Below are 115,343 nucleotides of genomic sequence, written 5' to 3' on the forward strand. Positions count from 1 at the left end.
AAATATCCATAGCAGGGAAAATACGCTTATCAGCAACTTTTCGATCAAGAACAATTTCAGAATTACCTGTTCCTTTAAATTCTTCAAAAATAACCTCATCCATACGACTTCCTGTATCAATCAAAGCCGTTGCAATAATGGTTAAAGACCCACCTTCTTCAATATTACGTGCTGCACCAAAAAAACGTTTTGGACGCTGGAGAGCATTTGCATCCACACCACCTGTTAAAACTTTACCCGAAGAAGGAACAACTGTATTATATGCACGCCCAAGACGTGTAATAGAATCAAGAAGAATAACAACATCGCGTCCATATTCAACGAGGCGTTTGGCTTTTTCAATGACCATTTCTGCCACTTGTACGTGACGTATTGCAGGTTCATCAAAAGTAGAAGAAACCACTTCTCCTTTTACTGAACGCTGCATATCTGTAACTTCTTCTGGCCGTTCATCAATTAAAAGAACAATGAGATAACATTCAGGATGATTAGTGGTAATGGAATGAGCAATATTTTGAAGTAAAACTGTTTTTCCTGTCCGAGGAGGAGCAACAATTAACCCTCTTTGTCCTTTTCCCAATGGAGATATCAAATCAATCACGCGTGATGACATATCTTTCTCTGTAGGATCTTGTATTTCCATTTGGAAACGCTCATTTGAATAAAGAGGAGTAAGATTATCAAAATGAATTTTATAACGAATCTTTTCAGGTTTTTCGAAATTAATTGTATTAATTTTAAGGAGAGCAAAATAACGTTCTCCCTCTTTTGGACTGCGTATAGGGCCTTCAATAGTATCGCCTGTTTTTAAAGAAAATGACTGTATTTGTGCTGGTGAAAGATAAATATCATCAGGACCAGGAAGATAATTAGCGTCAGCAGATCTTAAAAAACCAAATCCGTCTTGTAAAACTTCAACAACACCCTCTCCTATAATTTCTACATCTTGTAGAGCAAGTTTTTTCAAGATAGCAAACATTAATTCTTGTTTGCGCATAAGTGAGGCATTTTCAACTTCTAATGTTTCAGCAAAAGAAACAAGCTCAACGGGATTTTTGCTTTTAAGTTCTTGTAGTTTCATTTTTTGCATGAAATATGCTCTTTGTAATTAAGGAGAAGATTATCTTAAATAATTTATGGAAATTTATAAATGAAATATTCTTAAGAAAAGAAATATTTTACACTCAATTTTTTCAATCTGCAAGTACCATTTATATGAAATTTATCCCTGTAATATTAAGTAATTATATGAAAAACTTGAAAAAATATAAAATACAATAACAAAAATATGAGTTAGAGTTATAGCATTAATTAAATGCTATTCAAGAGTATTTTTTACAGAAATTTATATTAATAAATTTATATTAAAGAAGGAATTCTTCTTATTTATAACTGTGTTTAGTGTGGATTATTATTTATCCTCAATTTTATCCACAAAAGGAACTAAAAAAAGAATAAAAATAACACTATCTTAAAGATATTATCCCCTCTTTTTTTATAAGAGGTATAAAATTATCACAAGCATTTAATTTGTGCGTAAAAATGAAGAATTTTTCCTAAATTTTTGTTTTATAAAAAACCGCAAAGATATATACACATATCTTAACAAGGAGTTAAAATTTTTGTGACAAAAGAAAAAAAATTCTTTCATTTACACATGCTTTCTGATGCAACGGGAGAAACATTAATCTCTGTTGGAAGAGCTGTAGCATCGCAATATGCAATGAGTCAGGCAACAGAGCATATCTATCCTATGATTCGTAATAAAATACAGTTACAGAAAGCTCTTGATGAAATACAACAAGAGCCAGGTATTGTTCTTTACACAATGATTGATGAAGAATTTAAACTTCTCCTTCAAAAAAGGTGTAAAAAAATAAAAGTTCCCTGTATTGATATATTGCATCCTGTTTTAAATGCTTTTCAGTCTTACCTTGGAATGCCAACACATTTACGTGCAAGCGCACAACATGATCTTAATGCAGATTATTTTCGCCGTATTGAGGCACTGGATTTTACAATAGAGCATGATGATGGACAGTCTTCCAGTAGCTTATCCGAAGCAGATGTGATCCTTGTGGGAATTTCAAGAACCTCTAAAACGCCAACAAGTATCTATTTAGCAAATCGCGGAATAAAAACGGCTAATGTTCCTCTTATTCCTAATATTGATTTGCCAGAATCCCTTTTAGAGGCAAAAAATTCTTTAATTGTTGGTTTAATTGCTTCAGCTGAAAGAATCTCACATATCCGCCAAAATCGAGATTTGGGAGAAGGTTTTGCTCTTGATAGTTATACAAATCGTATCAATATAGCTGAAGAATTAATCTATGCAAAACGCATTTGCGAACGTTTTGGTTGGCCTATTATTGATGTCACAAGACGTTCTATTGAAGAAACTGCTGCTGCAATATTTGAACTTTTATCACGATTTCGTGAAGGAAAATGAGAGAAAATTCTCATGAACGCAGATACGTTAATATTAGCATCTCTTAGTTTTTATCGTGCAAAATTATTAAAAAAAACAGGTTTAAATTTTTTCATTGAAGGAGCCTCTTTTGATGAAAGAGAAGTAGAAAAAAAAGCAAAAGAAAAAACACCTAAAGAACTCAGCTGTTTTCTTGCGAGTGCAAAAGCAAAAAATGTTTCAGATCGTTTTCCTGATGCTTTCGTTATTGGTTGTGATCAAGTGCTTGATTTGGAAGGTAAAGTTTTTCACAAAGCAACAAATATTAAGGGAGCACATCAACGTTTATGTGAGTTATCAGGAAAAACCCATTCTCTTCATAGTGCGGTAGCTTTATTTAAAGATGGTCAAAAAATTTGGGTTGAAGCTTTTAGTGCACATATGTCCGTCCGTTTGCTTTCGTCAGAATTTATTGAACGTTATTTAGCACGCGTAGGAAAAGATGTTCTAAACAGCGTGGGAGTATATCAAATTGAAAGGGAAGGGATTCATCTCTTTGAAAAAATTGATGGAGATTTTTTTACCATTGTTGGTTTACCTTTGCTGCCTCTACTCATAAAACTGCGTCATTTAGGAATTATTGATGGTTGACTTAACAATAAAAAAAATAAATTATCCGCGTGCTTTTGTTGTTGGTTCTCCAATTCATCATTCAAAATCGCCAAAAATTCACAATTTTTGGCTTAAAAAATATGATTTACAAGGAGAATATCTTGCACAAGAAGTAACATCTGAAGAATTTAGTCATTTTATTGCGTCTTTACAAAAAATAGGCTTTTGTGGGGGAAATGTTACTTTGCCTTATAAACAAGAAGCTTTTCGTTTAGCAGATTATAAAGATGAGAGAGCAACAATGATTGGTGCTGTTAATACACTTTGGTATGAAGGAGATAAGCTTTGTGCCACGAATAGCGATGCCTATGGTTTTAGCGCTAATCTTGATGATTTTGCATCTGATTGGGGAGGGGAAACAGCTCTTGTTTTTGGAGCAGGTGGTGCCGCACGCGCTATCATATATGCCTTAAAAAAACGCGGATTTGAACAGATTTATTTGATTAACCGTACAAAACAACGCGCCGATAATTTAGCTCAGCATTTTGGAAAAACCATTAAAGTTTACGATTGGCATAAAATCCATGAAATACTCCATCAAGCTGATTTGATTGTTAATACAACCTCTATTGGCATAAAAAATCCAGAAGAAAAAAGTGATTCTTTTTTTTGCGATTTTCATAAAGCAAAAAAAACGGTGTTAGTAACAGATATTATTTATACACCATTGATAACTCCTTTTTTACAACAGGCAAAGGCTTGTGATCTCAAGACGGTTGATGGGCTTGGGATGCTTCTACATCAGGCTGTTATAGGGTTTGAACAGTGGTTTGGAATAAGACCACAGGTAACAAAAGCGTTACGGACAGCCATTTTAGAGGATATGAGTGAAAAAAGAGAATGAAGATCATAGGATTAACAGGATCAATTGCTATGGGAAAATCAACAGTTGCTGATTTTTTCAAGCAAGCAGGTATTTCTGTTTTTAGTGCTGATGAAGCAGTACAACAGCTTTATAAAAGTGAGCCAGCTTTGTCATTCATAGAGCATATTTTTCCAGGTGTTGTTGAAAACGGTGAAGTTAACCGTTTGAAACTTTCTGAAATTTTGATTGATAATAAGGAAAAATTACAAACATTAGAAAAAATAATTCATCCTTTGGTGCAAGAAAAAGAAAGGGAATTTATTGATATAGCGTGTGAACAGGGAAAAAAATTAGTTATTCTTGATATTCCACTTCTATTTGAAAAAAATGGTGAAAGTCGTGTGGATAGCGTTATTGTTGTTTCTGCCCCACCAGAAATACAAAAAGAACGTGTAATGATTCGCAAAGGTATGAATGAGAAAAAATTTGCCTTTATCAATGCTCAACAAATGCCGGATGAAAAAAAACGAGAACGTGCTGATTTTATTATTTATACAGGAAAAGATTTAGAGAATACACGTCAACAGGTTTTTGATGTGATAAAAAAACTAAAGAATTGAAGTCATGCGGGAAATTATTTTTGATACAGAAACAACAGGTTTAGATAAAGAAAAAGATCGCATAATCGAAATTGGTTGTGTAGAAATGGTTGATCGTTATCTTACGGGACGTCAATTTCATGTTTATTTAAACCCTGAAGGCGTTATTATTCCTGATGAAGTCGTAGCAATTCACGGATTAACCAATGAACGCCTAAAAAACGAGAAAAATTTTAGTGATATTGTTGATGAATTTTTGGAATTTATTAAAGGCGCGACAATGATTGCGCATAATGCGAGTTTTGATATTGGTTTTATTAATGCAGAATTAAAACGCGTCAACAAACCGCTCATCAGTGTTGATAATATTCTTGATACACTGGCTATGGCACGGCGTAAATTCCCTATGGGTCCTAATTCTCTTGATATTTTATGCAAACGTTTTGGAATTGATAACAGCCATCGTGTTCTTCATGGTGCTTTGCTTGATGCAGAGATTCTAGCCGATGTTTATATTGAACTGATCGGTGGAAAACAAGGTGTCTTGGGTTTTGGTAATAGAAGGGGTGTTGATGAACATATCCAGAATGATAAAGATACATCTTATGCAGTTAAAATTCGCCCACAGGCTTTACCTTCAAGATTGAGTACGCAAGAAAAAAGGTTGCACGCTGATTTTATTAACAAGATAGGTGAAAAAGCTCTGTGGAATAACTTCAAAATTCATGAATAACATCATCTTTTCTCTAAAAAAGTCACCATTTAAATTAAAGAATATGGATGTCAAAAAAACGGTCGTTGTGGGGAGGGGAACACCACAACGACCCTGTCGCTACATCGTACCTCAGCTATCATAGGAGGAGCAAAATGAAAGCTATTAATCCTGTAACAGCAAAGAAAAGCTCTAGGTACTTAATATAAAGTGCAACGACTTCATGTCTTATGAAAAGAAAAAATGGCTTTTTAGAGGCAAAGTGAAAAAAATATATAAGGGTAATTTGCTTTTTTAGCTGAAATGGAGAAATAAAATTGTCATGAAAGCAACAGATCATCTTTTTTTGGTTGACGGATCAGGCTATGTTTTTCGTGCTTATTATGCTTTGCCGCCTTTAAAACGTAAAAAGGATGGACTTCCTGTAGGAGCAGTAGCTGGTTTTTGCAATATGTTATGGAAATTACTTTGTGATGCTCGTAATACAGCGACTGGTATTGTTCCAACACATTTTGCTGTTATTTTTGATTATTCATCTGATACTTTTCGGAAACAAATTTATCCTGAATATAAAGCGAATCGCGCTGAACCTCCTGAAGATCTAATTCCTCAATTCGCGCTGATACGTCAAGCAACGAAAGCTTTTAATTTGCCTTGTATTGAAAAGGAAGGCTTTGAAGCGGATGATTTGATTGCTACCTATGCAAAATTGGCAACAAAGGTTGGGGCAAAAACAACCATTATTTCTTCTGATAAGGATCTTATGCAACTCGTAAATACGCATGTATCTTTATATGATGGAATGAAAGACAAGCATATAGGTATATCAGAAGTTGTAGAAAAATGGGGTGTTGCACCTGAAAAAATGATTGATTTACAAGCATTAATTGGAGATTCAACGGATAATGTACCGGGCATTCCAGGCATTGGTCCAAAAACTGCAGCTCAGTTGTTAGATCAGTTTGATTCTCTTGATCTTTTATTGCAAAACGTAACAGAAATTAAACAAACAAAACGACGTGAAAACATTCAAGCTTATAGAGAACAAGTTAAAATTTCTCGTGAACTTGTTAGGCTTAAAACAGATGTTCCTATAGATAGTGATTTAGATGATTTTATTTTGGAGCCACAAGATGGTCCACGTTTAATTGCTTTTTTGAAAGCGATGGAATTTTCAACATTAACGCGTCGCGTGGCAGAGGCAACGTCATGCGATGCGGCTGTTATTGATGCACTTAATATAGATGTTGAATGGGAAAAACTGAGCCACGGGCGTGATTCTGATATCAAGAATACTGAGCGCGCATCTCTTCATAATTTTTCTGAAAATTCTCCACAAGTTTTTGCACAAAAACGTAAAGATCAAGCGCTGACTCAAAAAATTACAAGAGATGCTTATACAACAATTCTTGATGAAGAAATTTTAAAAGATTGGTTATCACAAGCACAAGAGCAGGGTTTTTTCGCTTTTAATACTGAAACAACATCTCTTGATCCGATGCAAGCAAAGCTTGTTGGTTTTTCACTCGCATTACAGCCAGAAAAAGCAGCTTATATACCCCTTGAACATTTTTATGAAGGAGAAGAGGACCTTTTGAGGGGCGGGCGCATTGCCTCGCAGATTGAGACCCGAAAAGCTTTAGCACTTTTAAAACCGATATTAGAAGATTCATCGGTGTTAAAAATTGGTCAAAATATAAAATATGATTGGTTGGTGATGAAGCAATACAACATTATTGTAAGCTCTTTTGATGATACCATGCTTTTATCATATGCTTTTGATGCTGGAACATTAACCCATAATATGGATGATTTGTCTGAACGTTGGCTTGAGCATAAACCAATTTCCTATAAAGACTTAACGCATAACGGAAAAAAAATTACTTCTTTTGCACAAGTAGATTTAAAACAAGCAACCCTTTATGCGGCGGAACGTGCTGATATAACGCTACGCCTTTGGCAAGTATTAAAACCGCAACTTGTTGCTCGTGGAATGACAAAAATTTATGAACGTCTTGATCGACCCCTTGTAGAAGTTCTTGCAAGAATGGAAGAACGTGGGATTCTTATTGACCGGCAGATTTTATTGCGTCTTTCAGGAGAATTGGCACAATCTGCTTTGATTCTAGAAGAGGAAATTTACAAACAAGCTGATGAAAAGTTTAATCTTGCTTCGCCAAAGCAATTAGGGGATATCCTTTTTGGCAAAATGGGATTATCTGGAGGCGCTAAAACTAAGGGTGGACAATGGTCAACTTCTGCACAGACCTTAGAAGAGTTGGCTGCTGAAGGTCATGTTTTACCGCGTAAAATTATTGAGTGGCGTCAACTTGCAAAGCTAAAATCTACCTATACAGATGCCTTGCCTTCTTATATTTTTTCAAAAACAGGGCGAGTTCACACGAATTATTCTTTGGCAATAACATCAACAGGGCGGTTATCATCATCAGAGCCAAATTTGCAAAATATTCCAGTGCGGACTGCTGAAGGACGTAAAATTCGAACAGCTTTTATTGCTCCCAAAAGACATGTGTTACTTTCTGCTGATTATAGTCAGATTGAATTGCGTATTCTTGCACATATTGCCGATATAAAAGCATTAAAAGAAGCTTTTGCTAAAGGGCATGATATTCACGCTATAACGGCATCACAAATGTTTGGTGTTGCGATAGAAGGAATGCATTCAGATATACGACGGCGTGCAAAAGCGATTAATTTTGGTATTATTTATGGTATTTCAGCTTTTGGATTAGCCAATCAATTGGGAATTTCACGCCAAGAAGCGGGTCGTTATATTCAACTGTATTTTGAAAGATTTCCAGGAATTAAAGATTATATGGAGAAGACCAAAATCTTTGCACGTGAAAATGGTTACGTAGAAACAATTTTTGGACGTCGTATCCATTATCCAGAAATAAAAGCAAAGAATGTAAAAATTCGTTCTCTTAATGAGCGAGCAGCTATCAATGCTCCAATTCAAGGTTCCGCGGCTGATATTATTCGCCGCGCTATGATACAGATGGAAAATGCTTTAAAAGAAGAAAAACTATCAGCAAAAATGTTGCTGCAAGTGCATGATGAACTGATTTTTGAAGTACCAGAAGAAGAGAGTAAAAAAACCATGGCTGTTGTTAAAAATGTTATGGAAAATGCTACAATGCCGATTTTATCTTTATCTGTACCGCTTGAAGTAAAAGTCATGACGGCTCAAAATTGGGATGAGGCACATTAATTTTTTTATTTATTTTTAAGAATGTTTATTGCGTTGGAAAGATTAAGATATGCTTTGATAGGCAAATGATCTGAAGCAATGCGTGCAAGCGGTGAATGATGATTTTCAATACTTGTTACCAATTGGTGGGGAAAAGAAAAAATTCTATCAAGGGCTAAAAAAGGAAAGCGAGATGGAAAACTTGCTACAACTTCAAAAGTGCTATCAAAATAGGGAGAAAAATGATTTAAAGATGAGCCTTTTCCCATCCGCCATTCATTAAAATCTCCTATGAGGAGTGTAGGCATAAGGGAGCGTTTTTGGAAAATTTCAAGGAGCATTTTTGTTTGTTGTTTACGAGAGTAACGCAATAAGCCAAAATGAGCCGCAATAATACGAATAGGGCCTGCTGCCATTTCCAACTCTACAATTACAGCCCCACGTGGTTCAATACTAGGCAGAGTGACTTGTAAAGTATCACGTACATATCCCTTTCGCAAAAAAAGAGCATTCCCATGCCAACCGTGTCCATGAGGTGACATAGTATTAAGAGGTACAGGAATCAAACCGGTTTCAGCTTTTAATAGTTGAAGATTAATCAAACCGACCCGTTCTCCAAAACGTCTATCTGCTTCTTGAAGAGCAAGGATATCAACTTGTAATTCAGTAATAACACGGACAATTCTTGTAGGATTAAAAATTTTATCAACACCTACACATTTATGCACATTATAGGAAGCAACAGTCAGATCATAATTACTATTTTGATTGATGATATTTGATTGATGATGAGAGCGGCTGTGAATTGCATTTAAAAGGGAGCTATGGAGTTTTTGTTGGATAAAACCGGTAAACCAAGGGAATTTTTGCTTATAAGGTATTTTTGTCATTTTGCGAAAAGAATAGTCCCTAAGAGGCAAAGGGTAAAGATTTACACTAAAAACAAAAGAACCTTGTCTCTTTTAGAAACAAGGTTCTTTAATTAAGTTATGATTTCTGCAATCAATCACGGTTTGAGCCAAGAAATTGTAGCAAGAAGACAAACATATTGATGAAATCAAGATAAAGATTCAACGCGCCCATAATAATTTTACGTCCTCTGGTGTCGCTTTCATCTCCTTCATAATACATCAACTTAATGCTTTGGGTATCGTAGGCTGTTAAACCAGCAAAGATCAACACGCCAATCACAGAGATAGCAAATTGCAAAGCGCTTGATCCAAGAAAAATGTTCACAATCATGGAAAGAAACAAGCCGATCAATCCGATGAATAGGAATGAACCGATTGCCGTGAGATCACGCTTTGTCGTATAACCATAAAGTGAAAGAGCTCCAAAAGCTGCAGCGGAAATGACAAAGGTTTGCACAACACTTTCTGTCGTATAACGCAAAACGATTGAAGACAGTGAAAGACCAACCAGAGCAGCATAACCAAAAAAGAGGCTACGAGCAGCATTTGTGCTCAATGTATTAATTTTAAAACTGAGGAATAAAACTGCTATGAGTGGTGCAAACATAACAATGTAAGAGAATGGCGATGTATAAAATGTTACTCCAAATGATGTTAAATAAACACTGCTATTGATTTGAGCTGCTGCTTGGCTCATATCTGTTGTCGTTGCTAATGATACAATTACATAAGCGGCAGCAGCTGTAATAAGCAAACCAATGGCCATTGTATTGTAGACACCCAACATATAGTCGCGCAATCCCTGATCAATTGATGCATCGGCGTGAGAAGTAGGCGCCGAACGTAAATTTTTAAAATTAGCCATAATATCAAATCCTTTAGCATATGTCCCGTCAGGTATAGGGCTTTAAAAGTGTCTCTGTCATTACACAGATAAGCTTGGCATAAGCCTTAATTGGGCAAATACAAAAACCCTTAAGAATCACTGACAGAATTCCAGCATATTTGCTCTTATTATGGAGATTTATTTAAAAATTACAAGAGATTTATATGAAGAAGGAACCTTACAAATTGGTAAGGAAACTGTTCATTTTAATAAAAAATATTTCCATTTTTCGCCATATTTTTACAAGATAAAAAGACTGTACTCAAAAGGTTTTTATTATTCACAGAAACTATGTAATACAATCCTTTATAAAATATCCACTATTTTTGCATTTTTAAGAAGAGAGGCAAGTATCTATAATACTATTTTTCAACCTTCAATATTGCACCTGTTTTGCACGGTTAGAAGAGCTATTGAATTGGATTTATATAACATATTGATATATAATGATAAACTGTCTTTTTGTATGCTAAATGATATTTCAAATAAAAGAGATTTAGGCTTTTAAGGGCTTTTATCCAATATGAAAACGGTAATTTATATTTATAATCAATAGGTTGCTTTAACAAGACACCATTGAAAATAGTTGAAAAAATGTTTTTTATTAAACAATATATAAAACAAAAAAGGAGAGTTTTTTAGCGAAGCACTTAAGAAAGGCTCTGTAAAAAATAATACCTGTAAAAACTAAAGAACATATGAAAAGCAAATGTTCTAAGCAAATAATAGAACTTTAAATGCTATAAAATATTTTCTCTCTGAATTTGAGAGAGGACATATGGATAAAAAATATTGATTTCTATTTGAGTTCATTTCTTTTGCATTGACCAAGTGTAGAAGTGTAAAGTTGAAAAATAAGATTTTATAATTTTATGAAAAGAAACACGAAAAACAATTAGCTGCAAGAATTATCCAAGAAAAATCAATTTATAATCAGGCTTATGATGGTCAAAAAGCTCTGTTTTCTAAGACAATGAGCATATCAATGAGAAGATGTACTGTTAGAATGACGTTTTGCTTTCATCCAAGTGCGCAATTCTTCAATAAGGATGGCAATAACACCGAGAGTGATAAAACTATCTGCAAGGTTGAAAATAGCAAAATAAAAAATATCATCAATATGAAAGAGTATGTAATCAGTGACATGATGAAAGCGAATACGATCAACGAGATTGCCAATTGCTCCCCCAATAATAAGAATAAGGCCAAAGCGCATTAAAGACTTATTATGTTCAGTATTTTTCCATAGCCATAGAAGGAAGATAATCACAATGATTGTGATGGCGATGATTCCCCAGTGAGAAAAGGAAGAAAAAAACGAAAATGCAATGCCAGAATTACGCACATGATAAAGGGAAAGAAAAGGAATAAGCGAAATTTCTGTTCCTAAAGGCATATTGTGCATAATCCAGTATTTGACAGCTTGATCAAGTACTACTGTAAAAGCCAAGCCCAAGAGAAGAAAAGGGAGTGATTTACGCATCATATTTTTCCTCACATGGTTCCAGTATTAAATAGGGGCGACGGATTTCATAAAGCATAACAGCTGTTGCTACAGCTAGATTAAGCGAGTCTGCACGTCCGCTTTGTGGAATACGCGCAAGTTTATCACACCGATTTGTAAGAAGATCTGATAATCCCTGTTTTTCATTTCCCATTAAAAGGATAATAGGGCCATTTTTGAAATCAAGAGTGCGATAATCCAGAGATCCTTTGAGATGTGTTCCAACGATCATACCTTTAAAGTGAGCAGACCAGTTTAAAAAGGCGCTTTCATCAAGACGATAAAGTGGTACAGAGAAAATAGATCCCATGGTTGCACGGACCGTTTCAGGCGAGAAAGGGTCTGTTGTTTCGCCAATTAAAATAACACCTTTAGCACCTACAGCATCAGCAGTTCGAATAATGGTACCAAGATTTCCAGGGTCACGTACACGATCAAGCGCGATGTAAACATCTTTAATCTGTCCTTTTATCATTTCAAGAGAGTGCCATTTTTGCTTGAAAATACCAATAACTGTTTGTGGATTATCGCGTCGGGTAAGTGATTCCATAACCTTTTGTGAGGCTTTAATAACAAAACCACCGTTGGCTACAGCATGTGCGGCAGTATTTTCGATAGCAGCATTACCTATTTTACTTTTAGAAAAAATAAGCGTCTGTATTATCCAGCCGAGATTGAGAGCATCAATGACCAATTTCAATCCTTCTGCCATGAAAAGACCTTCTCTATTACGGTTTTTCTTTTGGCTAAGTGCTTTAAGATCTTTTATGATGGGGTTGCTAAGAGAGGTAATTTCTTTCACTCTACCAGTTTTGGGTCTACACATATTCAAGCAATCCAACGGCTAAAAAGAGAAGTAGAAAGAGCACGTCCTGCAACTTCTTCACGCAAAATGAGTTCTCCTGATTCGACTGTACCACCAAGATTTACAAATGCATCACGCATTAAAGCATGAAGTGCAAAGAAGGAAGCACGAATAGAATAAGCTGTAAGGACAACAGAGAGCGGTTTATCAGAGAGAAGTTTACGACAATTTGAGATCATAGCGGGTAAATGATCAAACAGTTGCCAAATTTCACCATGGGGTCCACGCCCATAAGCAGGGGGATCAAGAAGAATCATATCATAGCTTTTCTTACGACGCAGTTCACGCTCGACAAATTTCATAGCATCATCGCAAATCCAGCGAATAGAATGATCTGGTAATCCTGCTTTTTCTTGATTAGCTTTTGCCCACGCAATGGCTTTTTTAGAAGCATCAACATGGGTAACATTCGCACCCGCTCGTGCCCCAATCAAAGAGGCAATACCTGTATAGCCAAAAAGATTCAACAATTTTATAGGACGCTCGGCTTTAACAATTTGCTCTTCCATAGAGCGCCAATGGGCATCTTGTTCAGGAAAAACCCCCACATGACGAAAGGAAGTAAAACGGCCTAGAAAAAACAATCCATTCCAAGAAAGAGTCCATGTTTCATCAAGTGGCTTTTTAGGAAAATGCCAACGACCAACCCCTTCTTCATCACGCTTTCCTGTGAAAATAGCATCAACATCAGCCCATTGTTTTCGTGGTAAAGCGGGTTTCCATAGTGCTTGGCCTTCTGGTCGAATAATGCGGTAAGCTCCATAACGTTCTAATTTTTGTCCATGACCAGAATCAATGAGAGCATAGTTTTCACTTATACCTGTCTCTAAAATAAGGGGCAACTTTTCCTGCGGATATGTATTGTTATGGGAGGATTGAAAGCATTGTGCGGGCATGTTTTGTATCACGGTATATGAGGTATGAAAATATATTATAAAGCTCTTAAGTGTTTCGTAAAAGTGCAAAAGAGCTAAAGCCAATTAAAACATGTATAAAAAAAAGAAAAGAGCACTTTTAAATCTGTACTGAATATAAAATACAGAGAGAAAAGATTTAATTAAAATACCATTACACCAGATTTGTGATAGACGTTTTCAATTTCTCGATCTCTGCTTTACTTTTTTTGAGAGCTTTTTTGTATTTGTGATAGGAAAACCAACTGATCAGATTTCCTAATAAAATACCAAAACCAAAGAAAATAAAGAGCCATATAAAAAGGGGAGCATGATAAGTAAAACTTTCAGAATCTGCTCGAAAAGGATCAAGGGTTAACGGAACCATCTGACGATTAGCCACGATAAAAATAATCAAGAACGCTGTGAGAATCACACCTATACTTGTTAGAAGAATACGTTTAATTATCATAAGTTTCTCACTGATTAAGACGGTCGCGTAAATCCTTGCCAGTTTTAAAAAAAGGAATCCACTTTTCTTCAACAGAAACGGCTTCACCTGTTCGTGGATTACGTCCATTACGGGCTGAACGGCTTTTTACAGAAAAAGCTCCAAATCCACGAAGTTCAACGCGATTGCCATTTGCAAGTGCTGTTGAAATTTCCTCAAAAATAGCGTTCACAATATTCTCCACATCCCGTTGAAAAAGATGCGGGTTATGACGAGCGATAATTTGCACAAGCTCTGATTTTACCACAATAGCCTCACTTTCACACAAAAGTTTTTTTGTAATTGTGCACTTCATGCATATTACAATATATAAACGGATAAAAGCAAAATAAAACCAAGAAAAAACAAATTGCAAGAAACAAAATTTGAAAATACCTTCTATAAAGGTTATACAGATTAAAAATGCGGAGTATTTAAGAGATTAGGAGAGTATGTCCGTACACAATAATTATAAAGCCTTTTCAACGCAATCATCTTTTGGAGATGTTTTTAAAAAAGCATCCCGTCATTCGCGTCGCATTAGCATATTAAAAATTTTTTTACCTCTCTTAGCGTTGATTTCAGCGCTGGTTTTTTGCTGGTTTACGTTTTTCTTAGTTCCCGTTACTTCTGATTCTATGCCTTTGAATAATGAAGAAAGTGGCGTGATGAATTTGACGATGCTCAATCCAAAGTTAGAAGGGTATACGCGTGCTCATGAACCTTATTGGCTTAAAGCAGAAAAGGCATTTCAAGACCATACACACTCCGGAATGATTGGATTGCAAAACATTACAGCTAAAGCATTTATGGGCCAACAAAAACAGGTTTTTCTCGCAGCACAAGGGGGGGTTTACGATAACATTAATGGTTTTTTACAGTTGGACAAGCCATTCACCATTACGACGAATGATGGGATGATGGCACAATTTATGTCAGCGAGTATTAACTTATCCGAGGGACAGTTAAAAACAGATCAACGTGTTAATATTCAGCAAGCCGGTTTGCATCTTGCCGCAAATGCCTTACAAATTCGAGAAAAAGGAAAAAACATGTATTTCCATGGTGGTGTGCATTTAGTGCTTCAAAAGCAATGACGTAATATCAATACGAATCTTCAAAGGATATTTATAAAGAGAAGTATGTGTATATACAAATAGAAGAATTGAAATAATGAAATCGTACAAAAGATGGATAGGTGTGACCTTGGCTTTTAGCATGGGAATGTTAGGAGGAGCAGTTTTAGGATATGCTGAAGTGGCTCATTTTGGAATAAGTTTATCAAGCGACAAAGAACCGGTAGAACTTCATGCAGATTCTTTGGAAATACGTGATAAAGAAGGGATAGCGCTTTTTAAAGGTGATGTTTCAGTGGTGCAAGGTGAACGTCTTTTAAGAACGGCAAAATTAGTTGTTTACTACGATAAAGCATATAAAGAAATTGATAAAAACAAGGAAGATACAAAGGCATCATCTGTCTCTTTATTTGGTTCGTCGGGTATACAAAAAATGGAAGCTTTAGGAAAAGTTTATATAAAAATTGCTACGCAAATTGCTACGGGTGATAAAGGCGTTTTTGATGGAAAGTCAAAAATGATGAGTTTGACAGGGAATCATGTTGTGTTAACTGACGGTGACAATGTGGCCACGGGGTGCAAACTAACGGCAAATATGGAAAGCGGAAAGGCTTTTTTAAAAGGTTGTGAGACGCCTAAGAAAAAAGGTCGTGTGTCTATCATTTTAAAACAAAATCAAAAGAATGGCCATTAAGATTTCATGTTTGGAATCAAAAGAAAAAAACAGACCGATAAATATAATCTTGAAAGTGAAGCTTCAAAAAATCCCTTAAAAGGGACCTTGATTGCCAGTAACTTGATTAAAGTTTATCGAGGAAGACGAACTGTTAATGGTGTTTCTTTTGGCATTCGTACGGGAGAAGCCGTTGGCATTTTAGGGCCCAATGGGGCAGGTAAAACAACTTGTTTTTATATGGTTACGGGGCTCATAAAATCTGATGGAGGATCCATTAAAATTGATGGATTTGATATTACGCATCTTCCGATGTATCGACGTGCGCGTTTAGGTATTGGATATCTTCCACAGGAGGCTTCTATTTTTCGTGGTCTTTCAGTAGAAAATAACATTAAAGCTGTTTTAGAGGTCGTTGAAAAAGATCGCCTTAAACAACGTGAAGAGTTAGATAGCCTTTTACATGAATTTAAAATTGATCATTTACGTAAAATGTCTGCACTTTCGTTATCTGGAGGTGAACGTCGGCGACTTGAAATTGCGCGCGCTTTAGCTTCTCGTCCCCATTTTATGTTACTTGATGAACCATTTGCAGGAATTGATCCTATCGCTATTTTCGATATTCAACAACTTATTCGTCATTTAACTAGGCGTGGCATTGGTGTTCTAATAACGGATCATAATGTGCGTGAGACATTAGGGCTTGTCGATCGCGCTTATATTATTCATACAGGGCGGGTGTTAGTTCACGGTTGTCCTAATGATATTATCAACAACGTTGATGTACGCAGAATTTATTTGGGAAATCAGTTTTCTCTTTGATTTTACAGCTTTCACGAGTTTCCATTTAAGTTTAACCAAACATTATTACTGAAAATCTCCTTATTTATGCCAAAACTTCTTTTATGACTACAACTTTAATATCGTTATTGAGTAGTGAAAAAGACTTCATCATTAGAGGATTAGTTTGTTGTTTTATAAGTTTAACTTATTCATGATTGTATTATAGAAAAGATATCACTAGATCAACTTGATAATGAGTGATAAACGAAGCTCTCAATAAATGTGTGTGTTATTGAAAGGTAACAGATATTTATCATATTTTTCTCTGTCGAATCAAATAATATATCGATGATGCTGTTTTAGGTATTTTGATAGGAGCACCGGTTATATATTGCGTTTATTCAATAGGAGTTGTCGTATTTTATTGGTTTATATGGCCTATTTGAAAATAGGAGCTCGGCTACAGATATCAGGCTAAATCTATAAATCTTTTAAAATAATCATTAAATCTCTAAAAACCTTTATATTCTTGTTATAAGGCGATGTTCAAGCTATACAGTAATTTTCAAAGTAAAGGTCCATTTTTCTCAGTATGCTTTTCATCTTAATTTAAGGTCTCATTTTTAAAGAAAGAAAAACTCTGATGGCGAATTATACATCAACTCTTATGACAAGTTTAATAAATTTATGAATAATGACCTTTTCTAGAGTCGTAAGGAAATTAACTTTATGAACAGCTTCATTTCTTTGGTTTCTCATGTCGTTAATGATGATCCGAATACTATTTATTGTTCTGTTAGAAGTGATATGAGATGTATTGAGCCATCACCCATTATAAATTGAAAAGTAAAAACACATGCGATGTTGCGAAAAGTGAAAGAACATTAAGTATCTATACCTTTTATAGGTTTATTGATGAGCATTTTAGCGTGTAAGAGGAAAATTAAAGTATGAATTTGAGTGAGTTAATAGCACCGGAAGCGATCATTCCGGCTCTTAAGGCTAATTCGAAAAAACAGGTTCTGCAAATTTTAGCCGAAAAAGCTTCCAAGCTAACAGGTCTTAGTGAACATGTGATTTTTGATGTTGTTTTACAACGCGAGAAGCTTGGTTCAACGGGTTTGGGTGGAGGTATTGCGATTCCTCATGGAAAATTACCTGATATTAATCGGATCATTGGTATATTTGCACGTCTTGAAAGTCCTGTTGATTTTGAAGCTCTCGATGACGAACCCATAGATCTCGTTTTTCTCCTTTTAGCACCTGAAAATGCTGGTGCAGATCACTTAAAAGCTTTATCACAGATCGCACGTGTTTTGCGTCACACTGATGTTGTGCAAAAATTGCGCAATACGCATAATGCTAGTGCGCTTTATGCTTTACTGATTCAAACTTCAGAATCAAATGCAGCTTAGAAGATATTATGAGTGTATAAGTTGCAAGGTATACACCACGGAACGTAGAAAATAATATAATTTTTATCTTAAAAGACTGATAAAAAAGGTCATATCATGCAATTTTGAGAAATCGTTTCTAAGCGAACCTTCTTTTTAAAGAGAAAGTAACAAAAACGAAGTACTTGTCTTTTCTTGTTCTTGTATATTAAAGCATCTAATCATTATGCTTCGTGGGTTCATTTATCCTGTTATACTGTAAAAAGCTATCATTTGAGGTGTGGAGAAATAAGACATGTAAGTCTTCTTAATACATTAAATGCTTTTAGAATGTGTGGTAAATATTCTTAAGCAGGACTTGTTTGTAGAACTTTTGGTTAAGTAAATTACATAAGTGGGAAGACAAGAGGAGACCGCTCAACAAGAATCCAAACTTTTTCAGTCCAGATTGGATTAAGAATCTTCGTCCTTTGAAAGCGGGAAAGAAATCAACAGGAAAGTTTATTTGTGCATTTAGGGATAATATTTTAATGCTCAAGAAGAAATAAGAGAAATGTTGTATCATAAGTATAGCAAGATATTGATTTATAAATATAATTCACTATTTTGCATGTTGGATGAGAGATGCGAATATTGTGAAATTCTCCCATTCCAAACTTGTTTATGATGAATCAATCAAAACCATTTGCTTGCACGTTATAAACGGAATTAGCGTGTGGATAAAAACTATACAAGAAAGGGGTAAAATGCCTCCTATGAATCGTCTCAAGCATCGAGGGGTGTAGAAAAACATTGGGAGCTGGAAAATAGTGTGATGGTGCCGGTTTGCTTCTTCACAAGTGGGGAGATCAACTATTTTATAGATATGATTTAGATGTCAGTTGTTGTATAGAGCTCATGTTAAAAAAACAATTTTGTACGGTAAAAATGAAAATTATAGCTTTAGGTTGGGTGAAAGAGCTTTGTGCATGGGAAGATTTATTCAGATCCACTTTAATTGATTAAAATGTTGTTAAAAAAACGATAAGGTTAGAATTGCTGTAGAAAAAGGTTTTATATTTTTGTTTATAAATTACTCAGAAATAAAATAAGGAAACTTTTCAAAAGAATTCTTAGGAAGTTTTTTATAACAGAAAGGAAAATGTCATCTAACATATTAAAATAATATGATTAAGCTATTATAAGCTACTAAAATCATTTTAGAAATTAATAATTGGAGATAAAATATATAGGGAAATAAGATCAAAAGAAACAAAGTGGTATGTGATTATTGAGATAGAATCTGAATTCTTTATGTTTTATTATTAATATCTTGATAATATTTTATTATTTTTACAAGATATTTTGAAGATTGAGAAAAAGTGTTATCGGGACGATATTGAATACGAAGTATGAATGCACTATAATGGGTGAAAGATGGAGTATTTTGTGAACATAAATGTATTGAATGCATAAAGTCGAGAAGTGATATCCGTAAGGCGATTAAGCTTTTTTGCGGGGAGTATGGGGTGTATTTTCAAAATTTTGCATCAGATTGCTTGTGACATAAAGAGTATGGTTTATTTCTTAACAGAGTGATGGTATATTTTCATCTCGTTTTGAAGTTCTATAGCTTAAAGAAATCGTTTTTTATACAAAAACGAAATGAGTAGCATAAAATGAAGATGTTATTTTTTAATGTGGTTATTGAATAAGAAGTTTATGTTTTGGTAACGATTAAAAGGTCACAATGGAACGTGGAAATCTATTCTGGTTAGTGTGAAAATATTTCGCTTATTGAAGGAATTAAGACAATAACACATGGATATCGAGGAGTTTTTGTTGAATTTTTCCAATGAAGAGAATCTTGTTAGAGACTAAAGAAGTGAGCTAAATGAAGATGTTTGAAAAGACTGTTATTGCTGCATCTGTAATGGTTTTTGTTACAGCGGGCGTGGCATATGCACAAACGCCAAGCCGTTTAAATCAATTTGAAGCGTGGGGAGCCTATTCTTATAAATCGCCCAAAAATACGATTTGCTATGTGTTATCGGTACCTTTGAAGGCTCTTCCAACGACAGTTAATCATGGTGATAACTTTTTCTTGGTTACCAAGCGTTCTCATTCACCTATTTCGTTTGAACCGCAGTTTATGGCTGGTTATACCCTTCAAGAAGGGTCGAGAGTGACAGTGACCATTGGAGGTAAGGACTTTGATTTTTTCACGAAAGATTCCTCAGCTTGGTTGGCTTCATCAGAGCTAGAAAAGCAGCTTGTTTCTGCTATGCGTGCTGGAAGCAATATGACAGTGAAAGCGATATCAAAACGAGGAACGCATACCACTTATACTTATTCCTTAAAAGGGGTCACTGCTGCATTAAATGCAGCTCAAAAGTGCCATTAAGGTTTCGATAATTTCTAGAATAGTGATGTGAATTGGAAAGCAATGGCCATTTCCTATGACCTTAGACCAGTTGGTTCATGTTTTGCGCGAGAAACAGATAATGTGGTCGTGAAGGAGAGTTCTAAGCTCTCTTTAATTGGTTTGTCGCAAGATGAGATGGTGCAGGCTTTAAAGACAGTTGGTGTACCAGAGCATCAAACGCGTATGCGTGTGCGTCAGCTTTGGCATTGGCTTTATGTGCGTGGCGTTTCAAATTTTGATGAGATGCTGAATATTTCTAAAGCAATGCAAGAAACACTTAAGTGTCATTTCTCCATTGCGCGCCCAGAAATTGTTGGAGAACAAATATCAAAAGATGGTACGCGTAAATGGCTCTTACGTTTTCCTGCACGTGGAGCTGGAAGGCCTGTTGAAATTGAAACGGTTTATATCCCTGAAGAAGGACGTGGTACTTTATGTCTTTCATCGCAAGTAGGGTGTACGTTAACTTGCTCTTTTTGCCATACGGGAACGCAGATGCTTGTTCGCAATCTGACTGCGGAAGAAATTTTGGCACAATTATTGGTTGCACGTGATTGTTTGGGTGATTTTCCTGATAAAAATACCCCTGATGGGGCAATAGTTCCCATTGAAGGTCGCAAAATTACCAATATTGTTATGATGGGGATGGGAGAACCTCTTTATAATTTTGAAGCTGTTAAAAAAGCTTTATTGATTGCTTCTGATGGCGATGGGCTTTCTTTATCAAAACGTCGGATTACGCTTTCAACCAGTGGGGTTGTTCCTGGAATTATCCGAACCGGAGAAGAAATTGGTGTTATGTTGGCGATTTCACTCCATGCAGTACACGATACATTAAGGGATATGCTTGTTCCCATTAATAAAAAATATCCGCTTGCTTTACTAATGGAGGCTTGCCGTAATTATCCTGGTCTTTCCAATGCAAAACGAATCACTTTTGAATATGTTATGCTGAAAGATATCAATGATAGTTTAGATGATGCTAAGCGATTGATTAAGTTATTGAAAGGGATTCCTGCTAAGATCAATTTAATCCCTTTTAATCCGTGGCCAGGCAGCAATTATCAGTGTTCTGATTGGGAGAAAATCGAGCGTTTTGCTGATGTCGTTAATCAAGCGGGCTATGCTTCTCCTATTCGGATACCGCGTGGACGCGATATTTTAGCGGCATGTGGACAACTTAAATCAGCTTCAGAGCGTTTACGGAAATCTGAACGTTTGCGACTTGAAAATGCCATTGGTCATTAGTTAATGCAACTTTCTGCGATATTAAAGCCTATGCTTTTTTTCAGTAAATCAGCATATAATAGCATGTGTGAGACAGAGATTAAGATGGATCAGTGCTAGACGAACAGTTTCAGCTTTTATATGCTAAATGGGGGAAATATTGTATATAACAGTCTGTTTGCGTAATCTCTAAAATGAGGAGGGAACCTCATTTAGAGGGAATATGAAGTCTTAAGGGTCTTAACTAATTTCCATATTACTATCATACCTTTTAATTCTATTTTATGACTTTTAAAAGCATCTACGGTAATGTCTTTTAAAAAGTGGAGATTGTATATTGCCTCACTCTTTTGTTTATTACGTTCTTTAAAAAGATTTCGCTTCACACACGAAAACTCCCGATTCGCTTATAACGTACAAGGGAAAGATATTGTTTGATTCAAAATAAACAGGTTTAAAATGAGAGAATCCTACAATATTTGAGTTCTCATTTAAATTAAAAACGATAAATTACATTTATAAATCAATTTTTGTAACTATAAGGAGATGGAGAGCAAAGATGGTAAAAGTACCAGCAATAAGCCAGTCGAGAAAGCGAATATAAAGAGGATTTTTCTTGAGAATTTTGGTAAGTTTATGCGCTGTAAAAACGATAGAAATTGTAATGGGAAAAGAAATAGGAATATAAGAGAGTCCTAAAAAGAGTAGCTTTTGTGTTGCCATAGGATCATCCGCATTGATAAATTGTGGTAAGAATGTCGCGTTAAAGAGTATAACTTTAGGATTTAAAAGATTGATTCCAATACCAGCAAGATAGTTACGTTTAGCGCTTTGAGATTTAGAAGATGTCTGTTCGAAGGAAAAAGTTGGATTTCTCCGTAACGCTTGAAAGGAAAACCATAAAAGATAAAAGGCGCCAGCAATTTTTAGAAAAATAAAAGTGTGTGGCGCAGCAAAAATAAGCGCTGATAAGCCAAGTGCTACAGCGGTAACCTGAATGGCAAACCCTGTTGCACTACCCAAGGTGCACATAATTCCAGCTTTTTTGCTTTGTGTAATGGTTCGTCCTACAGAAAGCATCATATCAGGCCCTGGAATAAGTGCTAAAATCAACGATGCTAAAGCAAATTGTACAACAATAGACCACTCCGGTAGAAATGACACGTAAATCTCCTTTTATTTTTAAGCAGTATTCATTATTTACACTCTAAAGCGTTTTTATTTACGTTTTTTGCGTCTTTTTAATGTTGCTTAAAGAGAATTTGTTTTTATATTTATTGCATTGTTTTGATTTCTAGGTAGAAATAAATGAGCAGCTCATATAGAACTTTGAAATGAAGAAGTGGCAAAATATTAGAAAAGTTGTTTTGGCTTATTCAGGGGGATTGGATACGTCCATTATTCTCAAATGGTTGCAAAGTACGCTAGGCGTTGAAGTTGTAACTTTTACAGCGGATTTGGGGCAGGGGGAAGAGCTAGAATTTGCTCGTCGTAAAGCTGAAATGTTAGGTGTTAAAGAAATCTATATTGAAGATTTGCGCGAAGAATTTGTGCGTGATTTTGTTTTTCCGATGTTTCGAGCCAATACCGTTTATGAGGGAACTTATCTTTTAGGAACATCAATTGCACGCCCGCTTATTTCAAAACGCCTTATTGAAATTGCTAAGGAAACAGGAGCAGATGCAATTGCTCATGGGGCAACGGGCAAAGGCAATGATCAGGTACGCTTTGAGCTTTCCGCTTATGCTCTTAACCCTGATATAAAGATTATTGCTCCATGGCGTGATTGGGATTTTAAGAGTCGGACAGATCTGTTTGAATTTGCTCGTATACATCAAATTCCTGTAGAAAAGGATAAGCAAGGCGAAGCACCTTTTTCAGTGGATGCAAATTTATTGCATTCTTCATCAGAAGGAAAGATTTTAGAAGATCCAGCACTTCCTGCTCCTGAATATGTCCATATGCGTACTCTTTCGGTGGAAGATGCTCCAGATCAAGCAACCAGAATCACTCTTGGCTTTAAAAAAGGTGATGCTGTTTCAATCAATGGAAAAAAATTATCTCCTGCAACTTTACTTGCAGAATTAAATCATTATGGGCGCGATAATGGTATTGGTCGGTTAGATTTGGTAGAAAATCGCTTTGTGGGTATGAAATCGCGGGGTATTTATGAAACACCAGGGGGGACCATTCTTTTAACGGCTCACAGAGCTATAGAATCTTTAACGCTAGATCGTGGTGCAGTTCATTTGAAAGATGAATTGATGCCACGTTATGCAGAACTCATTTATTATGGATTTTGGTTTTCGCCGGAACGTAAAATGCTGCAAGCAGCTATTGATTTATCTCAAGAACATGTTGAAGGTGAAGTCACGTTAAAACTCTATAAAGGAAACGTGATTGTTGAAGGGCGCCAAAGTAAAAAATCACTTTATTCGAGTGAGTTGGTAACTTTCGAGGATGATCAAGGTACTTATGATCAAAGAGATGCAACTGGTTTTATTAAATTAAATGCTTTACGTTTGCGTACATTAGCAATGCGTCATCAAGGTGACAAAAAAAGAAATAGAAAATTACGGTGACAATTGTAAAGTAGGGGGAGTGCTTTTGTATCAAATGCCTAACTTAAGCATTTTTATCTGTTGGTTTTTGCAGTCCTTTCATTCAATGTTAGAGGCTTCGCTTTTGTACTAAATCAGTGTAATAAGCAAAATTCATGATAATAATAGCAATGAAGGCTCTTATAATCAAAACAAGTCAATTTTGCTTTATAATATTGAATGTTTTTGATTTTTATCAGAATAAAATATGTTTATAGCAAGGGCAGTTTTTGTATTGTGACTTAAGAGTATAAAGAAATTTTCATCTTTTTGCTTGCTATTATTGACGAATAAATTCAAGAACCATACACCCTATTTTGAAAGAGTGTAATTTTTAGGACAAATAATGATGCGTGATCAGTGTGATACCCTTAACCTTACGCCTGAATTAAAAGATGCGGCTTCTCAATCGAGAACTTGGCCATTTGAAGAAGCACGTAAGATTATCAAACGGTATGAAAAGACGGGTTATCCAGACAGTGTGATATTTGAAACAGGTTATGGACCTTCTGGTTTACCGCATATTGGTACTTTTGGGGAAGTTGCACGTACAACCATGGTGCGTCATGCATTTCATATTCTTACGGAGAATAAAGTAAAAACAAAATTGCTTTGTTTTTCTGATGATATGGATGGTTTGCGCAAGGTTCCTGAGAATGTGCCTGATCGCGAGAGGATGGAACATTATCTTGGTCAACCGTTGAGCCGTGTACCCGACCCTTTTGGAGATGACTATCCTTCTTTTGGGGCAGCAAATAATGCGCGGCTACGGGCTTTCCTTGATCGTTTTGGTTTTGATTATGAATTTGCAAGTGCTACGGATTATTACAGTTCCGGTCGTTTTGATGAAACACTTTTGAAAATCCTTGCCTGTTATGACAAGGTTATGGCAATTATTTTACCAACATTGGGTGCAGAGCGGCAAGCGACCTATTCGCTCTTTTTACCAATTTCTCCCTTTTCTGGAAAAGTATTACAGGTACCAATGATTGAGCGTAATGTTGAAAAAGGTACAGTCACTTATATTGAGCCAGAAACAGGAGAAACCATAGAAACAGAGGTTACGGGGGGCAAGGTTAAGTGTCAGTGGAAGGTGGATTGGGCAATGCGTTGGACAGCACTTGGCATTGATTATGAAATGGCAGGAAAAGACCTTATCGATTCCACAAATCTTTCTTCTAAAATTTGTAAAGTATTAGGTGGGAAGTCCCCAGAAGGATTCAACTATGAGCTCTTTTTAGATGAGAAAGGGCAGAAAATTTCCAAATCCAAGGGAAATGGCTTAACCATTGATGAATGGCTTACTTATGCCCCAACAGAGAGTTTAGGGCTTTATATGTTTTCAAAGCCTAAAACAGCAAAAAGGCTTTATTTTGATGTCATTCCTAAAGCGGTTGATGAATACTATGCGCATCTTTCAGCCTATGGTCGCCAAGAATGGAAAGAGCGGTTGAATAATCCTGTATGGCATATTCATAATGGTTGTCCTCCGCAGGTTGATTTGCCTGTTTCCTTTGCGATGCTTTTAAATTTGGTAAGTGCTTCAAATGCGGAGAATGCAGAAGTTCTTTGGGGTTTTATTTCTCGTTACGCTAAAGGAGCAAATGCACAAACTTATCCAGAACTTGATCAATTAGTGAAGTTTGCCATTAGATATTTTGATGTTTTTGTTAAACCAAACAAAAAATTCCGGCTCCCTGATGAAAGTGAACGCACAACATTAGCACAAATTGATGAAAAATTAGCTAATTTACCTGAAACTGTTGATGGCAATATGCTACAAAATATGCTTCTTGATGTTGCGCGGTTAACGGAACGCTATCAAGATCATAGCAAAAAAAGCCCTGAAGGTGGGCCTGGTGTTTCCAATGTTTTTTTTCAAATGTTGTATGAAGTCCTTCTGGGACAAGAGCGAGGTCCACGATGGGGATCATTCATAGCGCTTTATGGGATTAATGAAATGCGTGCACTGATTGCTGAAGCGCTTGCACGGCCGACGGAGGAATAATGGAAAAGAGAGTGCAGGAAGTAAAGCGACGCCGTACATTTGCAATTATTGCTCACCCAGATGCTGGGAAAACAACATTGACAGAAAAGCTTTTATTGTTTGGTGGTGCTATTCAACTTGCAGGAGAAGTAAAAGCCAAAAAAGATCGTATTCAAACCCGTTCTGATTGGATGAATATTGAGCGTGATCGTGGTATTTCCGTTGTAACTTCGGTGATGACGTTTGAATATGAAAATCATATTTTTAATCTCCTAGATACTCCAGGACATGAGGACTTTGCGGACGATACCTATCGCACACTCACAGCTGTTGATAGTGCTGTCATGGTTTTGGATGCGGCACGGGGAATTGAGCCTAGAACATTAAAATTGTTTGAAGTGTGTCGGATGCGGGATATTCCTATTGTTACGTTTATCAATAAAATGGATCGTGAGGCACGTGATCCTATAGAGCTTTTAGATGAAATTGAAGAAAAGCTTGCTCTTGATACTGCGCCTATAACATGGCCAATTGGTACGGGTAAAGATTTTGTTGGTACCTATGACCTTCATCATAATCGGTTTCGTCAAAAAGATGATGAGATAACACAGCGGATAGTTTCAAATCCCAGAGAGGTTGTCCATTTACTTCCTGAATATCAACGTTCAACTTTTATTGAAGGGGTAGAACTCGCTCAAAGTGTTTGCAAGAATTTTGATCTTCAAGCTTTCCGTGAAGGTCATATGACTCCGGTTTATTTTGGTTCAGCTTTGCGAAATTTTGGTGTTCGTGATTTGATCAATGCGCTTATTAATTTTGGTCAAAGTCCTCGTGACCAAAGTGCAGATCAGCGCAATGTCACAGCCATGGAACCTAAAATGACGGGATTTGTTTTTAAAATTCAAGCGAATATGGATCCTAATCATCGTGATCGTATTGCATTTTTTCGGGTATGTTCGGGAACACTTGAACGTGGTATGAAGACAAAGTTGGTTCGAACAGGAAAACCAATGACACTTTCGGCTCCACAATTTTTCTTTGCGCGTTCACGCCAAATTGCTGATCAAGCCTATGCCGGTGATATCGTAGGGATTCCTAATCATGGAACATTGCGTATTGGTGATACTTTGACTGAAGGAGAAGATATCCTTTTTAAGGGAGTACCAAATTTTGCACCAGAGATTTTGCGTCGTGTTTGTTTGGGCGATCCAATGAAAGCAAAAAAGCTCAAAGAAGCTTTGCAACAAATGGCTGAAGAAGGGGTTGTACAATTGTTTATTCCTGATGATGGGTCGCCTTCTCTCATTGGTGTTATTGGTGCTTTGCAAATTGATGTTTTAAAAGAACGATTAAAAATAGAATATTCTTTGCCAGTGAATTTTGAGTCTGCGCGTTTTAATTTATGTCGTTGGATTTCAGCGCAGAGCAAAGATGAGTTGCAAAAGTTTCTCAGCAATCACCGCTCTGCTATTGCGTATGATTTAGAAGGTGATCCAGTTTTTTTAGCGGAGAACCATTTTTCATTGAATTATGAGGCAGAAAGAGCTCCTAAAATAAAATTTTCTGCTTTTAAAGATTACCAAGTACGCTCTTAAAATAAAGAAAAATATTTTCTACAATAATTTGATTTATAATGATAATTTATCGTTTTTTATGTTGGGTGAAAGATCTGAATATTGTAAGTTTCTTATATTGAAACAATCAAAATCATTTGTTTGCATGTCATAAGTAGGATTGATGTGTGCGTAAAACACTTGAAGCAAGAAATACAAAGCCTCTTATAAACCTTCTCTATAACCAAGAGTTTTCAAAATATTGGGTGAGGGTAAAAATGATAATAGTGGTTTGTTGCGTACAGAAGTTTACGTTATACTACTCATTTATATTATTTATGGGACGACATTACGAGGTAAGCTCAAGTACAATGAAAGATGTCTCTTTAAAAACAAACATATAAAATTGCAACATAATGATATTTTTGGGCATTCTATTTTGCATAAGGGATGTAATCCTAGCAAAATAGAGGCTTGCACGATAAACTTTTGCAAAACTCTCTCCATCAAAGTAATTTATTTTCGCTGTGAAAGGTGGAGATATTATTATTTTTTTCTGAAAATGATGGAGTATGTAAGGGATATTTTCAGATTGCACTGTATAAAGAATACGGGAAATTTATTTATTATATTCAAAGAGCTAAAATGCATTGGTATCCCTAGCACCTTTTAAAACTTTAATATTTATTTTTATATTACCTATTTGAGTTAGAAAATAAACTTTAGCCAATTCTACGTTGAAAATATCAGAAAAATTTTATATATTTTTTCACGATGACGTAAGACATATAATTTATTTCAATATTTTTTAGATCTAAAATAAAAAATCTGCTGTATAAATATAGCTTTTCAGTTTTTCCTTGTATAAATATTGTATACAGTCAAAATAATACAAATAATCAATAAGCTGAAATTTGTTATCCCAAATATGAGATCATATGACCTATAAACCGCGTGTCTTTTCTATTTCTCCGGGAACTGCTTTTTTGCCTCACTTTGTTGATGCACTACTCTCTGGTAGCCTTATTGATAATTTCGCTTCCAGTGGAGATATTCAAACTGCCCTTGCCGATAGCCTTATTTATGTTCCGACACGTCGTGCTGCTCGCGCTTTGCGTTTAGCCTTTGTTGAAAGAAGTGACACACAATCAACATTCTTGCCAACCATTCGTGCTCTAGGAGATGTAGACGAAGACAGTTTCCTTTTTGTGGAAAATCATACCAGCACTCTCGATCCGCCTATTGGAGAAAGCGAACGTCTTTTACTTTTAGCACGCCTTATTCGTCCATGGCGTGAAAATTTACCTGCGCATCTGCGTGCCATGTTTGGCACAGAAGATGTGCTTATTCCGGCTCATAGTGCTGATGCGATTTGGCTTGCGCAAGATTTAGCACACTTGATGGACGAAATTGAAACAGAAGGAGCAGACTGGTCAAAACTTAAAAATATTGCACCTGATATAGTCGCTGAATGGTGGCAAATAACGCTCGATTTCTTGACTATTGTTACTCAAAATTGGCCAAAAATCTTGACAGAAAGACAACGAAGTAATCCCGCTGAATGGCGTAATCAAGCACTCACAATGCATGCAGAGACTTTACGACGTATGCCGCCTGATAAACCGGTCATTGCAGCTGGTGTGTCAGGTTCTATGCCCGCAGTTTCTCACCTTTTAAAGGTTATAGCTTCTCTGCCAAAAGGGGCTGTTGTTCTTCCTGGCCTTGATCTTCATATGGATGAAGAACAATGGAATGCACTAAGCACAAGCCATAAAGAAAAAACAGCTTGTGATTTTTTTGATCTTGCAGAAAATGTTTTTAGCCATCCTCAATATCATTTAAAAAAACTTCTAACTCTCATGGAGTGTCAACGTCATCATGTTTGCGAAATTGGCCAACAAAGTATAACAAAGAAAAGACGAATGGCTCTTTTATCAGAAGCACTCCGACCAGCTTCTACAACAGATAAATGGATACAAATTGTCCGTGATGATTATGAAAATCTTTGTGCAGATTGGTCATTTATTGAAGCTATAAATGAACGTGAAGAAGCTCTCGCTATAGCTATTACCTTACGCAAAGCTATTGAAGAACCCCAAAAAACTGCGGCCCTTATTACAAATGACCGTAATTTAGCACGCCGTGTTGCTGTGGAATTACAGAGATTTGGAATTGAAGCAAATGATTCAGGCGGAATACCACTTGCACAAACATTACCTGTAACTCTCTTACGACTTATCTTAGAAAATGTGTTGCAACCCGATGATCCCATTGCTTTTCTTTCTCTTCTTAAACATCCACTGACAACACTCCAACAAAACCGTCATCGTTTACGCGAAATGGCAGAAAATTTTGAACTTTTTATTCTTCGAGGGAATACAGGGCGCATCAATCTTTGCGAATGTGATCAATTTCTTGAAAAATGGATTGAAACATACTTTCATAATAGTTCTGAAATCAACGCTCTTGATCAGCAGAAATGTGAAGAAGCACGTTTTCTTTGTCATCTTTTGAGGAAAGCTGTTGAACCTTTAACATCTCTTATGAAAAAAGAGAAAGAATGCACCATCACCGAAGCTGCGATAGCAACTGTTGAGGTTTTTGAAAATTTCGGTCGCAATGAAGATAATTCTCTTGCACATCTTTATCAACATGAAGCAGGACAAGCCCTATCAAAATTTTTACGTGAATTGGTCAGTGATCAATCAGGATTAACATTTCATCTTTGCGAATGGCCCGCTATGTTTTCTGCCATAATAGCAACCCGTTCTGTCACACCTTCGCCTGGAGGACATCCACGTTTATTCATCTGGGGTACTTTGGAATCACGTTTGCAAACAGTTGATACAGTGGTCATCGGCGGTCTTAATGAAGGGTCATGGCCGATATCAACCCGAAATGATGCTTTTTTATCGCGACCGATGAAAATGATGTTAACTCTGGAGCCACCAGAGCAGCGTATTGGTCTTTCCGCGCATGATTTTCAATGGGCGATGGGAATGGATAAAGTGGTGATGAGTCGCGCATTGCGCGTTAATCATACCCCCTCCATTCCTTCTCGCTGGCTACAACGCATGGAAACAGTTGTAGGAAAACAGGTTTGGAAAAAAATCCGTGAACGAGGTGAAATACTACGCCATTGGACAAAGATGCTTGATCATACAAGCATAACTTCTGAGGTGGAACGTCCTTGCCCTGCTCCACCTCTTGATATACGCCCGCGTCATTTTTCAGTCACTGAAATAGAAACATTGCGATATGATCCTTATGCTATTTATGCTAAAAAAATCTTACGACTCAAACCACTTAAAGAACTTATTCATGATCCTGGCGCTTCAGAACGTGGAACACTTTATCACGCTATTCTTGCAGCCTTTTGCACACAAATAAAAAATCCAAATGCTGCAAATGCACTCAATGTGCTGCTTTCTATTGGACGTAAAGAGTTTGATAAATTCAATTTTCCACCCGATATTGAAGTAATTTGGTGGAATAGTTTTGAAAATCTTGCTCCACGCCTTATTCAATGGGAACAAAGTTTAGGACTGCGAGAGCGATATTCGGAAGTGGTATCACAAAAAATCCCTATAGGAACAACAGGGGTAACCCTTTCAGGACGTGCTGATCGTCTTGATGTTTTGCCAGATAAAACAGTTGAAATTCTAGATTTCAAAACCGGTACCCCTCCTTCATCAAAACAAGTTCGTGAATTATTATTTCCGCAATTGGCTTTAGAAACAGCTTTACTCATACAAGGGGGATTCCCAGATTTTCAAGATTTTACTCCCTCAAATTTATTTTACATTCCCCTTAACAAAAAAGGTGAAATTAAATCCCAATCAATTCTTTTAAAGAAAAAAGACGGAAAAATTCACCTAAGTGCTGTTAATCTTGGTGAAAATGCATGGGAAAATCTTATCGCACTCATAACTTATTATCAAAATCCACAACAAGGCTATCTCTCATATGCTGTCCCCATGTCAAAAAGATATGAAGGTGACTACGACCATTTGGCTCGGTTGTGGGAATGGTCAAGTGGTTTTCATAAAGAAGAGTAATCATGACGATTTTTTCTATTCCTGAAGCCGCTCTTGATGCACAAGCAACGGCAACACATCCCCAAAAAAACGTGTGGGTTTCTGCAAATGCTGGATCTGGAAAAACCCATGTTTTAAGTGAACGTGTTATCCGTTTGCTTTTAAACGGTACGCCTCCAGCACGTATTTTATGCCTTACTTATACAAGAGCTGCTGCTGCTGTTATGCAATCACGAATTTTTCGCACGCTTTCCAGTTGGAATGAACTCGATGATGCACAGCTGCAGGAAACCTTAACACGGTTTGAAAAAAAACCTGTTAATGCGCAAAAACTAACTTATGCACGACAACTCTTCGCGCGTGCCCTCGAAACGCCTGGTGGCTTAAAAATCCAAACGATTCATGCTTTTTGTGAATCTCTCTTGCATCAATTCATGTTAGAAGCCAATATTGCAGGGCATTTTGAACTTCCCGATGATATCAGTCGAAAAAAATTACTACAAGAATCTCGTCGCCAACTTTTAGCTCGTCGTGATGTACAGCCTGCTTTGCAACAGTTATTTAAAGTTATTAGCGAACATACTTTTAATCAATTGCTCTATGAAGCAACGGAAAAGCAACATAAATTATCTGATTTTTTATCTTCTCTTCTATCTGAAAATGGAGAAGAAAAATTGCGTGCACTTTTTAACTTAGCGCCAGATGAAACAAACCAATGTCTATTGGAACAAATTAAACAGACAGCGCGCCTTCCTCTTTATGCTCTTAACCATTGTGAAACCAATGGTAGTCAAAGCTGCAAGGATATGGTGGAAAAACTTTCCCAATTAGAAAAGGTGCATGATGAGACAAATATTCTCAATATCATTTCTGATATTTATTTTACAATAAAAGGTGAGCCACGTAAGTTTTCACATTTATCTCGTAAAAAGTCAGACCAAATTTGGCCTTTTATTCAACAAATGCTTGAAGATAAACAAAGCAAGCTTTCTATTCTTTTAGAGAAATATCAATGTGCAAAAGTTGCTACTCTCAATATAGCTGCTTTTCAGTTATGTGCTGTTTATCTCAAAATCTACACGAATCTAAAAAAGGCTAATGGCTTCTTAGACTTTGACGATCTTATTGAGCGTACACTTCATTTATTACAGCGTAAAGGTGCAAGCCAATGGGTGCATTATAAACTTGATCGCGGTCTTGATCACATTCTACTTGATGAAGCACAAGACACTAATCCTGAGCAATGGCAAATTATTCAACTGTTGGCACAAGAGTTTTTCTCAGGTTATAGCCAACGAACAAATATACGGACTCTTTTTGCTGTTGGAGATGAAAAGCAATCTATTTATTCTTTTCAAGGCGCAGCTCCAGAAAATTTTGCTGAAAATGGACGAATCATTCAAAAAAAAGTGCAGCAAACAAATCAGCAATTTGAAAAAATACAACTGCATTACTCTTTTCGCTCTACAGCGGATGTTCTTAAAAGCGTTGATATTGTTTTTGAAACACCAGAAAACTACAAAGGACTTTCGGCAGAAAATACAAAAACGGTGCATGAAGCTATTCGTGTTCATAGTCCCGGTGAAGTTGTTATATGGGATGCTATTTCCCAAGAGACGAGTGAATTTCCTCATGATTGGCATTTAAGCGTTGATCATTTAGATACCCCTGAAGTTCGTTTAGCAGAAAAAATTGCTGAAACTATTGCCAACTGGTTACAAAAAGGTGAAATGCTTCCAGCAAAAGGACGCTTAATACGTGCAAGTGATATTATGATCTTGGTTCGTAAACGTGATCAATTTGTCTCAGCTCTTTCTCGTGCTTTTAAACACCGCAATATTCCCGTAGCAGGGGCTGATCGTTTACAGCTTACCAAACATATTAGTATCCGTGATTTAATGGCGCTTGCGCGTTTTATTTTGCAGCCACAAGATGATCTTTCTCTTGCTTGTGTTTTAAAAAGCCCCCTTTTTGCTCTTAGTGAAGAGGAACTCTATCAGCTTGCTGCACACCGCACCGGCTCTCTTTGGCAAAGCTTATTTACGCACGCATCATCGCAGGCATCTTTTAAAGATGCTTTTGAAAAGCTAAACCATTATCGCGCTTTAGTGGATAAAATACCGGTTTTCGAGTTTTATAGCCATATTTTGAATAACGATAAGGGAAGACAAAAAATTCTGTCTCGTTTAGGATCTGAAGCAAATGATGTGCTCGATGCTTTTATGGATTATACGCTTACTATTCAAAAAACAGGATTACCAGGATTACAAGCTTTTTTAGAAACATTAAGTGCAAGCGAACCAGAAATTAAACGTGAATTTGAACAAAACAATGAAGAAATCCGCATCATGACTGTTCATGCTGCAAAAGGACTAGAGGCTGCTATTGTGTTTTTAGTCGATCCTGGTAGTGCGATTTGGCATCCTCAGCATGCGCCTCATTTGCTTAAAGTTCCTTTAAACAATGCAAAATGGAACGGAAAACAAGCCTTTATTTGGTGCCCCAATGAAAAGTTTGATACAAAACTCTCTAAACAAGCAATTTCACACTTAAAAGAGCGTGCAGAAGAAGAATATAGGCGCCTTCTTTATGTAGGAATGACACGCGCTGAAGATCGCTTGTTTATTTGTGGATATAAAGGACAGAAAACGCCATCTCATACATGGTTACAACTGGTAAAAAAAGCCCTCGAACCGCATGCTCTTGCTATAAAAGATTCTGCGGAAGATATTGCAGCTTGGCGTTATTGTATTACACCTCCTTCTTCTGCTTCTATAAACCCAAAAGTCCCTTGCGCTGAATGCCAAACCTTACCACCTTTGCCTGCTTTTTTCTCCCATAAAATACCAGAAGAACCAGTGCTACCAAAACCGTTAAAACCCTCAGTCGCGAGCCTTTCCATTGAAGCTGATACAGAGCTGTCCTCAAGTCCAAAACAGCTTACCATCTCCCCTGTTTTAGGAGAAACAAACACTAACAGAGCTTTTTCCATTGAATATGGTAATATCGTTCACCGATTATTACAATATTTACCCGATTACCCCCCACAAAAACGTCGAGACTATGCTCGAAACTATCTCAATATTAAAGCCTCTCATTGGTATGAGAGCCAAAGAGAAGATGCTCTTCGCCATGTTTGGAAAATATTAGATCATGTTTACCTCAAGCCCCTTTTTTCTGAGCATTCACGTGCTGAGGTCTCCTTAATGGGTATTGTAAAAATTCGTGGAAAAGAACACGCAATTTCTGGTCAAATTGACCGTCTCTACATCACGCAAAACAGCATCATCTTTGCCGATTTTAAAACAGGAACCCCGCCAGAAAATGAAGCTGCTATTGCTTCCCATCACTGGTTGCAAATGGCTCTTTACCGAAAATTGTTGCAAGCTATTCATCCCGATAAAGACATCCAAGCTCTGCTTATCTACAGTAAAGAAGCCAAAATTTTTAAGCTTTCTTCAGAAAAACTCGAAGCATTTCTTAGTGAAGTTGCCTGATAAGTTATTCCTTTCCTTCAAAGTATCCTTACACTTTTTTACTTTCATAAAATCGCCCAAACAAATACAATGCACAATCTCTGGTGTAAAAAAGTTCTTTAATAATTTATCTTTGCAATAACTTGATATGAATTGTTATCATACCAATCTATAAAGAGTGAATATAAAGGATAAATCAATGACGTGTATAAAAGTTGATAAGGACAATTTCGAAAGTGAAGTTCTAACCTCTTCCACCCCTGTTGTGGTTGATTTTTGGGCAGAATGGTGTGGTCCTTGCAAAATGATTGCTCCAATTTTGGATGAAATTTCAATGGAAATGCAAAATCAAGTTAAAATTGCTAAGGTAAATATTGATGAAAATCCAGAACTGGCTACCCAATACGGAGTACGTTCTATCCCTACATTATTAATGTTTAAAAATGGAAATATTTCATCGAATATGGTTGGCGCTACCTCTAAAGGACGTCTTTCTGAATGGATAAAAGATGGGCTTAGTTAATTCCACATATAATCACTATAAAGGAGAGAAGCTTTGTCTCTCCTTTTGATTTTTTTAACATTCTTTTTTGCATTATATTATAATAAAAAGATAATAAAATCAAAGTGTTAAATGAATTTAAGAATTCGTACTTTTATGCATGATTCAATTGACTATTTTTTATAAAAAATTGCCCTGTATGAAGAATATAGGCAATTCTTTCCTTATATGCGCGTTAAAAATATTGGGTGAATGATAATTTCATAAAGGTATTTTCTTCTTGAATAAGACTATAGAGATAGATAGTGCTTTCAACACATAAAAAGGCAATATCAATCTAGAAATAAGGAGATTTTTGTTTGGAGTCCTTAGCAATCATGAAAGGAGATTTTAAGAAAAAACTTTGCAAATTACTTTTCTGAAGTTCACAATTTTTAAGCAGAAAGAAGCAAGCAATTCACTACAGGCTATATAATGCTCTTCTAAAGGGTTACCACTTCAATTTAAAATTCTCTTACACTATTCTCTAGAATCAAAAGACTTTTTTTGAAGCCTTTACTAAAAGTATGAAAGGCAAAAAACATTCTCTAAAATAAATTGATAAATTCCTATAAATTAACGGATGTCCTTTGCAATTTATGTCATTGTTATATAAAAGAACCAGTATTTCATCTCATCTTCATAGTTGATACATCCATGAGGAACTTCTCTATGTTGTTCATCATCTCAAATTTCGGTACGTATTGAGGTATTATCAATTAAAAAATGATGATGTTCATGCTCATGTCGATGTTTTTTTAAAATGTACGAATTGCAAAAGACTGTTGCAAACGTTCAATGGCATGTTGTGCTGATCTGAGTGTTACATGACGCCCATGTTCTTTATAGTGTAAGGTGAGTGCAAAAGTGGCGAGCTCTAAAAGAGCTGTATTTCTTTCTGGCCATTCAACAAGTAAAATATTTTTCTCACGAGCTTCATGAAGCCCTAATTCATCAATTTCTTCTGCCATAGAAAGGCGGTAAAGATCAGCATGAATAATTTCAAATTGTGGAAGTTGATAGCTTTGCACAAGAGTAAAAGTAGGGCTTGGAACATCCATAGTGTTATCATTCGCAAGTGTTTGAATGATTGTACGTGCAATAGTTGATTTTCCAGTTCCAAGATCTCCTTGCAACGTTACAAGATCCCCCGGCTTTAAAGAAAGGGTTAAATGTTGTGCAAAAAGCTTTGTTGCCTCTTCATTTTCAAGAAAAAAACTAAAATTCATTAAGAGTTCCATGAAATGGATGAAAAATTTTTGTTATAATAAAGATTGAAATTAAAAAATCTTATCTCCTTTGGGAAGTGGGAAAAAACATTTAACTGTTGTTCCTTTTCCAGAACCGGTAAGAATCTCAACATGTCCACCGTGTAGTTCAACGAAACTCTTCACAAGGGAAAGGCCAAGACCCGCTCCTGCACGCCCGCCATGGTGTGAATGAGAAGAAAAACGTTTAAAAATACGATCAAGGACGTCTTTTGGAATATCAGAGCCTTCATTGTGAACGCTAAAGACAATATTATCATCTTGTTCATCGACGCAAAATTCAATAGTGCTCGCTTCCGTTGCAAAATTAATAGCATTACTCAGCACATTCACAAAAATTTGATGCAAGCGTTTTTCGTCAGCAGAAATGGAATTTAAGGAAGGAGAAATTTGTTGTAAAAGCGTAATATGGCGTCCATTAAGGCGATCTTCTATACGTGTTACTGCTTGTATCATAGCATCTGCAATATTAACCGATTTTATGTCCAACTCCATAATGCCTGCATCAAGGGTAGCAAGATCAAGAATATCGTTAACAATATTTAAAAGAGTTCCTGATTCTGAATGAATATGCCCAAGATATTCTTGTTGACGTTTATTGATAGAGCCGAAAATTTGATCACGTAAAATATCCGAAAATCCAATAATATTGGTGAGAGGTGTACGCAATTCATAGGAAACATGTTGAACAAATTCATTACGCAAACGATCAGCACTTTCTAATGCTTCATTTCTTTCTTGAAGAGCACGCGCAACATGGACAGTGTCCGTAACATTCACAAAAGTAAGCATCGTTTGTCCATCGGGAAGAGGGACCAGAGTATAGTCAATAATCATATCATTTTTAAGATCTATACGACCTGAATATGTTTCACGTTTTTCAGCAAAACCGGTAATGAATTTGGTAAATTGATCCCATTCTTGTCCTAAGGTTAAGGCTGAACAATGGCTTTGTAACTGTGTAATATGGGTCCCTTCTACCAGTAAATTATAAGGAAGCGACCACAATTTCGACAAGGCAGGATTCGATAAACGAAGGCGCCCATCAGTACCAAAAACAACCACGCCTTCGGAAAGTTTATCAAGTGTTTCACCTTGTATTTTAATAAGTGTATTATAACGGCGTTCAAGATCAATTTTTTCTGTAAGGTTTTCGTAAAGCCAAGTGACACCTCCTTGTGGATGAGGGTTCGAGATAACACGCACCGTACGCCCATCTGGAAGATTCCAAATTTGTTGGTTCGATTCTGTTTGTCGATAGGCTTTAAAAAGTTCTTCTTTCCACGCGCGCCAATCGGGGTGTTCAGCAATGAGCCCTTTTTCACGTAAACGTTCAAGAAATAATGTATGGCTTGGTTCACTTTCTAAAAAGGAAGTCTCCAACGGCCATAAAATTTTAAAAGCATGATTACAGAATTTTAATTTTTGGTTTGTATCAAAAATAGCTACAGCTGTTGAAATTTGGTCAAGTGTTTCACAATGGCTTTGAAGAACATAACTTAATTCATGAGCAAGATTTTCATATGCGCTGTCATCACGCGCAAAAGCTGCCATCCCTTCGGCTGTTGTAATACGTGTGAGATGAAAACGATGTCGTTCTCCATCAATAACTGTGTGAACATGTTCTTGAAAAATTGTTTCTGTTTCATCTGTTTTGCGTTGTGTATTTTCATTGAAAAGATCCCCCACTTCATCACTGTCTTCACGAAAATCTGTCATTTCTCTAAAGGCGCGATTGATAAAACAAACTTTTCCTTCACAATCTTTTATCCATACGGGCTCTTGAATAAGATCAAGAAGATTACGCTGCATTCTCAGTTCAGTAAGAAGGCGGGCGATATCTTTCTGTAAACGAGCATTTTCACTCTGTTGTTTTGAGATATCTTGAAAACGAGCAATAGCGACTGTTCCTGCGATGACTCCTGTAACTTGCAGCAATACATTGTTTGTGGTGGTGATAGAAAGATCAAAAGGGTGACATTTACAACGTAGTTGAGTCAATGCATAATCAAGTTCTCGCAGAGAATTTTCTTCAACCCAGAGCTCAAAACGCTGAAAATCTTTCTGGTCGATTCCTATTTTTTGCAATGCAGAAAGGGCACCAACGACACGGGGTAGGGTTGTTGGATTTTCCCAAATAAGAAGGAATTGCTCGGTTTCTTCTAGAAGCCATTCATAATATTTAAGTTTTTCAGAAAAATTTGCCTGAATTATATTCAAAGGCTTCTGTGCAGTTTTTTTTGCACGCATAATAACAGCTAGGCACGTGAGAAGTGAAGCACAAGAAATTCCTCCACATAGCGCTAAAAGCAGCCATGGACCATCTAGTAAAATGAAGAAAAATGGTAAATAACCTTCCAGTGGCTGAGCAACAGCGCATGTTGGAGAAAAAAAGAAAAAAAGGCAAAATATATACGCATAGATTCGAATCATTTTTTGAGCTTGTTCTTTGGGGTTATAGTCACCAAAGCTGCGCACGACATCTTTCCCTTTTTTAACCCAAGGAAATGTTTAGTAACGGTAATGGTTTGGTTTATAAGGTCCTTGTGGTGTGACTCCAATATAAGCGGCTTGTTCTTCTGATAAAACACTTAATTTTATTCCTAACCGATCAAGATGTAGACGTGCAACTTTTTCATCAAGATGTTTAGGCAAAACAGTGACTTCATTTGTATAGTGTTCTGCACGGGTAAAAAGTTCAATTTGCGCTAAAACTTGATTAGTAAATGAGGCTGACATGACAAAAGAAGGATGCCCAGTCGCATTCCCGAGGTTTAACAAACGCCCTTCAGAGAGCAAAATGATGCGTTTTCCATCGGGAAAGGTGATCATATCAACTTGTGGTTTAATATTTGTCCATGGCAAATTTCTAAGGGCTGCGACTTGGATTTCGTTATCAAAATGACCAATATTTCCAAGAATACACATATCCTTTACTTGTCGCATATGGTCTAAACGAACAACATCTTTATTGCCTGTTGTCGTGATGATAATATCAGCACTGGAAGCAGCATCATCCAAATTAACAACTTCATAACCATCCATAGCTGCTTGAAGAGCGCAAATAGGATCAATTTCTGTTACTTTAACACGAGCCCCAGCACCAGAAAGAGATGCTGTTGAACCTTTTCCTACGTCACCATAACCACAAACAATGGCAGTTTTACCAGCGATCATCACGTCTGTTCCACGTCGAATACCATCGACCAATGATTCTTTACATCCATATTTATTATCAAACTTTGATTTAGTGACGCTATCATTGACATTAATAGCAGGAAAAGGCAAAAGCCCTTCTTTTTGTAACTGATAAAGACGGTTTACACCTGTTGTGGTTTCTTCGCTTACACCTTTAATTGCTGCGCGCTGTCGTGTAAAAAATCCTGGCGTTGCATCCATACGCTTTTGTATTTGTTTGAAAAAAATTTCTTCTTCTTCTGTTTTGGGATGCGATAGGATATCTTTATTTTGTTCTGCACGACTTCCTATTAAAATATAGTTTGTGGCGTCAGCTCCATCATCTAAAATAAGATTGGAAGGATTACCATCTGGCCATTGGAAAATTGCATCTATATAAGTCCAATATTCTTCCAATGTTTCACCCTTAACGGCGAATACAGGAATACCAGTTGCGGCGATAGCTGCTGCTGCATGGTCTTGCGTAGAAAAAATATTGCTAGAGCTCCACCGTATATCGGCGCCAATCGCTTTTAATGTTTCAATTAAAACAGCTGTTTGAATTGTCATGTGCAATGAGCCAGAAATACGCGCTCCGCGCAAAGGTTGATTAGAGGAAAACTCCTTACGACAAGCCATCAAACCAGGCATCTCAGTTTCAGCAATATCAAGTTCTTTACGACCATAAGCGGCAAGTGCAATATCTTTGACAACAAAATCTTGAGCTGCCATTCTTTATTCCTTTAAAATAAGTTTTTCCAAGACGGTAGGAGAAATTAAAAAAAAATGCAAGACAAGAAGAGGACTTCTTTATGTGAAAAAGCTCTTTTAAAATCTCCAGAGAGAATACCTTTTAAATAATAAAAATTGAGCATTGCTTCACAGTTTTTATATCGATTTTTTATGGGATAATATCGAAAGTAGTATACTTGTATTCTACTCGCTTATGCGGTTGTTGAAAAAGGAAGTATTACCTTACTTTAATCTCATTATTAAGCTTTCTACCAAAATAATATAATGCAAAGCCATAGGTTATCATATTTATGAATAGGCAATTCAGAATCGGTTCTTTAGGATTCCAATGTTGCATCTGCTCTTGGATAAAGACAGTTTATAGGGAGTGCTTTTCTCCTATTTTCAACGATTTTTATCAAAATACTATAGATATACGATTAAACATTTTTTGTGATACTGAATAGAGCATTAAAAATGCAAAGACATTACTCTATTGAGCACTCTGATTTTAAAACCGCTAACAACGAGCTATAAATTATAAATCAAATAATTAACTCATTTCTGGAAAAATTTATTCTAGACAAATAAGTTTTGCGAAAATTGACCATGTGGACGAAATCGCCAAAGATAACTTGGCAAGAATGCAGCCATTGCTCTGGGGGTAATTCCCACACCTTCTAGAGTATATCCATTCTCTATAGCCTCTTTAGAAACAATGTTATCCATTTGCAAAAAACGTATTTGATTGGCTGTTACGAGTGTTGGTACAAAAGGAAATTTACCGATAGTTCCCAAAATTCCTCCAATCAATAGACCAGCAGAAAGGGGCATGGATAGGATTGTTTTTTTACGGTGAATAATTTTGAGTATATTTTCAAGAGTATTTTGAAAGGTGATAATCTGGGGACCACCAAGATCATAATTTTTTCCCCAAGCAACCTGTCCATCTAAAGCGCGCGCGATAAACTCAGCAACGTCACCAACATACACGGGTTGCAATTTGCTTTGCCCACCCCCAAAAAGAGGCATAATTGGTAAAAAACGTGATAAATCTGCTAAGGTGTTAAAGAAACAATCTTCTGGTCCAAAGATAACGGATGGACGGATAATAATTGCTTGAGGATGCTTGTTATGAATGATTTGTTCACCCATAAACTTAACACGTGCATAAAGACATGAAGCATTCTCGTTAGCTACAAGTGTTGACATATAGATGAGTGGAATAGCAGCTTGTGCTGTTAATTCAGCAACATTGTAAGCACCATCAATTTGTGTGTTTTTAAAATTCGATTGATTTGCTTGTTTTAAGCTACCAGGTAAAAACACTGCCGCATCAGCTCCAAGCAACGCGCGTGCAACAGAGGCACGATGCTTGATATCCGTTTTAAGCATTTGGGTTTGTCCTACTTCTCCTATTTGGAGCATGTAATAAGCTTTTTGTGGATAACGAACAGCGATACGAACGCGATATCCCCGCTTAGTCAAAGTTTCAACGACATGTCGTCCTACAAAACCAGATCCGCCAAAAACAGTAATAAGTTTAGGATGTTGATAAAGTGCACAATCAAGTTGCATGATTAAAAAGTCTATCTTTCAAAGCTTTAAAATAATCAATTTCTAGCATGGAGGTGTTTTATTGTCACGTAAAATATCGCCCGCAAGATAAAGGGAACCACTAATAAGGACAATTGCCTCTTTATATTCGGCTCTAATCTTATGCAAAGCATCTTGTAGATGTGCTTGTGGAGTAGCAAAGATTCCTGCTTTTTGCGCTGATTCAGCTAATTTTATTGGAGAGATACTGGCATTATTGTTAATCAGCGGTATCGTATATATTTTATCGACAAGGTTCGCTAAGGAACGAAAATAACCGACAGCATCTTTGGTATTGAGCATGCCAGCAATCATAATAATGGGACGATCTGTTTTTTTTCTCCATTGTGTAAGTTCTGCCGCAATAACTTTTCCAGCAGCAGGATTGTGACCACCGTCTAACCATAAATCAATATTAGGAGACAGTTGATCAACCAAATGTCCTTGGATAAGATGTTGCATCCGTGCGGGCCAATAGATATTTTTCAAAGCGTCATTTATGGTTTGTTCTGAAAGTTGAAAACCTGCTTGACAAACTGCTTCAAGAGATGCGCCAGCATTGGCAACTTGGTGGTTTCCAATAAGGTTAGGAAGTGAAAGATCCATGAGACCTTGATTGTTTTGAAAAACCATACGTCCATGTTCTTTATAACTTTGATAATCTTGATCAAATAGAGAATAAGGTGCTTTATTTTTATCGGCAAGGGGTATTAAAGTAGCAAGAGTTTCTTCATAATTTTGCTTCCCGATGACTACTGGAACATTTGGTTTGATAATTCCCCCCTTTTGAAAAGCGATTTGAGCAATTGTGTTTCCAAGAAAGTTCTCATGATCATAATCAATGGGCATAATAAGCGATACAGCTGGTTTGTTAATGACATTGGTAGCATCAAAACGCCCTCCCAACCCAACTTCTAAAATGACAACATCAGCTGGATGTGTACTAAACAGCATAAAGGCAGCGGCTGTAAAAATTTCAAAAATAGTAATCGGCTCTTGACGATTTACTTTTATAATTTCACGGATTGTCTCAGCCAATTGGTTTTCTGTAACAAGTTGACCACCTCCTTTTTGACCTAACCGGCAGCGTTCATTCCAGTTGACGAGATGAGGTGAGCTATAGACATGAACGCAGTATCCTGCACTTTCTAAAAGAGCACGGCAAATCGCTGAGGCAGATCCTTTGCCATTTGTTCCAGCGATGTGAATAACAGGGGCAAGTTTTAAATGTGGATTACCAAGACGCTCTAAAAGGTGAATAATACGCTCTAAAGAAAGATCAAATTTTTTCGGATAATTTTTTAGTAAATCATCCACCACCCTTTGTATCTGGTTTTGTTGCATAAATTTAAGCCGCTTTTGTCGTAGAAAGCGATGTTTGAGAGTCTGTTGGGGATGGATCGGAAGGGTCAAAAACAGCAGGGCGTTTCATCATCAAACGTAAAAGACGCGCAATTGTTGTTTTCATTTCTAAACGTGATACAACCATATCAATCATACCATGTTCGAGCAGATATTCACTACTTTGAAAACCTTCTGGTAGGGTTTCGCGTATAGTTTGTTGAATCACACGTGGACCAGCAAAACCAATCATAGCGCCAGGTTCAGCAATGTGAATATCACCAAGCATGGCGTAAGAAGCAGTAACACCACCGGTGGTTGGATTAGTCAGCACAACAATATAGGGAAGTTTTGCTTCTTTCAACATTTCAATCGCTACGGTTGTACGAGGCATTTGCATCAACGAGAGTGTTCCTTCTTGCATGCGTGCGCCACCAGAAGCAGAAAAAAGAACTAACGGGCGCCTTTCGGCAATGGCAGTATCAAAAGCTTTAATAATGGCTTCTCCTGAAGCCATACCGAGTGATCCACCCATAAAGGCGAAATCTTGAACGGTCGCAATGATTGGTAAGCCTTCAATCGTACCACGTGCACTTAAAATATTGTCATCAACACCAAGTTTAGAACGATAATCTTTTAACCGGTCAATATAGCGTTTTTCGTCACGAAATTTTAAAGGATCTGTTACAACTTTTGGATTTTCAAGAGCTGTATAAACACCACCATCAAAAAAATGCATAAGACGATTTTTAGCGCTGATACGCATATGATGGCCAGAATTGGGAGCTACAAATTGATTAGCTTCCAGATCTTTATGGAAGATCATTTCACCACTGGTAGGATCTTTAATCCATAGATTTTCTGGAATTTCACGGCGCCCCAATATAGAGTTAATTTTAGGACGAACATAATTTGTAATCCAGTTCATCTTTATAACCTTCCTTTAAATATTACACATCTTTCGCATGATTTGAAAGAATATGAACCCAAGCAGTCAAATTTGCTTTACCGGTAGAACAAAGGAGTCTATTTAATACTTTTATCAGTGTACGTATAGCTTGTTTTTTAATTTTAATTTTTCCAATATCATAACAATCATATCTATGAAGAGTATACCCTATAACAAATTTCTCATAAGTTTAAGAACTTACATGTTTTTATTTTTTACTTTGGTATTAAAATTCACTCCTTGCGATGGTTAACAAACCCCTTATTTTTTAATAAAAATGAATATCCAATTAATCATTTGTATCAACGGTTTTGAAGAAAAGAAACCTTATAATATAAGGCGTTAATAAGGCTAAAATAATCCATTTAAGATAATGCACATGATAACACCATATTAGCGAAACGCTAACATCAGAGCAAGATTTTTTTCAAAAGGTTTCTTTAAAGCGCGCGCTTTTCACAATTAAAATAGAATACCCTTAAAATAGAATACCCTCAAAAATGCTATTATATTACTCATTCATGTGCTTGTTTTACAAAGACATTTTTCAATAATTTCCAAAACTCTCTTATGACGGTTCTCAGAAGAGCATATACTCTTCATGAATGGTATAAAATACATTATGCTCTTCATTTTACTGAAATAGAAGGTACAAATCGATATCATCATACTCTTTTCCAGTTTTAATGTGACGATAATGTTTGCATTGAGAGGATTCATAAAAGGTATTTCACGCCTTTTTGAAAGTACCTTTATCCACACACCACCTCCGTTTATGACATATTAACAAACGATTTCAATTAATCCAATATGAATAGGATTAAAATGAGAAAGCCTCATGATATTTAGGTTTTTCACTCATGTTGTGAAACAATAAATTATCGTTATAAATCAATATATTACTTTAATAAAAGATAAAGCATAAAATTTTATATTATGCTTTTTGGGCTGGCAAGTTTTATTAGCCTTAAAGTCAAGTAACATTATTTTTGTGTAATGCGTGCCATGGTCTTTTGGGAAAGCATTTTGTGTAAATATGTCATAAAGGCGGCTGCAAAAAGCGGTGTTGCTAAATTAAGAATTGGAATCGAAACAAAAAGCGCTATCAATAATCCTGCACTAAAAACCGTTGTGTAATGAGTATGTAAAAAAGCACGTGCATCTTGTTCTGTTCGAAAACGATAAGCAGCAAACAAGAAATATTCATGACCAAGCAAATAACCATTAATAACATAAAAAGCGATTAAATTAATACCTGGTATGAAGAATAAAATAAAAGCAGTTCCATTACCAAGAAGGCTTAAAATAACAAATTTAAAGGAAATGATAAGAGAACGCTGAAACGGCAAAGCTTGTCCAATAGGCTCGTTTGGGTAATCCTCTTTTTCAATGATTTCAGCAACAGAGTCAATGAAAAAACCACCAATCATAGCTGCGATTGGTGCAATCAAAAAAGCCAACAAAAGAGCCAAACCAAGATTAAAAATGATAAGCATGCTAAAACCAATCCATCCCGCCCAACTAGGGAGTCCAGGAAAAAACTGAGCAATCCAAGGCCAAAAGTAAGACATAAAAAGTTGGTGCACACATAACCATAAAATGGCGAGAATGAAAAAAGTAATCCCCAATGCTTTCAGTATCATAATACTATATTGCGAGGTCAGAAGACGTTGTAAAGCACGATAGGCAGCAGTAAAAATCATAAATTAATAAACTAAGGAAAGAAGCAAAAAAAACAAGAAATATATTTAAAGAATGTACGGTGTAGTTTTTTCTTTTTTGAATTACAAGATTTCTTTTCAAGAACATTATAAAAAATGACCAAGGTTTCTTTGTTTAAAAGAAAGTTTGAATTTTAAAAATCAAGAAGAATTTAAAAAGCAGCTGTTGTAGAAGAAATTTTTAATATTTTTGTATAGAGTGTAGGTTATTGCATTTATATGTGAAAAATTAAGGAATAAGAACTAGTTGGGAGGAAAGTTGTTGACTTCTATTTATTCAGTAGAGTTGTCTAATTTCGTTTATCTACGTGCTTAATTGTTTTGCACAATTCCTGATACTCTGTACTTTTATACTATTTGGCGGCATGCTTTTGCCTCTCGCTTTTATTCAAAACATATTGAGTTCAATGGAATAGGAGTAACGTAGTAGCTTGTAGATATTCTGATTTGGGCAACAGAATGATTAATATGATAGAAGTGGAAAAAATAAGCTTAGGCGATTGACTGTCCATATCCCATGGAAGGGTAATTTCTTGAGAAGAAGCCAAAGAGTGGGAGGCACCACTGATAATTAAAAATGATGAGATTTTGAATTTTAAAAGCTATAAGTGCAATGAAGTAAGAACTCATTGAAGCACTTTTCATACAAGTGGTGCACTGTATCAAATAATTTTTAGATAATAACACCACTAAGTTATGGAGGGAATTGGTCATTTTCAACTTGAATAAGAATCCAAAATATAGAAATATTCTTTAATTTCAAAGCCTCTATTCAACATCAAAAGATTATTTACTTGAACATTATAGGTGAGACCAACTGTATGGATACAAAGCTTTCGATAAAGGAATAAAATGCTTCTCATGAAACACCACAATGTGAGGATATTATGGATCGAATTCTAGTCTTTGTGGTCTTTGTATACTAGAGAGAGGACACACAGATTTAATTTTAAAGACTGATCACTGAGGAAAATAATAAAAGAATCAGTTTCATAAACTTATAGACAGGGGTGCAATGAATTTTGTCTACACTCTTTATAAGCGTCAGTGTGAGATATTCTTCAAATTGCATTGAGATGTTATAATACATTGATTTATACATTATTTTTCATGGTGAATAAGAGCTCCAAATAAAGCTGTCATATTTTCTCATTAGCTGCTCTCATCATGAAACAATCAAAATCATTTATTTGCACACCATAAATAGGACCAATATGGGGATAAAAACATTGAAGAAAGAAAATGCTTTTATAAATTTTATCCAGTGCAAGAGCTTTCTCAAAATTGATGGTAGGCAAAGTGAATAATAGCTTATTTTTTATAAGCTGGGGAGACAGTGGTGAAATAGATCCTACTTTTTATGAAGGCTATGGGTAAAATGGAATTTTTTAAAGAAATATTTCCCAACGCTCGTCACACCCATTTCCCAACAGTGCCTGTGAATGGTATAAGGGTAAAGCTCTCGTGAATAATATAAAACTTATAGGGCACCACTATCTTTACGCTTAATAAAAGAGCACGGCGGGCACCATCATTCTCTCAGTATTGCTCGACAGCCCTTTGTTCTTGAGACGGTCCGTTATAAGCGTTTTTAGTTTTTTCTTAAACGTTTTGTATTCATACGGCTATCCTTGTTTGCAACGTGCAAGAAAATGGTTTTTATTGATTCAACATGAGAGAGATTTGAAATGAGAGAATCTTACGATATTCGGGATTCTAATTTAATATGAACAACGCTAGATTATCATTATAAATCAAAATATTGTATACTAATCGAGATAGATAGACACCTATTGTTAGTTCTATTTTATAAGGTGTTTTAATATCAACGCGTTTGAAGAGTTATTATTTGAAATGGGGTATATTTTCCTCATTAGGAGTAAGTGTCTGGGGGGCAAAAAATGATACAATCATGTTTGCTAATTTTTGCGCTACGTGTTGTTTACTCATATGGGGCCATTGTTCAACTTTTTCCCTACTCACGAGATAAACTTGGTTTGTATCAGCACCCATGACACTTGTACCATCTAGTTGAAGAGAAATATCATTAGCAAGAATGAAATCAGCTCCTTTTTCAACACATTTTTTTTGCGCATTGGCAATGATATCACATGTTTCAGCAGCAAAACCAATGACCAATGAGGGGCGATTTGGAGCGTGTCCAATCGTTGCTAAAATGTCAGGATTTTCGGCCATATGAAGGGATAGTGGTATTTTATGAGCATCCTTTTTAATTTTGTGTAAAGACTGTGTTTGACTGCGCCAATCACAAACAGCGGCAACGAAAATGGCACCATCAGCAGGCAATGCGGTTTGAACGGCTTGTAACATCTGTTGTGCTGTTTCAACATGAATGGTTTTTACTTCTTGTGGGTCTTCAAGATTAACAGGTCCACAAATAAGTGTTACTTTTGCACCCAAATGCGCAAGAGCAGTTGCGATGGCATGACCTTGTTTACCTGAAGACCGATTAGCAAGATAACGCACCGGATCAATTGGTTCATGGGTAGGGCCAGAGGTAACGATGAAATGGCGGTCAGAGAGAGGTTTTTCATGCACATTCAAAAGAGCCTCTATGGTAGCGACAATCGTTAAAGGTTCGCTCATGCGCCCATATCCTATCTCGTCACGTTCAGCCATATTTCCGATTTCTGGCCCAATGATACGAACGCCATCTGCGCGCAATTGTGCAACATTGCGAATAGTGGCTGGATGCGCCCACATGGACGGATTCATAGCGGGTGCAATTAAGAGTGGACAGCGTGCCGCTAAAAGGACGCAATCAGCCAGATCATCTCCTATGCCATTGGCTATTTTTGCAATGCGATTGGCTGTAGCAGGGGCTAAAATAATAAGGTCAGCATTACGTGCTAATCGGATATGTCCAATATCGTGTTCTTCTTCGCGTGAAAATAAATCAGTATATACAGTACCACCGCTTAAAGCTTCAGCAGCTAAAGGCGTAATAAATTTTTGCGCTGCTTTTGTCATCACAACTTTTAAGTGTGCTCCACGTTCTTGTAAACGGCGAATCAAATCAAGTGCTTTATAGGATGCAATACTTCCCCCAATAATAAGAAGGAGAGATTTTGATTTCAATGATTGCACTTCAACAGCACTAGTATGAGAGAGTTGTGTGGTGAGAGGAGTGGGATTGCTTAAAAGGCGTCGGACTTCTTCTTCCATAGAAATACCATTTTGCGCGGCACGTATGCGCAAAGCTTCTTTGGTTTCAGGAGACAGGTTACGAATAGTAATACTGGCCATAAAATACCTCCAAGAAATAAAATGATTTCAATGATTTCATCGTTGATATTTTTAGCATATTAAGGAAATTAGAAAAGATGAAAAAAGTAAAAAGTGAGACAAACGCAACAAAGCGCAATGATGAAAAGGCTATAACGACCATAACGGTTTCTACGACTTTGTTCGACAGCAAGTTGTTTGAGGGTGGCAGGAGAAAGATTAAAACCTGTTTTTCTCATTTGATTGAAATCTTCTTCTATCCGTTGGAAATTTTGAACCAATTGTGGTGTTTTGCGTGCCAGCGAAAGGAGAGCTTGCGCTCCTTCACTAAAGTCTTTTGCAACGCCTAAGGGTCCTAAATTTTTACTAATCCATTCTTTGACAACAGGTTCAGAAGCTTTCCACATATTAAAAGTGGGGTCTAATGTGCGGGCAACACCTTCCACGACAACCATCGTTTTTTGCAGTAATAAAAGTTCAGGCCGCGTTTGCATGTCAAATAATTCAGTGACTTCAAACAATAAAGTGAGCAATTTAGCCATGGAAATGCTTTGTGCTGATTGTCCGTGAATTGGTTCGCCAATAGCGCGGTTGGCTTGCGCAAAGCTTTCAATATTATGGTGTGAAGGAACATAACCTGCCTCAAAATGGGCACGTGCAACCCGATGGTAATCGCGAGTAATAAAGCCGTAAAGAATTTCAGCAAGGAAATGCTTTTCTTTTTTGCCAAGCCTTCCTGTAATGCCTAGATCAACAGCGACAATACATCCTTTTGCATCTACAAATAAATTACCAGGATGCATATCGGCGTGAAAAAAACCATCACGCAATGTATGACGAAGAAAAGATTGAATAAGCGTAATGGCAAGCGCCTGCAAATCAAATCCTGCTTCTTTGAGTTTGGAAGTTTCGGATATTCTAATACCATCAATCCATTCCATTGTGAGAACATTACGTCCTGTTCGTTCCCAGTTAATACGTGGAACCCGAAAGCCTGTATCATGTTGAATATTTTCAGCCATTTCAGATATAGCTGCTGCTTCTAACCGTAAATCCATTTCAAGGCGTGTTGTTTGTGCTAAAGTATCTACCACACGAACAGGACGAAGCCTTCGAGAGGCAGGGATATAGCGCTCTTGTAAGTGAGCAATGAGATAGAATCCCCTAAGATCTTTAGAAAAACGTGCTCTGATATTAGGACGAATAACTTTTACAGCACATTTTTTTTTATGACCAGTTTCATCACTGTATTCAGCTGGGTGAACTTGAGCAATAGAAGCGGCAGCAATGGGGGGATAAAAGTTTATGAATAAATCATCAATAGAGCGACCAAGAGAACTTTCAATTTGAGCAACAGCGGCAGTGCAAGAAAATGTTTGGACACGATCTTGTAGTTGTGACAAGTCTTCCGCAATATCACGCCCAACAATATCAGGTCTTGTGGCAAGAAATTGACCAAGTTTTATGTAAGAGGGTCCAAGCTTATTAATGGCATACGAAATATTTTCAGATCGCTGTTTTTTTTTCGTTTTGCGTCGTGCTAATGCACTTGCTATACGATGACATAGTGCTGGAAATCCTTGAAGATCATCATGAGGAAGAGCACTTAAAACACCTTCACGTGCTAAAACCCATCCTGCACGCATCAATTGAAAGTAAGGGGAAATTCGCACCATTTTAAATTTTCCAACCTGAATGCAGTGCTGCAATCGCACCGGTGAGATTGCGGTACGATACCCGCGAAAATCCCACATGCTTGATCATATAGGCAAAATCATCTTGCTTAGGAAATTTTCGGATAGATTCAACCAAATAACGATAAGCATCGCCATCATTTGCAATAAATTGACCCAGCTTAGGGATAGCATGGAAAGACCAAAGATCATAAATTTTATCCAGCAGAGGCATCTCGACATTTGAAAATTCTAAACATAAGAAACGTCCACCGGGCTTTAAAACACGAAAAGCTTCTCTAAGAGCTTGATCAATATGAGGAATATTGCGAATTCCAAAAGCAATAGTGTAAGCGTCAAAGCTTTGATTTTCAAAAGGTAGATTTTCTGCATTGGCTTCAACAAAATCAATCAGAGGGGCAAGACCATTTTTTTGTGCGCGTTTTTTGCCAATGTTGAGCATTGAGCCGTTAATATCAAGCACTGTAGCATGGGCTTTTTGGCGTGAAGCATTAAGAATACGAAAAGCAATATCACCTGTACCGCCAGCGACATCAAGAACTTTCCAATGAGAAAGTGCTGGTGGGGAAAGCCAAGCAATCATGGAATTTTTCCACACACGGTGTAACCCTAATGATAAGATATCATTCATCTTATCATAATTTTCAGCAACAGAATGAAACACACCATCCACCATGGATTGTTTTTGTGTTTCATCTACTCTTGTAAAACCAAAAGAGTGCTCCATGCCCCCCTTGGTTCCTACACGTTCTGTTTCAACTGCCATGTGTATGACCTTCCTTATTTTTCTTTTATCGTAAATGAAATAAAGAGGGAATGTTCAAATACGAAAAAAAACGTATAAAACTGCGACATTTACACAGCCAAAAAACAGAAGAGTACCTTTAGATATCAAGATTGGCAACGCTTAGGGCATTGTCTTGAATAAAAATACGTCTAGGTTCAACTTCATCACCCATGAGACGAGAAAAGAGTGAATCTGCATCGGTTGCATCATTAATTTTTACTTGTAAAAGAGAACGTGCATTAGGATCAAGCGTTGTTTCCCAAAGCTGTTCAGCATTCATTTCCCCAAGACCTTTATAACGTTGAAGAGTAATACCTTTTTTACCATTTGTAAAAATGCTATCTAAGAGGCTCATAGGACCAAAAATACGCTCTGTTTTATCTTTGCGACGTAAAAGAACAGGCGGATGATATATGTCGATAAAATTTTGGGAAATGCGATCAATTTGGCGTGCGTCAGTTGAATTTATAAGTCCCACATCAAGCGTAACAACATCTTTAACACCACGCAAAATACGCTCAAAACATAAGTTTCCATCTGCTGTATATTGTCCACTCCAACCTTGTTCCATATCATCAGCAATCAGATTAAGGCGGTGTGCTATAGTATCTGCTATTTTTTGCGCTTTTTCTTGTGTTGCAAAGACTTCAAGATTAAAAGCGCCAACAATTGCTGCTTGTTCAACAATATTACGGTCATAACGGGTATGAAGACCATCTAAAAGTTGACGTAATATACGAGCATCTTTAGCGAGTTGATACAAATCAGCTCCTGCACGAACTTCTCCCGTTGAAAGCTCAAGCGTTGTTTCTTCTAATCCAGTATCGATCAAGAATTCTTCAAATGCTGCTTCATTTTTAATATATTGGGAAGATTTTCCACGCGATACTTTATAAAGAGGAGGCTGAGCAATATAAAGATGTCCACGTTCAATCAACTCGGGCATTTGTCTAAAAAAGAAAGTGAGTAGCAGAGTACGAATATGGGCTCCATCAACGTCCGCATCTGTCATGATGATAATCTTATGATAACGTAATTTATCCGGTGAAAATTCATCTTTACCGATAGACGTTCCAAGAGCTGTAATAAGTGTTCCAATCATATCAGATGAAAGCATGCGGTCGAAACGTGCTCGTTCAACATTGAGAATTTTACCACGAAGGGGTAAAATTGCTTGATTTTGACGTGAGCGCCCACTTTTTGCTGAACCGCCAGCCGAATCCCCCTCGACAATAAAGATTTCTGATTTTGCAGGATCACGTTCTTGGCAATCGGCAAGCTTTCCTGGCAAAGAAGTGATATCAAGCGCCCCTTTTCGTCTTGTGAGTTCACGTGCTTTGCGTGCCGCTTCACGTGCCGTTGCAGCTTCTACCACTTTACTAATGAGAAGTTTTGCTTCATGAGGATGTTCTTCCAGCCATACTGAAAGACCTTCATTGACCAAACTTTCAACAATAGGGCGCACTTCAGAAGAGACTAACTTATCCTTTGTTTGTGAAGAAAATTTTGGATCAGGAACTTTGACAGAAAGAATAGCTGTTAATCCTTCACGGCAGTCATCACCGGTTAAGTTTACTTTTTCTTTTTTAGCAATACCTGAAGATTCAGCATAGCCATTAATTTGGCGCGTAAGGGCACTTCTAAAACCTATCAAATGAGTTCCACCGTCACGCTGAGGAATATTATTGGTAAAACACAAGACCTTCTCATGATAGGAATCATTCCACCATAGGGCAACATCAACGCTCATACCATCCTTTTCACTTGCAATGTAAATAGGATTATCAAGCAGGGCTTTTTTTGATTGATCAATATATTTGACAAACTCCGTTAATCCACCTTCATAATGTAATTCAACTGATTTAGTATCAGCATGACGCTCGTCAACAAGGAGAATATAAACGCCAGAATTTAGAAAGGCTAATTCCCGTAAACGGCGCTCCAAAGTTTCAAAATCAAACTCAACCATAGTAAAAGTTTCAGAACTTGGTAAAAATCTGATTTCTGTTCCACTTTCTCTATCGCAATCGCCAATAACTTTTAATGGAGCATCAGCCACTCCGTGGGTAAATGATATTTCATGAATTTTACCATTCCGTCTGATTTGCAATTTAAGCCAAACGGATAATGCATTCACAACAGAGACGCCAACACCGTGTAATCCACCTGAAACTTTATAAGAGTTTTGATCAAACTTTCCGCCGGCATGAAGCTGTGTCATAATAACTTCAGCTGCAGAAACACCCTCTGTTGGGTGGATATCTGTTGGAATCCCACGTCCATTATCACGAACAGAACAAGAACCATCAGCATGGAGTGTGACGTTTACAAGAGTAGCATGACCGGCTAAAGCTTCATCGATAGCATTGTCTACAACTTCATAGACCATATGGTGTAAACCCGATCCATCATCAGTATCACCAATATACATACCAGGACGTTTGCGTACAGCATCAAGACCTTTGAGGACTTTGATAGAAGAAGCGCCATAATCATCACTTTGTGCCGCTGAGGTTATTTCATCACTCATAAGTTAGTCCATTCCTGTGTTCAATTTACAATATTCTATCTGCTTTTTTAAAGCTTAATGTTCTGATCAGTTATTTATGGAATAACCACATTAAACATTTACCGTATATCAGAACTAGATTCAATATCTGTCGATATATAATGAAGAGAATGATGAAATGAGATTGTACTGTTATGTCGTAAAACTCCGTCATTTAGGGCGGTGATATGGTGATATAAGGAAAGTAAGCACTACCTTGATACATTAAGTATTTTTAAAGTGTGTGGTGAATATTCGGAGCAGGGTTTATTTGTATAACCTTTAGTTAAGTAAATTGCATGAGTGGATAGCCCCAAAGAATTAGTCGAGAGAAGCAGGACTGTCTAGACATCAACGCTAGTAGGAATCCTTTTCCTTTGAGGTGTGGGAATGAGGTCAATTAAGCTTTACAATAATGATGCTATTTATTTTGTTTATTTTTGCATATGCGTAATGTTTCAAAATTAGTTATACATTTTTGTGTTAGACTAACAAAGGTCTTACTTGTTTTATCCATAAATCAATTTTCAATTCTAATGCTGCCGTATATTTAAAACAAAGGTTACGAGCTCTCTAAGCAGCTCAAATTTTTATATATTAGATTGAGGCGAAAATATTGGGTATATTGGTTTGTGTCATCTTTAAAATGTGGAAAATATAAAGGCGTAAATGTAAAAACACGTTTCCACTATCGTTCTTTTATTCAGTTTTACAACTTTTAAAAACGTCTACGGCGATGTTTTTAAAGAATGGTGGTGATGACGCATTGTCTTACGCTTTTGTTTTTCTCATTCCTGTAATGGAGGTTACGTCCCTTATTTAAAACAAAGCCCCATTGCGCTGTTATTCACGCGCTTTTTTAAGAAACATCTCTCAATGTTCCTAAACTCATTTTACAACGATGTTTAAATAGTATAACGCACAATACCCTGTGAATACTACAAGATTCACGTCCCCTATCTTGCCCATATTGACAATAAGGTGCAAACCAGCAGCATCATTTTATTTTCCAGCTCTTAAATGTTGACGCAACCTTAATGTTGAGAAACCCCTCGGCATTTGAAGGGTATTTTTACTCTTTTCTTTAATAGTGTCTGTATACTCCCTCTGGTTGTGATACGCAAGAAAATGGTTTTGATATTTTGATAAAATGGAGTGTGCCACTAAAGTATATACAGCTTATTTCTTATATTTAAAAAATCAAATCGCCTTTCTCTCAAATTACTTTTTATAAATAGCAAGAATTTTATTTATTAAACGCCAGATATTTTGGTGAAGTGCGTTAGATAATAACTGAGAAGGGTTGCATCTTAGTTTTAAAAATGGGGGAGAGATTTTGAAAATAAAAAAATCTATATATATAAAACATCTTCAATTGCGTTTATGGTACTTTTTATTCAATAATCCATACAATATTTTTATTCGTATTTTATTTGTAGCAGGGGGGGTTCTATTTTCCTCTTACGCAGAAGCTGAAAGGTTGCCTTCTTTTTTTGATTCGCATGAACATTTGGTACAACCTGATACGACGGATATTCTTCGTTTGCGTTTTGTAACAACTTTTGATTTTCCTCCTTTTAATTTCCTTGATCAAACGGGGCATCTTGCAGGTTATAATATCGATTTATTGCGCGCTATTTGCTCAAAATTAAAATTAGAGAAGCTTTGTGAAGTAGAAGTAATTCCTTGGAAAGAGCTTATAGAACATGTTAAAAATGGTGGTGCAGAAGTCATTATTGCGGGTTTAAAAGAAACAAGTAAAACCCAGCAAGATCTTGTTTTTACAAAATCATATTTGCGCTTTCCAGCGCGATTTGTTGCTTCTCGACTTTTAGATCTCGATGAGCCAATAAGCGATCAATTGGTACATTTAACCAGTGGTGTTTTGTCTAAAAGTATTCACGAAAACCTCTTTCATCATTATTTTCCTAAAGCAAAATGGCAAGAATTTAAAAAGAGAGAAGAGCTCTATAAAGCATTACAAGAGCGTAAAATTGACCTTATTTTTGATGATGGATTTGCTTTATCGTTATGGTTCAAAAAACAAAAATCTGTCGATTGCTGCCATTTTGTTGGGGGGGCATATATGGCGCCACAGTTATTAGGACAAGGAATGCAGCTTGCTGTTGCAAAAAAGAATGAAAAATTGGTTGATGTACTCAATTATGCGCTGAAATCTCTAGAAGAGGATGGTAAACTTACAGAACTTTATTTGCGTTATTTTCCAATAAGTTTTTATTGATGAATAATTTTTTAGTTAAGAGCTGTTAATCTTTCTGCGCCTAATCGATAGGAAATAGCTTCTGCGAGATGATAGCGTGAAAGATTATCTGATCCGTCAAGATCAGCAATTGTGCGTGCAACTTTGAGAATGCGATGATAAGCGCGTGCAGAGAGGTGCATTTTTTCACTCACATCTCGTAAGAGTATGGTCGCACTTTTATCAGGAATGGCAATCTGTTCTATAATTTTGGCAGGGCAATCGCCATTGGTGCGAATATGATCAAACCCCATTGTTGCAAAACGTTTAGCTTGAATGGTACGGCATCGTGCGACGCGTTTGGCAACATCGCAGCTTTTTTCTGATTGTTCTGGTTGCATAAGGTCCATAGCTGTCAAAGCAGGGACATCAATCCGTAAATCAATTCGGTCAAGCAGAGGACCAGAAATACGGGACTGATAATCGATTTGGCAGCGTATTCCTTTAGCGCAAACATGGTCTTTTTCGCCTGCCATACCACAACGGCAAGGATTCATTGCGGCAATGAGTTGGAAGCGAGCAGGATAGCTAATATGGTGATTAGCGCGGGCGATAACCGATTCCCCACTTTCTAAGGGTTGACGAAGAGAATCAAGAACCTGCGGAGAAAATTCAGGCAATTCATCAAGGAATAACACACCATTATGGGCAAGAGAGACCTCTCCCGGTCGTCCTTTAAGTCCCCCACCAATCATTGCGGCCATGGAAGCAGAATGATGTGGGGAACGAAAGGGGCAATGAAGTGAAATGGTATTATGAACCGTTTCTCCTGTAATAGAAGCAATCAGAGAGACATCTAAAAGCTCACGGCTATCAAGAGGTGGCAAAATGGAAGGTAAGCGTTGCGCTAACATAGATTTCCCAGCACCAGGAGGTCCTACAAACAAAAGGTTATGGCGTCCAGCAGCACAAACTTCTAAGGCACGTTTGGCTGTTTTCTGTCCTTTGATTTCGCAAAGATCTGGGAGTTCAGTTTCGATAGTATATTGGCGTGGTTGTGGACGTTTTTGAATTTGGGTTCCTTTGAAATGGTTGACTATAGTGAGCAGAGTCTCTGGGGCAAGAATATTTATTTCTGCATTTGCCCAAGCAGCTTCAGGTCCACATTGGAAGGGACAAATCAGTCCTTTATCGAGTGATAAAGCTGTCATGGCAGCTGGTAAAACACCATTAACAGCGGTAAGTGAACCATCCAGTGATAATTCTCCCAAAATGATATAGTCTTGTGCTACTTCAGGAGGAAGGATTCCCATAGCAAGCATTAAGCCTACGGCGATTGGCAAATCATAATGCGAGCCCTCTTTAGGCAAATCAGCTGGTGCAAGATTAATCGTAATCCGTTTAGTAGGCATAGAAAGTCCACAAGCGTGGAGGGCTGCTTGCACACGTTCACGGCTTTCTGCAACTGCCTTATCAGCTAATCCAACAATAGCCATTCCTATTTTACCAGACGAAATCATAACCTGTACATCGACAGGGACTGCTTCTAGACCGCGAAAAGCAACAGTTGTAACACGTGCGATCATTTATTTATTTTCCCCTTTAGACTTTGTAGAGACAATCATACCTATGCATAAAAATCAAGAAGCATCTCTATGGTTTTTTTTATAGAGAGATCTATATACATAGGCAGTTTTTTAGCGTCCTCATGGAAAGTCATTTGTACAAATTTAACCATGATAGTATGGGACGCAATAAAACATTTATAATAAGCTAAATAAATATGTTAAGGAAAAAGAATGAGGCTGTTCGTGTTATACAACAGTGCAAAATTTTATGAAAATATAAGGGGAGGGTGACGTTATGTATCGCAGAGTGTTATTTGATGTGATAAAACGTGTAAAATGTGCAAAGTAATTACATTTACCTTTCTTATTTTTATATTATTTAAAGTATAGTAGATGCAAAGTGTATTATAAGGTATCTGATTTTATGGTATACCAAGCAAGAATTTTATTAAAATCAGGGACTGTGCGCTGTGTATTTATAGGCTTGTGTTTCGCTTTTGCTTTTCCACAGCCACTTGCTGCATTTGATTTTTTCGGCATACCTTTTTTTGGTCAAAAGAAAACAAATTCTCCTTCAAATTATGCCAAAAGTACAGAGAGATTTTATAAAGTTGATGTTGTTGCACCGCTAGGTGCGCCATTAGAAGGTATAAAAATAGTTAAATCTGTTTCTTCTCTTGTTGCGGATAAAGAGAAAGCATCCGCCAGTTCTTCTGGTTTGCTAGCCAAGGCGCGCTCAGATTATCGAGCAATTCTTTCTGCTCTTTATGCTGATGGACGCTACGGTGGTGTTATTAGTATTAAAATTAATGGCTTAGAAGTCGCTGATTTAAGTCCGGTAACTCAACTTCCAGCACAATCCAATATTGTTATTACAATTAATGCCGGTCCACAATATGTTTTTAGTATTGCAGATATTGATAAAGTAGCTCCGTTTGAAAAACGTAAAGCGCATAAAATACCCACAATTGAAGAATTGGGCTATAAAGTTGGGGCTATTGCTAAATCTGAAACCATTTTGAAAGCAGAAAAATGGGCGATAGAAGGATGGCGTCAACAAGGTTATGCTAAAGCTAAAATTATGAAAAGTGAGGTCGTGGCTGATCATGCTGCGTTGCGTGTTGAAGGACGGATTGTTGTTGATCTTGGACAAAAGGCTCATTATGGTCCTTTAAGTGTGCGTAATATAAGTAAGAAACCACGTGTAGATTCAGCTTATATCGCATGGATGACCGGATTGAAGCTAGGTCAGAAATACGATTCCGATGCGTTAGCTAAGGCGAATGAACGTCTTGCGCGCCTTGGTGTTTTTCGTGCTATCAATATACGTGAGGCTGACACCATTAATTTAGATGGCAGTTTACCGCTTGCACTTGTTGTACAAGAACGTAAACCGCGTCGTTTTGGTGTAGGTGGTAGCTATTCAACATTAGATGGTGCTGGTTTTGAAGCTTATTGGATGCATAACAATCTTTTTGGTCATGCAGAGGTTCTTAAAATTGAAACAAAAATAAGTGGTGTTGGTGGCAATAAAAAGCAATCGTATAATTTTAAAAATTTTGATTATCTTTTCGGTGGCACGTTTATAAAGCCTGGTGTATTTACGCCAGATACAGATCTTAGGTCAGAATTAAAAATACAACAAGATGTTCTAGAAAATTATACGACAAAAGCCATCAAAGGAAGATTAGGGATTACGCATATTTTCAATGGTAATCTATCGGGACAGGCTGCTGTAGAAGTTTCAAATGGTTATTCACGTGATATTTATTTTGGGAGCCGTAATTTTACAACAATAGGTTTCCCTAGTGGTTTGATTTACGATAGTCGTAATAATAAGCTTAATGCAACAAAAGGTTTATATGGTGAAGTTTTCATTGAGCCTTTTTATGAGATGCGTTTTAGCAACTTTGTTGCAAAAGTAACAGCAGAAGGTCGTTCTTACTGGGCGTTGGATGAAGGAGATCGTTTTGTTTTTGCTACGCGGGCAAAGCTTGGTACAATTCTTGGGAATGATACAGCACAAATCCCCGCGAATACGCTTTTTTTTGCTGGTGGTGGTGGCTCTGTTCGTGGTTATGCTTACCGTAATATTGGTATCAAAACAGAAAATGATGCGGTTGTTGGTGGGCGGGCGGTTGTTGAGGGATCGGCGGAATTGCGTGTTTCTTTAAATGATAAAATAGGGTTTGTCGGTTTTCTTGATGGAGGTTTAGTAGGGGAAAAGGCGAATTTTGATTTTTCTCAAAAAATTAAATGGGGAGCCGGTATAGGAGGTCGTTATATGACGGGTCTTGGTCCTTTACGCGTTGATTTAGCCTTTCCTTTAAAGAGAGAGAAGGGTGATCCTCGTATTGGTTTTTATGTGGGTATAGGGCAAGCATTTTAATGAAAAAAGGTGTACAGTTATCAGCTTTCTTCTTTGTATTGTTGTTTTTTGGGGTGGGTGGTTTTGTTTTTGCGCAAAGAGGAGATATTCTTCCCTCTAGTGAAATAAAAAAAGATGATCGCTCATGGTTTGTTTCTTTAATTGAACGAAAGCTTTCAGCGCCCAATCGTCAAGTTCGTTTATACAATATGCAAGGCACACTGTCTTCTCAAACATCAATTGATGTTATTACTGTCAGTGATAAAAAAGGGGTTTGGCTTAAAATTACCAATGCTAAAATGAATTGGAATCGTCTAGCGTTACTGAGAGGGCGGATGGATATTAACCAGCTTTCGGCAGAACAGGTTACATTTTTACGCAAACCGCAAGGCAATTCTTCTTTTGTTTCTTCCCTTGAGACGGGTAAGTTCTCTTTACCAAAATTGCCGCTTGCTCTTTCTATCAATACGCTTACAGCTCAACATGTGATATTTGAACAGAATCTTTTTGGTTTTTCTGCTGATATGTCCCTAAAAGGCAATTTCACTTTAGCTAGTGGTAATTTTGATGTCGATATAGCGGCGCATCGTTTAGATGCACCGGGTTCTTTTTCTGTTCTCACCAAGATATCTGATAGTAATCGTACAGCTCAAATTGATATTTCTGCTAACGAACCACAAAATGGTATTTTGGCGAATATTTTTAACATTGAACAACGTCCAGCACTAAATCTCGTCGTGAAAGGTGATGGTACTTTTGATGATTTGGTTATCAAACTTTCTTTAGAGTCTGATCATCATTCTATTTTAGATGGTAATGTTATTCTTGCAAGTGTTCCAGAAGGACACAGTTTTTCTACGAAATTAGAGGGAACACTGAGCCCTTTAATGCCTTCTCAATATCATAGTCTCTTCGAATCTGATATAACATTAAAAGCAAAGGCAAGAAGAACAAAAGAAGGTGTGACACACCTTGATCAGATGGTTATTCAGAGCAAAGCAATGAATGTTATAGCCAATGCTGAAATAACTGCCGATGGATTTTTGCGGCGGCTTTTTGTTGATGGTAAAATGGCTCTTGATAATGAACAGGAGTCTGTTCATTTACCTGTATCAGAAGTGCCAAAACCTGCCAATACTCTTGCTTTGAACATTGATTATGGTCGCGAAGGGCAACAATCTTGGAATGGGCGGTTGGTCGTAGGTCATTTAAGCAATAAAAATATTTATATTCGCGATGCAATTTTTGATATGGGAGGAGTAAGCGAAAATCTTGATAATGCAGCTTCTCGTCATGTTGGTGTTCAGGTTAAAGGGACGCTTCAAGGGGTTAAAAAAATTAAGGGAGCGTTAGTAGAAAATTTAAGCCAAGCGGTTCATGTGCATTTAGATACGGATATTGTTTCGAATAAACCAATTTTGATTCATGATCTGAGTGTTACGGCTCAGGGTTTTTCTTCTTGGTTAAAAGGGACAATGGAGAATTTTGTTTTTAAAGGCGACCTCGGTTTAAAAGCTCAAACATTAACTCCTTTGGAAGTGTTCAGTAAACAATCACTTTCTGGTAGTGCCGATATTAAAGCCAAAGGAACGATCAATTTATTGAGTGGCATTTTTGATCTCCAATTATCAGGAATGGCTGACGATATGAAAATAGGCGTGCAGTCTTTTGATCGTTTATTCAAAGGAAACATCACTCTTTCAGGTGGTGCTACTCGAAATACGAAGGGTTTCATTTTTCGTCATTTTAATTTGAAAAATCAATATACAAACATAAAGGCTAATGGTTATTTTTCAGATGAAAGCGCTAAAATGGATCTATCTGCTGAAATATCTGATTTGTCCAAATTAGATCCAAAGATAAGCGGTGCGCTTACAATTGAAAGTACGGCGAGAGGGCGCAATAGCCATATAAAACTAAATACACGTGCCCATATTGCTGAAGCATTAATCGTAGGGAAGAAACTTCAAAACACAACATTTAACATAGATGCACTTGTAGATAATACAGCACCAGTTACTGCTTTAACGGGGGTGGTAAAAGGTGAAGGGATTTTTGCTAAGAAACCTTTGCATTTATCGGCCTCTTTTAAAGATTCTCATAAAATTCGAAAACTTGAAAATATCGATATTAGAGGGGGAAGTGCAAAAATAACGGGTGCTCTTTCTCAACAACTTGGGGGTTTTTTGAAAGGAGCGCTGCATATTGATGCCGATGATATTTCCGTACTGTCAGCGTTATTTTTGCAGGATGGTAGTGGAGAAGTAAAAGGAGATTTTATTTTTGATGAACAAAATGGCAGACAAAAAACCAATGTGAAGGCGCATATTAACCATTTAAATTTTTCCAAGAATAAAATAAAAAAATTGGCAATAGATGCTGATATATTCGATCCTTTTGGCATGACACAGTTTGAAGGAGTTATCAATGCAGAACATATTCAAACACCTTTGATAATGGTCAATCGTTTAAATGCTCACGCCGATAGAAATAATGGACAAACGGTTTTTACTGTCCAAGCGATGTTGCATGATACTCTCAATGCACAGCTTTCTGGTCGTTTAATGGTTGAGGAACTTCCAGAAAGTATAAAACGAGAAGTGCAAATTGAAACTGTGGATCTAAAACAACACACTTTTCATGCAACATTGCTGAAACCATCTATAATTGCTTTTGATAAAGATGGAATGACAATCAATGAATTAGGAATTGCAATAAATGGAGGCAACATCATCTTAGCAGGGAATATTCAAGATACCCTGAATTTGCAACTTACAATGAATGCGCTTCCTGCTACTTTAGTCAATCTGTGGAAAGCCGATCTTGGAGCAGCAGGGAGTGTAACAGGGCATGTTATGATTCGTGGTCATTTAAAAAAACCTGATATAACTTACGATATAAAAGGTGAAGGACTGACAACCGTTGCTTTTCAAGATAAAAAAATTATGCCTTTTTCTCTTTCTGCTACGGGAAACACTGTAGATCAAAATCTTACTTTAAATGCAAATTTAACAGGAGAAGGAGTACAAGCACAAGCTCAGGGGCATGTATCTCTAGAGAAAAATAAGCTTGATCTTCATATTAATTTGCAAAATTTATCTGCACGTTTGGCAAATGGTTTTATTGCAGGACAAGCGCTTGATGGGACAATGATAGGCAAAGTTGATATTGGTGGAACAATGAAGGATCCATCTGCTCATTTTGAGCTTTCTAGTCAAAATTTAACCGCTATGACGTATAAAGGACCAATGTCAATCAATATAAATGCTCATGGTTCTTATAAAAAATCGACTTTTCATATTGAAAATATGATAGCTACTGGAGATAAAGGATTAGATCTTTCCATCCATGGGCCTGTATCTCTTAATGGTTCAGAGGCAAAATTAAACGTTAAAGGGATAATGCCTCTTGATTTTGTTAATCTCTTATTAGCCAAGCGTGGTGCACATATAACGGGTACAGCAAGAATTGATACAGTTCTTAATGGGGCGTTATCAAAGCCACAATTGGTAGGAAATATTTCTATAGGCGACGGTAGCTTTTTTGATTCACAAACAAATGTAGGGTTGAATAATATAACGCTTGAAGGCAAATTGAACGGTGATCATATCCTTATAGAGAAAGCTTCAGCTTCTTCGTTTGAGGGGGGGAGAATTTCTGCTTCAGGTCGTATCTCTAATGATCTAGAGACAGATTTGATATTTCATCTTGATAATGCCAATTATAATGATGGTTCTATGATTCTGGCAACATTATCAGGTGAGATGACAATGACAGGTCATTTTTTAAATGATCTTGTTCTTGGTGGTGATATCATCGTTGAAAAAGCTGAAGTTTTTGTTCCTGATAATTTTAAAAGTGCCAAGTTTCTTGATGTTAGAAATAAGAATTTAACTAAATCGATTCAAACAACACTTGAACGTGCTGATGTTAAGAACACGGACAAAAGCAAAAGCCGTATAGTTACACAAAAGTCTTCATCTGTTGTGCTATCAAATATGCGTATTACAGCACGCAATCAATTTTTTGTACGCGGAAAAGGGTTAGATGCTGAACTGGGAGGACTCATTAATCTAGCAGGTCCATTGAATGATGTGCATCCAGTTGGTGAATTTAGAATGATTCGTGGACGTTTTGATATTCTTTCGCAACGTCTTAATTTTGATCAAGGACAAGCGAGTTTTAGCGGTAATCTTAATCCTACGGTTTATTTTGTAACCAACAATAACAGTGGTGATATTCAAGTCACTGTAACTGTAAGTGGGACGATTGATAATCTTGATATTAATTTTTCTTCACAACCGAATTTGCCTCAGGATGAGATTTTGGCGCGTTTGATTTTTAATCGCTCTCTTAATGAATTATCACCATTTCAGATTGCTCAACTTGCAGCAGCAGCGGCTGATCTTGCAGGTGCTTCTAATACATCTTTGTTGAATACTTTACGAACTAAAATTGGGCTTGATGATCTTGATGTTATCGTTAATGAGAAGGGTAATACAGGCTTACGTATTGGACGCTACATACACAATAATATTTATTTGGGCTTTGAAGCAGGGTCCGATGGAACGACGAAAGGGACAATTAATTTAGATATTTCGCGTCATCTCAAAGCTAAAGGTGCCATAGGAAATGAACAAAATTCTAGTATTGGTCTCTTTTATGAAAGAGATTATTAAAGATTGAATTTAAAAAACAAATTCTTCGTTTTTTGTCTCTCATTTCTAAATCTGAGGAAGAAGACATAGGCTAAAAGTCCTATAAAAGAAGAAGATTTTTTTGAGGCGTGAAGAAATATATCTGAAATATTCGATTTTTGTTTATTGTTTTTTTTGCATATTGAAATCATAGCTTTATATAAGCACTAACGTTATGCATTTATAAACTTCTTCAAGAAGTTAAGGTATTGGAGGAATATCACTTTAGTTTCTAGATATAGAAAAAACAGCAAAGCTTGCTTTAAAGAAAGCTACAACAGTACAAAAGTTTTATAATAAATCCTCTCTTATTTTTTCAATGTTTTTCTTTTACGTTGAGTGTATCTACAATTTGCAGCACAACTTATAATTATCAGCTTATCCTGTTGTACCATAAAAGACTGACATTTGAGGTTTGGTGATATAAGGCATGTAAGCTTTTTTGACAAAGTATTTTGAAAGCACGTGGTGAATATTTAGAGTAAGCCTTGTATAAGTGAATCACATAAGTTGTTATCAAGTGGAACGAACTCAATAAAAATCTGGATTGTTTACAGATCAGATTGGGTAGAATCTTTGTCCTTTAAGATGTGTGGAGAAAAATTGTCAGTGCAGGGATAAACACGGATAAAGGTTGTATTAATACAGATTCATTATCATAATCCGCGGCAATTTTTTTAAACCTTGATGCTCTCTCTTTTAGGATTGGCAACATTTATGAATGTTTCAACACTTATTTGAGGAAAGGAAAGGGTTTTTGAAGTTTCATTGTTAAAGTCAATTGTATTCAACAAAATGGCGAGTAAAGTTTTCATCTAAATCCAAGAAGTTTATTTTTAATAAACCATAAATTCTTTGCCAATTCTTGATTGAAGTAATATTTTTGCTTGGTAACAAGACTTTTTTATAAATGGAGCATTACCTTCTGTCCATTTTTATTTCAAATCTTATTTAAGGATTTAGAAATTAGGAGGTATGTTTTTGAACTGGATATTATGAAGTTTTTTATAAAATCCATGTTCTTTTGCTAGCAATTCTTTCTGAGTACCTTGTTCAATCAGTTGTCCATTTTGTATGACCACAATTTTATGAGCACGAGCAATCGTTGAAAGGCGATGAGCAATAATGATCGTTGTGCGTCCTTTGGTAAGGTGTTGAATGGCTTCATTAATTTGTGCTTCGGTGTGTGAATCAAGCGCACTCGTTGCTTCATCAAGAATCAGAATTTCGCTATCGTGAATCATTGCTCTAGCGATAGCGAGTCGTTGTTTTTGCCCCCCTGAAAGGTTACAGCCATTATCACCTATCTGTGTATCATAACCATTTGGCAAACTCATAATAAAGTCATGAGCATTTGCTGCTTTTGCTGCTTCGATAATTTCGTCATCACTAGCCCCTTCTTTTCCAAGCCCGATATTATATTTAACAGTTCCTTGAAAGAGAAAAGTATCCTGTCCTACATAGGCCATCAGGTTTCTCAGAGAGCGAAATGTTGTGTAGCGAATATCTTGATAATTAATCAATATGCGTCCTTTTGTGGGGTCATAGAGGCGCATAATAAGGTTGATAAGGGTTGACTTTCCCGAACCGGATGGTCCCACTAATGCTGTCATTTTTCCGGCTTCTATTTCTAGGTTGATATCTTTCAATATCATTTTGTTATTAGTGTATGCAAAAGAAACATGTTCGAAACGAATAGTTCCTTGCGTTTTACTCAGATCTTTAGCTTCTTTATGTTCTATAACTGTAAGGGGACAATCGAGTATTTCAAACATCGTACGGATATTGACCAAGCCAGATTCAATTTTGACACGTACATTTGCTAGCCTTTTTGCGGGTTCATACGCTAAAAGTAAAGCAACAATAAAGGACATAAATTCACCTTGAACACCTGCGCGTTGGGTTGCAAGATAACCGGAAAAACAAATAATACCTGCAATGGCAACACCCGTGAGTGTTTCCATAATCGGACTGGTAATAGCTTCGAGTGTTGCAATATTGTTTGTTTGTTTTTCAACATCACAAATGGCTTTGTCCATTCGTTTTTTCATGACTTCTTCTAGTGAAAAGGCCTTGATGATTCGAATACCAACAGCCGTTTCCTGTACGATTTTGATAATTTCACCAAGTGAAAGGAGCTCTTTTTCCATCAGGCGGCGAACGCGTTTTAAAGCCATTCGAACGCCTAAAAAAGCTAGTGGTCCTACGATTAAAGTAATGGAGATTAACACAAAGTTTTGAATGAACATGACAAGCAACAGACCACTAACGGAAAGCAAATCACGTACAAAAGTTGTGATAATAGTATCAATTATATTACGTACAGCTGTCGCATTATGAGTTACACGAACAAGAAGATCAGATGAAGTGTTATTATGATAAAAAGAGACTCCTTGTTCCATAAGTCGTGCAAAAATTTTACGCTGTTGTTCAGCAATGATACTATTGCCTGCTTTGTTTAGAAAGTAAGTTTGGGAAAAAGTTGCAACTCCTTTGAGAATAAAGATAAAAGCAATGAAGCTAGAAATCAAAACAATTATAGGAAAATTTTGTGCATCAATAATCTGATTAACAACATCACGCATAATCCATGCACTGGTTGCTGTGGTACAAGAAATGATGATCATTGAGAAAATAGCCGCACTGTACCAACGCATATGTTTACGAAAATTTTCTCGCAAAAGGCGGATAATAAGATGTTTATCAAAAGAGGAAATTTGTTTTTTAGCCATGAAGTGCTTCCATATTCTCTCATTATTTTATGCAAGATTGAAACATTCTTAATTAAAAAGCCTCTTAATCTTTTTTACAAAAATAGCCTTTTCTTTCAAGGTTCATCACATCAATTTCACGACGGCGAGAGTGAAAAATGTAGTGCAAAGTTTCTGTAAAAGGTATAATGAAAATTCGCTGTTCATCATTATTTTTAATTTTCAATAAAAGGTAACGGCGAGTTTCACCATTGTATTTACCAATTTCCATATTGTGATAACCTTTGGCACTTGAAATAGCTCACAAAAAACATTTCTGCTTTTTTAATAATTTTTATGTATCATCTCCGTTTGTGATGTGTAAGCAAACAATTTTGCCACATTGCATGATAAGAGAGCTTGAAATAAGAAGACCTTACGATGTTTGAGCTTTCTCATTTAATATGCAAAATAACGAATTCTTCTTATAAATCGATAAAGCATTATTAAACTCTTAAAAGGATTTATACACATTTATAAAACCTTAAAAGCACCACAAAAACTCTATGTGGTGCTTCTAAATAATGCCATACGCTTATTTTGATGAGTTGCATGCAAATATTATTCTAATGCAAAACTATTTAGGTGCTATCACCATCATCATTTGCCGGCCTTCAAGCTTTGGCTCCAATTCAATTTTGGCAATTTCACTTGTATCTTCTTTCACACGCTGAAGAAGCTTTAATCCAAGATCTTGGTGAGCCATCTCACGACCACGAAAACGCAAAGTAATCTTTACTTTATCACCATGATCAATAAAGCGATGAACAGCCTTGAGTTTGACTCCATAATCATGGACATCAACATTTGGGCGCATCTTAATCTCTTTGATTTCGATGACTTTTTGCTTCTTACGTGTTTCAGCAGCTTTTTTTTGGGTTTGATATTTTAATTTGCCCAAATCGATGATTTTACATACGGGTGGCTCCGCATTTGGTACAATCTCAACCAAATCAAGCCCCGCATCTGCAGCCATAGCAAGAGCTTCTTGTATCGCAACAACCCCCTGATGTTGTCCCTCATCATTGATAAGCTGAACATGAGGTACTCGGATATCCTGATTTGAACGCGGTCCGTCTTTTTGGGTAGGTGTCATTTTAAACGGTTTACGAATGGTTTATGCTCCTTAATTTTGATTCAACTACAGTTAATTTAATATACAATTATGCACCTAAAAACAACTATAATTCGTGTCTTTTTCATTATTTGATTTATTACTTTTGGGAATGATTTAGATTATAAAAGTTTTTCTCTTAATTTAAAGGAATTGTTTTATGGAGGATAAAGAATCATGGATCAAAATATTCCTTGTCAGTTTTTTTCGTTTGAGAACACCGCACTTGCAGTACGTTATCGCAAAGGCAGCCATTCTCCAGGTTTAGTTTGGCTTCATGGCTATCTGTCCGATATGTCAGGGGATAAGGCGATGTTGGTTGATAGTTTTGCTCAGAAGAATGATTTGTCCTGCTTACGTTTTGATTACTCTGGACATGGAGAATCTGAAGGTGATTTTTTTCAAGGAACGATTTCACGCTGGGTTAAAGAAAGTTTAGCGGTTTTTGAAAATTATTGTGAAGGGCCACAAATTTTGATTGGCACCTCTATGGGCGGGTGGATTGCGCTAAAGCTTGCTATGATGCTAGTACAGAAAAATAAGAAGCTTGCTGGCATGATATTGATTGCTCCAGCACCTGATTTTACACAAACATTGGTGGAACCAAAATTAGGCCCAGAAGAATGGAAGATTTTGGAGGAAAAAGGCTATATTGAACGACCTGCAGTTGATGATACAGAGCCAATGCCCTTTACAAAAACATTGATTGAAGATGGACGCGAAAATTGTGTTATGAAAGGATGCATTGATGTTGGGTGTCCAGTCCATATTTTACAAGGGATGGAAGATGAAGATATTCCCTATCAGCATACATTGACTTTACTTGATCATTTACCTCTCCATGATGTAACATTGACACTTGTTCGTGATGCAGGTCATCGCTTTTCTCGTCCGCAAGATTTAGATTGCCTCGAAACGGTATTGAGATCTTTTATTAATCAGATTAATGCAAAATAAGGGGTACATTTATTGATGAAGATAAAAATATATGAGCATTTCTAAACAGCATTTTATTTTTTCTGATCGCTCTGTATCTGTATGGGTGCGGGAAAATAAGTGCGCGCGCCGTCTTACCTTACGTATTGATGCGAGCGGACAGAGGATTTGTGTAACAACACCACCAGCGATAAGTCTCTGTACGGTTCAAAGTTTTATTGAAAAGCATCGGTCTTGGATTGAGGCACGTCTTGCTCGTGTACAAATCTCTCATGAAAATGCTTATCTCAAAGAGGGGGCAACGATTCCTTTATTGGGTGTTTGCCATTCCATAAAGCATAGAGAAGGGCGTGGGGTGACGGAAATTATTGCAGGAGATGCAGAACAAGACCCTCAAATTATCGTTTATGGTCAATTAGAATATTTGCCAAGGCGTGTTGCTGACGTTTTGAAAAAACAAGCAGCACATATTATAACACCTTTGGTGGCACATTATGCCCATAAAGTAGAGCGTAAAGTCAAATCAATTTGTTATAAAGATACGAGAAGTCGTTGGGGGTCTTGTTCAATAGATAAGCGTCTTTCTTTTTCTTGGCGCCTTGTTATGGCACCAAAAGAAGTTGTGGAATATGTTGTTGCTCATGAAGTTGCTCATCTTGTTGAAATGAATCACGGTCCAAGATTTTGGGCTCTTTGTGAAGAACTATGTCCTGATAGTAAAACGTATCGTGCTTGGTTGAAGGAAAATGCTCATAGATTGCACGCAATTAATTTTGATTCATATAATTTAAAGGCGTAAAAAGCTTTCCAATGAAGGCAATATTTAACGGAACTTTTTGTCGAGTGTTTTGTTGTGTGTGTACTTGCTCATGCATAATGAGGAAGCCATTGAAGCTCTCAGCACGATTGTTCTCCCCTGCTTGGTTTGCTGAGTGTCTTCAATGTTTTTGCTTTATCTTTTTTGTAATTCAGCGTAATAACCTTAAGTTCCGATAACTTATAAAAAAATGGGAAGGGGAGCTTATGCCTGTTCTTACAGATCCACTTCAGCTATTACAAAGACTTATCCGTTGTCCTTCTGTTACACCTCATGAAGCAGGGGCTTTATCAACTTTGGAACAATTTTTGAAAAAAATGGGATTTCATGTTGAGCGCCCTATTTTTACGGATAAAAATACAGATAATGTTGAAAATCTTTATGCAAAAATGGGAAATGAAGGACCCCATCTTATGTTTGCAGGTCATACAGATGTCGTACCACCAGGCGCATTGGATGAATGGACCTATTCACCTTTTGAAGCTGTCATAGATCAGGGGAAATTATATGGGCGGGGCGCTGTTGATATGAAGGGCGGGATCGCTTGTTTTATTGCGGCGTTGGCTCGAGTTCTAGAAAAACAGTCTATTAAAGGAACAATAAGCCTTTTGATCACTGGTGACGAAGAAGGTCCTGCACTTAATGGTACGGTAAAACTTTTGAAATGGGCAGAGCAAAAAGGGGAAAAATGGACTGCAGCTCTTGTCGGAGAACCAACAAGCGTAAAAACTGTTGGTGATGTGGTAAAGATTGGTCGTCGAGGATCAATTTCTGGTATCATTACGGTTAAAGGGCGCCAAGGGCATGTTGCTTTTCCTGAGCGGGCAGCCAATCCATTGCCTTTAGTAAATAAGCTTATTCAAGCATTGACACTAAAAGCCTTAGATCAAGGGACAGAAAATTTTCAACCAAGTAATTTGGAATTAACAACCATCGATACGGGGAATCCCGCGGTGAACGTTATTCCAGCGCAAACAACAATCCGTTTTAATATACGCTACAATGATCTTTGGACAAAAGAAACGCTTATAACAGAAATTGAAAAACGCCTTGCTTTGGTGCAGCAAAAAAATAAGAATGATCAATTACCCTACTATCAGCTTGAATGGATTCCAAGTTTGGGAGATGTTTTTTTGACCAAAAATGATAAACTCATTCAGACTTTATCCAATGCTATTAAAAGTGTAACAGGGAATATACCAGAATGTTCCACTTCTGGTGGTACTTCAGATGCGCGATTTATTAAGGATTATTGCCCAGTGGTTGAATTTGGCTTACCAGGGCAAACGATGCATATGGTAGATGAGTGTGTAGCCCTTGATGCAGTGGAAACGCTTACTACTATTTATGAGCGTTTTATTGTTGATTTTTTTGCATGAAGAAATGATTGCTGGTTCAAAAATACCTTTATCTTGTTGTGCCCTAAGATATTGCCATTTGAGGTGTGGTAATATGAGACACGTAAGACTTAATATATTAAGTGGGTTTAGAATAAGTGATGAATATTCTTAAGTTGTGATTTTTGCCTGTAGAGTCTTTCGTTAAGTGAATTACATAACTGGAAAGCCAAGCGCGACCTGCTTTAAGAAGCAGAACTGTTTACAGACCATATTAGGTTAAAAATATTCGTTCTTTAAGTGTAGAAAGGAAGTCAACGCGCAATCATATAGGGAAAACAATGAATATTATATCATCATTGTGTGATGATAGGTTGAAGCCATAAAGACACACAAAAACATGCTGCTATTGTAAAAAATTTGTACAGCATAAATGCGCTCATTCACAGCTCATGCCTTAATATGGTTTCTGCACTCTCATAAAAGGCACTTCTTGTTTCAATTAGCCTCTCTTAGAGTAAAGCCCATAGAGATGCGCTTTAAGTTTGTTTTATTTCATATATTTTCTCCTTCTTTTTTCCCTAAAAACTTCCATTGCAAAATCATTACGAGATAGAAGGTGAGCTTATTTAATCAGCTTTAATATTGGTTATGATAAAGATACACAGAAATTCTTTTGTAGCAGCACGTTGACCTCTTTAGACAAGGATTTTCCTAGTGTTATTCTCAATTTTTTAATAAAATAACCTTAAAGGACGCGTACAGATACTCATAAGCATGTACGCAAGTAAGATCATATGGGATTACTATCATTTCGCTCGCTAACAAAGCAATCTCGATTCATATCTGGTATATTTGCCATTTAAGTGCATTGTTTGTTTAATAAAGTTCATGATTTTCCTGTGACCTATAAATCAATACCAATCATACAGCCGCGTATCTCAAATAAATATTGGTTCAGTATTTTTTGCGACAACAGCTTTTATATGCCAGAATAGGATAAAAGTATTGTGTATATCTATTCTTTGTAATCTCTGAAACAGACATACAACCACAACCTCATTGAGGGAAAATATAAAGGTATAAAGGTGAAAATCAACGTGCTTTTTTACTCTCCTTTTTTATTCGGTTTTACGATTTTCAAAAGTATCTAGAGTAATATCTTTTTAAATAATCAGAGCTTAATGCATGGTTTCATGCTTATTTCTCTGGTTCTTTAAATGGTGCCACGATTTCATAAAAAACAATACATTATCGTATTATGCATTCACATACTTGTTTTAAAGAAATTTTCTCAATATTTGTCACATTCGTGCAACTACGGTGCTTATGAATAGTGTAATATAAAATTTTCCGTGAAATGTATAAAGTCTACAGTGCCTCACCATCTTTACGTTTATGAAAAAAAGTTAGACCACCATACACTTTCTAGCTCAAAATATTGCGATAGCTTTTAGTACTTAAGGGTGTTCATAAGAGTTCTTTTTACTTCTTTTTTATAGCTTTTATCCATACGCTTCTCTACTTTTAAGGTGTAAGCAAATGGTGGTAACTAATTTACTATAAATAGTTTTGAAATGAGAGAATCTCACGATATTCTAATCTCGCCGTTTCTATGAAAAATGATGATTATGATTAAAATAAGTATGTTGTTATAAAAACTTTAGTTTGCGAGTTGGCTGATGATGTGATCAAGAACAATACGTCCTTTGGTTGTCGCTTTTAAGCGTTGGTTATCCACCATTTCTATCAATTCTTGGTATTGTAAATCGATCAGTTTTTCTATTGGGATGCGTTTAGGGCTTAAGGTTTCATAGCGTATAAGCTCTAAGCCTTCGCAAAGGCGTAATCCCATAAGGAGCATTTCATTTGCCTGTTGTTCAGTGGTTAAATATTCCGTTTCAATACAGCCATGTCCTGTTGTTTCTACCAAATTAAGCCACTGTTCGGGATGCTTTTCATTTATTGTGACATAACGTTCGCGGTTTTCAAGGTGTGATGACAATGTTTTTGAACAGGCAGAGGAATGATTCGGTGTGTGCTCAATGAAACGTCCATGTGCTCCTGGACCAAAGCCTGCATATTGGTGATAACGCCAGTAAAGAAGATTGTGTGCTGATTCAGCACCGGGTATTGCATGGTTTGAGATTTCATAGGCGGGAAGTCCGTGCAGTGCTGTTATTTCTTGGGTAAGATGATACAGATCTGCTGCTAGCTCTGATGGGGGAAGGATAAGTCTTCCTGCATCATGAAGCCGTTTAAAGGCAGTTCCTTCTTCGATTGTCAATTGATAAAGAGAAAGATGGTCTGCTGCCAAATCAATTGCTTGTACAAGTTCAGATTTCCATTGTTCAAGGGTTTGTTCGGGGCGGGCATAAATGAGATCAAAGGATAAACGTGGAAAAATTTGCCGTGCTAAAGCAATGGCACAAAGAGCTTGTTCCACATTATGGAGTCGGCCAAGTTTGCGCAATGCTTTATCATTGAGCGCTTGTATCCCTAGAGATAAGCGATTAACACCTGCTGCACGGTATCCACGAAAGCGTTCTACCTCCACACTGGATGGATTAGCTTCTAATGTAATTTCAACTTTATCATCGACTACCCATTTTTTTGCAAGTGCTTTCAATAGGGCATCGACAGTTTGCGGCTCCATAAGAGAAGGAGTTCCCCCACCAATAAAAATACTTGTAATATGGCGTGGGCCTATTTTGTGGTATTGCGTTTCTATTTCGCGCTTAAAGGCGGTGACAAAACGTGGTTGATCAACACCATGGATGCGAACATGCGAATTAAAGTCACAATAAGGACATTTAGCTGCACAAAAGGGCCAATGAATGTAAATGCCAAAAGGTTCATTCATGAGAATGCTAAAAGGTTTTCTGCCAAAAGTTTGAAAGCACGTGCGCGATGTGAAAGAGGGGGAATATCATTACATTTCCAGTTGTGTTTTTGCTCTGTTGACATTTCTCCAAAGGTATTTTCATATCCATCTGGTAAAAAAATAGGATCAAAACCAAAGCCTTTGTCTCCCCGTGGAGGCCAAATGAATGTTCCTTCAACGCATCCACGGAAGTAATCTGCATGAGCATCAGGCCATGCAATGCAAATGACGGATATAAAACGGCATTTTCGTTGGCTTTTTTCTCGCGCTCCGACTTTTTGGAGTTCATTTTCTATTTTTTTCATAGCTTTTGGAAAATTACGTGTGCCATCGGTTTGAATTGCCCAATCAGCGGTATAAACGCCTGGCGCACCCTCCAATGCATCTACCTCTAAACCTGAATCATCAGAAAGGGCAGGAAGTCCTGTCTTTTTTGCTGCTGAAAAAGCCTTAATATAAGCATTTTCTTCAAATGTTTTTCCCGTTTCTTTTGGTTCTGGTAAGCCCAGTTCTTTTGCCGATTGTATTATTAAACCGAAAGGCGTAATTAAAGTAGTGATTTCATGCAATTTGCCGGTGTTATGTGTAGCAATGACAAGTTTTTTATCTGCGATGCTTCTCATATAGATTTCTCCAAAAATGAAAGGGGAACTATTTTTGTGCTAAAAACCAGCTTAAATACCATATACACACATTCTGCTTGATTTTACATGATATGATTATTTTACACGTTTTATGATATTTTATTCCAATAAAATTTTTTATCTTGTACAAAGATAACCTTGCAAAAATATGAAAGGCATGTCTTTTTGATGATAGCACTTTTATGGTAAATTTCCAATTTCCGGCTTGCTCTAAAAGGTGAAATTTTCTACTTACAGCGGTTTTTAAACAATCCAGATTCTCTTGGAAAGTCTCTACAGTAGACCACTTTATAGATCAACTCTTAATCTTAAATATTTTTCACACACTCTAACAAAAAATACCTCCTGCGTAATTTATCAATCATCACTCTGAAAGCTAGAATTTTACGGTTCAATAGGATAATATGTTCTTATACTACTTTAGACTATTTGACCAAACCTTGGCAAAACTTATATAAGAGATGAGGATTTTAAAAGTAGTGAAACAATTGTGATGAAGCACAAAACTATTGATAATGAACTAAAATATCTTGATGAACGTTCACGTGATATTTTTCGCCATATTGTTGAAGCTTATCTTAATGATGGTGAACCTGTAGGGTCACGCAATCTTTCACGGCTTTTACGACAGACATTATCACCTGCGACGATTCGCAATGTGATGAGTGATCTTGAACATCTCGGTTTGATTTATGCACCACATGTTTCTGCGGGTCGAATGCCGACACAATCAGGTTTACGCTTTTTTGTAGATGCATTTATGGAAGCGGGTGATTTGCCAAACGAAGAGCGAGAAAATATTGAAATGCAAGTCAAAGAGGCTGGTCATGCACAATCGGTTGAACATTTTCTTGTTCAAGCAAGCCGAGTTCTTTCAGATCTTTCACGTGGGGCAGGGCTTGTTTTAGCAACAAAACAAGAAGGAACATTGAAACATATTGAATTTGTGCGCCTTGATAGGGAGCACGCTCTTGCCGTTTTGGTGACTCAACAAGGTGAAGTTGAAAATCGTATTGTTCATTTGCCAGAGGGGGTTACCCATGCACAATTGACGGAAGCAACGAATTTTCTCAATGCCCATATCCAAGGACGTACATTGAGTGAAGCTAAAGGGGAAATTGCCCGCTTATGCGCAGAAACACGGGCTGCGCTTGATGATTTATCGCATCATCTTGTTGAAACGGGATTAGCTCTTTGGGGAGGAGAAGGTGCTGATCATAAAATACACCTCATTGTTCGCGGGCGTAGCAATTTACTTGAAGATGTGAAAGCAGAAGAAGATTTAGAACGATTACGCCATTTGTTTGATGATCTTGAAACGCGTGAGAGTATGGCACAGCTCCTCGATTTAACGGATGAAGGTTCTGGAGTTCGAATTTTTATTGGTTCAGAAAATAAGTTATTTTCACTTTCTGGTTCTTCTTTAGTTGTAGCACCTTATCGTGATTCACAACAAAGAGTCATTGGTGCTTTAGGCGTTATTGGTCCTACACGGCTTAATTATGCAAGGATTGTGCCCATGGTTGATTATACAGCTCAACTTGTGTCACAGTTATTGCGTTAAAACGATGCAGGTAAGTATTTGTACTATAAAAGCTCATTGTATTATATACATCGATACCCCTTGATTTTTGTCTGTAGAATTTCGATATCGAGAATAACGAATCTTATGAAGGAATAAAATTTTTATGTCTGATGAAAAAAACAAATTTACTGACGCTTCATTTGAAAATTGTGATTTAAAAAATCCAGCTGATCGTAATACACTTAAACAGGCAGCCGATGAATTTTTAAAAACACATACAACAGAGGAACACGAAGACGTGGAAAAAGAAAGCAATGAGGTTAGTGATCTTTTAGCGTCTTTGCAGGATGAAAATAAAGAACTGAAAGATCAGCTGTTACGTCTTGTTGCAGATATGGAAAATCTTCGACGCCGTACTATGCGAGATGTGGCGGATGCAAAGGCTTACTCCATTGCTAATTTTGCACGGGATATGTTATCGGTTTCTGACAATCTCAATCGTGCTTTGGAAGCTATTCCAGAAGGGGCGCGGGAAAGTGATGCTGGTTTGAAATCATTGGCAGAAGGTGTTGAAATGACTGAACGTGCCATGATGGCAGCATTAGAACGTCATGGGGTGCAAAAAATCCATCCAGAGGGGCAAAAATTTGATCCTCATTTTCATCAAGCGATGTTTGAAATTCCTAATGCCGATGTTCCAGATAATACTGTTCAACAAGTTGTTCAGGCAGGTTATATTATCGGGGAAAGGGTGTTACGTCCAGCTATAGTGGGTGTAGCCAAAGGAGGAGCAAAAGAAGCTTCTGTTGAAACTGATTCGGCTTAAAACACATCAATAACAAACCTCTATCGTAAAATGCAGTATTCCCTGCAGTTTCATATATATATAGGGTCTTTTCTCAAAGAGTTTTTAAAGGGTGTGACAAACACCCTTTAATTTTTGAAGTGGCCAATTTCCTTTTACAACATACACGGCATCGCTTGAGGGAAATGGCGATGAAAATAAAACAAAATGATCAACCTCAAAAGGAGGAAATGAAAAATTCCTTCGAAAGAACAGATAAGGAACAAGGTCTTCAGGTTTAGTATCAAGCAGTCGCGCAATAGTAATATGTGGAGTAAATTCTCTTTCATCAGGTGTTAGACCTAAATGGCTACGGATAGATTGCATCTTTTCGTGTAGAAAATTGAGAGCTTTACAAGGTTTAATGCGAATAACAAGAGAGGGGGCAGTATTTTCTGAACCAAAAATATCAAAACCATCTATTTGTAGCATAAAAGGAGAGAGTTTTATTGTGTCAAAGGCGTGCATAAGTATATCTGCGGTAGAACTTTCAACTTTGCCAAAAAAAGATAAGGTGATGTGAAAATTTTGCGAATTAATCCACTGCGTATTTGGTAAGCCACTTTGCAACGACACAAGTTGTTGTGTTGTTTGTTGAGGAATTTGAAGGGCACTAAATAGACGACCTATAATATTATCTCCTTATAATGAAAGATGCTATTCCAAGCACAATATAGATAATAAAGGCGAGGCATGTACCATAGAAAATAAGGCAATAGTATTGAAAAAAAATGTCTAAAAATGGTTATGATATCGATAAGAATTGCGTTTTCATAAGCTGTATCACAATGATGTGCAATGGAAGATTACTTGTGTATTATAAAGACTACAAAGTTAGCAGAAAATAAGAAAAGTTGATAGATTTTTGATGTGCTAAATTATTTTGACATTTGTCTTTAGCCTAAAATAAAGCATATTCTAATACAAGGTGAAGAGTTCTCTTTTTCTGTAAAGATTTAATCATACGATTAAGTTGAGTAATAGCCATAGTACGCAGAACTATTCAAATTGGTCAAATAATGTTAGGAAAGGAAGGAAAAATCCAGTATAATAAAATTACTATAGGCTTTTACATTTATGATAATTATGCAAATCCATAATGGATATAAATATTGGTATAAAAGCGGGAAGAGAAATTAAAATTCAAAATAATGATGGACAATTCCTATTTTATAGAATCATCATCCTTATTTATGGTGAGAGAGCGCTAGTTTTCCTCTCCAAAGTTGTTATTGATAAGCTTTTCAAGAGCATTAAGAGCATCTGTTGCTTCTGGTCCTGAAACACGAATGGTGAGGTTGCAACCGGATGAAGCCGCTAGCATCATAAGTCCCATAATTGATGATCCGCCAACGATTTTCCCATCCTTTTCAACTTCAACAGTAACATTAAAATTGTCAACAGTTTGTACAAATTTCGCAGACGCACGTGCATGCAAGCCACGTTTATTACAGATATTGAAATGACGACTTATACATGGGAGGGTATCTTTGGAAAACATTGGTATTTTATTATCCGCTATAAAATCATACTTGGTACATTAATATATTTACGCCCTGCTTCTTGTGCTATTCTTAACGCGTCTGATAATGAAATATCAGGACATTTGCGAATAGAAATCAGTTTAATAAGCATGGGCAAATTAACACCCGCAATCATTTCAACGCGTCCTTTTTCAATAGCAGGAATAGCTATATTCGATGGTGTTCCACCGAACACATCTGTTAATATGATTACGCCATGATCCGTATCTGTATCGGTTACTGCGGCTATAACATCACCTCGGCGCTGATCTATATCGTCATCGGGATAAACGCATATTGTTGCGAACTTTTCTTGTACTCCAACAACATGTTCCACAGCATGTAAAAATTCAACAGCCAGCTCACCGTGCGTTACAAGCACGAGTCCAATCATTTACGCAAACTCCTGTTAACTAATAAGATCCGACCATATTGGTGGGAAGGACATTTTACAAGGCTTTGTTTTGCTGCCAAGAAAAATTTGCAAAAAAAAGGCAAAAATTGTGATTTTTTATCTTTAGAAAAAAATTAGACAGATTTTTGCCATATTTTTCTAAACAAAAATGCTTCAATAGCTTGACAAATGGCTGTACAATCGGCTTCACGAAGAGAGGGAAGTTTTAAAAGAGGGATGTGCAAATCTTCAAATTGAAAAGTTTTATTTGTGGAAAAACGTTCATATTCCGGACCGAGAAAAATAATACAATCTATAGTTGTGTGCTTTTCAAATTCTATCATATAAAGACCAACGCCACGAATCTCGATACCGCCCTCTAAATTATCAGGAGTGTATCCGTGAAGCTTTCCATTTTCCGCACGCAACATTGTATAATCATCACTGATAAGCTTCGCTTCACGTTTTGACCACTCAGCACGGTCGAGCAAAGAAAGGGTAATAGTTGATTTTCCTGATCCCGATGGACCTATAATTAACAGCCCCTTGCCGCCCAATTGAAGACAATTTGCGTGGAGTATTTCACATTTTGTTTTCATGCCGTTTACTTTGGATAAAAGATTTATTTAGCGAGGGGAAGCATAATAATAAAACGTGCACCAGTTTTACACTTCCCAAGTGTAGGATCAATAATATTTTCGGCTGTAATTGTCCCATTATGAGCCTCTATGATTTGCCGACTAATAGAAAGGCCAAGTCCAGAGTTTTGTCCAAAAGCATCTTCGTTTGGTCGATCTGTATAAAAACGCTCAAAAATGCGTTCAATATTTTCTGAACGAATACCTGGGCCATTATCTTCAATGGTTAAAATAAGGGTTGAAGCATGACTTTTCATAGTAATGCAAATTTTGCCACGATTCCGAGGAATAAAAGAACGTGCATTTTCAAGAAGGTTTGAAATCACTTGCCCTAAACGAAGTTCATGTCCCAATACAAGATAGGCTTTTCCATGAGGACGTGGAACAATATTAAGGCTTATATCAATGGTTTGCGTATTACGATACACTTCCTGAACAGCATGAACAAGACTTTCCAAAAGCGGTGTCATATCAACAATCTCTGCGGTTTCTCGTGCAAGCTCTGCATCGAGCCGCGATGCATCAGAAATATCTGTAATCAACCGATCAAGACGGCGCACATCATGTTGAATAATTTCAAGCAATTTCTCTTGTGCTTCTTCATTTTTAGCCAGAGGGAGCGTTTCAACAGCACTGCGTAGAGAGGTGAGAGGATTTTTTAATTCGTGGCTTACATCAGCAGCAAAGCGTTCAATGGCTTCAATACGCATATAAAGGGCATTAGTCATATCACGAATAGAGGTTGAAAGGTGACCAATTTCATCTTCACGCATTGAAAAATCAGGAATTTCTACACGCTGATTATTGCCATTACGTACTCGATTAGCCGAGGCAGATAATTTACTTAATGGATGGGCAATCGTATGGGCCAAAAAGAGAGAAAGAACCAAAAGTACGCTGCCTACAACGGCAAAAACTTTAAAGATAACCAGTCTTTCGCCTTTTACAATGTTATCAATATCAGAACCAGTGGTTGAAAGAAGAAGAGCTCCAACCACTGCGCGATAGCGTTGCACAGGAACGGCAACAGAAACAATTAATTGACCTTGTCTGTTGCGTCTTTTAGCCGTAGCAAGAGATCCGTTTAATGCGCGGTACACTTCTGGATAAGCAATACCACTGGTTTTTGTTTGTTCTCTGTCAAGAGTAATACCTTTGCCATAAAACGTGCTTGAATACCATGAAGTAAGGCGATCCCACATGTTTTGTTCTGTTTTAAGTGGGGGTAAATCATAAGTAAAAACTTCTCCACTAGAATAAAGAACGCGCGAATCAAGAAGGAGAGTAGCATCACGATCATAGATACGTGCTCTTGTCGTTTTAGGTGTGATGAGACGCCGTAAAAGAGGGGCAACTTGCTCAGGGTTAATAGGGAAATCCCAAGAATCGGTTGATTGAGGAGCGGGTGTAACGCTTTCACCAGTCTGTAACTCTAAGAGTTTTTGGGGGTCAATGAGGATAGAATTTGTATCTACTGTTGCAGAAGCAGCAATAGCCCCAGCAATAATTTTTCCTTGGGTACATAAACTTTTAATTTTTGCTTCAATTAAACCATCGCGAAATTGGTTAAGGTATAAAATGCCCGTCACTAAAACGGCAAGGGCAGCAATATTTAATATAACAATGCGACGTGTGAGGCTGGAAAAAAGCAATTGTCTAAAGAGACGTTGTGTTCGAAGATGCAAATGGGCAAACATAAGAAATGGCGTTGAGGATGTACCATTAACGGTTGTTTTTTGTAAAGTTTCCAGTTGAGAATTGTCTGTCATCGATTTGATTGCCGTTCAAATTTTTGCGACAAAGTAGTTTTATACCTCGTGGAAACGATAACCTACACCATAAAGTGTTTCAATCATTGCAAAATCATCATCCACTTGTTTAAACTTTTTACGCAGACGTTTAATGTGACTATCAATGGTGCGATCATCTACGTAGACTTGATCACTATAGGCAGCATCCATTAAAGCATCACGACTTTTTACAACTCCTGGTCTTTGTGCTAAGGTTTGCAGAATCAGAAACTCCGTAACGGTTAAAATAACAGGTTTATCTTTCCATGTACAGGTGTGGCGTTCTTGATCCATCACAAGATCTCCACGTTTGAGAGAAGAGGTGGAAGAAGTTCCTGTAGAAAGCGGTTGGTTACGTGCATTAGAACGACGCAAAATAGCTTTCACGCGTTCAATGAGAAGACGTTGGGAGAAAGGTTTAGTAATAAAATCATCAGCTCCCATTTTGAGACCAAATAATTCATCAATTTCATCGTCTTTAGAGGTAAGAAAAATAACTGGAAGATCAGATTTTTGACGTAAACGACGCAAGAGTTCCATCCCATCCATTCGGGGCATTTTAATATCAAAAATAGCTAAGTGTGGAGGGTGAAGTGTGAGACCCTTGAGTGCAGATGCTCCATCTGTATAGCTTTCAACCCGATATCCTTCTGTCTCAAGCGCAAAAGATAAAGATGTCAAAATATTGCGATCATCATCAACAAGTACAATCGTTTGCGTGATTGTTGGTGTATCTTTCATGGTTTCTTAGACCTTTCTATTGCTGTGGTAGCAAATTACCCACACCTATTTATATGGGAGTTCATATTTTTTTTGCAAAACAAATATGATACAAATTGTAGCAAAGTAAAAAACCTTTTGTCATTACTGTAAAATCTTGTTTTGCTTTCATAATTTATAATGTTTCTATGTCTATTAAGATCCCTTCGTTTGAGAGAAAATTTTCATAAAGGCTTTTTTTATCAAGGTTTATTACAAAGTTTATTATTGTATTTGTCCCATAATTGAACAGGTATAGTTTTGATTGTTGAAGTTTAGAAAATCTGCCTATGTGTTTTAAGAGCAAAGAAAAGAATGTGGCAATATATGCACAAAAATTTGTTTCTGCTACACGAAAGGAGGTCGTAATGGGATTTTTTAATTTTATTAAAACTGTAGGGGAAAAGTTAGGTATTGGGGACCATGAACCAAAAGAAAAAGATTTTAAGACAGCATTTGATCATTTTCAACTCGGTACAGAAAAAGTAAATATTCAAGTTGAAGACGGTAAAGCTATTTTAAGCGGTGAAGTTCCAGACAGGGAAACACTTGAAAAAGCACTGCTGGTTGTTGGCAATTCACAAGGTATCTCTTCTGTAGATGTTGATCAATTAAAGGTTATAGATACAACGCCTAGAAAACCTTCTCGCTTTTATGAGGTTAAATCTGGCGATAATCTTTGGAAAATTGCTGAAGAGGTTTATGGAAAAGGGCAAGGTAATAAAAACACATTTATTTTTGAAGCCAATAAGCCAATGCTAAAATCTCCCGATAAAATTTATCCTGGACAAGTTTTACGTATTCCTGAAATTGACCATAGTTAATTCATCAAAGGGAAGAATTTTTTACTGATGGCATTAAACAAAAAATGAAGAAGCGTACAAAAATTTCACGCTTCTTCATTTTAAAAGTGCGTATTATAAAAAGGGAGCTTAGTGACTAGGAGAGGATTTAGAAGGTGATGGTGCTTTCATAGCATTTACAGAGAAATCAACATCAATCGTTCCTGCTTTCTCAAATGTCAATTTTGCGCTAATTTTATCACCTAACTTGAATGGTTGTGAAAGCCCCATAAACATAATATGATCACCGCCAGGTTTAAGCGTGATTTCGCCATTTCCCGGAATTTCAATGCCATTGTGCATTTTTTCCATTTTCATAATATCATTAACGACAGCCATAGAGTGTATCTCTGTTTTTTTTACTCCGTTTGTGGCAATAGAAACCAAACGGTCTGGGGTATTACTGTGATTAATAATGTAGAGATAACCGCTACCAACTCTTATACCTCTAGGTGTTTCGCGTGTCCAAGGATTGAGAATTTCTATGTCGCCAAGTTGATATTGCTGAGCACCTGCTGGCACGATTATACCAGCAAAGAGAAGAGCACACACGATATTTATGATAACCTTTTTGTATGGATATTGTGTATGTATTATATTCTTAAAGATGAGATTTGTTATTTTCTTAATAATAGATGTCATCATTGATTTACCCTCCTTCATAAGATTCACACTTTGAATATTTTTTCATTTTAGCAGAGCTTTTATTTAAAATAAAAGAGTAATTGCTAAAATGAAATTGATTTGAATATGAGAATAAAAATCATAAAATCCTTTGATTTTAACGGGAGACAATAAGATTTACAATGACAAAACACCTCTCAACGCTTCCGTGTTCACCTCACAATAGTATTTGTAAATGGTATAAAATCTATAATGCATTACTATTTACTTAAATAAAGATATAATACAGAATAATCATCAACCACTTTACTAATTTTTAATATTACGACAGCTCTTGGCATTTTTATATATTTTCAAAGTTTAAAATTATATAGTTAAGAAAAAACACTTTAGGTGAGTTTAAAGCACATCTTTCAAATAGCAGTAAACAATGAGACCGTTAGAAGGAGAATTTTTGAAAGGAGATCGATAGATAATACCTCTACTGATATGAGCATTAGATATGATGACTATTTTATTCCAAAGAAACTTTATAATATTCGTGATATAAATTATTCGCCTTTTAAAAAGCTTTTACGTGAGTATCTTTTATGAATGATGAGAAGATCAAGAGCGAGAGTACAATCACTCTTATTTAATTTTTTAATTTTTATAGAAATATATATTTATTGAAAATTGCAAGAAAAATATATTATGATCCCAAGTCTCTCATAAATATGGTGTTTATAGGTCATTAGAGTGCCTATTTTAAAATAAATTTTTTATTTTGGAGATGTTTCTCTCATTATTCTCTTGTAGCAATAAAAGCCTGTTCTTATATACGAGGCAGCAAGGCTTATTGCGACTTGCAATTTATTGTTATTTTATGTTGTTTGAAGCAGTGTACGGGCTTTGAGTGTTATGAGGAGCTGTCTTAAAAAGATGCTTTATGAAGGTTGAGGTAGCTTGCTGAATGGAGATTATAATATGGCAAAAGTAATTGGTATTGATTTGGGGACAACGAACTCTTGTGTGGCTGTTATGGATGGCAAAAACGCAAAGGTTATCGAGAACTCAGAAGGAGCACGAACAACACCTTCTGTTGTTGCCTTTACTGATGGCGGGGAGCGGCTTGTTGGACAGCCTGCTAAACGGCAGGCGGTAACAAATCCGGAAGGGACAGTTTTTGCAGTTAAACGTTTGATAGGGCGTCGTTTTGATGATCCTATGGTTGAAAAAGATAAAGCACTTGTGCCTTATAAAATTGTTAAAGGTGACAATGGTGATGCATGGGTTGAAGAAGCGGGTAAGAAATATTCTCCATCGCAAATTTCAGCTATGATTTTGCAAAAGATGAAGGAAACAGCTGAATCTTATCTGGGTGAAAAAGTTGAACAAGCGGTTATTACTGTTCCTGCTTATTTTAATGATGCGCAACGTCAAGCGACTAAAGATGCGGGTAAAATTGCTGGACTTGAAGTTTTACGGATTATTAATGAGCCGACTGCAGCTGCTTTAGCTTACGGTTTGGATAAAAAAGACGGAAAAACAATTGCTGTTTACGACCTTGGTGGTGGTACATTTGATATTTCAGTACTTGAAATTGGAGATGGTGTTTTTGAAGTTAAATCAACCAATGGAGATACGTTTTTAGGGGGTGAAGACTTTGACATGCGCTTGGTCGGTTATTTTGCCGATGAGTTTAAGAAGGAACAAGGCATTGATCTGAAAAGTGATAAATTAGCTTTACAGCGCTTAAAAGAAGCGGCAGAAAAAGCAAAAATTGAGCTTTCTTCATCACAGCAAACAGAAATCAATTTACCATTTATCACGGCAGATCAATCTGGTCCCAAGCACTTAACAATGAAATTGACTCGGGCAAAATTTGAATCTCTGGTTGACGATTTAGTGCAGCGCACCATCGAGCCTTGTAAAGCTGCGTTGAAAGATGCTGGATTAAAGTCCGGTGAGATTGACGAAGTTGTTTTAGTGGGTGGTATGACACGTATGCCCAAGATTCAGCAAGTCGTGCAGAGCTTCTTTGGTAAGGATCCACACAAAGGCGTTAATCCTGATGAAGTTGTTGCAATGGGTGCTGCTATTCAAGGGGGTGTATTGCAAGGCGATGTCAAAGATGTGTTGCTTCTAGATGTAACACCTTTATCCTTAGGGATCGAAACCTTGGGTGGGGTTTTCACACGTCTCATTGAGCGCAATACCACTATCCCAACGAAAAAATCTCAAGTTTTTTCAACAGCTGATGATAACCAGAGTGCTGTGACTATTCGTGTTTTCCAAGGTGAACGGGAAATGGCGAGTGATAATAAGTTATTGGCTCAATTTGATCTTGTTGGTATTCCTCCAGCACCACGTGGTATACCTCAAATTGAAGTTACTTTTGATATTGATGCGAATGGTATTGTTAATGTTTCGGCCAAAGATAAGGGAACTGGTAAAGAGCATCAAATTCGTATTCAGGCATCAGGTGGTTTAAGTGATGCTGATATTGAAAAAATGGTACAGGATGCGGAAGAGCATGCGGCTGAGGATAAAAAACGCCGTGAAGGTGTTGAAGCTAGAAATCAAGCGGAAGCTCTTATTCATTCAACTGAAAAGTCACTCAGTGAATATGGTGATAAAGTATCAGCTGAAGAAAAAGGACAGATTGAAACAGCAATATCTGATTTGAAGTCTGCGCTTGAAGGCAGTGATACTGAAGAAGTAACAACAAAGATGCAAAAATTAGCTGAAGTCAGTATGAAACTTGGACAGGCTATGTATGAAGCGTCACAAGCAGCGAACGCTGACACTGAAACAGAAGCAAAGAATGATGATGTTGTTGATGCTGATTTTGAAGAAGTTAATGATAAGAAGAAATAGTGTCGGCATATGTGTTGATTAATTTATAAACCCGGCCTTTGAAATATAAGGCTGGGCTTTATTATTTGAGTGAGTTGCAACTTTGTTGCTAAAAATATAAATTAAAAGCAATCTTATCCATAAAGATGGATGATAGAGAAATTATCAGGAATACATGATGAAGGTTGACTATTATGAAATTCTTGGCGTGACTCGTGAATGTGATGATAAAAAGTTGAAATCTGCTTTTCGTAAGTTGGCAATGCAATATCATCCTGATCGCAACGCCGGGGATAAAGAGGCAGAGCGAAAATTCAAAGAAATTGGCGAAGCCTACGAAGTCCTTAAAGATCCCCAAAAGCGTGCTGCTTATGATCGATTTGGTCATGCAGCTTTTGAAAATAGCGGTAGTCAAGGAGGAGCAAATCCCTTTGGAGGTTTTGCTGCTGGTGGTGGATTTGCTGATATTTTTGAAGATTTTTTTGGCGAAATTATGGGAGGTGCGCACCGTAAGCGTGGTGATGGTCGCGAGCGTGGTGCAGATCTGAGTTATAATATGGAAATAACCTTAGAAGAGGTATTTTCAGGAAAAACTGCAGAAATTACTATTCCCAGTTCCGTTACATGCGATGTTTGTGAAGGATCAGGAGCGAGAAAGGGCTCTAAGCCGCAAGTTTGTGGAACATGTCATGGATCTGGTCGTGTGCGTGCTGCACAAGGTTTTTTTTCTATTGAGCGAACATGTCCTTCATGTCATGGACGTGGTGAAACTATTACGGATCCATGCCCCAAATGTCAGGGGACACGACGCATAGAGAAAAAACGTTCATTGAGCGTGAATGTTCCAGCTGGTATTGAAGATGGAACGCGTATTCGCCTTTCTGGTGAGGGTGATGCTGGTACTCGTGGTGGCCCCAATGGTGATCTTTATATTTTCCTTTCCGTTAAACCGCATGAATTTTTTCAGCGAGAAGGAGCAGATCTTCACTGTCGCGTTCCTATTTCAATGGTAACAGCTGCTTTAGGAGGAGAGTTTGAAGTTTCCGATCTTGATGGTGTTAAAGCGCGTGTTAAGATCCCAGAAGGGACACAAAATGGACGTCAATTCCGCCTTAAGGGCAAGGGTATGCCCATGTTGCGTCGACAGCAAGCAAGGGGTGACCTTTACATCCATATCACGATTGAGACACCACAGAAATTAACGCAAGAGCAACGTGAACTATTGCAAAAATTTGAAAAACTTTCAAATCATGAGAATTCACCGCAATCACATGGCTTTTTTTCACGTATGAAAGAATTTTTTGAAAATATTTCTGGTTAAAATATGTGAATGTTTCCAGAATAGATTAGAAAAAACTTTTGGAAGGTTATTTTAATTAAGCTTTCTATAGTCTTATCATCTGTGAAAAGCATTTTTTTCTTGAAAAGAAAAGAGAGAAACGATTACTTTAGGGTAAGGGCCTGCCGCTGATAGTTTTTTTACATTTCACGAGTTTTATGGATAAGTCTTATTTTTGAGTGTCTATGATATTTTAAAAAGGGCTTATCCATACAAGAAGAACGCAATTGAGAGACTAATTTCCAGTGTCATGATAACTGCCTTTATGCATTCAGCATTTTTGTATTTCTGGCGTCAACAATACTTTTTCAGATAATAAAAAACGCTATAATCAAATTTATTTTGTTCCAAAAAAATTATGAAATGAGATAATCATGTTGAATACTAAAGAAGACATAACAAAATATGTCTTGAGATGCTTGAGGCATCTCTCTTTTGGAGAAACAGATTTGATGGGGAGAAAGTGGGAGTTACTTTCGAAAAGAGAAAATAAATACAATACAAAAATGGCACGATATGCTTAAAAAACATCACGATATATTGTTGAAATTGATTAGTGATATGGAAAGAGAAATTTACGAATTGAATCTTATTTTCATAAAATAACACAATTAAAACAATACACTAAGAGAATTAAAAAATCTAAAAGACATTGAATAGTTTAAGCATGTCTTGCTGTGCAGAAAGAAAAACTTAATAAACAGATCATGAAAATAAAAAATTTTATAAAACTTTACGAAGATAGCAATCTAAACAATTAAATATTTCTATAAAGATACTTCTGGAGAGCATTAAGAGCTATTCGCGATAAATTTACAAGATATGATAATATTCTATAACAAGATATTATAGAGAGGTGAAAGGATTACACTGTAGCGTACTTCTTTTATTGCCTTTTGTATGGATTGATGTTGTCTGATTAAAGACAGTAATTAATGGGATATAAAAAGCAGAATTTATTTGTATCATACAATTCTAGTAAAATCCTTCAGAATGCTTTTAAAAAATTTTTATATAGATAAGCTGTAGAGAGATTGTTCATTCGGATCTCCAAACAATTTCAATTATCATGAAGACAGTTAACATAAAGGAACTATCGTATAGCTTTACTGATCTCTTCTAGAAAATTGCTTGGATAAGGTTACAGTGCTAAGTCAATCTACTTCTTATCTTGGTGATATGTTAATTTTATGATTATAAGAAAATTTTGTTTTTATCTTATAAAATCAATGGTTGTATATATTCGTATTCATTGTTAAGTATCCATAGGCGTAAACTGACGAGTTGAATGTACGGCATAGCTTAAAATTTTTCAGAATTTTGCTTTTCAATTTTATACATAAAATCATAAAATTTTGTACACTTGGATTGTTTAATTTTTCGCTGTCAATTTTTTGAGGAAGTTGTTTTCTTGTTTCATTTCGTTATTACTTTTCCTAAATTCCACTATAAAGATGGTAAAACGTGATGAGGAGGCTCTATTAATGGATGATGCTAAAAACGGTGCTGTAGATGTTTTAGAAAAACAAGCAGCATTTCTATCGTCTGCTTTACCATATATGCAAAAATACGAAAATGAAACGGTTGTGGTAAAATATGGCGGTCATGCTATGGGTGATCCTGCCTTGGGGCGGGCATTTGCACGTGATATTGCTCTATTAAAGCAGTCGGGGATTAACCCTGTTGTTGTTCATGGTGGAGGACCTCAAATTGCTGAAATTTTGATGAAAATGGGGGTTGAATCACGATTTGAAAACGGTTTACGGGTAACCGACGAGCGGATCGTTGAAGTCGTTGAAATGGTTTTGGCCGGTTCCATAAACAAGGAAATTGTTGCTCTCATCAATGCAGAGGGTGAATGGGCAATAGGATTATGTGGCAAGGATGGCAATATGGTTTTTGCCGAAAAGGCTTATAAAACTGTCATTGATCCTGATTCGAATATTGAACGTGTTTTAGATTTAGGATTTGTTGGTGAGCCTATTGAAGTTGATCGCACATTGCTGGATCTTTTAGCATGTTCTGAAATGATACCAGTTCTTGCTCCTGTGGCTCCAGGACGCGATGGAAAAACCTATAATATTAATGCTGATATTTTTGCTGGAGCTATTGCTGGTGCATTAGAGGCTAAACGCCTTTTATTTCTCACGGATGTTCCTGGTGTTTTGGATAAACAGGGCCAACTTTTAAAAGAATTGACAGTTTCGGAAGCAGAGAAACTTATCAAAAATGGGACAATTTCAGGAGGCATGATTCCAAAAGTAGAGACTTGTATGAAAGCCCTCCAAAATGGTGTGGAAGGTGTTGTCATTTTAAATGGTAAAACTCCTCATTCTGTTTTACTAGAACTATTTACCGAACAGGGAGTTGGAACGCTTATTGTTTCATAAATTGTGCGGAAAATTGGAGGAGAAAGCCTTTCATGACAAATATAAAACAGCTTAAATATCCTTTATTAAGTAAGCCAGAATTGGCAATATTTGTTGCAACAATATTGTGGGGTATTACATTTTTAGTCATTCATATTGCGGTACGCTATAGTGGTCCCCTGTTTTTTGTTGGATTTCGTTTTATTGTTGCATCTCTTATATGTGGGGCAATTTTTTGGAGCTCTATAAAAGGTATAACGGTTTATGAAGTTTTCGCTGGGATGGCGATTGGTTTAGCCATGTTTTTAGGTTATGCTTTTCAAGCAGCTGGACTTCAAACGATTATTAGTAGTCAGTCGGCTTTTATTACAGCGCTTTATGTACCGATGGTTCCAATCTTGCAATGGATTGTTTTTAAAAAACCTCCCCGTTTTGCTTGTTGGGTTGGTATTGTTTTCGCTTTTATTGGGCTTGTTCTTGTTTCAGGACAAAAGCCGGGGAATTTTGATTTTTCAAAAGGCGAAATTTTGACTTTGTTAGGCGCGTTAGCGATTGCTGGAGAAGTCATACTCATCGGAATTTTTGCCAATAAGGTTGATAGTCGGCGTGTGACCATTATCCAGTTATTTTTTAGTGGTTTTTTTTCATTTGCTTGTATGCCTTTGGTGGGTGAAAGCATTCCTGAATTTTCGTGGGTATGGTTTAGTATTGGCATCGGATTGGCATTAATGAGTGCCATCATTCAATTGGCTATGAACTGGGCACAAAAGTCTATTTCCCCTACACGTGCAACACTCATTTACGCAGGTGAACCGGTATGGGCTGGTATTGTTGGGCGTCTGGCTGGAGAACATTTATCCCCTTTAGCATTATTAGGTGGCTTGCTTATTCTGATTGGGATCATTGTGGCTGAATTACAACCTTCACAATGGCGTAAAAAAAATAAAGCAATTGAAAAAATTGATTAGCTATGCACCTTTTCTATTATGATTTTATTACATGAGATTTTTGCTTGCAAAGTTTTCATTTTTGAGGCTTTTTTTAATATGAAGATAAAGGAGGCTTTATAAGCTATTCCAGCTTTTGTATAGCAAATTGGAGCAATAATATTTATCTGTTTGCTTAATCTCTGAAATGGGAAGTCAACTTTCATTGAGTCAAAGCATGAAATGGTGAAGATAAAAAACAGCTCTCATCTTTACTGTTATTGTTAAATGTAGCTTTACAGTTTTCGAAAACATCCATGGTAATTTTTTGAATAATAAAAATTACGCACTGTTGCACGTTATGCCTTTTATTCTTTCATGGAATCACACTTTTCACGTAAAATAGAACGCCTAAAGCGGCCTCCCATAATGTTGTATATTAACGCGTTTTTTAAAAAGACAATTATTCTTAATATACATCATATTCATTGACGGTCCGCGTGAAGTATAGAAAAACCACAGAGCATCATCATTTTACTTAATAAAAGGCATGAGCATTTTCTTTGTCAGTTCTCAATATTACGACAGTCTTTGGCATTTGAAAGAGAGAGGCATTTTTACTCATTTCTTAAACGTTTTTATCCATACACTAGCCCTGTTTTATAATGGGGAAGCAAAAAAATTTGATTGATTCACTATGAGAAGATTTAAAATGAGAAAGGCTCGCGATATTCATGTTATTTTATATAAGATTGCTAAAAAAAGCAGGTTATTGCGTATAAATAAAAAAGCATTTCTTGCGAATTTTATTGCAAGCTTAAGTGATATACACGTCCATCATATAAATATTATAACATATTGATTTATAATTAATATAGAATTATTCACATTGAATTAGAATTCTGAATACCGTAAAACTTTATCACTTCAAATTGTTTTCATATTAAATCAATCCAAATCTACTTGCTTACACGTTACAAGAAAGTGGTCCATGTGGGGAAAAACTGTACAAGAAAGGCATATCTCTTATAAACTCTTTCAAGTGTAAAGGATTGTTGCAACATTGGAGGTTGGAAAATGTGTGATGGTGCCGGTTTATCCAGCATATGAGTCATAAAATAAGATGTGAAAATATCATTTTAGTACCGTTGGATTTAATTTAGCAAATAAAAGCCTCATTTTTTAGGTTATGAAAAGTTGTGTTTTGAGAAGCTTTTTAGGTTTATATTCTTTCGATAGAAGCCGGAGCATAATTGGTCTTTGCGTTTTGTATTATTCTTTGCTAAATCGCCTTATATGACAATAGATCGTAATTATATTCGTAATTTTTCCATCGTGGCGCATATTGATCACGGCAAATCCACTTTAGCGGATCGTTTGATTCAAATAACAGGTGGGCTTGATACACGTGAGATGAAAGAACAAGTACTCGATTCCATGGATATTGAGCGTGAACGTGGAATTACTATTAAAGCACAAACGGTACGTTTACACTATAAGGCAAAGAATGGTGAAATCTATATTTTAAATCTTATGGATACACCTGGTCATGTGGATTTTGCTTATGAGGTTTCGCGTTCATTGGCAGCTTGTGAAGGTTCTCTATTGGTGGTGGATGCAAGCCAAGGTGTAGAGGCGCAGACGTTAGCAAATGTTTATCAAGCCATTGATAATTCCCATGAATTGGTTGTTGTACTCAATAAAGTTGATCTTCCAGCAGCAGAACCTGAGCGTGTTAAAGAACAAATTGAAGATGTGATAGGCATTGATACATCTCAAGCAGTAGAAATATCAGCAAAAACAGGTTTGGGTGTTCCTGATGTTTTGGAGGCAATTGTTACACAATTACCACCTCCACATACAGGCGATGTTGCAAATCCCTTGAAAGCAATGTTGGTTGATAGCTGGTATGATGCATATCTTGGTGTCATTGTTTTGGTACGAGTGATAGATGGTATTTTAAAAAAAGGCCAAACCATTCGTATGATGGGTACGGGAGCAAAATATCCAGTTGAGCGCGTTGGGGTGTTTACACCTAAAATGGTACAGGTTGATGAGTTAGGACCAGGCGAGATTGGTTTTATCACTGCCTCTATCAAAGAAGTAGCAGATACACGGGTTGGGGATACGATTACTGAAGAGCGCCGTCCTTGTGAAAATGCTTTGCCTGGTTTTAAGCCGGCGCAACCAGTTGTATTTTGTGGTCTTTTTCCAATTGATGCTGCCGATTTTGATGATTTGCGTGCAGCCATGGGCAAATTACGCTTAAATGATGCGAGTTTTTCTTTTGAAATGGAAACATCCGCGGCTTTGGGATTTGGTTTTCGCTGTGGCTTTTTGGGACTTCTTCATCTTGAAATTATTCAAGAGCGATTAGAGCGTGAGTTTAATTTGGATTTAATCGCGACAGCACCTTCGGTTGTTTATCGCATGAATATGAATGATGGTTCTGTTAAAGAGTTGCACAATCCAGCGGATATGCCTGATGTGGTTAAAATTTCTTCAATCGAAGAACCATGGATTCGGGCAACAATCATGACTCCTGATAATTATCTTGGGTCAATTTTAGAGCTATGCCAAGAGCGGCGGGGGATACAAGCTGGTTTGTCCTATGTTGGAACCCGTGCTATGGTAACGTACGATTTACCACTGAATGAAGTTGTTTTTGATTTTTATGATCGGCTAAAATCAATCTCAAAGGGTTATGCTTCTTTTGATTATCAGATGGCAGATTATGCAGAAGGGGATTTAGTTAAAATGTCTATTTTGGTAAATGGAGAGTCTATAGATGCATTGTCTATGCTTGTGCACCGCACGATTGCAGAAAAGCGCGGGCGTTCCATGTGTGAAAAGCTGAAAGATCTTATTCCCCAGCATATGTTTCAGATTCCAGTTCAAGCGGCTATTGGTGGTAAAGTTATAGCGCGCGAAACAATTCGTGCTTTGCGTAAAGATGTAACAGCGAAATGTTACGGGGGTGATGTCACGCGTAAGCGCAAACTTTTGGAAAAGCAAAAAGAAGGCAAAAAGCGGATGCGCCAATTTGGAAAAGTAGAAATTCCACAATCGGCATTTATTCAAGCACTCAAAATGAACAAATAATGAAAAAAGGAGTATTGTCTCTTATTGATTGCGCTTTTGCTTTTATTGATTGATTCAGGTGCTTAAAGAACACTTTTAAATAGAATTGCGCTGTGCTTCATGTTTTTGTGTATTGCGTAATGATGTCATGCTTCTCACGTAAAACAGAATGCTTTAAACGAAATACATTTATGTTGCATATTGGTGTGCTTGTTTTAGTGAATCATCACTCAATGCATCAAATTCCATTTCACAATGAAGGCTGTGAAAAATATAAAGTAACATGCACTGTGAATGATATAAAATCCATTTGGCATCACCGTCTTTACGCGTCATAAAGGTGCAAAGCGCATCTATCATACTCTTTTTTAGCTCAAAATATTATGACAGTCCTTATCATTTGAGAGAATTTTCATTAAAAATATTTTTACTCTTTTCTTAAAGTGTCTCTTGCCCACACACCAACTGCGTTTGTAACGCGCAAGGAAATGATAGTGATTAGATTCACTATGAAAGGATTTGAAATGAGAGAATTCTTGTATTCGAGGTTATTATTCAAGTAAAAAAATGATGAAATATTATTGTGAATTAATCTTGTGTCTAAGAACGTAAAAGATCATTAATGGATGTTTTTTCTCGTGTTTTTTGATCAACGCGTTTTACAATAACAGCACAATAAAGGCTTGGTCCTGCTTCACCATTTGGTAAAGGTTTTCCAGGGAAAGAACCTGGCACAACCACTGAATAGGCTGGTACTTCACCGATAAAAATTTCACCTGTTGTACGATCAATAATCTTTGTAGATTTTCCAATAAAGACTCCCATTCCCAAAACAGCACCTTCACGGATAATACAGCCTTCAACAATTTCAGAGCGAGCACCGATAAAGCAGTGATCTTCAATGATTGTTGGGTTTGCTTGCAGTGGTTCCAAAACACCTCCAATACCAACACCGCCAGAAAGATGGACATGTTTACCAATTTGTGCACAAGAACCAACGGTGGTCCATGTATCAACCATTGTACCCTCATCGACAAAAGCACCAAGATTAACAAAGGATGGCATCAATATAACGTTGGGTGCAATGTAAGCAGAATGACGTACAATGGCTCCAGGAACGGAACGGAAAGCAGCACTTTTAAAATCGGTCTCTTGCCAACCAGAGAATTTTGAAGGAACTTTATCCCACCAATGTGTTCCATTGATTCCACCAGTAATAATTTGCATAGGATTAAGCTGAAAAGAGAGCAAAACCGCTTTTTTCAACCATTGATGAACATGCCATTGTCCATTTTTTTGTCGTTCTGCAACACGGATTTCACCTTTATCAAGAAGGTTCAATGTATGTTCGACACTCTCACGTATTTCGCCTTTTGTGGTAGTATCGATAGAATCGCGATCGTCAAAAGCTTGTTGAATAATCATTTCAAGTTGTGTGAGATGGGGCATGACGAGAGTTCCGTTAAACAAGTTGAAAGCTTCAAGGTTTATTCTCTATGAACTACGCGAAGAAATGTGTTCAGTCAATAAAACGATGAGGAAGTAGGACAGGTGCATGAAAAAAGGCTGTAAAGAAAAAAGAAAAGGAGAACAAGAAAATTGGACACCACTTCTCCATACGAAGGATGCTCTACAACAAATACATAAAATCTCTAATTCAGTACAAATGCGTTCGTCTACTTATCGTTTAGCCTATATCGATCAAGATTTTATGATGCGTCCAGAGTTGCGCTCACAACGTATTGGTCTTGAATTTTTAAAGCCGGAAATAACCCTTAAAGAATATGATATTCAATCAACAGTTGTTTTGTTTGGTGGTGCGCGTATTCCTGAATCTGGGCAAGCGGCGTGGGCTGCAAAAAATGAAATACAAAAGAAAAATTTGCGTACTATGTCACATTATTACGATGAAGCGAGAGAATTTGCGCGTTTGTGCTCACTTTATTCTGCTACGACAGAATATCGTGAATTTGTGGTTGTTACGGGGGGCGGACCAGGAATTATGGAGGCGGGAAATCGTGGTGCTTGTGATGTTGGTGCTCCAACGATTGGTTTGAATATTATTTTACCACATGAGCAGGAACCTAATTCGTATGTGTCGCCGCATTTGTGTTTCAATTTTCATTATTTGGGGATGCGCAAGATGCATTTTTTAGTACGAGCGAAAGCATTAGCTATCTTCCCTGGAGGATTTGGGACTCTAGATGAATTGTTTGAGACGTTAACTTTAGTACAGACGGGGCGTATGAAACAGGTACCAATTTTATTGTTTGGCAAAGAATTTTGGAGCAATACTATCAATTTTGAGTATCTATCTGAACAAGGTACAATTTCTCCTACTGATGTTAATTTTGTGAAATTTGTCAATACAGCAGCAGAAGCTTTTGAAGAAATTCGTTCTTTTTATAAACTGCCTTAATGACTTTTAAGACGTTCACTCTTGAAGGATAATTAATACTCTACTTTGGTTAAATAAAGTCCTGAAGGAGGAGCAACAACACCACAATGTTTACGATCTTTAGCATGAAGAGCTGCTTCGAGATCTTGAGCTGTCCAACGTCCAATACCCACTTCCATGAGGCTTCCTGCGAATGAACGGATTTGATGATGAAGAAAAGAACGCGCTTGCGCATAAAGGAAAATTTCTTCACCTTCTCTTTGAATATCGAGGCGGTCAAGGGTGCGAATAGGGCTTTTAGCTTGGCAATGTGCTGAACGGAAAGTGGTAAAATCATGTTTTCCTACAAGCTTTTGAGCAGCTTTATGCATGGCTTCAGCATTAAGAGGCTTTGGCAACCACCACACGCGTTTGGCATTTAAGGCTGGTGGAGAGCGACGATTAAGAATTTTAAAAAGATAATGGCGTTTTACAGCGGAAAATCGTGCATCAAAGTCATCAGGGACATTTTGTACGTTTAAGATTGAAATCGCTTCTCCCTGTTTACGTAAAAGAGCATTGAGCGCATCACGTACAGTATGGGGATGCCAGTTTTTTATGAAATCAACATGCGCAACTTGTCCCGTAGCGTGTACGCCCGCATCGGTTCTTCCTGCTGTTGTTATGGTCAATTGTTGTCCACTAAAGGAAAAGAGTACCTGTTCAAGAGCTCCTTGTACAGTGTGAAGTTTTGCTTGACGCTGCCAACCAGCATAATTTGAACCATCATATTCAAGAGTGAGTTTAAAACGTGGCATCTTAAAAAACAGCAGAAATATGAGCACCTCGTAAAAAGGTTGCGCTATCAAGGACTTTACCACCCGATCTTTGGAGAGAGGTTATTTCTATCCGCCCTTGTCCACAATGGACAATCAAAGAATCTGGTTCTATTCGTCCAATTTCAAGAGAAGGACCTGTTGTTAAGCGACTATCAAGAATTTTTACACGTTCTTCTCGTCCCCCAATATTCATATTGCACCAGCAACCAGGAGAAGGAGAGAGCGCGCGAATATGCCTCTGAATAAATTCTGCAGGTTTTGTCCAATCAATGCGGGTCTCTTCCTTTTTGATTTTGGCAGCATAGGTGATGCCTTCCTCTGATTGTGGGGTTAGTTTAAGTTGGCCTTTTTCAAGAGTTGATAGGGTTTCTATCATAAGTTCTGCGCCAATATGTGAAAGTTTGTTTGAAAGCTCAGCAGTGGTGGTGTTATCAGTAATGGGGATGGAGCGAGAAAGAGCGATAGGTCCCGTATCAAGTCCTTCATCCATTTTCATGATCATGATACCTGTTTCTTTATCGCCAGCCATAATTGCACGCTGAATAGGTGCAGCACCACGCCAGCGTGGTAAGAGTGAAGCGTGGGCATTAAAACAACCAAAACGGGGTGTTTCAAGAATAGCTTTGGGTAAAAGGAGTCCATAGGCAACAACAACAGCAGCATCAACACAAAGTGCCGCAAATTGGGCTTGTTGTTCGTCTGTTTTAAGCGTTTGAGGCGTGAAGACAGGAATGGATTTTTCTTGCGCTGCACTTTGAACAGGTGAGGGGATTAATTTAAGTCCCCGACGTCCTGCTGGGCGAGGGGGTTGACTATAAACAGCAACAACATCATGACCTGCATCCAATAAAGTATGTAAAATAGGAACAGAAAAATCTGGTGTCCCCATAAAACTTAATCGTAAAGCCATTACAAAACTGCTTCCTGCATGTTTTTTTCTTTTGCGCGTTTTTTAAATTTTCGTATCACCATATCGCGTTTGATTTTTGAAATGTAATCAATAAAAAGGCGCCCATCTAAATGATCAATTTCATGCTGCAAGCAAGTTGCCAAGAGGTCGTCTGCTTCAATTTCTGTTTGTTTTCCTTCACGATTCTGGTAGCGAACACAAAGGCGTTTAGGACGTTCAACCTCTGCAAAATAGTCAGGAATAGAAAGACAACCTTCTTTATAAATATTACGCTCATCTGAAAGCCATAAAATTTCAGGGTTGATAATAACAAATGGTTTTTTCTGCTCATCTTCAGAATTTCCAGAGACATCTATAACCAACATACGTAGCGGTATACCAATTTGAATAGCAGCAAGACCAACGCCCTTAGCACTATACATGGTTTCCAACATATCATCCGCAAGTTTTTGAAGAGCTGAATCGACCTGATCAACGGGCTTGGATACTTCCCGTAAAATCGGATCAGGTAAAGTAACTAAAGATCTCATTGGCATAAGTAGAGGTTAATCAATGGTTTGTTATTGGTCAATATTGAATAACGGATTCTTGCGTTTTTTTACAATAAGAGCGTTATATTACAATTTATGTTTGATTCGTTTTTTTCCATACTCGCTGGAGAGTTTTTTTCTAAACTAATGCTTTTGCTTTTATTTATACTTGTTTGTTGGGCATTTTTTATGTTGATACATTCTCATCGAAAAAAAGCATTTTTGGAAAATGAGATTGCTGAACGCGCACGTGAGGCACAAATGCAGATGGCTACCTTGCTGAAAACACAAGCTGAAATGCAAGGGAGAATGCAAACGATGGCGGAAATTTTTGGTCAACGGCAGGCTGAATTGAATAAATCACTCAGTGAGCAACTCAATGGGATGACAACAAGCTTAGGCCAAACACTTCAGGTACAGACCAAATCCACTTATGAAAATTTGAATCGTTTGCAAGAGCGTTTAGCAGTGATTGATGCGGCACAAAATAATATTCAATCGCTTACGGGACAAGTTGTTCAGTTGCAGTCCATTTTAAGCAATAAGCAGACACGTGGTACTTTCGGTCAGGGGCGGATGGAAGCAATTATTGCCGATGCCTTACCAACAAATGCTTATGTTTTTCAGGCTGTTCTTTCCAATGGAAAACGCCCAGATTGTCTCATTCATATGCCTAATAAAGCCCCTTCTCTTGTTGTTGATGCTAAATTCCCTCTGGAGGCTTGGAATGCTATGCGTAAGGCAGAATCAGCGCAAGAGCGTCAAGAGGCAGAACGCCAATTTCGTACCGATATGGAAGTCCATATTCGTGATATTGCACAAAAATATTTGATTCCTGGAGAAACCCATGACACTGCTTTCCTTTTTGTGCCATCTGAATCGATTTTTGCAACAATTTATGAGGACTTTGAGGCATTGGTACAAAAATCCAATAGAGCTCATGTGATTATTGTTTCACCATCTTTGTTGATGCTCTCTGTCCAAGTGGTACAAACCATTATGAAAGATGCACGGATGCGTGAACAAGCGCACTTAATTCAATCAGAAGTAGCAAAATTGATGGAAGATTTTGGACGAATGGATATACGTGTTCGTGCGTTACAGAAGCACTTTCACAAAGCAGGTGAAGATATAGAGGGAATTTTGATATCATCCTCCAAAATTATGAAACGGGCAAATCGCATTGAAACTGTCGAATTAAAAGAGAATCATTCTGAACCAACAAAAATGACAACATTGGCTCAGTCGCAAACATTGCGTTTTGCTGACGAGGAATAAAGCAAAGCAATCTTCTTAAATATCACAAGTCAGATCATGTTCTTTATTGATTGGTAATATTTTTTTAGTATCTCTATCTTGTTTTATTTCTTAAACGAGAGGAATAGGAAGATGCGACACCTTTTGTTTTTAGGGGCACTGGTGTTTCTGCTAGATGGGTGTGCAACAACCACTCCCATACACACAAACAATGCTTGTGCTATTTTAGCACAAAAAAATGGTTTTTTTGACAATTGGGGTAAGGCTTCTAAACGTGCAGAAATGCGCTATGGGATTCCTATGCCTATTATTCTTGCAACCATTAATATGGAATCGAGCTTTCGTCACAATGCACGTCCTCCACGTAAAAAACTACTTGGTTTTATTCCATGGAAGCGTCAATCGACAGCCTATGGTTATTCTCAAGCGCTTGACAGTACATGGGCAATGTATCTTCGTGCTACGGGCAGATCTTTTGCATGGCGTACGAATTTTGCAGATTCTGCTGATTTTATTGCTTGGTACCATCGCCGAAGTGTTCAACGCAATGGGGTGAGATTTGATGATGCATATAGCCTTTATTTAAATTATCATATGGGACATGGTGCTTATGCGCGTAGTGGCGGGCATGTCTCTGCGGCACTTTCACAGACAGCACAGCGCATGGCAAGGATATCGAGGCTCTATGAACAACAATTAAAGAGATGTGGATGGCGTTAGGGAAGATTTTTGAAAATCTCAATTAGAGAATTGTTTTGGTAAAATTATTTGAGAGCCAAATTTCTTATGGCGTGATAAGGCTGTATCGTTTTTCTGATTGTTAAATGAAATAAATTGTTATTTTTTAGAATAAACCAAAGAGACAGAAAGCTTTTGCAATGCACAATATTTTGAGAGCACTCTCAATATTTTTACCTCTGTTGTTTAAAAAATTTACAATGAAAACTATCTTCTATTTGGTTCTGACATTTCTCACAGGTCTAAGTATCAGAGATTATTAAAGAAAAATTTTAAAATTTAATATCATTTTTTATTTTCATTATGCGTATTACTGGCTGATTATTACATGAATATTTTCTTTGTTAGCGTATAAAATAGCAATCAAAAGAAATGCAATTCGAGCATCATATTAAAGTAAGAATCTCGAATGGCGTAGGGTTTTATCATTTCAGATCTCTTGAGGTTGAATCAATAAAAACAATTGGCTTGCACATAACAAGCGTAATTGGCATGTGGATAAAAATTGTGAAAGAAAAGACTAAAAATGTTTCTTATGAACATTCTCAAATGTAAGAATTATTGGCAACATTGGGAATTAGCACATATAATGATGGCGCCACTTTGCTTTCACAACTCAACCTTTCTTGTGACGGGCAAGAAAACAAAATTAATTGATTCAATATGTTATTTAAGCGTGAATATACCTTAATATTGAGCAGATAGATGCTACTCAAAGTAGGCAATTTTTTAATTTGCAGGACATCTGATCAGGCTAAATATACTCGAAAAAAGTTCTGATTCGCAATAATTGAGAAGAATATTTTAATATTTTACTCTCTAATCTTTGTTTAGGTACTTCGTACCTTTTAAAAAGATATCGATAACCAACATATTATGATTTTGTGGAAATATTGTGATAAGGGAATTCAAATTTTGTCCTTTAAAACAAGGCGTAAGTTAAACAGCTCATTTTCTATTTCTGTGCAAAGCATAAAAAATTATCTACGTTTACGGTTACAGCAAAATTTTATAATCCAATAAACGATTAAAAATGTATTATAATATCATTAAAACGCAAGAAACAGGCGCTATTGGAATGATGATTAAATGCACATAAATCTTTTAAATTGATGCACACATTCTCTATTATAATTGATTCCCTTGATAGAATAGCTGGTCCTTTTGGTGGAGCTAAGCGGGATCGAACCGCTGACCTCTTGCATGCCATGCAAGCGCTCTCCCAGCTGAGCTATAGCCCCTATAAAAACAATTTTTCCCAAAAGGAAAGTATACAATTTCAGCTTTTCTAGAACGATCAAAATTGAAGATCAAGAAGAATTTACATTCAATGGAAAAGATGTCCTCTTTTACTTCTCTTAAGCATCGTCATCATTAGAAACACCGCCTCCGAGAATATCAGTAACGTCATCATCTTCATCGTCATCATCATGAGATAAAAATGTATCATCGTCATCACCAAGATCTACATCACTATCTTCTAAATCAGGAAGATCGTCATCTTTAGAATCCTCATCATCCTCTTCAAGAAGCATAAAAGCAGATTTTTCAAGTGCTGTATCAAGCTCTTCAGTATCAACATCTTCCTCATTGTTTGCCTCAGCTGCTGCAACTTCAAAGTAAGAACGCGGATAAGAAATTCCTGTATAGGGCGACACAATAGGATCGCGATTTAGATCGTAAAATTTTTTTCCTGTTTCTGGATCAACACGTTTAGTTCCAAGTTCTTGTTTTGCCATAAACCGTGCCTCTTTGATTAACTATTATTCCATTAAAAGATAAATTTTATGGTGCTTAATCGAAAAATAATGCCTTTGTCAAAGATAAATACACTGTTTCACAGTGATTTTTTCATGACGTCTTTTAAAGCATGTGCTAAAGGATGCACAATTTCATAAAAGTTAGACAGAATTAAATAGAATTTCCATGCAAAAAGCAATCCCTATAACCACCTATAAATCGAATAGCCTCTCTGGAAAAATTAAAATACCAGGAGATAAATCAATCTCTCATCGCTCTCTTATATTGGGAGGATTAGCAAGTGGTGAGACACATATTCATGGATTACTTGAAAGCGCTGATGTACTCAATACAGCCGCTGCTATGCAAGCTATGGGTGCCTGTATTATTAAAAAAGATGGCTTCTGGACCATACGAGGAACAGGAAATGGTTGCCTTTTAGCTGCACAAAAACCTTTAGACTTTGGAAACGCTGGAACAGGTGCTCGTTTGGTTATGGGAATGGTTGGTTCATATCATATGAAAACAACCTTTATTGGTGATGCTTCTCTCTCTAAACGTCCAATGGGACGTATCCTTGATCCACTGCGTCTCATGGGGGTTGAAATTGAAGCAACGCACGACGATCACCTTCCTTTAACGCTTTATGGTCCGAAAATGGCTAATCCGATTCGTTACCGTGTTCCAATAGCTTCTTCCCAAATTAAATCAGCAGTCCTGCTTGCTGGACTCAATACCGCCGGCATTACAACTGTTATTGAACCAGTTCTGACACGAGACCATACGGAAAAAATGTTAAAAGCATTCGGTGCACAACTTGAAATAGAAAAAGATAATGAAGGTGCGCGTTTGATTCATCTTAACGGTCAACCCCATCTTACTGGACAAACGATTCATATTCCGGGTGATCCTTCTTCTGCTGCTTTTCTAATTATCGCAGCCCTTCTTGTAGAAGACTCTGATATCACCATTGAAAATGTTTTGATAAATAATTCTCGAATAGGACTTATCGAAATATTGTGGGAAATGGGTGCTCAAATTGAATTTTTGAACCGACGTCAAACGGGTGGAGAGGATGTTGCTGATCTGCGGATAAAATCATCGGTTCTTAGAGGTGTTACGGTGCCCAAAGAACGTGCTCCATCAATGATTGATGAATATCCTGCTTTGGCAGTAGCAGCAGCCTTTGCAGAAGGCAAAACAGTGATGTTAGGAATCGAAGAATTGCGTGTAAAAGAATCAGATCGACTGTCTGCTGTTGCTCAAGGACTCGAAATTAATTGCGTAGACTGTGAAGAAGGTCAAGATTTTCTTATTGTTTATGGGAAAGGTTCTGCCAAAGGTTTGGGTGGTGGACATGTCTCCACACATCTTGATCATCGAATTGCTATGTGTTTTCTCATTTTTGGGCTTATATCAGAAAAACCTGTTACCATTGATGATAAACGAATGATCGCTACGAGCTTTCCAGAATTTATTCCTTTTATAAAACAACTTGGGGGGAAAATTGCTTGAAGCCTTTTGTTATTGCCATTGATGGACCTGCAGCCTCAGGCAAAGGAACCTTAGCACGCAAAATTGCTGCACATTATCGTCTTCGCCATCTTGATACTGGTCTTACTTATCGTAGTGTTGCTCATACGCTTTTACAACAAAATTTGGCTCTTAATGATGAAAAAAATGCTATTATTTATGCTAAAGAACTTGATTTTAATACCTTAAATTCTGCCCTTCTTTCTTCTCATGAACTTGGTGAAGCGGCTTCAAAAATAGCGATTAACCCTGCTGTACGCAAAATTCTTGTCGAAAAACAACGCAACTTTGCTAAAGTTTTGCCTGGCTGTGTGCTTGATGGACGTGATATCGGAACTATTGTTTGTCCTGATGCCGATATCAAGTTTTATGTTTTAGCCAATGTTCAAACGCGCGCCAAACGTCGCTACCAGGAGATTTTAAAAAAGGGGGTTCAAGCAAATTATCATGAAATCCTAGCTCAACTTGAACAGCGCGACAGTCGCGATATAACCCGTAAACAAAGTCCACTAAAACCAGCAAAAAACACCCACTTGCTTGATACGTCAGAATTGAGTATAGAAGCAACATTTGAAATTGCATGTAGTTTTATTGATCCAATCATAAAAATGCATATAATTGGATAAATTCGTTAAGGTGACTTCCAGCCTAGCGCTAACTTTTTTCCTTTATTCAAGGAAAAAGGCGGGGAGTTGCTTATGTTAACACTAACCTAGCGCTCATACCTTATAACACAAGGTATATATTAGGAGTTCTTATGTCACAATACAATCCCACAACAGCGGATTTTGAAGCCCTTTTAACAGAATCTTTTCAAACCAATGATCTTAATGAAGGATCTGTTGTTAAAGGTCGTGTTATTGCAATCGAAAAAGACATGGCCATTATTGATGCTGGTCTTAAAGTCGAAGGACGTATTCCTCTCAAAGAATTTGGAGCTAAAGCAAAAGACGGTTCTTTGCAAGTTGGCGATGAAGTTGAGGTTTACATTGAACGCATTGAAAATGCGATGGGTGAAGCTGTTTTATCGCGTGAAAAAGCACGGCGCGAAGAAAGTTGGGTCCGTTTGGAGGAGAAATTCAATGCTGGTGCACGCGTTGATGGAGTGATCTTTAGCCAAGTAAAAGGTGGTTTTACAGTCGATCTTGATGGTGCCGTTGCTTTTTTGCCGCGCAGCCAAGTTGATATTCGTCCTATTCGTGATGTTTCACCTCTCATGCATAATTCTCAGTCCTTTGAAATCTTGAAGATGGACCGTCGTCGTGGTAATATTGTGGTCTCACGTCGTACTGTTTTAGAAGAAAGTCGCGCCGAGCAACGTTCAGAAATTGTACAAAATCTTGAAGAAAACCAAATCGTTGAAGGTGTGGTGAAAAATATCACAGATTATGGTGCCTTTGTTGATCTTGGTGGGATTGATGGTCTCTTGCACGTTACAGATATGGCATGGCGGCGTGTTAACCACCCATCTGAAGTCCTCACGATTGGTCAAACGATTAAAGTTCAGATTATTCGCATCAATCAAGATACGCACCGTATTTCTCTTGGAATGAAACAGCTTGAAAGTGATCCTTGGGAAAGCATCAGTGTTCGGTATCCGATTGGTAAAAAAATTACGGGTGCTGTCACCAACATTACTGATTACGGTGGTTTTGTTGAAATTGAGCCAGGAATCGAAGGGCTGATCCATGTTTCTGAAATGAGCTGGACGAAGAAAAATGTTCATCCTGGGAAAATTCTGTCTACATCACAAGAAGTAGAAGTGGTTGTTCTTGAGATTGATCCTTCTAAACGGCGTATTTCTCTTGGCTTAAAGCAAACATTTGAAAATCCATGGGAAGCTTTTGCCAATAAATTTCCTGTCAATTCGCAAATTGAAGGAGAGGTTAAAAATAAAACAGAATTTGGTCTGTTTATTGGGCTTGAAGGCGATGTTGACGGTATGGTTCATTTGTCTGATCTTGATTGGAACCGTCCTGGTGAACAAGTCATTGATACTTACAATAAAGGCGATATCGTTAAAGCTGTAGTCCTTGATGTTGACATTGAAAAAGAGCGCATTTCTCTTGGGATTAAGCAGCTTTCCAGCGATAAAGTTGGAGAAGCAGCTGCTTCTGGCGAATTACGAAAAGGTGCTGTTGTAACATGCGAAGTGATTGCTGTTAACGACAATGACATTGGTGTGAAATTGATTGACCACAAACTTGAGACAACCATTCGGCGTGCTGATCTCGCGCGTGATCGTGATGAGCAACGTCCTGAGCGTTTCGCAATTGGGCAAAAGGTTGATGCTCGCATCACAGCATTTGATAAAAAAACACGTAAAATTTCAGTATCGATTAAAGCTTTAGAAATTGCAGAGGAAAAAGAAGCAGTTGCACAATATGGTTCTACAGACTCAGGTGCTTCTCTTGGTGATATTCTTGGTGCAGCTTTGAAAAAACAAGAACAAGATTAATCATCAATCATTAAAGTTGACGGTGTTATTAAGGTCACTCATTTTAGGAGTGACCTTTTTATTTTCTAATTATTGCGTCAAAAATTATAAATGCTTACAATTTAAATAAAAAACGATGTAATTGAATAACAATGGGACATTATGACGTGCATAATACCTTTCATAAAATGGTTTTTTTCTCAAAAAGAGAAAAAAACCATTTTATTAATACGGATTTTCCTCTTCGTGCAATTTATAAGGTACAGGAAGATCTTTATAACTTAGGGCATGATATAGCTTCTGGTAAAGAAATTTTACTCCCTGAGTATGAAGGAGTAGAAGATTTTCGCAAGAGATTGAATGAAAATGCTAAACTTATTCTTAATGCTTTTCATACCAGTGATTTTGCTGCCCGAAATGATGAGACCATCGCACCGTCTGCTCAATGGCTCATTGATAATCATTACACCATTGATAAAACTATACAAAAGCTACGTCGTAATCTACCCAAGTCCTTCATAAAGCAACTTCCTCTTTCTACATACAAAGCGGGAATACCACGAATTTTTGCTTTAACTTGGCTTTATATTGCGCATACCGATAGCAGCTTTTCACAAGAAACACTCACTGCTATGACCAATGGATTTCAAGAAGTTTGTGCGCTCACAATTGGTGAATTGTGGGCTCTTCCTTCTGTTATGCAAATGCTGCTCATTGAAAATGTCCGTCGTCTTTCAGTACGTATCGAAAAAGCGCGACATATGCGCCATCTTGCTAGTCAAGTGGCTGATAAAATTTCTCTTGTAGAAAATAAAACAAATCTACACTCTCTCTTTACGCAGTATAAACCATTTACTGTTGATCCAACGTTTTCAGCACATTTATTCTATCGCCTGCGCAGTGCATCTGTCGATTCAACCGTAGTATTAACTTGGCTTGAAAAGCAATTGAAAAGCCAAGGGAGTAGCTTAGAGATTGCAACAGCTGATGAACATACCCGACAAGCAGCAGATGGTGTGACCATGGGAAATATTATCCGTGCTCTTAAAGCTATAGATGATGTTGATTGGACAGCATGGTTTGAAACAGTGAGTTGTGTCGATTCTATTTTGCGTAAAAATAGTGATTTTTCTGAAATTGATTCTCACTCACGCAATATTTATCGACAAGTCATTGAAAAAGTTGCACGCTTTTCGCCTCTTAGTGAGCTGGAAATTGCACATAAAGTTGTAGAAATGGCAAATTCCACTTCTAAAGATATGCCTCATCATTCTTGTGTGGGGTGGTACCTTGTTGATGATGGTCGTGGCATATTTGAAAAGGCTTGTGGATATATCCCGCCCTTTCTCATAAAATGGACACGAGCTTCCTGTTGCTCAAAATTGAGAGTCATCGCCATTCCTGTCTCTTTTCTGACGCTCGCTCTTTTGCTTGTAATTTACGCCCTTTTACAAATATCTGGTATGACATCATGGATGTCTTTTTGCTTTACTGTATTAGCGCTTTTTCCTGCTATCGATGCTGCTTTTGCTTTATTTAACACTGTTGTTTCATGGTTTGTCCCATCAAGACAACTCATTGGCTATGAATATAAAGAAGGTATTCCAAAACATGCACGGACAATGGTTGTTGTACCTACTTTGATGACATCACGCGATGATATTGATGAACAAGTACGCAATCTTGAAGTGCACTATCTTTCCAATCCTAAAGGTGCCATTCATTTTGCGCTCATTACAGATTGGGTGGATGCTCCATTGAGAGAAACGCAAGATGATCTTGATTTATTGCACTATGCGCAAAAGAGTATTGATAAACTCAATAGTCGTTATCATCGTGATGAACTTCCTCTTTTTTTCCTTTTACATCGCCGACGCCTTTATAATACAAGCGAAAAATGTTGGATGGGATGGGAACGAAAGCGAGGAAAACTTCATGAACTCAACCGGCTCTTAAGAGGCGATAAAAACACAAGCTTTTATCCTCCCAATCCACACCTTCCTATGGATTGCCGTTTTGTTATGACGCTGGATTGTGATACACGTCTTACTCCAGAGAGCGTCGCGAAACTTGTTGGAAAGCTTAACCATCCACTCAATCATCCCATTTTTGATCCGCAAAGTGGAAAGGTTGTAAAAGGCTATAGCGTTTTACAACCACGCATTATTCCTTCTCTTACAACAGGAAAAAAAACATCAATTCTCCAACGGGTTTTTTCTATCAACCGTGGCATTGATCCTTATGTTTTTGCCGTTTCTGATACTTATCAAGATCTTTTAGGAGAAGGTACCTTTATCGGTAAAGGTCTTTATAATATTGATGCATTTGAACAAGCGCTTGATGGCAAAATTAAAGAAAATACTATTCTTAGTCATGATCTCTTAGAAGGAGGTTATGCTCGTACTGCTCTGGTAAGTAGCATAGAAGTCATTGAAGACTATCCAACCGCTTATAATATTGATGTTATGCGTTATCATCGCTGGATTCGCGGTGATTGGCAGCTTTTGCCTTATCTTTTTTTCCACCGTCAAATAAGTTCCGTGACGCGTTGGAAAATGCAGGATAATTTACGTCGTTCTCTTACTCCACTTATGTGGTTAGTCGCAGCATTTGTAGGATGGACTTTTTTGTCTTTCAAGAGTGCAATCGTCTGGCAAATATTCTTGTTGTTTAGCTCCTTCATTTCTCCCATTCTATGTGTATTAAAAACGCTTGTCTCGTCCAATATAGATCATTCTTTGCGTGGACATTTTCAATTAATTTGGAATAAAACTGCTCTTACAAGCGCTGATATATTTCTTAAAACAACGTTTCTTGCTCATTCGGCGTATTTTATGACCGATGCGATTATTCGTACACTCTATCGTATGACGATTTCAAAACAGCATCTTCTTGAATGGAAAACTTCTGCCGCAACAAAATCAATGCCCAATAGTTTGCGTTTTTATGTTTTTACAATGGCACCAGCATCGCTTATTGGTGTCCTTACTGTAGCACTTTCTCTTTTTTCTGATAGTTTTGCAAGCTTGATTGCTTTTCCTTTTGGGATAGCATGGTTTTTTTCACCCTTCATTGCTTGGATTGTGAGTCAACCTTCAACCTTTCAAGATAGCCTTGATCTTTCTTCAAAAGATGAAAAAAAACTTCGCTCTATTGCACGGCGGACATGGCTTTATTATACAACCTTTGTCAATGCACAAAACAACTATTTGCCTCCCGATAATTTTCAAGAAGATCCTGAACCTCTTGTTGCTCAACGTACATCTCCTACGAATATTGGCGTTTATCTCCTTTCTATTATTGCTGCACGTGATTTTGGCTGGATTGGTTTTGAAGAGACCATTACCCGTATTGAATGTACATTACGCTCTCTTACAAAAATGGAAAAGTTCCGTGGTCATCTCTATAATTGGTATGAAACGGATACACTTAGGCCTCTTTTACCTACTTATGTATCAACCGTTGATTCAGGAAATCTTGCCGGTCATTTGGTAACACTCTCTTCTGCCTTAAGTGAATGGGCTGAAAAACCGCCTCTTTTTTTTCAAAGTGATCGGGAAGGCTTATCGGATGTTCTTGCTATTCTTAAAGAAACTGTCAAAGAAATTCCAGATCATCAACCCAGTTTACGCTCTTTACGCCAAAAAATCGAAAAAAACATCACTCGTTTTCATGACTCTGTCCTCACTTTTGTAGAACAAGAAAATACGATCCCTTCTGACATCATAGACCTTTCACTTGCAGCCCACGATATTGTGCACTTAGTCGGTGAACTTGACCACAAAATTCAAACGATAGAATCTGCTCGTGCGCTTTCTTGGGCTAAATGCCTTATCGATACCTGTAACGCTTATCATCATGATGCGACTGCTCATTGTGATCCTGAAAAATTACGTAAAAAACTAAACAGGTTGGCTATAGTGGCACGGCAAATAGCCTTTGATATGAAATTTGACTTTTTAGAACAGCCTAAACGGCATCTCTTATCCATTGGATATCGTGTTCAAGAAAACAAACTCGATGAAAATTGTTATGATCTACTTGCTTCAGAAGCACGTCTTGCAAGTTTTTTTGCTATCGCAAAAGGAGACATAAAACTTAAACATTGGTTTCGTCTTGGTCGACTCCTCGTGCCCATAGGTTGGAAAGGTGCGCTCCTATCATGGTCTGGATCGATGTTCGAATATCTTATGCCATCTCTCGTAATGCATGAACCTTTAGGATCTCTCCTAGATCAAACAAATCGATTGATTATTCGTTGTCAAATACAATATGCCCATAAACGGGAATTGCCATGGGGTATTTCAGAGGCCGCATTTAACGCTCGCGATCATTTAATGAATTACCAATACGCTCATTTTGGTGTTCCAAACCTCGGACTCCAACGTGGTCTTTCACGCAATGCTGTCATTGCTCCCTATGCCAGCCTTCTAGCGGCACAATATGCTCCTGCTTGCACTGTCGCTAATTTAAAACGACTCCGTGATCTTGGAGCTTTAGGAACATATGGTTATTATGACTCTGTCGATTTTACCCCTTCACGCGTGAAAACAGGGGAAAAATACGCTGTTGTACGCAATTATTATGCGCACCATCATGGCATGTCTATCCTTGCTCTTAACAATGTTATTTTTCAAGGGCGAATGCGTGACCGTTTTCACCGTGATCCCATTATTGAAGCAACGCAATTGCTGTTACAGGAAAGAGCGCCTCATCTCATTCCTATTATTCATACCAAAGCTGTTAATCGTATGCGCAATAAGTCTCAAGCATTTGACGCCGCTCCTTTGCGCATTATTACAAACCCGTTGCTCAAACCACGAGAAACGTTACTTTTGTCTAATGGCTTTTATTTTACCATGTTAACAGCGAATGGTTCTGGTTACAGTCGGTGGCACGATTATGCGATTACGCGCTTTATTCCTGATGCAACAGAAGATCAACAAGGTACTTTATTCTTCTTACGCGATACGCATAGTGGTCGGTGGTGGTCTGTTACTGGTGAGCCAACACGTGTTATTGAAGAAGAAGCTGTCAGCATTTTTACAGATGAAAAGGCTGAATATACAAAAATGGTTGATGGTATAAAATCAACGCTTGAATGTCTTATTACATCTGAAGGATGTGGCGAAGGTAGACGTATTCAACTGATGAATAGGACAAATAAAGAGCGCCTCATTGAAGTGACTTCTTATGGTGAATTGGCGCTTGCCACAATGGATACAGACCAAGCTCATCCTGTTTTTTCCCGTATGTTTATAGAGACCGAAATTGCTGAGGAAGGTAAAACAATTTTTGCCAAAAGGCGCAAACGCTCACCTAGCGATCCTGAAATCTATGTTGCCCATTTTGTCTCTAGTACAACAGACATTCTCCAAGAGACAGAAGCTGAAACAGATCGCTCTCTGTTTATTGGTCGGGGGCGATCCATTCATCGGCCCGCTGCATTTGACCGAAATGCTCGTTTCAGTAACAGTCAAGGTTGTGTTCTTGATCCTGTTATGTCATTGCGATGCCGTATAAAAATTTCAGCCCATGAAAAAGCAGAACTTATTTTTTGGACTTTTGCTGCTCATACAAAAGAAGCGCTAAATAATCATATTAAACATTATCGACAACCTGATATGTTTCAAAAAGAACTTTCAATGGCATGGACGCGCTCACAAGTCGCACTGTATCAGAGCGGAACCCAGCTTAAAGAGGCTATTGTCTATCAAAAATATGCAACACCGCTTATCTACCTTGATCGAACATGGCGTCTTCCTTCTGAAATATTAGCAAAAACGCTAGGAAAACAGTCTGATCTTTGGCCCATGTCTATCTCAGGAGACAATCCACTCTGTCTTCTTAGGTTAAATAACGAGGGAAATATCTCTGTACTGCGCGAGCTCCTTAAAGCACATGAATATTGGCGTATGCGCGGACTCATTGTTGATTTGGTCATTCTTAATGAACAAACATTTTCCTACATACAAAATACACAACGCGCTCTTGAGTGGGTCTGTGAATCTTATTATCACCACACGCAAAAAGCAGATGAACGCCAACATATTTTCATGCTTCGACGCGATCAAATGAGTGAACAGAGTTTTAAAACGCTTCTTGCATCAGCGCGCATCATTCTTGATGCCCAAAATGGCTCTTTATCTGAACAGCTTAAACGACTTGATGAAAGTGATTTTGATCTTACAGTTCATAAAAATTATCATGAATTGCATGATCAATTAGATTCTCCAAAGTATAACGAAGGAAGGCAAGTTACAACACAAACTGAACAAAATTTTTTTGCTTCCATTGGTCTTATTAGCCAACAAAAACCCTCCTCTTTTCCCATAAATGGAGAAGATCTAAAATATTGGAATGGTTACGGTGGTTTTAACCAGTATAACCATTATGTAATACGTCTTCATGGACGTACAACTACACCGCACCCGTGGATTAACATCATCGCTAACCACAAATTTGGTTTTCATGTCTCTGCTGAAGGTGCAATTTTTACTTGGGTTAATAATAGCCGCGATTATAAATTAACTCCTTGGGCAAATGATCCAACATCTAACCGGCCAGGAGAAGCACTTTATCTGGTTGATCGCCAGTCTTTAAAACGTTTTTCACCCGTTTCTGCTGTAGAATGTGATGAAAATATTGTCTATGAGGCTTGTCATGGTTTTGGATTTTCAACTTTTAAATCGACACATTCAGAAATTGCATTAGAACTGACTCATACACTTGATCCGGAAAAACCTATTCGCTTTTCACGTCTTACCCTCACGAATGAAGGGAAAAAACCACGCAGTTTACGCCTTTATAATTATGTTGAATGGGTTTTGGGAAATACCCGTACAAAATATGCCCCCTTCATTATTTCCTCTTATGAGGACAAAAGGGGTGCACATTTTATTCAAAATCCCTATCATATCGAGAAATCTCAACAAGTTACATTTTTATCAGCATCCGAAAGTCCAACCAGCACTACGACCAATCGCGCTGAATTTATTGGTGCAACGGGAACTGTAACACGTCCAAATGCGATCCGTAAAGCTGGTACTCTTTCGAATACCATTGAAGCAGGATGTGATCCTTGTTCAGCATTCGCCTATGATATTGATCTTCAACCAGGGCAAACAAAAGAAATCATCTTCTATCTTGGCAGTGCTGAAAATAGGCAAGAAGCTGAAAAATTACTCAATCAAGTACATGCAAGTGATTTTGAAATTTTGCTCACAAAACAAAAACAGCAATGGAGTGATTTTGTTTCTCCTTTCCAAGTCAAAACACCTGACGCTTCTTTTAATCTTATGGTCAACCATTGGCTTCCTTATCAAATCTACGCATGCCGCATCATGGCACGCGCAGGCTTTTACCAAGCGAGTGGTGCATTTGGTTTTCGTGACCAGTTACAAGATAGCC

At 37.2% G+C, this 115,343-nt stretch carries 76 protein-coding genes, 1 tRNA gene and 1 pseudogene (2 of these 78 cut by a window edge); 39 read left to right on the top strand and 39 right to left on the bottom strand.

What is annotated here, in order from left to right; translation table 11 throughout:
* Window positions 1-1,090: the 5' portion of a transcription termination factor Rho gene (rho, locus tag ACFIKR_RS00500; protein ID WP_015857121.1), read on the bottom strand. The gene continues 176 nt to the left of window position 1, outside the view; 1,090 of the gene's 1,266 nt are visible here — the first part of the coding sequence; the start codon lies at window positions 1,088-1,090; its stop codon lies off the left edge, out of view.
* 534 nt (window positions 1,091-1,624) lie between these two features.
* On the opposite strand from rho, the gene ACFIKR_RS00505 reads away from it, so the two are divergent.
* The 6 genes from ACFIKR_RS00505 (at window position 1,625) to polA (ending at window position 8,427) form a co-directional block, all read left to right on the top strand.
* Window positions 1,625-2,449, top strand: a complete 825-nt coding sequence (locus tag ACFIKR_RS00505) for a pyruvate, water dikinase regulatory protein (protein WP_375658404.1) — start codon at window positions 1,625-1,627, stop codon at window positions 2,447-2,449.
* Window positions 2,450-2,461: 12 nt separating this feature from the next.
* Window positions 2,462-3,058, top strand: coding sequence for a Maf family nucleotide pyrophosphatase (locus tag ACFIKR_RS00510; RefSeq protein ID WP_375658405.1), 597 nt, complete (start codon window positions 2,462-2,464; stop codon window positions 3,056-3,058).
* Window positions 3,051-3,923: a shikimate dehydrogenase gene (locus ACFIKR_RS00515; protein WP_375658406.1), complete on the top strand. Its 873-nt coding sequence runs from the start codon at window positions 3,051-3,053 to the stop codon at window positions 3,921-3,923. Before ACFIKR_RS00510 ends, ACFIKR_RS00515 begins: the two co-directional genes overlap by 8 nt.
* Entirely contained in the window at window positions 3,920-4,504 is a 585-nt protein-coding gene (gene coaE / locus ACFIKR_RS00520) for a dephospho-CoA kinase (protein WP_375658407.1), read from the top strand. The genes ACFIKR_RS00515 and coaE overlap by 4 nt, the downstream gene beginning before the upstream one ends.
* 4 nt (window positions 4,505-4,508) lie before the next feature.
* Window positions 4,509-5,216: a DNA polymerase III subunit epsilon gene (dnaQ, locus tag ACFIKR_RS00525; RefSeq protein ID WP_375658408.1), complete on the top strand. Its 708-nt coding sequence runs from the start codon at window positions 4,509-4,511 to the stop codon at window positions 5,214-5,216.
* A gap of 301 nt (window positions 5,217-5,517) precedes the next feature.
* On the top strand, window positions 5,518-8,427 hold the full coding sequence (gene polA / locus ACFIKR_RS00530; protein WP_375658409.1) for a DNA polymerase I: 2,910 nt from the start codon (window positions 5,518-5,520) through the stop codon (window positions 8,425-8,427).
* Between the two features lie 5 nt (window positions 8,428-8,432).
* Here the strand turns inward: polA and ACFIKR_RS00535 are convergent, their stop codons facing one another.
* From ACFIKR_RS00535 to ihfB, 7 genes are all read right to left on the bottom strand, one after another.
* Complete coding sequence (locus ACFIKR_RS00535; protein ID WP_375658410.1) at window positions 8,433-9,296, bottom strand: endonuclease/exonuclease/phosphatase family protein; 864 nt, start codon at window positions 9,294-9,296, stop codon at window positions 8,433-8,435.
* Between the two features lie 112 nt (window positions 9,297-9,408).
* Entirely contained in the window at window positions 9,409-10,182 is a 774-nt protein-coding gene (locus ACFIKR_RS00540; RefSeq protein ID WP_375658411.1) for a Bax inhibitor-1/YccA family protein, read from the bottom strand.
* 1,003 nt (window positions 10,183-11,185) lie between these two features.
* Window positions 11,186-11,689, bottom strand: a complete 504-nt coding sequence (gene lspA / locus ACFIKR_RS00545; RefSeq protein ID WP_375658412.1) for a signal peptidase II — start codon at window positions 11,687-11,689, stop codon at window positions 11,186-11,188.
* On the bottom strand, window positions 11,679-12,533 hold the full coding sequence (locus ACFIKR_RS00550; RefSeq protein ID WP_375658413.1) for a TrmH family RNA methyltransferase: 855 nt from the start codon (window positions 12,531-12,533) through the stop codon (window positions 11,679-11,681). Before ACFIKR_RS00550 ends, lspA begins: the two co-directional genes overlap by 11 nt.
* A gap of 2 nt (window positions 12,534-12,535) precedes the next feature.
* Window positions 12,536-13,468: a class I SAM-dependent methyltransferase gene (locus ACFIKR_RS00555; RefSeq protein WP_375658414.1), complete on the bottom strand. Its 933-nt coding sequence runs from the start codon at window positions 13,466-13,468 to the stop codon at window positions 12,536-12,538.
* Window positions 13,469-13,640: 172 nt separating this feature from the next.
* Entirely contained in the window at window positions 13,641-13,937 is a 297-nt protein-coding gene (locus ACFIKR_RS00560) for a lipopolysaccharide assembly protein LapA domain-containing protein (protein ID WP_375635364.1), read from the bottom strand.
* Window positions 13,938-13,944: 7 nt separating this feature from the next.
* A complete protein-coding gene (gene ihfB, locus ACFIKR_RS00565) occupies window positions 13,945-14,223 on the bottom strand; it encodes an integration host factor subunit beta (RefSeq protein ID WP_012754445.1) in 279 nt (92 codons plus the stop codon).
* Between the two features lie 184 nt (window positions 14,224-14,407).
* On the opposite strand from ihfB, the gene lptC reads away from it, so the two are divergent.
* The 6 genes from lptC (at window position 14,408) to rlmN (ending at window position 21,533) form a co-directional block, all read left to right on the top strand.
* Window positions 14,408-15,052, top strand: coding sequence for an LPS export ABC transporter periplasmic protein LptC (gene lptC / locus ACFIKR_RS00570; RefSeq protein ID WP_375658415.1), 645 nt, complete (start codon window positions 14,408-14,410; stop codon window positions 15,050-15,052).
* A 76-nt stretch (window positions 15,053-15,128) separates the two neighbouring features.
* On the top strand, window positions 15,129-15,725 hold the full coding sequence (locus ACFIKR_RS00575) for an LptA/OstA family protein (RefSeq protein WP_375658416.1): 597 nt from the start codon (window positions 15,129-15,131) through the stop codon (window positions 15,723-15,725).
* Between the two features lie 6 nt (window positions 15,726-15,731).
* Complete coding sequence (gene lptB / locus ACFIKR_RS00580; protein ID WP_375635367.1) at window positions 15,732-16,526, top strand: LPS export ABC transporter ATP-binding protein; 795 nt, start codon at window positions 15,732-15,734, stop codon at window positions 16,524-16,526.
* 911 nt (window positions 16,527-17,437) lie between these two features.
* The gene (gene ptsN / locus ACFIKR_RS00585) at window positions 17,438-17,902 is read left to right on the top strand and encodes a PTS IIA-like nitrogen regulatory protein PtsN (RefSeq protein WP_375658417.1); all 465 of its coding nucleotides are present in this window, start codon (window positions 17,438-17,440) and stop codon (window positions 17,900-17,902) included.
* Between the two features lie 1,858 nt (window positions 17,903-19,760).
* The gene (locus ACFIKR_RS00590; RefSeq protein ID WP_026500150.1) at window positions 19,761-20,264 is read left to right on the top strand and encodes an invasion associated locus B family protein; all 504 of its coding nucleotides are present in this window, start codon (window positions 19,761-19,763) and stop codon (window positions 20,262-20,264) included.
* A gap of 42 nt (window positions 20,265-20,306) precedes the next feature.
* Window positions 20,307-21,533, top strand: a complete 1,227-nt coding sequence (rlmN, locus tag ACFIKR_RS00595; protein ID WP_375658418.1) for a 23S rRNA (adenine(2503)-C(2))-methyltransferase RlmN — start codon at window positions 20,307-20,309, stop codon at window positions 21,531-21,533.
* 495 nt (window positions 21,534-22,028) lie between these two features.
* Here the strand turns inward: rlmN and ACFIKR_RS00600 are convergent, their stop codons facing one another.
* Window positions 22,029-22,676 (bottom strand): LysE family translocator, encoded by a 648-nt coding sequence (locus ACFIKR_RS00600; protein WP_375658419.1) that lies wholly within the window; start codon window positions 22,674-22,676, stop codon window positions 22,029-22,031.
* 170 nt (window positions 22,677-22,846) lie between these two features.
* Here ACFIKR_RS00600 and ACFIKR_RS00605 point away from each other — a divergent pair, with 170 nt between their 5' ends.
* The 6 genes from ACFIKR_RS00605 (at window position 22,847) to trxA (ending at window position 35,688) form a co-directional block, all read left to right on the top strand.
* Window positions 22,847-24,094 (top strand): argininosuccinate synthase, encoded by a 1,248-nt coding sequence (locus ACFIKR_RS00605; protein ID WP_375658420.1) that lies wholly within the window; start codon window positions 22,847-22,849, stop codon window positions 24,092-24,094.
* A gap of 364 nt (window positions 24,095-24,458) precedes the next feature.
* Complete coding sequence (locus tag ACFIKR_RS00610; protein WP_375658421.1) at window positions 24,459-26,120, top strand: lysine--tRNA ligase; 1,662 nt, start codon at window positions 24,459-24,461, stop codon at window positions 26,118-26,120.
* Window positions 26,120-27,694 (top strand): peptide chain release factor 3, encoded by a 1,575-nt coding sequence (locus tag ACFIKR_RS00615; protein ID WP_375658422.1) that lies wholly within the window; start codon window positions 26,120-26,122, stop codon window positions 27,692-27,694. The genes ACFIKR_RS00610 and ACFIKR_RS00615 overlap by 1 nt, the downstream gene beginning before the upstream one ends.
* A gap of 896 nt (window positions 27,695-28,590) precedes the next feature.
* Window positions 28,591-31,710: a double-strand break repair protein AddB gene (gene addB, locus ACFIKR_RS00620; RefSeq protein ID WP_375658423.1), complete on the top strand. Its 3,120-nt coding sequence runs from the start codon at window positions 28,591-28,593 to the stop codon at window positions 31,708-31,710.
* 2 nt (window positions 31,711-31,712) lie between these two features.
* Window positions 31,713-35,186, top strand: coding sequence for a double-strand break repair helicase AddA (gene addA, locus ACFIKR_RS00625; RefSeq protein WP_375658424.1), 3,474 nt, complete (start codon window positions 31,713-31,715; stop codon window positions 35,184-35,186).
* Between the two features lie 178 nt (window positions 35,187-35,364).
* A complete protein-coding gene (trxA, locus tag ACFIKR_RS00630; RefSeq protein WP_012754458.1) occupies window positions 35,365-35,688 on the top strand; it encodes a thioredoxin in 324 nt (107 codons plus the stop codon).
* A 776-nt stretch (window positions 35,689-36,464) separates the two neighbouring features.
* Here trxA and tsaE read toward each other — a convergent pair.
* From tsaE to gyrB, 11 genes are all read right to left on the bottom strand, one after another.
* The gene (gene tsaE / locus ACFIKR_RS00635) at window positions 36,465-36,935 is read right to left on the bottom strand and encodes a tRNA (adenosine(37)-N6)-threonylcarbamoyltransferase complex ATPase subunit type 1 TsaE (RefSeq protein ID WP_273787526.1); all 471 of its coding nucleotides are present in this window, start codon (window positions 36,933-36,935) and stop codon (window positions 36,465-36,467) included.
* Window positions 36,936-36,986: 51 nt separating this feature from the next.
* Window positions 36,987-39,452: a PAS-domain containing protein gene (locus ACFIKR_RS00640; protein ID WP_375658425.1), complete on the bottom strand. Its 2,466-nt coding sequence runs from the start codon at window positions 39,450-39,452 to the stop codon at window positions 36,987-36,989.
* A 33-nt stretch (window positions 39,453-39,485) separates the two neighbouring features.
* Window positions 39,486-40,883 (bottom strand): adenosylhomocysteinase, encoded by a 1,398-nt coding sequence (ahcY, locus tag ACFIKR_RS00645; RefSeq protein WP_375658426.1) that lies wholly within the window; start codon window positions 40,881-40,883, stop codon window positions 39,486-39,488.
* Window positions 40,884-41,462: 579 nt separating this feature from the next.
* Window positions 41,463-42,461, bottom strand: coding sequence for a complex I NDUFA9 subunit family protein (locus ACFIKR_RS00650; protein ID WP_375658427.1), 999 nt, complete (start codon window positions 42,459-42,461; stop codon window positions 41,463-41,465).
* Between the two features lie 42 nt (window positions 42,462-42,503).
* Entirely contained in the window at window positions 42,504-43,823 is a 1,320-nt protein-coding gene (locus ACFIKR_RS00655; protein ID WP_375658428.1) for a bifunctional folylpolyglutamate synthase/dihydrofolate synthase, read from the bottom strand.
* Window positions 43,824-43,827: 4 nt separating this feature from the next.
* The gene (accD, locus tag ACFIKR_RS00660; protein ID WP_375658429.1) at window positions 43,828-44,748 is read right to left on the bottom strand and encodes an acetyl-CoA carboxylase, carboxyltransferase subunit beta; all 921 of its coding nucleotides are present in this window, start codon (window positions 44,746-44,748) and stop codon (window positions 43,828-43,830) included.
* A gap of 1,004 nt (window positions 44,749-45,752) precedes the next feature.
* Entirely contained in the window at window positions 45,753-46,472 is a 720-nt protein-coding gene (locus ACFIKR_RS00665; RefSeq protein WP_375658430.1) for a sulfate transporter family protein, read from the bottom strand.
* A 1,863-nt stretch (window positions 46,473-48,335) separates the two neighbouring features.
* A complete protein-coding gene (gene coaBC / locus ACFIKR_RS00670; protein ID WP_375658431.1) occupies window positions 48,336-49,757 on the bottom strand; it encodes a bifunctional phosphopantothenoylcysteine decarboxylase/phosphopantothenate--cysteine ligase CoaBC in 1,422 nt (473 codons plus the stop codon).
* A 68-nt stretch (window positions 49,758-49,825) separates the two neighbouring features.
* On the bottom strand, window positions 49,826-51,412 hold the full coding sequence (ubiB, locus tag ACFIKR_RS00675) for a 2-polyprenylphenol 6-hydroxylase (RefSeq protein ID WP_375658510.1): 1,587 nt from the start codon (window positions 51,410-51,412) through the stop codon (window positions 49,826-49,828).
* 1 nt (window position 51,413) lies between these two features.
* On the bottom strand, window positions 51,414-52,196 hold the full coding sequence (ubiE, locus tag ACFIKR_RS00680; protein ID WP_375658432.1) for a bifunctional demethylmenaquinone methyltransferase/2-methoxy-6-polyprenyl-1,4-benzoquinol methylase UbiE: 783 nt from the start codon (window positions 52,194-52,196) through the stop codon (window positions 51,414-51,416).
* A 118-nt stretch (window positions 52,197-52,314) separates the two neighbouring features.
* The gene (gene gyrB, locus ACFIKR_RS00685) at window positions 52,315-54,747 is read right to left on the bottom strand and encodes a DNA topoisomerase (ATP-hydrolyzing) subunit B (protein WP_375658433.1); all 2,433 of its coding nucleotides are present in this window, start codon (window positions 54,745-54,747) and stop codon (window positions 52,315-52,317) included.
* Window positions 54,748-56,101: 1,354 nt separating this feature from the next.
* Here gyrB and ACFIKR_RS00690 point away from each other — a divergent pair.
* A complete protein-coding gene (locus ACFIKR_RS00690) occupies window positions 56,102-57,007 on the top strand; it encodes a transporter substrate-binding domain-containing protein (protein ID WP_375658434.1) in 906 nt (301 codons plus the stop codon).
* Window positions 57,008-57,018: 11 nt separating this feature from the next.
* Here the strand turns inward: ACFIKR_RS00690 and ACFIKR_RS00695 are convergent, their stop codons facing one another.
* Window positions 57,019-58,551, bottom strand: a complete 1,533-nt coding sequence (locus ACFIKR_RS00695; RefSeq protein WP_375635385.1) for a YifB family Mg chelatase-like AAA ATPase — start codon at window positions 58,549-58,551, stop codon at window positions 57,019-57,021.
* A gap of 406 nt (window positions 58,552-58,957) precedes the next feature.
* Here ACFIKR_RS00695 and ACFIKR_RS00700 point away from each other — a divergent pair, with 406 nt between their 5' ends.
* Both ACFIKR_RS00700 and ACFIKR_RS00705 read left to right on the top strand, forming a co-directional pair.
* The gene (locus tag ACFIKR_RS00700) at window positions 58,958-60,922 is read left to right on the top strand and encodes an autotransporter assembly complex family protein (protein ID WP_375658435.1); all 1,965 of its coding nucleotides are present in this window, start codon (window positions 58,958-58,960) and stop codon (window positions 60,920-60,922) included.
* Complete coding sequence (locus ACFIKR_RS00705) at window positions 60,922-65,580, top strand: translocation/assembly module TamB domain-containing protein (protein ID WP_375658436.1); 4,659 nt, start codon at window positions 60,922-60,924, stop codon at window positions 65,578-65,580. Before ACFIKR_RS00700 ends, ACFIKR_RS00705 begins: the two co-directional genes overlap by 1 nt.
* 977 nt (window positions 65,581-66,557) lie before the next feature.
* Here ACFIKR_RS00705 and ACFIKR_RS00710 read toward each other — a convergent pair.
* The 3 genes from ACFIKR_RS00710 to infC form a co-directional block, all read right to left on the bottom strand.
* Window positions 66,558-68,330: an ABC transporter ATP-binding protein gene (locus ACFIKR_RS00710; protein ID WP_375658437.1), complete on the bottom strand. Its 1,773-nt coding sequence runs from the start codon at window positions 68,328-68,330 to the stop codon at window positions 66,558-66,560.
* Window positions 68,331-68,394: 64 nt separating this feature from the next.
* Complete coding sequence (locus ACFIKR_RS00715) at window positions 68,395-68,580, bottom strand: hypothetical protein (RefSeq protein WP_375646954.1); 186 nt, start codon at window positions 68,578-68,580, stop codon at window positions 68,395-68,397.
* Window positions 68,581-68,925: 345 nt separating this feature from the next.
* Window positions 68,926-69,444, bottom strand: coding sequence for a translation initiation factor IF-3 (gene infC, locus ACFIKR_RS00720; RefSeq protein WP_026500140.1), 519 nt, complete (start codon window positions 69,442-69,444; stop codon window positions 68,926-68,928).
* Window positions 69,445-69,639: 195 nt separating this feature from the next.
* Here infC and ACFIKR_RS00725 point away from each other — a divergent pair, with 195 nt between their 5' ends.
* The 3 genes from ACFIKR_RS00725 to dapE all read left to right on the top strand — a co-directional run bounded on the left by ACFIKR_RS00725 (window position 69,640) and on the right by dapE (window position 72,594).
* Window positions 69,640-70,419, top strand: a complete 780-nt coding sequence (locus ACFIKR_RS00725) for an alpha/beta hydrolase (protein ID WP_375658438.1) — start codon at window positions 69,640-69,642, stop codon at window positions 70,417-70,419.
* 31 nt (window positions 70,420-70,450) lie between these two features.
* Window positions 70,451-71,197: a M48 family metallopeptidase gene (locus ACFIKR_RS00730; protein WP_375658439.1), complete on the top strand. Its 747-nt coding sequence runs from the start codon at window positions 70,451-70,453 to the stop codon at window positions 71,195-71,197.
* Window positions 71,198-71,421: 224 nt separating this feature from the next.
* Window positions 71,422-72,594 (top strand): succinyl-diaminopimelate desuccinylase, encoded by a 1,173-nt coding sequence (gene dapE, locus ACFIKR_RS00735; RefSeq protein WP_375658440.1) that lies wholly within the window; start codon window positions 71,422-71,424, stop codon window positions 72,592-72,594.
* 1,621 nt (window positions 72,595-74,215) lie between these two features.
* On the opposite strand, the gene hemW is transcribed toward dapE, so the two are convergent.
* Together hemW and rdgB are read right to left on the bottom strand one after the other, a co-directional pair.
* Window positions 74,216-75,415 (bottom strand): radical SAM family heme chaperone HemW, encoded by a 1,200-nt coding sequence (gene hemW / locus ACFIKR_RS00740; protein WP_375658441.1) that lies wholly within the window; start codon window positions 75,413-75,415, stop codon window positions 74,216-74,218.
* Entirely contained in the window at window positions 75,412-76,059 is a 648-nt protein-coding gene (rdgB, locus tag ACFIKR_RS00745; RefSeq protein ID WP_375658442.1) for an RdgB/HAM1 family non-canonical purine NTP pyrophosphatase, read from the bottom strand. The genes hemW and rdgB overlap by 4 nt, the downstream gene beginning before the upstream one ends.
* Window positions 76,060-76,573: 514 nt before the next feature.
* Between rdgB and hrcA the strand changes: the two genes are divergently transcribed.
* Both hrcA and grpE read left to right on the top strand, forming a co-directional pair.
* On the top strand, window positions 76,574-77,644 hold the full coding sequence (gene hrcA, locus ACFIKR_RS00750; RefSeq protein WP_273787508.1) for a heat-inducible transcriptional repressor HrcA: 1,071 nt from the start codon (window positions 76,574-76,576) through the stop codon (window positions 77,642-77,644).
* Between the two features lie 124 nt (window positions 77,645-77,768).
* On the top strand, window positions 77,769-78,431 hold the full coding sequence (gene grpE, locus ACFIKR_RS00755; RefSeq protein WP_375658443.1) for a nucleotide exchange factor GrpE: 663 nt from the start codon (window positions 77,769-77,771) through the stop codon (window positions 78,429-78,431).
* Between the two features lie 84 nt (window positions 78,432-78,515).
* Here grpE and thpR read toward each other — a convergent pair whose 3' ends face one another.
* The 6 genes from thpR to ACFIKR_RS00785 form a co-directional block, all read right to left on the bottom strand.
* Entirely contained in the window at window positions 78,516-79,079 is a 564-nt protein-coding gene (gene thpR, locus ACFIKR_RS00760; protein ID WP_375658511.1) for an RNA 2',3'-cyclic phosphodiesterase, read from the bottom strand.
* 577 nt (window positions 79,080-79,656) lie between these two features.
* The gene (locus tag ACFIKR_RS00765) at window positions 79,657-79,950 is read right to left on the bottom strand and encodes an HPr family phosphocarrier protein (protein WP_012754483.1); all 294 of its coding nucleotides are present in this window, start codon (window positions 79,948-79,950) and stop codon (window positions 79,657-79,659) included.
* Between the two features lie 17 nt (window positions 79,951-79,967).
* Window positions 79,968-80,366 (bottom strand): PTS sugar transporter subunit IIA, encoded by a 399-nt coding sequence (locus tag ACFIKR_RS00770; RefSeq protein WP_375626191.1) that lies wholly within the window; start codon window positions 80,364-80,366, stop codon window positions 79,968-79,970.
* Window positions 80,367-80,500: 134 nt separating this feature from the next.
* Window positions 80,501-80,965: an HPr kinase/phosphatase C-terminal domain-containing protein gene (locus ACFIKR_RS00775; RefSeq protein ID WP_375658444.1), complete on the bottom strand. Its 465-nt coding sequence runs from the start codon at window positions 80,963-80,965 to the stop codon at window positions 80,501-80,503.
* Window positions 80,966-80,988: 23 nt separating this feature from the next.
* Complete coding sequence (locus tag ACFIKR_RS00780) at window positions 80,989-82,773, bottom strand: stimulus-sensing domain-containing protein (RefSeq protein WP_375658445.1); 1,785 nt, start codon at window positions 82,771-82,773, stop codon at window positions 80,989-80,991.
* 39 nt (window positions 82,774-82,812) lie between these two features.
* A complete protein-coding gene (locus tag ACFIKR_RS00785; RefSeq protein WP_005774392.1) occupies window positions 82,813-83,535 on the bottom strand; it encodes a response regulator transcription factor in 723 nt (240 codons plus the stop codon).
* 386 nt (window positions 83,536-83,921) lie between these two features.
* Here ACFIKR_RS00785 and lysM point away from each other — a divergent pair, with 386 nt between their 5' ends.
* The gene (gene lysM / locus ACFIKR_RS00790; protein ID WP_012754487.1) at window positions 83,922-84,377 is read left to right on the top strand and encodes a peptidoglycan-binding protein LysM; all 456 of its coding nucleotides are present in this window, start codon (window positions 83,922-83,924) and stop codon (window positions 84,375-84,377) included.
* 108 nt (window positions 84,378-84,485) lie between these two features.
* Here the strand turns inward: lysM and ACFIKR_RS00795 are convergent, their stop codons facing one another.
* Window positions 84,486-85,040 (bottom strand): copper chaperone PCu(A)C, encoded by a 555-nt coding sequence (locus ACFIKR_RS00795; protein ID WP_375658446.1) that lies wholly within the window; start codon window positions 85,038-85,040, stop codon window positions 84,486-84,488.
* Between the two features lie 945 nt (window positions 85,041-85,985).
* Here ACFIKR_RS00795 and dnaK point away from each other — a divergent pair.
* From dnaK to lepA, 5 genes are all read left to right on the top strand, one after another.
* The gene (dnaK, locus tag ACFIKR_RS00800) at window positions 85,986-87,878 is read left to right on the top strand and encodes a molecular chaperone DnaK (RefSeq protein WP_375658447.1); all 1,893 of its coding nucleotides are present in this window, start codon (window positions 85,986-85,988) and stop codon (window positions 87,876-87,878) included.
* Between the two features lie 157 nt (window positions 87,879-88,035).
* Window positions 88,036-89,178, top strand: coding sequence for a molecular chaperone DnaJ (gene dnaJ / locus ACFIKR_RS00805; RefSeq protein ID WP_375658512.1), 1,143 nt, complete (start codon window positions 88,036-88,038; stop codon window positions 89,176-89,178).
* A 1,502-nt stretch (window positions 89,179-90,680) separates the two neighbouring features.
* Complete coding sequence (gene argB, locus ACFIKR_RS00810) at window positions 90,681-91,586, top strand: acetylglutamate kinase (protein WP_375658448.1); 906 nt, start codon at window positions 90,681-90,683, stop codon at window positions 91,584-91,586.
* A 32-nt stretch (window positions 91,587-91,618) separates the two neighbouring features.
* Window positions 91,619-92,533 (top strand): DMT family transporter, encoded by a 915-nt coding sequence (locus ACFIKR_RS00815; RefSeq protein WP_375658449.1) that lies wholly within the window; start codon window positions 91,619-91,621, stop codon window positions 92,531-92,533.
* Between the two features lie 1,254 nt (window positions 92,534-93,787).
* Window positions 93,788-95,593, top strand: coding sequence for a translation elongation factor 4 (gene lepA / locus ACFIKR_RS00820; protein WP_375658513.1), 1,806 nt, complete (start codon window positions 93,788-93,790; stop codon window positions 95,591-95,593).
* A 579-nt stretch (window positions 95,594-96,172) separates the two neighbouring features.
* Here the strand turns inward: lepA and dapD are convergent.
* Entirely contained in the window at window positions 96,173-97,021 is an 849-nt protein-coding gene (gene dapD, locus ACFIKR_RS00825; RefSeq protein WP_375658450.1) for a 2,3,4,5-tetrahydropyridine-2,6-dicarboxylate N-succinyltransferase, read from the bottom strand.
* Between the two features lie 106 nt (window positions 97,022-97,127).
* On the opposite strand from dapD, the gene ACFIKR_RS00830 reads away from it, so the two are divergent.
* Window positions 97,128-97,991, top strand: coding sequence for an LOG family protein (locus ACFIKR_RS00830; protein WP_375658451.1), 864 nt, complete (start codon window positions 97,128-97,130; stop codon window positions 97,989-97,991).
* A 32-nt stretch (window positions 97,992-98,023) separates the two neighbouring features.
* Here the strand turns inward: ACFIKR_RS00830 and truA are convergent, their stop codons facing one another.
* The 3 genes from truA to def are packed head-to-tail and all read right to left on the bottom strand — an operon-like array spanning window position 98,024 to window position 100,234.
* Window positions 98,024-98,767: a tRNA pseudouridine(38-40) synthase TruA gene (truA, locus tag ACFIKR_RS00835; protein WP_375658452.1), complete on the bottom strand. Its 744-nt coding sequence runs from the start codon at window positions 98,765-98,767 to the stop codon at window positions 98,024-98,026.
* A 1-nt stretch (window position 98,768) separates the two neighbouring features.
* Window positions 98,769-99,698: a methionyl-tRNA formyltransferase gene (fmt, locus tag ACFIKR_RS00840; RefSeq protein WP_375658453.1), complete on the bottom strand. Its 930-nt coding sequence runs from the start codon at window positions 99,696-99,698 to the stop codon at window positions 98,769-98,771.
* Entirely contained in the window at window positions 99,698-100,234 is a 537-nt protein-coding gene (def, locus tag ACFIKR_RS00845; protein ID WP_375644382.1) for a peptide deformylase, read from the bottom strand. The genes fmt and def overlap by 1 nt, the downstream gene beginning before the upstream one ends.
* A gap of 90 nt (window positions 100,235-100,324) precedes the next feature.
* On the opposite strand from def, the gene ACFIKR_RS00850 reads away from it, so the two are divergent.
* Both ACFIKR_RS00850 and ACFIKR_RS00855 read left to right on the top strand, forming a co-directional pair.
* Window positions 100,325-101,506 (top strand): DNA recombination protein RmuC, encoded by a 1,182-nt coding sequence (locus ACFIKR_RS00850; protein WP_375635409.1) that lies wholly within the window; start codon window positions 100,325-100,327, stop codon window positions 101,504-101,506.
* Window positions 101,507-101,617: 111 nt separating this feature from the next.
* Window positions 101,618-102,205 carry a hypothetical protein gene (locus ACFIKR_RS00855; RefSeq protein ID WP_375658454.1) on the top strand — a complete coding sequence of 196 codons (588 nt, stop codon included), beginning with the start codon at window positions 101,618-101,620 and terminating at the stop codon, window positions 102,203-102,205.
* Between the two features lie 1,183 nt (window positions 102,206-103,388).
* Here the strand turns inward: ACFIKR_RS00855 and ACFIKR_RS00860 are convergent.
* Window positions 103,389-103,464 (bottom strand) — tRNA-Ala (locus ACFIKR_RS00860).
* Window positions 103,465-103,581: 117 nt separating this feature from the next.
* Window positions 103,582-103,962, bottom strand: a complete 381-nt coding sequence (locus tag ACFIKR_RS00865) for a TIGR02300 family protein (RefSeq protein WP_375658455.1) — start codon at window positions 103,960-103,962, stop codon at window positions 103,582-103,584.
* A gap of 187 nt (window positions 103,963-104,149) precedes the next feature.
* On the opposite strand from ACFIKR_RS00865, the gene aroA reads away from it, so the two are divergent.
* The 4 genes and pseudogenes from aroA to ACFIKR_RS00885 form a co-directional block, all read left to right on the top strand.
* Entirely contained in the window at window positions 104,150-105,478 is a 1,329-nt protein-coding gene (gene aroA, locus ACFIKR_RS00870; RefSeq protein WP_375658456.1) for a 3-phosphoshikimate 1-carboxyvinyltransferase, read from the top strand.
* Window positions 105,475-106,122 carry a (d)CMP kinase gene (gene cmk / locus ACFIKR_RS00875; protein ID WP_375658457.1) on the top strand — a complete coding sequence of 216 codons (648 nt, stop codon included), beginning with the start codon at window positions 105,475-105,477 and terminating at the stop codon, window positions 106,120-106,122. Before aroA ends, cmk begins: the two co-directional genes overlap by 4 nt.
* A gap of 131 nt (window positions 106,123-106,253) precedes the next feature.
* Window positions 106,254-107,954 (top strand): 30S ribosomal protein S1, encoded by a 1,701-nt coding sequence (rpsA, locus tag ACFIKR_RS00880; RefSeq protein WP_375658458.1) that lies wholly within the window; start codon window positions 106,254-106,256, stop codon window positions 107,952-107,954.
* Between the two features lie 141 nt (window positions 107,955-108,095).
* A pseudogene (locus ACFIKR_RS00885) lies at window positions 108,096-115,343 on the top strand (GH36-type glycosyl hydrolase domain-containing protein); it runs 1,322 nt beyond the window's last position.

It is taken from the genome of Bartonella sp. MR30HLJHH, assembly GCF_042194195.1.
Lineage (GTDB): Bacteria > Pseudomonadota > Alphaproteobacteria > Rhizobiales > Rhizobiaceae > Bartonella > Bartonella grahamii.

What these genes read in the sequence shown, in the direction of transcription:
- ACFIKR_RS00510 (WP_375658405.1), top strand. Translation starts at nt 2,462, where the DNA reads ATGAACGCAGATACGTTAATATTAGCATCTCTTAGTTTTTATCGTGCA.
- ACFIKR_RS00515 (WP_375658406.1), top strand. Translation starts at nt 3,051, where the DNA reads ATGGTTGACTTAACAATAAAAAAAATAAATTATCCGCGTGCTTTTGTT.
- coaE (WP_375658407.1), top strand. Translation starts at nt 3,920, where the DNA reads ATGAAGATCATAGGATTAACAGGATCAATTGCTATGGGAAAATCAACA.
- dnaQ (WP_375658408.1), top strand. Translation starts at nt 4,509, where the DNA reads ATGCGGGAAATTATTTTTGATACAGAAACAACAGGTTTAGATAAAGAA.
- polA (WP_375658409.1), top strand. Translation starts at nt 5,518, where the DNA reads ATGAAAGCAACAGATCATCTTTTTTTGGTTGACGGATCAGGCTATGTT.
- ACFIKR_RS00535 (WP_375658410.1), bottom strand. Translation starts at nt 9,296, where the DNA reads ATGACAAAAATACCTTATAAGCAAAAATTCCCTTGGTTTACCGGTTTT.
- ACFIKR_RS00540 (WP_375658411.1), bottom strand. Translation starts at nt 10,182, where the DNA reads ATGGCTAATTTTAAAAATTTACGTTCGGCGCCTACTTCTCACGCCGAT.
- lspA (WP_375658412.1), bottom strand. Translation starts at nt 11,689, where the DNA reads ATGATGCGTAAATCACTCCCTTTTCTTCTCTTGGGCTTGGCTTTTACA.
- ACFIKR_RS00550 (WP_375658413.1), bottom strand. Translation starts at nt 12,533, where the DNA reads ATGTGTAGACCCAAAACTGGTAGAGTGAAAGAAATTACCTCTCTTAGC.
- ACFIKR_RS00555 (WP_375658414.1), bottom strand. Translation starts at nt 13,468, where the DNA reads ATGCCCGCACAATGCTTTCAATCCTCCCATAACAATACATATCCGCAG.
- ACFIKR_RS00560 (WP_375635364.1), bottom strand. Translation starts at nt 13,937, where the DNA reads ATGATAATTAAACGTATTCTTCTAACAAGTATAGGTGTGATTCTCACA.
- lptC (WP_375658415.1), top strand. Translation starts at nt 14,408, where the DNA reads ATGTCCGTACACAATAATTATAAAGCCTTTTCAACGCAATCATCTTTT.
- ACFIKR_RS00575 (WP_375658416.1), top strand. Translation starts at nt 15,129, where the DNA reads ATGAAATCGTACAAAAGATGGATAGGTGTGACCTTGGCTTTTAGCATG.
- lptB (WP_375635367.1), top strand. Translation starts at nt 15,732, where the DNA reads ATGTTTGGAATCAAAAGAAAAAAACAGACCGATAAATATAATCTTGAA.
- ptsN (WP_375658417.1), top strand. Translation starts at nt 17,438, where the DNA reads ATGAATTTGAGTGAGTTAATAGCACCGGAAGCGATCATTCCGGCTCTT.
- ACFIKR_RS00590 (WP_026500150.1), top strand. Translation starts at nt 19,761, where the DNA reads ATGTTTGAAAAGACTGTTATTGCTGCATCTGTAATGGTTTTTGTTACA.
- rlmN (WP_375658418.1), top strand. Translation starts at nt 20,307, where the DNA reads ATGGCCATTTCCTATGACCTTAGACCAGTTGGTTCATGTTTTGCGCGA.
- ACFIKR_RS00605 (WP_375658420.1), top strand. Translation starts at nt 22,847, where the DNA reads ATGAAGAAGTGGCAAAATATTAGAAAAGTTGTTTTGGCTTATTCAGGG.
- ACFIKR_RS00610 (WP_375658421.1), top strand. Translation starts at nt 24,459, where the DNA reads ATGATGCGTGATCAGTGTGATACCCTTAACCTTACGCCTGAATTAAAA.
- ACFIKR_RS00615 (WP_375658422.1), top strand. Translation starts at nt 26,120, where the DNA reads ATGGAAAAGAGAGTGCAGGAAGTAAAGCGACGCCGTACATTTGCAATT.
- addB (WP_375658423.1), top strand. Translation starts at nt 28,591, where the DNA reads ATGACCTATAAACCGCGTGTCTTTTCTATTTCTCCGGGAACTGCTTTT.
- addA (WP_375658424.1), top strand. Translation starts at nt 31,713, where the DNA reads ATGACGATTTTTTCTATTCCTGAAGCCGCTCTTGATGCACAAGCAACG.
- trxA (WP_012754458.1), top strand. Translation starts at nt 35,365, where the DNA reads ATGACGTGTATAAAAGTTGATAAGGACAATTTCGAAAGTGAAGTTCTA.
- tsaE (WP_273787526.1), bottom strand. Translation starts at nt 36,935, where the DNA reads ATGAATTTTAGTTTTTTTCTTGAAAATGAAGAGGCAACAAAGCTTTTT.
- ahcY (WP_375658426.1), bottom strand. Translation starts at nt 40,883, where the DNA reads ATGGCAGCTCAAGATTTTGTTGTCAAAGATATTGCACTTGCCGCTTAT.
- ACFIKR_RS00650 (WP_375658427.1), bottom strand. Translation starts at nt 42,461, where the DNA reads ATGCAACTTGATTGTGCACTTTATCAACATCCTAAACTTATTACTGTT.
- ACFIKR_RS00655 (WP_375658428.1), bottom strand. Translation starts at nt 43,823, where the DNA reads ATGCAACAAAACCAGATACAAAGGGTGGTGGATGATTTACTAAAAAAT.
- accD (WP_375658429.1), bottom strand. Translation starts at nt 44,748, where the DNA reads ATGAACTGGATTACAAATTATGTTCGTCCTAAAATTAACTCTATATTG.
- ACFIKR_RS00665 (WP_375658430.1), bottom strand. Translation starts at nt 46,472, where the DNA reads ATGATTTTTACTGCTGCCTATCGTGCTTTACAACGTCTTCTGACCTCG.
- coaBC (WP_375658431.1), bottom strand. Translation starts at nt 49,757, where the DNA reads ATGGCCAGTATTACTATTCGTAACCTGTCTCCTGAAACCAAAGAAGCT.
- ubiB (WP_375658510.1), bottom strand. Translation starts at nt 51,412, where the DNA reads ATGGTGCGAATTTCCCCTTACTTTCAATTGATGCGTGCAGGATGGGTT.
- ubiE (WP_375658432.1), bottom strand. Translation starts at nt 52,196, where the DNA reads ATGGCAGTTGAAACAGAACGTGTAGGAACCAAGGGGGGCATGGAGCAC.
- gyrB (WP_375658433.1), bottom strand. Translation starts at nt 54,747, where the DNA reads ATGAGTGATGAAATAACCTCAGCGGCACAAAGTGATGATTATGGCGCT.
- ACFIKR_RS00695 (WP_375635385.1), bottom strand. Translation starts at nt 58,551, where the DNA reads ATGATCGCACGTGTTACAACTGTTGCTTTTCGCGGTCTAGAAGCAGTC.
- ACFIKR_RS00700 (WP_375658435.1), top strand. Translation starts at nt 58,958, where the DNA reads ATGGTATACCAAGCAAGAATTTTATTAAAATCAGGGACTGTGCGCTGT.
- ACFIKR_RS00705 (WP_375658436.1), top strand. Translation starts at nt 60,922, where the DNA reads ATGAAAAAAGGTGTACAGTTATCAGCTTTCTTCTTTGTATTGTTGTTT.
- ACFIKR_RS00710 (WP_375658437.1), bottom strand. Translation starts at nt 68,330, where the DNA reads ATGGCTAAAAAACAAATTTCCTCTTTTGATAAACATCTTATTATCCGC.
- ACFIKR_RS00715 (WP_375646954.1), bottom strand. Translation starts at nt 68,580, where the DNA reads ATGGAAATTGGTAAATACAATGGTGAAACTCGCCGTTACCTTTTATTG.
- infC (WP_026500140.1), bottom strand. Translation starts at nt 69,444, where the DNA reads ATGACACCTACCCAAAAAGACGGACCGCGTTCAAATCAGGATATCCGA.
- ACFIKR_RS00725 (WP_375658438.1), top strand. Translation starts at nt 69,640, where the DNA reads ATGGATCAAAATATTCCTTGTCAGTTTTTTTCGTTTGAGAACACCGCA.
- ACFIKR_RS00730 (WP_375658439.1), top strand. Translation starts at nt 70,451, where the DNA reads ATGAGCATTTCTAAACAGCATTTTATTTTTTCTGATCGCTCTGTATCT.
- dapE (WP_375658440.1), top strand. Translation starts at nt 71,422, where the DNA reads ATGCCTGTTCTTACAGATCCACTTCAGCTATTACAAAGACTTATCCGT.
- hemW (WP_375658441.1), bottom strand. Translation starts at nt 75,415, where the DNA reads ATGAATGAACCTTTTGGCATTTACATTCATTGGCCCTTTTGTGCAGCT.
- rdgB (WP_375658442.1), bottom strand. Translation starts at nt 76,059, where the DNA reads ATGAGAAGCATCGCAGATAAAAAACTTGTCATTGCTACACATAACACC.
- hrcA (WP_273787508.1), top strand. Translation starts at nt 76,574, where the DNA reads ATGAAGCACAAAACTATTGATAATGAACTAAAATATCTTGATGAACGT.
- grpE (WP_375658443.1), top strand. Translation starts at nt 77,769, where the DNA reads ATGTCTGATGAAAAAAACAAATTTACTGACGCTTCATTTGAAAATTGT.
- ACFIKR_RS00765 (WP_012754483.1), bottom strand. Translation starts at nt 79,950, where the DNA reads ATGTTTTCCAAAGATACCCTCCCATGTATAAGTCGTCATTTCAATATC.
- ACFIKR_RS00770 (WP_375626191.1), bottom strand. Translation starts at nt 80,366, where the DNA reads ATGATTGGACTCGTGCTTGTAACGCACGGTGAGCTGGCTGTTGAATTT.
- ACFIKR_RS00775 (WP_375658444.1), bottom strand. Translation starts at nt 80,965, where the DNA reads ATGAAAACAAAATGTGAAATACTCCACGCAAATTGTCTTCAATTGGGC.
- ACFIKR_RS00780 (WP_375658445.1), bottom strand. Translation starts at nt 82,773, where the DNA reads ATGACAGACAATTCTCAACTGGAAACTTTACAAAAAACAACCGTTAAT.
- ACFIKR_RS00785 (WP_005774392.1), bottom strand. Translation starts at nt 83,535, where the DNA reads ATGAAAGATACACCAACAATCACGCAAACGATTGTACTTGTTGATGAT.
- lysM (WP_012754487.1), top strand. Translation starts at nt 83,922, where the DNA reads ATGGGATTTTTTAATTTTATTAAAACTGTAGGGGAAAAGTTAGGTATT.
- ACFIKR_RS00795 (WP_375658446.1), bottom strand. Translation starts at nt 85,040, where the DNA reads ATGATGACATCTATTATTAAGAAAATAACAAATCTCATCTTTAAGAAT.
- dnaK (WP_375658447.1), top strand. Translation starts at nt 85,986, where the DNA reads ATGGCAAAAGTAATTGGTATTGATTTGGGGACAACGAACTCTTGTGTG.
- dnaJ (WP_375658512.1), top strand. Translation starts at nt 88,036, where the DNA reads ATGAAGGTTGACTATTATGAAATTCTTGGCGTGACTCGTGAATGTGAT.
- argB (WP_375658448.1), top strand. Translation starts at nt 90,681, where the DNA reads ATGGATGATGCTAAAAACGGTGCTGTAGATGTTTTAGAAAAACAAGCA.
- ACFIKR_RS00815 (WP_375658449.1), top strand. Translation starts at nt 91,619, where the DNA reads ATGACAAATATAAAACAGCTTAAATATCCTTTATTAAGTAAGCCAGAA.
- lepA (WP_375658513.1), top strand. Translation starts at nt 93,788, where the DNA reads ATGACAATAGATCGTAATTATATTCGTAATTTTTCCATCGTGGCGCAT.
- dapD (WP_375658450.1), bottom strand. Translation starts at nt 97,021, where the DNA reads ATGCCCCATCTCACACAACTTGAAATGATTATTCAACAAGCTTTTGAC.
- ACFIKR_RS00830 (WP_375658451.1), top strand. Translation starts at nt 97,128, where the DNA reads ATGAAAAAAGGCTGTAAAGAAAAAAGAAAAGGAGAACAAGAAAATTGG.
- truA (WP_375658452.1), bottom strand. Translation starts at nt 98,767, where the DNA reads ATGCCACGTTTTAAACTCACTCTTGAATATGATGGTTCAAATTATGCT.
- fmt (WP_375658453.1), bottom strand. Translation starts at nt 99,698, where the DNA reads ATGGCTTTACGATTAAGTTTTATGGGGACACCAGATTTTTCTGTTCCT.
- def (WP_375644382.1), bottom strand. Translation starts at nt 100,234, where the DNA reads ATGCCAATGAGATCTTTAGTTACTTTACCTGATCCGATTTTACGGGAA.
- ACFIKR_RS00850 (WP_375635409.1), top strand. Translation starts at nt 100,325, where the DNA reads ATGTTTGATTCGTTTTTTTCCATACTCGCTGGAGAGTTTTTTTCTAAA.
- ACFIKR_RS00855 (WP_375658454.1), top strand. Translation starts at nt 101,618, where the DNA reads ATGCGACACCTTTTGTTTTTAGGGGCACTGGTGTTTCTGCTAGATGGG.
- ACFIKR_RS00865 (WP_375658455.1), bottom strand. Translation starts at nt 103,962, where the DNA reads ATGGCAAAACAAGAACTTGGAACTAAACGTGTTGATCCAGAAACAGGA.
- aroA (WP_375658456.1), top strand. Translation starts at nt 104,150, where the DNA reads ATGCAAAAAGCAATCCCTATAACCACCTATAAATCGAATAGCCTCTCT.
- rpsA (WP_375658458.1), top strand. Translation starts at nt 106,254, where the DNA reads ATGTCACAATACAATCCCACAACAGCGGATTTTGAAGCCCTTTTAACA.